The 112,441-nt window shown below is 72.8% G+C and carries 101 protein-coding genes and 1 pseudogene (1 of these 102 cut by a window edge); 29 read left to right on the top strand and 73 right to left on the bottom strand.

Features of this window, described 5'->3' with window-relative positions; all coding sequences use genetic code 11:
- From cobT to ACIGO8_RS19855, 6 genes are all read right to left on the bottom strand, one after another.
- Positions 1-2,955 carry the 5' portion of a nicotinate-nucleotide--dimethylbenzimidazole phosphoribosyltransferase gene (cobT, locus tag ACIGO8_RS19880; RefSeq protein WP_399731992.1) on the bottom strand. The gene continues 465 nt to the left of window position 1, outside the view, so only the first 2,955 of its 3,420 coding nucleotides appear in the window; it begins with the start codon at positions 2,953-2,955; the stop codon falls past the left edge of the window.
- Positions 2,956-3,237: 282 nt separating this feature from the next.
- Positions 3,238-4,455, bottom strand: coding sequence for a precorrin-6y C5,15-methyltransferase (decarboxylating) subunit CbiE (gene cbiE, locus ACIGO8_RS19875; protein ID WP_399731989.1), 1,218 nt, complete (start codon positions 4,453-4,455; stop codon positions 3,238-3,240).
- Positions 4,456-4,512: 57 nt separating this feature from the next.
- Positions 4,513-5,148 (bottom strand): GNAT family N-acetyltransferase, encoded by a 636-nt coding sequence (locus ACIGO8_RS19870; protein WP_399731986.1) that lies wholly within the window; start codon positions 5,146-5,148, stop codon positions 4,513-4,515.
- Between the two features lie 151 nt (positions 5,149-5,299).
- Complete coding sequence (locus ACIGO8_RS19865) at positions 5,300-6,157, bottom strand: MetQ/NlpA family ABC transporter substrate-binding protein (protein ID WP_399731983.1); 858 nt, start codon at positions 6,155-6,157, stop codon at positions 5,300-5,302.
- 87 nt (positions 6,158-6,244) lie between these two features.
- Positions 6,245-6,913 carry a methionine ABC transporter permease gene (locus ACIGO8_RS19860; RefSeq protein ID WP_399731980.1) on the bottom strand — a complete coding sequence of 223 codons (669 nt, stop codon included), beginning with the start codon at positions 6,911-6,913 and terminating at the stop codon, positions 6,245-6,247.
- Complete coding sequence (locus tag ACIGO8_RS19855) at positions 6,910-7,968, bottom strand: methionine ABC transporter ATP-binding protein (protein WP_399731976.1); 1,059 nt, start codon at positions 7,966-7,968, stop codon at positions 6,910-6,912. The genes ACIGO8_RS19860 and ACIGO8_RS19855 overlap by 4 nt, the downstream gene beginning before the upstream one ends.
- A 693-nt stretch (positions 7,969-8,661) precedes the next feature.
- Between ACIGO8_RS19855 and ACIGO8_RS19850 the strand changes: the two genes are divergently transcribed.
- Together ACIGO8_RS19850 and ACIGO8_RS19845 are read left to right on the top strand one after the other, a co-directional pair.
- Entirely contained in the window at positions 8,662-9,024 is a 363-nt protein-coding gene (locus tag ACIGO8_RS19850; protein WP_399731974.1) for a hypothetical protein, read from the top strand.
- Between the two features lie 113 nt (positions 9,025-9,137).
- Positions 9,138-9,500 carry a hypothetical protein gene (locus ACIGO8_RS19845; RefSeq protein WP_399732439.1) on the top strand — a complete coding sequence of 121 codons (363 nt, stop codon included), beginning with the start codon at positions 9,138-9,140 and terminating at the stop codon, positions 9,498-9,500.
- 12 nt (positions 9,501-9,512) lie between these two features.
- Here ACIGO8_RS19845 and ACIGO8_RS19840 read toward each other — a convergent pair whose 3' ends face one another.
- Positions 9,513-9,911 carry a hypothetical protein gene (locus ACIGO8_RS19840; RefSeq protein WP_399731971.1) on the bottom strand — a complete coding sequence of 133 codons (399 nt, stop codon included), beginning with the start codon at positions 9,909-9,911 and terminating at the stop codon, positions 9,513-9,515.
- Between the two features lie 193 nt (positions 9,912-10,104).
- Here ACIGO8_RS19840 and ACIGO8_RS19835 point away from each other — a divergent pair, with 193 nt between their 5' ends.
- Entirely contained in the window at positions 10,105-11,085 is a 981-nt protein-coding gene (locus ACIGO8_RS19835) for a GlxA family transcriptional regulator (RefSeq protein ID WP_399731969.1), read from the top strand.
- An 81-nt stretch (positions 11,086-11,166) separates the two neighbouring features.
- Here ACIGO8_RS19835 and ACIGO8_RS19830 read toward each other — a convergent pair whose 3' ends face one another.
- The 3 genes from ACIGO8_RS19830 to ACIGO8_RS19820 all read right to left on the bottom strand — a co-directional run bounded on the left by ACIGO8_RS19830 (position 11,167) and on the right by ACIGO8_RS19820 (position 13,488).
- Positions 11,167-11,652, bottom strand: a complete 486-nt coding sequence (locus ACIGO8_RS19830) for a GNAT family N-acetyltransferase (RefSeq protein WP_399731966.1) — start codon at positions 11,650-11,652, stop codon at positions 11,167-11,169.
- Between the two features lie 37 nt (positions 11,653-11,689).
- Positions 11,690-12,211, bottom strand: a complete 522-nt coding sequence (locus ACIGO8_RS19825; protein WP_399731963.1) for a sigma-70 family RNA polymerase sigma factor — start codon at positions 12,209-12,211, stop codon at positions 11,690-11,692.
- 89 nt (positions 12,212-12,300) lie between these two features.
- On the bottom strand, positions 12,301-13,488 hold the full coding sequence (locus ACIGO8_RS19820; RefSeq protein WP_399731960.1) for a glycerophosphodiester phosphodiesterase: 1,188 nt from the start codon (positions 13,486-13,488) through the stop codon (positions 12,301-12,303).
- Positions 13,489-13,720: 232 nt separating this feature from the next.
- On the opposite strand from ACIGO8_RS19820, the gene ACIGO8_RS19815 reads away from it, so the two are divergent.
- Complete coding sequence (locus ACIGO8_RS19815; protein WP_399731957.1) at positions 13,721-14,395, top strand: lysophospholipid acyltransferase family protein; 675 nt, start codon at positions 13,721-13,723, stop codon at positions 14,393-14,395.
- 94 nt (positions 14,396-14,489) lie between these two features.
- Here ACIGO8_RS19815 and ACIGO8_RS19810 read toward each other — a convergent pair whose 3' ends face one another.
- Both ACIGO8_RS19810 and ACIGO8_RS19805 read right to left on the bottom strand, forming a co-directional pair.
- Positions 14,490-16,034 (bottom strand): MFS transporter, encoded by a 1,545-nt coding sequence (locus ACIGO8_RS19810; protein ID WP_399731954.1) that lies wholly within the window; start codon positions 16,032-16,034, stop codon positions 14,490-14,492.
- A complete protein-coding gene (locus tag ACIGO8_RS19805) occupies positions 16,031-16,582 on the bottom strand; it encodes a TetR/AcrR family transcriptional regulator (protein ID WP_399731951.1) in 552 nt (183 codons plus the stop codon). Before ACIGO8_RS19805 ends, ACIGO8_RS19810 begins: the two co-directional genes overlap by 4 nt.
- 85 nt (positions 16,583-16,667) lie before the next feature.
- Here ACIGO8_RS19805 and ACIGO8_RS19800 point away from each other — a divergent pair, with 85 nt between their 5' ends.
- Positions 16,668-17,195: an HAD domain-containing protein gene (locus tag ACIGO8_RS19800; protein WP_399731948.1), complete on the top strand. Its 528-nt coding sequence runs from the start codon at positions 16,668-16,670 to the stop codon at positions 17,193-17,195.
- On the opposite strand, the gene argH is transcribed toward ACIGO8_RS19800, so the two are convergent.
- Positions 17,192-18,619, bottom strand: a complete 1,428-nt coding sequence (gene argH, locus ACIGO8_RS19795; RefSeq protein WP_399731945.1) for an argininosuccinate lyase — start codon at positions 18,617-18,619, stop codon at positions 17,192-17,194. The genes ACIGO8_RS19800 and argH overlap by 4 nt on opposite strands.
- A 116-nt stretch (positions 18,620-18,735) precedes the next feature.
- Positions 18,736-19,929 (bottom strand): argininosuccinate synthase, encoded by a 1,194-nt coding sequence (locus ACIGO8_RS19790; RefSeq protein ID WP_399731942.1) that lies wholly within the window; start codon positions 19,927-19,929, stop codon positions 18,736-18,738.
- 128 nt (positions 19,930-20,057) lie between these two features.
- On the opposite strand from ACIGO8_RS19790, the gene ACIGO8_RS19785 reads away from it, so the two are divergent.
- A complete protein-coding gene (locus tag ACIGO8_RS19785) occupies positions 20,058-21,416 on the top strand; it encodes a hypothetical protein (RefSeq protein ID WP_399731939.1) in 1,359 nt (452 codons plus the stop codon).
- A 205-nt stretch (positions 21,417-21,621) separates the two neighbouring features.
- The gene (locus ACIGO8_RS19780; RefSeq protein WP_399731936.1) at positions 21,622-22,308 is read left to right on the top strand and encodes a L,D-transpeptidase; all 687 of its coding nucleotides are present in this window, start codon (positions 21,622-21,624) and stop codon (positions 22,306-22,308) included.
- A gap of 22 nt (positions 22,309-22,330) precedes the next feature.
- Here the strand turns inward: ACIGO8_RS19780 and ACIGO8_RS19775 are convergent, their stop codons facing one another.
- From ACIGO8_RS19775 to ACIGO8_RS19750, 6 genes are all read right to left on the bottom strand, one after another.
- Positions 22,331-22,873: an arginine repressor gene (locus tag ACIGO8_RS19775; RefSeq protein ID WP_399731935.1), complete on the bottom strand. Its 543-nt coding sequence runs from the start codon at positions 22,871-22,873 to the stop codon at positions 22,331-22,333.
- 7 nt (positions 22,874-22,880) lie between these two features.
- The gene (locus ACIGO8_RS19770) at positions 22,881-24,080 is read right to left on the bottom strand and encodes an acetylornithine transaminase (protein ID WP_399731932.1); all 1,200 of its coding nucleotides are present in this window, start codon (positions 24,078-24,080) and stop codon (positions 22,881-22,883) included.
- Positions 24,077-24,991, bottom strand: a complete 915-nt coding sequence (argB, locus tag ACIGO8_RS19765; protein WP_399731930.1) for an acetylglutamate kinase — start codon at positions 24,989-24,991, stop codon at positions 24,077-24,079. Before argB ends, ACIGO8_RS19770 begins: the two co-directional genes overlap by 4 nt.
- Entirely contained in the window at positions 24,988-26,139 is a 1,152-nt protein-coding gene (argJ, locus tag ACIGO8_RS19760) for a bifunctional glutamate N-acetyltransferase/amino-acid acetyltransferase ArgJ (protein ID WP_399731927.1), read from the bottom strand. The genes argB and argJ overlap by 4 nt, the downstream gene beginning before the upstream one ends.
- Positions 26,136-27,164, bottom strand: coding sequence for an N-acetyl-gamma-glutamyl-phosphate reductase (argC, locus tag ACIGO8_RS19755; RefSeq protein WP_399731924.1), 1,029 nt, complete (start codon positions 27,162-27,164; stop codon positions 26,136-26,138). The genes argJ and argC overlap by 4 nt, the downstream gene beginning before the upstream one ends.
- 87 nt (positions 27,165-27,251) lie before the next feature.
- Positions 27,252-29,492 (bottom strand): MMPL family transporter, encoded by a 2,241-nt coding sequence (locus ACIGO8_RS19750; protein ID WP_399731921.1) that lies wholly within the window; start codon positions 29,490-29,492, stop codon positions 27,252-27,254.
- A gap of 241 nt (positions 29,493-29,733) precedes the next feature.
- On the opposite strand from ACIGO8_RS19750, the gene ACIGO8_RS19745 reads away from it, so the two are divergent.
- Positions 29,734-30,624, top strand: coding sequence for an RNA polymerase subunit sigma-70 (locus tag ACIGO8_RS19745; RefSeq protein ID WP_399731918.1), 891 nt, complete (start codon positions 29,734-29,736; stop codon positions 30,622-30,624).
- Positions 30,625-30,766: 142 nt separating this feature from the next.
- A complete protein-coding gene (locus ACIGO8_RS19740; protein ID WP_399731915.1) occupies positions 30,767-32,368 on the top strand; it encodes an ABC-F family ATP-binding cassette domain-containing protein in 1,602 nt (533 codons plus the stop codon).
- A 199-nt stretch (positions 32,369-32,567) separates the two neighbouring features.
- On the opposite strand, the pseudogene ACIGO8_RS19735 reads toward ACIGO8_RS19740, so the two are convergent.
- The 4 genes and pseudogenes from ACIGO8_RS19735 to ACIGO8_RS19720 all read right to left on the bottom strand — a co-directional run.
- A pseudogene (locus ACIGO8_RS19735) lies at positions 32,568-33,719 on the bottom strand (methyltransferase); the annotation flags it as partial.
- Between the two features lie 69 nt (positions 33,720-33,788).
- Positions 33,789-34,364 (bottom strand): histidine phosphatase family protein, encoded by a 576-nt coding sequence (locus tag ACIGO8_RS19730; RefSeq protein WP_399731913.1) that lies wholly within the window; start codon positions 34,362-34,364, stop codon positions 33,789-33,791.
- Between the two features lie 69 nt (positions 34,365-34,433).
- On the bottom strand, positions 34,434-34,886 hold the full coding sequence (locus ACIGO8_RS19725) for a GNAT family N-acetyltransferase (RefSeq protein ID WP_399731910.1): 453 nt from the start codon (positions 34,884-34,886) through the stop codon (positions 34,434-34,436).
- Positions 34,887-34,978: 92 nt separating this feature from the next.
- Positions 34,979-36,415 carry a PLP-dependent aminotransferase family protein gene (locus ACIGO8_RS19720; RefSeq protein WP_399731907.1) on the bottom strand — a complete coding sequence of 479 codons (1,437 nt, stop codon included), beginning with the start codon at positions 36,413-36,415 and terminating at the stop codon, positions 34,979-34,981.
- Between ACIGO8_RS19720 and ACIGO8_RS19715 the strand changes: the two genes are divergently transcribed.
- Together ACIGO8_RS19715 and ACIGO8_RS19710 are read left to right on the top strand one after the other, a co-directional pair.
- Positions 36,414-37,460, top strand: a complete 1,047-nt coding sequence (locus ACIGO8_RS19715; protein ID WP_399731905.1) for a DMT family transporter — start codon at positions 36,414-36,416, stop codon at positions 37,458-37,460. The two genes, ACIGO8_RS19720 and ACIGO8_RS19715, sit on opposite strands and share 2 nt — an antisense overlap.
- A gap of 76 nt (positions 37,461-37,536) precedes the next feature.
- Entirely contained in the window at positions 37,537-37,740 is a 204-nt protein-coding gene (locus ACIGO8_RS19710) for a DUF1918 domain-containing protein (protein WP_399731902.1), read from the top strand.
- A gap of 34 nt (positions 37,741-37,774) precedes the next feature.
- Here ACIGO8_RS19710 and ACIGO8_RS19705 read toward each other — a convergent pair whose 3' ends face one another.
- Positions 37,775-38,878: a glycoside hydrolase family 10 protein gene (locus ACIGO8_RS19705; protein ID WP_399732436.1), complete on the bottom strand. Its 1,104-nt coding sequence runs from the start codon at positions 38,876-38,878 to the stop codon at positions 37,775-37,777.
- A gap of 389 nt (positions 38,879-39,267) precedes the next feature.
- On the opposite strand from ACIGO8_RS19705, the gene ACIGO8_RS19700 reads away from it, so the two are divergent.
- A complete protein-coding gene (locus tag ACIGO8_RS19700; protein WP_399731899.1) occupies positions 39,268-40,128 on the top strand; it encodes a 3-hydroxybutyryl-CoA dehydrogenase in 861 nt (286 codons plus the stop codon).
- Positions 40,129-40,271: 143 nt separating this feature from the next.
- Here the strand turns inward: ACIGO8_RS19700 and ACIGO8_RS19695 are convergent, their stop codons facing one another.
- From ACIGO8_RS19695 to infC, 11 genes are all read right to left on the bottom strand, one after another.
- The gene (locus tag ACIGO8_RS19695) at positions 40,272-40,802 is read right to left on the bottom strand and encodes an NUDIX domain-containing protein (protein WP_399731896.1); all 531 of its coding nucleotides are present in this window, start codon (positions 40,800-40,802) and stop codon (positions 40,272-40,274) included.
- A gap of 242 nt (positions 40,803-41,044) precedes the next feature.
- Positions 41,045-42,409: a transcriptional regulator gene (locus ACIGO8_RS19690; RefSeq protein WP_399731893.1), complete on the bottom strand. Its 1,365-nt coding sequence runs from the start codon at positions 42,407-42,409 to the stop codon at positions 41,045-41,047.
- A gap of 296 nt (positions 42,410-42,705) precedes the next feature.
- The gene (locus ACIGO8_RS19685; RefSeq protein WP_399731890.1) at positions 42,706-43,770 is read right to left on the bottom strand and encodes a PP2C family protein-serine/threonine phosphatase; all 1,065 of its coding nucleotides are present in this window, start codon (positions 43,768-43,770) and stop codon (positions 42,706-42,708) included.
- Between the two features lie 238 nt (positions 43,771-44,008).
- On the bottom strand, positions 44,009-45,031 hold the full coding sequence (locus ACIGO8_RS19680; protein ID WP_399731887.1) for a hypothetical protein: 1,023 nt from the start codon (positions 45,029-45,031) through the stop codon (positions 44,009-44,011).
- Positions 45,032-45,167: 136 nt separating this feature from the next.
- Positions 45,168-47,684, bottom strand: a complete 2,517-nt coding sequence (gene pheT, locus ACIGO8_RS19675; protein ID WP_399731884.1) for a phenylalanine--tRNA ligase subunit beta — start codon at positions 47,682-47,684, stop codon at positions 45,168-45,170.
- Positions 47,684-48,820, bottom strand: coding sequence for a phenylalanine--tRNA ligase subunit alpha (pheS, locus tag ACIGO8_RS19670; protein WP_399731881.1), 1,137 nt, complete (start codon positions 48,818-48,820; stop codon positions 47,684-47,686). Before pheS ends, pheT begins: the two co-directional genes overlap by 1 nt.
- A gap of 199 nt (positions 48,821-49,019) precedes the next feature.
- On the bottom strand, positions 49,020-50,234 hold the full coding sequence (locus ACIGO8_RS19665) for an ATP-binding protein (protein ID WP_399731878.1): 1,215 nt from the start codon (positions 50,232-50,234) through the stop codon (positions 49,020-49,022).
- A gap of 60 nt (positions 50,235-50,294) precedes the next feature.
- Entirely contained in the window at positions 50,295-51,143 is an 849-nt protein-coding gene (locus tag ACIGO8_RS19660; protein WP_399731875.1) for a TrmH family RNA methyltransferase, read from the bottom strand.
- Positions 51,144-51,278: 135 nt separating this feature from the next.
- Entirely contained in the window at positions 51,279-51,665 is a 387-nt protein-coding gene (rplT, locus tag ACIGO8_RS19655) for a 50S ribosomal protein L20 (RefSeq protein WP_345282361.1), read from the bottom strand.
- A gap of 106 nt (positions 51,666-51,771) precedes the next feature.
- Entirely contained in the window at positions 51,772-51,966 is a 195-nt protein-coding gene (gene rpmI / locus ACIGO8_RS19650; protein WP_041128339.1) for a 50S ribosomal protein L35, read from the bottom strand.
- Between the two features lie 126 nt (positions 51,967-52,092).
- Complete coding sequence (infC, locus tag ACIGO8_RS19645) at positions 52,093-52,809, bottom strand: translation initiation factor IF-3 (RefSeq protein WP_399732433.1); 717 nt, start codon at positions 52,807-52,809, stop codon at positions 52,093-52,095.
- Between the two features lie 311 nt (positions 52,810-53,120).
- Here infC and ACIGO8_RS19640 point away from each other — a divergent pair, with 311 nt between their 5' ends.
- Positions 53,121-53,507 (top strand): DUF1844 domain-containing protein, encoded by a 387-nt coding sequence (locus ACIGO8_RS19640; protein ID WP_399731872.1) that lies wholly within the window; start codon positions 53,121-53,123, stop codon positions 53,505-53,507.
- 73 nt (positions 53,508-53,580) lie between these two features.
- Here ACIGO8_RS19640 and ACIGO8_RS19635 read toward each other — a convergent pair whose 3' ends face one another.
- From ACIGO8_RS19635 to ACIGO8_RS19625, 3 genes are read right to left on the bottom strand one after another with little or no spacing between them, the layout of a single operon-like run.
- Complete coding sequence (locus ACIGO8_RS19635; RefSeq protein WP_399731869.1) at positions 53,581-54,315, bottom strand: SseB family protein; 735 nt, start codon at positions 54,313-54,315, stop codon at positions 53,581-53,583.
- Between the two features lie 24 nt (positions 54,316-54,339).
- Positions 54,340-55,533 (bottom strand): type VII secretion-associated serine protease mycosin, encoded by a 1,194-nt coding sequence (gene mycP / locus ACIGO8_RS19630; protein WP_399731866.1) that lies wholly within the window; start codon positions 55,531-55,533, stop codon positions 54,340-54,342.
- Positions 55,530-56,543, bottom strand: a complete 1,014-nt coding sequence (locus ACIGO8_RS19625; RefSeq protein ID WP_399731864.1) for a hypothetical protein — start codon at positions 56,541-56,543, stop codon at positions 55,530-55,532. The genes mycP and ACIGO8_RS19625 overlap by 4 nt, the downstream gene beginning before the upstream one ends.
- Positions 56,544-57,020: 477 nt before the next feature.
- Here ACIGO8_RS19625 and ACIGO8_RS19620 point away from each other — a divergent pair, with 477 nt between their 5' ends.
- A complete protein-coding gene (locus ACIGO8_RS19620) occupies positions 57,021-58,223 on the top strand; it encodes an amino acid deaminase/aldolase (RefSeq protein ID WP_399731861.1) in 1,203 nt (400 codons plus the stop codon).
- A gap of 55 nt (positions 58,224-58,278) precedes the next feature.
- Here ACIGO8_RS19620 and ACIGO8_RS19615 read toward each other — a convergent pair whose 3' ends face one another.
- The 4 genes from ACIGO8_RS19615 to ACIGO8_RS19600 form a co-directional block, all read right to left on the bottom strand.
- Positions 58,279-59,541, bottom strand: coding sequence for an HAD family hydrolase (locus ACIGO8_RS19615; RefSeq protein WP_399731858.1), 1,263 nt, complete (start codon positions 59,539-59,541; stop codon positions 58,279-58,281).
- 81 nt (positions 59,542-59,622) lie between these two features.
- A complete protein-coding gene (locus ACIGO8_RS19610) occupies positions 59,623-60,405 on the bottom strand; it encodes a 3-oxoacyl-ACP reductase (protein ID WP_399731855.1) in 783 nt (260 codons plus the stop codon).
- Complete coding sequence (locus ACIGO8_RS19605) at positions 60,402-61,775, bottom strand: aldehyde dehydrogenase family protein (RefSeq protein ID WP_399731853.1); 1,374 nt, start codon at positions 61,773-61,775, stop codon at positions 60,402-60,404. The genes ACIGO8_RS19610 and ACIGO8_RS19605 overlap by 4 nt, the downstream gene beginning before the upstream one ends.
- Before the next feature lie 8 nt (positions 61,776-61,783).
- Positions 61,784-63,148: a glutamine synthetase family protein gene (locus ACIGO8_RS19600; protein WP_399731850.1), complete on the bottom strand. Its 1,365-nt coding sequence runs from the start codon at positions 63,146-63,148 to the stop codon at positions 61,784-61,786.
- 78 nt (positions 63,149-63,226) lie between these two features.
- Here ACIGO8_RS19600 and ACIGO8_RS19595 point away from each other — a divergent pair, with 78 nt between their 5' ends.
- The 3 genes from ACIGO8_RS19595 (at position 63,227) to ACIGO8_RS19585 (ending at position 66,245) form a co-directional block, all read left to right on the top strand.
- A complete protein-coding gene (locus ACIGO8_RS19595) occupies positions 63,227-63,955 on the top strand; it encodes a FadR/GntR family transcriptional regulator (protein ID WP_399731847.1) in 729 nt (242 codons plus the stop codon).
- A gap of 126 nt (positions 63,956-64,081) precedes the next feature.
- Positions 64,082-65,530, top strand: a complete 1,449-nt coding sequence (eat, locus tag ACIGO8_RS19590) for an ethanolamine permease (RefSeq protein ID WP_399731845.1) — start codon at positions 64,082-64,084, stop codon at positions 65,528-65,530.
- 28 nt (positions 65,531-65,558) lie between these two features.
- Entirely contained in the window at positions 65,559-66,245 is a 687-nt protein-coding gene (locus ACIGO8_RS19585) for a gamma-glutamyl-gamma-aminobutyrate hydrolase family protein (RefSeq protein ID WP_399731842.1), read from the top strand.
- Here ACIGO8_RS19585 and ACIGO8_RS19580 read toward each other — a convergent pair.
- Positions 66,235-67,635, bottom strand: coding sequence for a purine-cytosine permease family protein (locus ACIGO8_RS19580; RefSeq protein ID WP_399731839.1), 1,401 nt, complete (start codon positions 67,633-67,635; stop codon positions 66,235-66,237). The genes ACIGO8_RS19585 and ACIGO8_RS19580 overlap by 11 nt on opposite strands.
- 67 nt (positions 67,636-67,702) lie before the next feature.
- On the opposite strand from ACIGO8_RS19580, the gene ACIGO8_RS19575 reads away from it, so the two are divergent.
- Entirely contained in the window at positions 67,703-68,365 is a 663-nt protein-coding gene (locus ACIGO8_RS19575; RefSeq protein ID WP_399731837.1) for a TetR/AcrR family transcriptional regulator, read from the top strand.
- Between the two features lie 86 nt (positions 68,366-68,451).
- A complete protein-coding gene (locus ACIGO8_RS19570) occupies positions 68,452-70,068 on the top strand; it encodes an amidohydrolase (protein WP_399731834.1) in 1,617 nt (538 codons plus the stop codon).
- Between the two features lie 30 nt (positions 70,069-70,098).
- Here ACIGO8_RS19570 and ACIGO8_RS19565 read toward each other — a convergent pair whose 3' ends face one another.
- Complete coding sequence (locus tag ACIGO8_RS19565) at positions 70,099-71,037, bottom strand: LysR family transcriptional regulator (protein WP_399731832.1); 939 nt, start codon at positions 71,035-71,037, stop codon at positions 70,099-70,101.
- A gap of 70 nt (positions 71,038-71,107) precedes the next feature.
- Here ACIGO8_RS19565 and ACIGO8_RS19560 point away from each other — a divergent pair, with 70 nt between their 5' ends.
- Positions 71,108-72,274, top strand: a complete 1,167-nt coding sequence (locus ACIGO8_RS19560; RefSeq protein ID WP_399731829.1) for a TDT family transporter — start codon at positions 71,108-71,110, stop codon at positions 72,272-72,274.
- Here ACIGO8_RS19560 and ACIGO8_RS19555 read toward each other — a convergent pair.
- The 4 genes from ACIGO8_RS19555 to ACIGO8_RS19540 all read right to left on the bottom strand — a co-directional run bounded on the left by ACIGO8_RS19555 (position 72,201) and on the right by ACIGO8_RS19540 (position 76,758).
- Entirely contained in the window at positions 72,201-72,923 is a 723-nt protein-coding gene (locus ACIGO8_RS19555) for a helical backbone metal receptor (protein WP_399731826.1), read from the bottom strand. The genes ACIGO8_RS19560 and ACIGO8_RS19555 overlap by 74 nt on opposite strands.
- A complete protein-coding gene (locus ACIGO8_RS19550) occupies positions 72,920-73,471 on the bottom strand; it encodes a helix-turn-helix domain-containing protein (protein WP_399731823.1) in 552 nt (183 codons plus the stop codon). Before ACIGO8_RS19550 ends, ACIGO8_RS19555 begins: the two co-directional genes overlap by 4 nt.
- Before the next feature lie 247 nt (positions 73,472-73,718).
- Positions 73,719-75,530 (bottom strand): ABC transporter permease/substrate binding protein, encoded by a 1,812-nt coding sequence (locus tag ACIGO8_RS19545; RefSeq protein WP_399731820.1) that lies wholly within the window; start codon positions 75,528-75,530, stop codon positions 73,719-73,721.
- On the bottom strand, positions 75,523-76,758 hold the full coding sequence (locus ACIGO8_RS19540) for a glycine betaine/L-proline ABC transporter ATP-binding protein (protein ID WP_399731813.1): 1,236 nt from the start codon (positions 76,756-76,758) through the stop codon (positions 75,523-75,525). Before ACIGO8_RS19540 ends, ACIGO8_RS19545 begins: the two co-directional genes overlap by 8 nt.
- A 346-nt stretch (positions 76,759-77,104) precedes the next feature.
- On the opposite strand from ACIGO8_RS19540, the gene ACIGO8_RS19535 reads away from it, so the two are divergent.
- Positions 77,105-78,010 (top strand): 5'-3' exonuclease H3TH domain-containing protein, encoded by a 906-nt coding sequence (locus tag ACIGO8_RS19535; protein ID WP_399732430.1) that lies wholly within the window; start codon positions 77,105-77,107, stop codon positions 78,008-78,010.
- A gap of 98 nt (positions 78,011-78,108) precedes the next feature.
- Positions 78,109-78,945, top strand: coding sequence for a siderophore-interacting protein (locus tag ACIGO8_RS19530; RefSeq protein ID WP_399731810.1), 837 nt, complete (start codon positions 78,109-78,111; stop codon positions 78,943-78,945).
- Positions 78,946-79,051: 106 nt separating this feature from the next.
- Here the strand turns inward: ACIGO8_RS19530 and ACIGO8_RS19525 are convergent, their stop codons facing one another.
- Positions 79,052-79,654, bottom strand: coding sequence for a MerR family transcriptional regulator (locus ACIGO8_RS19525; RefSeq protein WP_399731808.1), 603 nt, complete (start codon positions 79,652-79,654; stop codon positions 79,052-79,054).
- Between the two features lie 289 nt (positions 79,655-79,943).
- Here ACIGO8_RS19525 and ACIGO8_RS19520 point away from each other — a divergent pair, with 289 nt between their 5' ends.
- Genes ACIGO8_RS19520 through ACIGO8_RS19510 form a run of 3 tightly spaced genes read left to right on the top strand, consistent with a single transcriptional unit; the run spans position 79,944 to position 82,237 of the window.
- Positions 79,944-80,825: a hypothetical protein gene (locus ACIGO8_RS19520; RefSeq protein ID WP_399732427.1), complete on the top strand. Its 882-nt coding sequence runs from the start codon at positions 79,944-79,946 to the stop codon at positions 80,823-80,825.
- On the top strand, positions 80,822-81,268 hold the full coding sequence (locus tag ACIGO8_RS19515; protein ID WP_399731806.1) for an ABA4-like family protein: 447 nt from the start codon (positions 80,822-80,824) through the stop codon (positions 81,266-81,268). Before ACIGO8_RS19520 ends, ACIGO8_RS19515 begins: the two co-directional genes overlap by 4 nt.
- Positions 81,269-81,277: 9 nt before the next feature.
- Positions 81,278-82,237 (top strand): ADP-ribosylglycohydrolase family protein, encoded by a 960-nt coding sequence (locus ACIGO8_RS19510; RefSeq protein ID WP_399731804.1) that lies wholly within the window; start codon positions 81,278-81,280, stop codon positions 82,235-82,237.
- A gap of 27 nt (positions 82,238-82,264) precedes the next feature.
- On the opposite strand, the gene ACIGO8_RS19505 is transcribed toward ACIGO8_RS19510, so the two are convergent.
- The 12 genes from ACIGO8_RS19505 to ACIGO8_RS19450 form a co-directional block, all read right to left on the bottom strand.
- Positions 82,265-83,656, bottom strand: coding sequence for a cytochrome P450 (locus tag ACIGO8_RS19505; protein ID WP_399731801.1), 1,392 nt, complete (start codon positions 83,654-83,656; stop codon positions 82,265-82,267).
- Positions 83,657-83,925: 269 nt separating this feature from the next.
- Positions 83,926-86,754, bottom strand: coding sequence for a DEAD/DEAH box helicase (locus ACIGO8_RS19500; RefSeq protein ID WP_399731799.1), 2,829 nt, complete (start codon positions 86,752-86,754; stop codon positions 83,926-83,928).
- 194 nt (positions 86,755-86,948) lie between these two features.
- The gene (gene tatC / locus ACIGO8_RS19495) at positions 86,949-87,851 is read right to left on the bottom strand and encodes a twin-arginine translocase subunit TatC (RefSeq protein ID WP_399732424.1); all 903 of its coding nucleotides are present in this window, start codon (positions 87,849-87,851) and stop codon (positions 86,949-86,951) included.
- Positions 87,852-87,955: 104 nt separating this feature from the next.
- Complete coding sequence (gene tatA / locus ACIGO8_RS19490) at positions 87,956-88,240, bottom strand: Sec-independent protein translocase subunit TatA (RefSeq protein WP_399731796.1); 285 nt, start codon at positions 88,238-88,240, stop codon at positions 87,956-87,958.
- 186 nt (positions 88,241-88,426) lie between these two features.
- Positions 88,427-88,624 carry a hypothetical protein gene (locus tag ACIGO8_RS19485; protein ID WP_399731793.1) on the bottom strand — a complete coding sequence of 66 codons (198 nt, stop codon included), beginning with the start codon at positions 88,622-88,624 and terminating at the stop codon, positions 88,427-88,429.
- Between the two features lie 34 nt (positions 88,625-88,658).
- Complete coding sequence (locus ACIGO8_RS19480) at positions 88,659-88,904, bottom strand: hypothetical protein (protein ID WP_399731791.1); 246 nt, start codon at positions 88,902-88,904, stop codon at positions 88,659-88,661.
- A gap of 227 nt (positions 88,905-89,131) precedes the next feature.
- Entirely contained in the window at positions 89,132-90,082 is a 951-nt protein-coding gene (locus tag ACIGO8_RS19475) for a helix-turn-helix transcriptional regulator (protein WP_399731788.1), read from the bottom strand.
- A gap of 17 nt (positions 90,083-90,099) precedes the next feature.
- On the bottom strand, positions 90,100-91,056 hold the full coding sequence (locus tag ACIGO8_RS19470) for a helix-turn-helix transcriptional regulator (RefSeq protein ID WP_399731786.1): 957 nt from the start codon (positions 91,054-91,056) through the stop codon (positions 90,100-90,102).
- Between the two features lie 270 nt (positions 91,057-91,326).
- Positions 91,327-91,710: an FKBP-type peptidyl-prolyl cis-trans isomerase gene (locus ACIGO8_RS19465; protein WP_399731783.1), complete on the bottom strand. Its 384-nt coding sequence runs from the start codon at positions 91,708-91,710 to the stop codon at positions 91,327-91,329.
- A gap of 61 nt (positions 91,711-91,771) precedes the next feature.
- Positions 91,772-92,710 (bottom strand): FKBP-type peptidyl-prolyl cis-trans isomerase, encoded by a 939-nt coding sequence (locus ACIGO8_RS19460; protein ID WP_399731780.1) that lies wholly within the window; start codon positions 92,708-92,710, stop codon positions 91,772-91,774.
- Between the two features lie 128 nt (positions 92,711-92,838).
- Positions 92,839-94,200 carry a Pup--protein ligase gene (pafA, locus tag ACIGO8_RS19455; protein ID WP_399731777.1) on the bottom strand — a complete coding sequence of 454 codons (1,362 nt, stop codon included), beginning with the start codon at positions 94,198-94,200 and terminating at the stop codon, positions 92,839-92,841.
- 9 nt (positions 94,201-94,209) lie between these two features.
- Positions 94,210-95,553 carry an MFS transporter gene (locus tag ACIGO8_RS19450; RefSeq protein WP_399731775.1) on the bottom strand — a complete coding sequence of 448 codons (1,344 nt, stop codon included), beginning with the start codon at positions 95,551-95,553 and terminating at the stop codon, positions 94,210-94,212.
- 123 nt (positions 95,554-95,676) lie between these two features.
- Here ACIGO8_RS19450 and ACIGO8_RS19445 point away from each other — a divergent pair, with 123 nt between their 5' ends.
- The gene (locus ACIGO8_RS19445; RefSeq protein WP_399732422.1) at positions 95,677-96,696 is read left to right on the top strand and encodes a LacI family DNA-binding transcriptional regulator; all 1,020 of its coding nucleotides are present in this window, start codon (positions 95,677-95,679) and stop codon (positions 96,694-96,696) included.
- Positions 96,697-96,780: 84 nt separating this feature from the next.
- On the opposite strand, the gene prcA is transcribed toward ACIGO8_RS19445, so the two are convergent.
- The 5 genes from prcA to arc all read right to left on the bottom strand — a co-directional run bounded on the left by prcA (position 96,781) and on the right by arc (position 102,441).
- A complete protein-coding gene (gene prcA / locus ACIGO8_RS19440; protein ID WP_399731772.1) occupies positions 96,781-97,539 on the bottom strand; it encodes a proteasome subunit alpha in 759 nt (252 codons plus the stop codon).
- A gap of 62 nt (positions 97,540-97,601) precedes the next feature.
- Positions 97,602-98,441 carry a proteasome subunit beta gene (gene prcB, locus ACIGO8_RS19435; protein ID WP_399731769.1) on the bottom strand — a complete coding sequence of 280 codons (840 nt, stop codon included), beginning with the start codon at positions 98,439-98,441 and terminating at the stop codon, positions 97,602-97,604.
- Positions 98,442-98,600: 159 nt separating this feature from the next.
- Positions 98,601-98,813, bottom strand: a complete 213-nt coding sequence (locus ACIGO8_RS19430) for a ubiquitin-like protein Pup (protein ID WP_015032443.1) — start codon at positions 98,811-98,813, stop codon at positions 98,601-98,603.
- Positions 98,814-98,997: 184 nt separating this feature from the next.
- Positions 98,998-100,509: a depupylase/deamidase Dop gene (gene dop, locus ACIGO8_RS19425; protein WP_399731767.1), complete on the bottom strand. Its 1,512-nt coding sequence runs from the start codon at positions 100,507-100,509 to the stop codon at positions 98,998-99,000.
- Positions 100,510-100,674: 165 nt separating this feature from the next.
- The gene (gene arc, locus ACIGO8_RS19420) at positions 100,675-102,441 is read right to left on the bottom strand and encodes a proteasome ATPase (protein ID WP_399731764.1); all 1,767 of its coding nucleotides are present in this window, start codon (positions 102,439-102,441) and stop codon (positions 100,675-100,677) included.
- Between the two features lie 242 nt (positions 102,442-102,683).
- Here arc and ACIGO8_RS19415 point away from each other — a divergent pair, with 242 nt between their 5' ends.
- Entirely contained in the window at positions 102,684-102,995 is a 312-nt protein-coding gene (locus ACIGO8_RS19415) for a ferredoxin (RefSeq protein WP_399731762.1), read from the top strand.
- A 32-nt stretch (positions 102,996-103,027) separates the two neighbouring features.
- On the opposite strand, the gene ACIGO8_RS19410 is transcribed toward ACIGO8_RS19415, so the two are convergent.
- From ACIGO8_RS19410 to ACIGO8_RS19400, 3 genes are all read right to left on the bottom strand, one after another.
- Positions 103,028-103,591, bottom strand: coding sequence for a hypothetical protein (locus ACIGO8_RS19410; RefSeq protein ID WP_399731759.1), 564 nt, complete (start codon positions 103,589-103,591; stop codon positions 103,028-103,030).
- A 374-nt stretch (positions 103,592-103,965) separates the two neighbouring features.
- On the bottom strand, positions 103,966-104,853 hold the full coding sequence (locus tag ACIGO8_RS19405; RefSeq protein ID WP_019884997.1) for a tRNA (adenine-N1)-methyltransferase: 888 nt from the start codon (positions 104,851-104,853) through the stop codon (positions 103,966-103,968).
- 18 nt (positions 104,854-104,871) lie between these two features.
- Entirely contained in the window at positions 104,872-106,005 is a 1,134-nt protein-coding gene (locus ACIGO8_RS19400) for a site-2 protease family protein (RefSeq protein ID WP_399732419.1), read from the bottom strand.
- A gap of 136 nt (positions 106,006-106,141) precedes the next feature.
- Between ACIGO8_RS19400 and ACIGO8_RS19395 the strand changes: the two genes are divergently transcribed.
- Both ACIGO8_RS19395 and ACIGO8_RS19390 read left to right on the top strand, forming a co-directional pair.
- Complete coding sequence (locus ACIGO8_RS19395; RefSeq protein ID WP_399731756.1) at positions 106,142-107,122, top strand: RecB family exonuclease; 981 nt, start codon at positions 106,142-106,144, stop codon at positions 107,120-107,122.
- Positions 107,123-107,133: 11 nt separating this feature from the next.
- A complete protein-coding gene (locus tag ACIGO8_RS19390; RefSeq protein WP_399731753.1) occupies positions 107,134-107,805 on the top strand; it encodes a response regulator in 672 nt (223 codons plus the stop codon).
- 90 nt (positions 107,806-107,895) lie between these two features.
- Here ACIGO8_RS19390 and ACIGO8_RS19385 read toward each other — a convergent pair whose 3' ends face one another.
- The 3 genes from ACIGO8_RS19385 to ACIGO8_RS19375 all read right to left on the bottom strand — a co-directional run bounded on the left by ACIGO8_RS19385 (position 107,896) and on the right by ACIGO8_RS19375 (position 112,300).
- Entirely contained in the window at positions 107,896-109,479 is a 1,584-nt protein-coding gene (locus ACIGO8_RS19385; RefSeq protein WP_399731750.1) for an ABC transporter substrate-binding protein, read from the bottom strand.
- Positions 109,480-109,547: 68 nt separating this feature from the next.
- Positions 109,548-111,137 carry an ABC transporter substrate-binding protein gene (locus ACIGO8_RS19380; protein WP_399731747.1) on the bottom strand — a complete coding sequence of 530 codons (1,590 nt, stop codon included), beginning with the start codon at positions 111,135-111,137 and terminating at the stop codon, positions 109,548-109,550.
- Positions 111,138-111,592: 455 nt separating this feature from the next.
- Positions 111,593-112,300 carry an HAD family hydrolase gene (locus ACIGO8_RS19375; protein WP_399731744.1) on the bottom strand — a complete coding sequence of 236 codons (708 nt, stop codon included), beginning with the start codon at positions 112,298-112,300 and terminating at the stop codon, positions 111,593-111,595.
- Between the last annotated feature and the right edge of the window lie 141 nt (positions 112,301-112,441).

Below are 112,441 nucleotides of genomic sequence, written 5' to 3'. Positions count from 1 at the left end.
CGGGTCGACGCCGGTGTAGACCGAGATGAGGGCGGCCGACGAGGTGGTGTTCGCGATGCCCATCTCGCCGGTGAGCAGGGCCTTGTTGCCGGCCGCGACGAGGTCGCGGGCGGTCTCGATGCCCACCTCGATGCCCGCGATCGCCTCCTCGCGGGTCATGGCCTGGCCGATGGTGAAGTCGGCGGTGCCGGGGCGGACCTTGCGCGGGAGCAGGCCCGGGGTGGCGGGGAGGTCGGAGGCGACGCCGACGTCGATGACGCACACCTCGGCGCCGACCTGGTTGGCGAAGGCGTTGCAGACCGCTCCCCCGCCCAGGAAGTTCGCGACCATCTGGCCGGTCACCTCCTGGGGCCAGGCGGTGACGCCCTGGGCGTGGACGCCGTGGTCGCCGGCGAAGATCGCGACGGCGGCCGGCTCCGGGATCGGCGGCGGGCAGACCCGGGAGAGCCCGGCGAGCTGCGCGGAGATGATCTCCAGCATGCCCAGGGCCCCGGCGGGCTTGGTCATGCGCTTCTGGCGCTCCCAGGCCTCGCCGAGCGCCTTGGCGTCCAGCGGGCGGATGTTGGCGACGGTCTCCTGGAGCAGGTCGTGCGGCTCCTCGCCGGGCAGCGCGCGGCGGCCGTACGTCTCCTCGTGGACGACCCAGCTGAGCGGACGGCGCTTGGACCAGCCGGCCTGCATCAGCTCGGGCTCCTCCGGGAACTCGTCGACGTAGCCGACGCAGAGGTACGCGACCACTTCGAGGTGCTCGGGCAGGCCGAGGGCGCGGACCATCTCGCGCTCGTCGAAGAAGCTGACCCAGCCGACGCCGAGGCCTTCGGCGCGGGCGGCGAGCCAGAGGTTCTCGACGGCGAGCGCGGAGGAGTACGGGGCCATCTGCGGCTGCGTGTAGCGGCCGAGGGTGTGCCGGCCGCCGCGGGTCGGGTCGGCGGTCACGACGATGTTGACCGGGGTGTCGAGGATGGCCTCGATCTTCAGTTCCTTGAACTGCTTGGCCCGGCCCTTGGGCAGCGACTTCGCGTACGCCTCGCGCTGGCGCGTCGCGAGCTCGTGCATCGTGCGACGGGTCTCGGCGCTGCGGATGACGACGAAGTCCCAGGGCTGCGAGTGGCCGACGCTGGGCGCGGTGTGGGCCGCCTCGAGGACGCGCAGGAGCACCTCGTGCGGGATCGGGTCGGAACGGAAGCCGTTGCGGATGTCGCGGCGCTCGCGCATGACGCGCAGGACCGCTTCGCGCTCGGCCTCGTCGTAGCCCGGGGCACGGTCCTGGACCTCGTCCGCGGCGGCGGCCGGGGCCTCGTCGGCGGTGGGTTCGGTGGCCGGGGCCTCGTCGGTGGCGGGCTCGGTGGGCGGCTGCTCGGCGGTCTCCGCGGTTTCGGCGGCGGGCTCGGTGGCGGCCGGCTCGGGGGCCTCGGCGGGCTCCGCGGGCTCGGCGGCGACCTGCTCCGCGGCGACCGGCTGCTCGGCGGTCTCGGCGGCCGGCTCGGCGGGCTGGGGCTGCTCGGCCGGCTGGGCATCGGCGGCCGGGGCCTCCTGGGCGACGACGACGGCCGGGACGTCCTCCACGACAGCCTCGGCGGCCGGCTCGGGCTGGGCGTCGGCGGCAGGCCCCTCGGCCACGGGCTCCGCGACGGGCGCCTCCGCGACGGCGGGCTGCTCCGCCACCGGAGCCTCGGCGGGCACCTCGGCGACGGGCACCTCGGCGACGGGCGCGGGGGGTTCGGCGTTCGGCTCGGCGGGCGCCGGCTGCGGCTCCTCGGCCGGGGCCTCGGCACGGGCCTCCGGCTCGGGCTCGCGCGGAGCGGGAATCGGAGCCGGCTCCTCCTGGGCGACGACGGCCTGGGCGGCGGGCTCAGCGACGACCTCGGCGACGACCTCGGCGGTCGCGACGGCCTCGGCGGCCTCCTGGGCCGCGGTCTCGGGAGCCGGGACCGGGGCCGCGGCCTCCTCGACCGGGGCCTCCTCGGCCACCGGCTCCGGGGCGACCGTCGCCTCCTGGGCGACCGGCTCGGCAGCTTCCGCCACGGGCTCGGGAGCCTCCGCCACGGCCGGCTCCTCGGCCGCCGGCTGCTCCTGCACCGACTGCACCGGCTGCTCCGGCTGCTCCTGGACCGACTGCTCCGGGGCCGGGGTCGGGGCCAGGTGCGGGGCGGTCGGGACGGAGCCCTCGACGGGCACGAACTGGGCGACCGGCGGGACGACCGTTTCTGCGGCCGCGGCGGCCTGGGCCTGCGGCTCCTGCGGCTGCGCGGGCCACGGCACGGCGCCCTGCGGCGCGGTCTGCTGGTCCTGCGGGATGTCCAGGTACTCGGGTCCGGTGGTCGGCGGACCGGGGGTCCGGACCGGCATCGGGGCGGGCGTCGCGGCGGCGGCCGGAGCCTGGACGGGCGCGGGCTGGGGGGCCGGGGCGGCGGCCGGGCCACGGTCGGCGAGCGAACGCACCACACCGCCGGAGGCGTCCGGGAGCGGCGGACCCATGTGCAGCGGGCGGCGGGCGGGCGGCGGGGTCTGGGCGTTCTGCGGCGCGGGCGTACGGACCGCGCCCAGGTCGACGGAGCCGGAGTCACGGCCGGCCGCCTCGTGGGCACCGGTGTCGAGGACACCGGGCTCGTATCCGTGGTCGGCGGTCAGGGGCACGCCGTGGGCCGGGGTGCCCTGCGGCACCGGCACGCCCTGCGGCGGGGTGGCACCGGTGACCTGCTCCAGGGGCGCGGTGAGCGGGTCGACGACGGGGGCCGGGGCGGGCACGGTGACCGGCGGGGCGGGCATCATGCCCGGCTGGTGCTCGCTCCAGGCGCCCTGGGCGCCCGGCATCAGGAGCAGGTCGTCGTCCTCGGCTGCGTTCTCGGAGGGGTCCAGGAAGGCGTACGCGTCCGGTGCGGGGATGCCCGGCTGCTCGACCATGCCTGAGTTCTCCGGCAGCCCCTCGCCCGGGATCTGGCCGGTGTCCGTCATGCTGCGTACCCCTCGCCCATCGGTTGTGCTCCTTCAGACCTTTCGCCCGTCGACAAGAACGAGCGTGCGCGCCGCGCGGCACGAGACGCGCGGACACCCCTGCATTGTCGCGGCCTTCGGCCATCGTGGCAGGCGGATCCGCCACGGTGCGCTGTGGACTGCGCCACGTCGCGCCGTCCCCCCGTTGCTCCGTACCACATCAGCGGCCCAATGAGGCCGCCACTTCCGGACATTGGCGAACAAACCACCGAACGTCCGGGTGCGGTACAACAATCGGCCAGCCTACCCCGCCGCCGGGGCGACACGATCACGGGTGGGGTCGGTCCGGCGGCCCGCCAGCAGGAAGACGACGGAGCGGGCGCGCTCGGTCCAGTCGGCCGGGTCGAGGCCGACGGTCTGCAGCAGGGCGCACTCGACCTCGTAGCCGCCGTCGGCGAGCGCGGCGCCGATCGCCTCGGCCTCGTCGCGGGTCGCGGCGTGGGCGACGATCCGTTCGGGCCTGCGGTCGGTGCAGGCGGTGACGACGGCGACGCCGCCGCCTCCGATGCGGACGACGTCGGGCTCGGGCAGGCGTTCCAGGACGTGCGGGGCGCGGCCGTGAACGGCCTGGAGCTGGACTCCGGCGCGGCGGGCGGCGGCCTCGGTGCGGGCGCAGGCCTCGGGGTCGGTGTCGACGGCGATGACGGCGGCGCCGAAGCGGGCGGCCTCGACGGAGAAGGCGCCCTCGGCGCAGCCGATGTCCCAGACGAGGTCGCCGACGCGGGGGCCGAGACGGGCGAGTTGGGCGGCGCGCAGGGTGGGGTCCTGACCGGTGCGGCGGCCGTCGGTCTCCTCGTCCGGCAGGGCCCAGCCGCGTACGGCCGGGGTGTCGTGGCCCATGAGCCAGCCGCCGGCCGAGCTGCCGCCGATGACGAGGACGACGTTGGGGTCGCGCCAGGCGTGGTCGGCGGCCTTGTCGGAGGTGAGGACGGTGACCTGTTCGCGGTCGGTGCCGAGTTCCTCGCAGATGACGAAGGTGCGGTGGACGCCTTCGAGGAGGAGGGCGAGTTCGGCGGGTCCGGCGCCGGGCGAGGTGAGGACGGCGACCTTGGGGTGGGCGCGGCAGACGTTGACGGCGCGGCGCAGGGTGCGCTGCTGGGCGACGACGACGCGGGCGTCGTCCCAGGGCATGCCGGCCCGGGCGAAGGCGGCGGCGACGGAGGACACGGCGGGCACGACCTCGACCTCGAGGCCGTGTTCGGGAGCGCGCAGGGTGCGGACGACGCCGAAGAAGCCGGGGTCTCCGTCGGCGAGGACGACGGCGGTGCCGCGGTGGCCGGCGATCCGGCGGGCGGCGAGGTCGACGCTGCCGAGGCGGATGCGTTCGGCGCGGGCCGGCACTTCGGGCAGGGCCAAGTGGTGGGCGGCGCCGGCCACGAGCGTGGCGGCGCCGAGGGCGGACCTGGCGGCGGCGGTGAGGGGCGAGCCGTCCCAGCCGATCACCGTGACCCGGTCGGCCATCTGCGTCTGTCTCCTGAGTGTGTGCAGGTCGGGGGCGGATCGAGCCTACCTGGGCGGTCAGCTCCAGTCGGCGTAGGTGGAGAAGCCGGCGTCGGCCAGCTGATCGGCGACGCCGTCCAGGTCCTCGGGGAGGAGGCTCCAGACGATGAGGTCGGTGCGGATGTCGGTCCATTCGCCGGTCTCGGTCTGGCTGCGCGCTATCCAGGCGTTGCGCAGGACGCCTTCGCTGATGCAGCCGACCTTCTGGGCGACCTGCTGGGAGGCGGTGTTGTCGGCGGCGGTGCGCAGTTCGAGCCGTTCGAAGCGGCGGTCGCCGAACAGCCACTGGGCGGCGGCGAGGACGGACTCGGTGGCGTAGCCCTCGCCCCGGGCCCAGGGTGCGGTGACGTAGGCGACCTCGGTGGCGCGGGTGCGCCAGTTGGTGCTGTGGAGGTGGAGGGTGCCGACGAGGCGCTGGGTGAGGAACTCGGTGACGGCGAAGACGATGCCGCGGCCCTCGGTCCGTTCCGCAGGAGCGATCCTGCGCACCCATTCCTCGGCGTCGGCACGGGTGTAGGGGTGCGGGACGGAGGTCCAGGCGACGACGAGTTCGTCGTTCATCATCTCCACGAAGGCGGGGATATCGGCCTCTTCGTACGGGCGCAGCACCAACCGGTCCGTGCTGATGGAGACGTCCGGAAAGGTGGTAGTCATGCGCAGCTCCATACGTGAATGACCGTGAACGCACAGCATGCAGCATCGGGCCGCCGCCGCGCATGCGCGGGTGAGCCGAAGGCCCCGGGCGCCGGACGGGGCGCGCGGGGCCTTCTGGCCGGACCGTACCGCGTGGGCGGTACGGCGGGTCCTACGAGGCGGGGGTGCCGAAGGCCGGGACGACCGAGCCCTTGTAGGTGTCCTCGATGTACTTCTTCACCTCGGGCGAGTTGAGGAGCTTCACGAGCTTCTGGACGCGGGCGTCCTTCTCGTTGCCCTGCTTGACGGCGAGGAAGTTGGCGTAGGGGTTGCCCTCCGCCTTCTCCAGGACGAGGGCGTCCTTGGCGGGCTCGAGCTTGGCCTCGATGGCGTAGTTGCCGTTGATGACGGCGGCGTCGACGTCGTTCAGGGCGCGGGGCACGGTGGCGGCCTCCAGCTCCTTGAACTCCAGGCCCTTCTTGTCCGTGATGTCGGAGAGCTTGGCGTCGGTGCCGACGCCCGCCTTGAGGGTGATGAGGCCGTTGTCGGCGAGCAGGTGGAGGGCGCGGCCCTCGTTGGTGGTGTCGTTGGGCACGGCCACGGTCTGGCCGGCCTTGATGTCCTTGACCGTCCCGAGCTTCTTGGAGTAGAGGCCGAGCGGCTCGAGGTGGACGTTGACCACCGGGACGATGTGGGTGTTGTTCTTCTTGTTGAAGTCGTCGAGGTACGGCTTGTGCTGGAAGAAGTTGGCGTCGACCTGGCCGGTCTCGGTGGCGGTGTTCGGCAGGACGTAGTCCGTGAACTCCTTCACCTCCAGCTTCAGGCCCTCCTTCGCGGCGAGCTTGTCCTTGACGAAGTTCAGGATGTCGGCGTGCGGCGTCGGGGACGCGGCGACGACGAGCGGCTTGTCGGCGGAGCCGGCCGCGTCCTTGGCGGAGGACGGGTCGGAGGAGGTGCCGCAGGCGGTGAGGCCGAGGGCGAGTGCGGCGGTGGCGGCGATGCCCGCGGTGAGCTTGATGTTCTTGCGCACGAAGAGTGCCTCTTTCCGGTGGAGCGGTGGACGCCTGGACAACAAGTCCGGGCTCTTCTTCGGGTTACGAAGTCGGGGGCTGCCGGGTCACACGGTGCGGCCGCGGCGGGCGAGGAGGCGGACGACGCCGTCGCCGATGAGCTGGACGACCGTGACGATCACGACCAGGACGACGACGGTGACCAGCATGAAGGTGGTGTCGAAGCGCTGGTATCCGTAGGTGACGGCCTTGGATCCGAGGCCTTCGCCGCCGACCGCGCCGGCCATGGCGGAGTAGCCGATGAGCACGATCACGGTGGTGGTGACGGCGGAGACGAGCGAGGGCAGGGCCTGCGGGAGCAGCACCTTGCGGACGATGGTCGGGATGCCGCCGCCCATGGACTGGACGGCTTCGACCAGGCCGTGGTCGACCTCGCGGATCGCGGTCTCGACGAGGCGCGCGAAGAACGGGATGGCGCCGATGGCGAGCGGCACGATCATCGCGGTCGGGCCGATGAAGGTGCCGACGACGAAGGTGGTGAAGGGGATCAGGGCGATCAGCAGGATGATGAAGGGCAGCGAGCGGCCCACGTTCACGATCGCGCCGACGACCTTGTTCACCGGCCGGTTCTGCAGCAGTCCGCCCTTGTCGGTGAGGACGAGGAGGATGCCGAGGGGCAGGCCGCCGACGATGGTGACGACGGTGGCCCACAGGACCATGTAGAGGGTGTCGACGGTGCCCTGCTCGAGCAGCGGCTGCATCTCGGACCAGGTCACTTGGCACCTTCCTTCACCAGCACGGGCGCCTCGGCGGCCGTCTGCTCGTCGCCGGGCTCGACGATCTCGACCTGGAGGCCCTGCTCGCGCAGGAAGCCGACCGGGACGACGTTGTCCTCGTAGCGTCCGGGGAGTTCGATCCGCATGCGGCCGATCTGGCGGCCGGAGACGGTGTCCATGGCGGCGCCGAGGATCGAGATGTCGATGTTGTACGTACGGGAGAGCTGGGAGATCACCGGCTGGGTGGCGGTCTCGCCGTGGAAGGTGACGTCGACCACCGTGCGGTCGGGTCCGGTGGCGGCGCCGCTGACCGGGAAGAGCTCGGCGGCCAGCTGGGAGCCGGGCGTGGCGAGCAGTTCGGAGACGGTGCCGGACTCGACGACGCGGCCCTTCTGCATGAGGGCGGCGGAGTCGCAGATGGTCTTGACGACGTCCATCTCGTGGGTGATGAGCAGGACGGTGAGGCCGAGCTGCTGGTTGAGGTCGCGCAGCAGCTGGAGGATGGAGCGGGTGGTCTCCGGGTCGAGGGCGCTGGTGGCCTCGTCGGAGAGCAGGACCTTGGGCTTGCCGGCGAGGGCGCGGGCGATGCCGACGCGCTGCTTCTGGCCGCCGGAGAGCTGGCCCGGGTAGGCCTTGGCCTTGTCGGAGAGGCCGACGAGGTCGAGGAGTTCGAGGGCGCGGCGGGTGCGCTCGGCGCCGGAGAGGCCGAAAATCTCCAGCGGGAGCTCGATGTTGTCCTTGACGGTGCGCGAGGACAGCAGGTTGAAGTGCTGGAAGACCATGCCGATGCTGCTGCGGGCGCGGCGCAGGTCCTTGCCGGCGCGGCGGCCCTTTCCGGCGAGGGCGGTGAGGTCGACGCCGTCGACGGTCACGGTGCCGGAGGTGGGGCGCTCCAGGAGGTTGACGCAGCGGATGAGCGAGGACTTGCCGGCGCCGCTCTGGCCGATCACGCCGAAGACCTCGCCTTCGCGAACGTGGAGGTCGACGTCGTCCAGAGCGGTGACCTGGCGGCCTCGCGACTCGTAGACCTTGGTCAGGCCCGAAGTGGTGATCACAGGGTTTCCGTCACTGTCGAGTGCGCGGCGCGGGGTCCGCCGGGCACGGGGCATTCGTCGTTCGGACAGTCAGGCGCAGGCGGTCGCTGTCGCGGCTGGTGGCCGGGAGGCAGCGGGTGCGCGGGGCGGGGCTCGGTCCGGCGCCTGGGCGGCGGGTGGACCGGCGGTCCGTCGGGCTCGCTTCGGGGCGCGAGTCGCTGGCGGGGGCCCTCAGACGGCGCACATTCGACACGTACGACAAGCACCGGGCGTCGTGTTCGCCTCGGTCGCAAGGATGCGGCTGCTCGTCGTGGTCATGGCTGCAAGTAAAGCATGCAAACGTGCGAACGAAAGGGAGCTGTCCGCATAGCGGACATGCGTGAGACGCCATGCGGACAGTCCAGGGCGGCGCGGGCGGCTGGCGCGGGGTCCGCTCCCTCAGGTGTGGCCTGGGCGGACGCGTGGTGGGTCACGTCCGCGGGCGGGCCGTCGCCGGGAGCTCGCGGCGCCGGGTTGTGGTCAAGACCACGGTCGCCGACGCGGCGAGCGGCCGGGTCGGTCGCCGGGAGCCGGCGGACGGGCGTCGAGGGCCGGGCGGTCGGTCGTCGCGGGCCGGGCGGGCGGGCCGGGCGGGACTTTCCGGGCCCGGCCGGGCGGGCCGGGGTGCGGGGGCCGCGCGCATCGGGCCATTCGACCCGTAATACCCTCGGGCGCATGCTTGACGCCCTGACGGTCGCGGTCTCGGTGGCCGCGCTCGCGCTCGCCGCCTGGTGCGGCTTCGCCTTCACCCGGAACCAGTCCACCAAGGACTGGCACTTCATCGGCATGGCCGTGGTGACCTTCCTCGCCCTGGTGCAGCTGGTGGTCGGCATCGTGCAGCTGACGCGCGGCGAGAAGGCCGAGGAGGGCACGACGATCTTCCTCGCCTATCTGCTGGGCGCGCTGTGCGCGGTCCCGGCGGCCGGGCTCATGTCGCTGACCGAGCGCAGCAAGTGGGGCTCGGCGACGGTGGCGGCCGGCGCGGTCGTCCTCGCCGTGCTCGAGGTGCGTCTCTACGACATCTGGACGGTGGGCTGACCATGACCACGACCGAGACCGAGGGCCGCGACCGGGGTGAGGGTCAGGAGCAGGGCCAGGGCCAGGACCACGGCCGGGGCCGGGAGGCCGGACGCCTGGTGAAGGGCCCGGGCATGCTGCTGGTCTGGCTGTACGGCGTGATGTCGGTCGGCGCGGTCTCCCGCTCGATCTACCAGATCGCCACCGAGTTCGACCGTGCCCCGCTCGCCTACGGCCTGTCGGCGGTGGCGGCCGTGGTCTACGCCTTCATCACCTACACGCTGGTACGGGGCGGGGAGACGGCCCGGAAGGCGGCGCTGGTGTGCTGCGCCGCCGAACTCGCGGGCGTGCTGACCGTCGGGACCTGGACGCTGGTCGAGCCCTCGGCGTTCCCCGACGCGACCGTCTGGTCCGACTACGGCTACGGCTACGTCTTCATCCCGGTGCTGCTGCCGCTGACCGGCATCTGGTGGCTGCGCCGGTCCCGTACCGCCTGAGGCCACGTCCGGCTACAGCGCGGCCAGCACCAGGGCCAGCGCGCCGCAGGCGTCGAAGACGCCGCACCACTCCGACCACGCCCGGGGCACGACGCGGGCCCTGAGGTGATGCACGGCGTCCCACCCGGCGTGGCCGAGCCAGCCGGCCGCCAGGACCAGGAGCCCGAGGGCGCCCGCCACGGTCACGGCCAGCAGGGCGACGGCGGCGAAGCCGGCGAGCGCGGCGAGCTGGACGGCGAGGACCCGGCCCGGGCGCAGCTCGCCGCGGAGCGCGCCGAAGAGCAGGTAGAACAGCGGCATCGTGACGAGGACGCCCGCGAGGAACGCGGGCGCGGGCATGCCGTCCACGAACGTGAGGCCCGCCAGGGCCAGCGCGACCAGCGTCGGCCAGCGGTGGGTGAGCGAGTGCATCGAAGTGCCTTCCGGGAGCGGCGTGGACGAAAGCGGCGTCGGCGAACGGGTGCGGGCGCAGGGGCGGCCCGGCGTGCGCCGTCCGCGCCGGGGCGAGGCCACTGTCCCGCCCGCGCCGTGACCCGCGGAAGCGGCAACGGGCCGCCGTGTCCGTCTCCTTGGGGTGGCGGTCCTTCCGGCATAGGGTCGGGGCATGGCGGAGCGGCTGATGGTGGTGGTGGGTTACGAGGCGGCCGAGCTCCTGGACATCGCGTGCGTGACCACGACCCTGGCCATGGCCAACGGGATCGGCGCGCCCTCGGTGCCGTACCGGGTGCTCCTCGCGGGTCCGGGCGGCGGGCCCGTCGTCTGCGGCTCGGGCCTCGTCCTCGGCAGCGAGCGCTCCCTGGAGCGGCTCGTCGGGCCGCTCGACACGCTGATCGTCTCGGGCGGTACGGGCTTCGAGCGGGCCGCGCGGGACACCGGGCTCGTCGGGCACGTGCGGCGGCTGGCGCGGGAGAGCCGGCGGGTGGCGTCGGTGTGCACGGGTGCCGGGGTGCTGGCGGCCGCGGGGCTCCTGGACGGGCGCCGGGCGACGACGCACTGGTCCTACGCCCGGCGGCTGGCCGAGCGGCACCCGGCGGTCACCGTGGACGCCGATCCCATCTACGTCCGCGACGGGCAGGTGTACACGGCGGCCGGGGTCACGAGCGCCCTGGACCTCACGCTCGCGTTCGTCGAGGAGGACCACGGCCCGGAGCTGGCCCGCGAGGTCGCCCGGCACCTCGTGGTGTATCTGCAACGGCCGGGGAACCAGGCGCAGATGAGCCTGTTCACCGCGGCCCCGCCGCCCCGTGACGAGGTGGTCCGGGAGCTGGTGGAGCACATCGCGGCGCACCCGGACGGCGACCTGAGCGGGGCGGCGCTCGCGGCCCGGGCCGGGGTGACGCCCCGCCACCTCGCCCGGCTGTTCACGGAGCAGCTGGGCCTGGCGCCCGGCCGTTACGTGCGGCGGGTGCGTACCGAGACCGCCGCCCAGCTGCTCACCACGACGACGCTGCCGCTGTCCCGGGTCGCGTCGCGCTGCGGCTTCGGCAGCGCCGAGGCGCTGCGGCAGGCGTTCACCGAGCGGTTCGGCATCGCCCCGTCCCGCTACCGCGCCCGGATGGGCTCCAAGCCGCCTTCCCGAGCGTGACGGGGGCGGCTCCAAGCCGCCTTCCCGAGCGTGACGAGGGCGGGCTCCAAGCCGCCGTCGCCGGCGTGCCGAGGGCGGGCTCTAAGCCGCCTTCTCCAGGGTGACGAGGGTGAGCTTCGGGCTCACCTCGCGGGTGGCGACCTGCGCGTAACCCTTGCTGCGGTAGAGCCGCAGATTGCCCTCGCTGCGGTGCCCGGTGAAGAGCTGGAAGCGCTTGGCGGCGGGTGCCGGGTCGGCGGCGAAGTGGCTCTCGATGGCGTCGAGGAGACGGCCGCCGAGGCCGTGGCGCTGCAGGCGGGGATGGACGATGAGCTTGGCGATGCGCACGGTGCCGTCCTCGTCGAGCCGGCCGCGCACGGAGGCGACGACCTCGTCACCGAGGCGGGCGACGAGAGCCACGCCTTCGGAGAGTTCGGCCCGCAGGGCTTCGAGCGACTGGGTGAGCGGTTCGATCGACCAGTCGTGGTAGATCTCGGCCTCGCGCTGATAGCAGAGGTACTGCAGCTTCAGGATGTGCTCCGCGTCGCGCGTCGCGTCCGCCGCCACGATGGTCACGCTCATGCCCATGTGCGTATGCCTCCCGCTCACCTGATCCGCCGTCGGTTTACGGCACCCTTCCCCGCGCGTCGGGGCCGGGAACCTCCGCAGCCAGCATTCTGCGCAGGCATCCCAGGCAACGGGAACGCATCGGCCCCAGACTTCCCTGTGAGATACCCAACGCTCCTGCGATTTCGCGGTAGGTGGGGTCGTCGGGGTGGAGCATCGCGGTCAGCAGCCGGGGGCAGTGGCCGGGGGTGCGGCGGACGGCCGCGCGCAGCGCGCGGCGGCGTTCGGAGACGAGGGCGGAGGACTCGGGCGTGCGGGCGGCGTCGTGGGGCGGGTCGCCGCGGTAGGGCCGTTCGCGCAGGTGGGCCCGGCGGGCACGGCGGGCCTCGGCGCGGACGGCGCGGCGCAGCCAGTCGGCGGGGCGCTCGGGGGCGTCGTCGTCCCGGAGCCGTTCCAGGAGGCGTAGCCACACGGCCTGTTCGAGGTCGTCGGCCTCGACGCCGGCGGCCGGGGCCTCGGCCCGGGACTCGGCGGCGAGCAGCGGTGTGAGGGTGGCGAGCAGGCTTTCGCGGGAGGTCATGACGGGCACGATGCGGGGCGGGCCGGGCCCGGTTGCGGGCCCGGCCGTAAACCACCCGGTCGGGCGTAAGGGTGGGTGTCCGTCCCGGCTCAGCGGTTCCTGAAGTCCGCGGCGGCCAGCAGGGCGGTGTCGGCGTTGTCGGAGAAGATGCCGTCGATGCCGGTCCGGAAGTAGCGCCGCAGCAGCCCGAAGGCGTCGCCGTACGCCGCCGGGTCGGTGCCCCGGCGGTACTCGGCCGGCAGGAAGGTGTTCTCGTTGCGCTGGGTGTACGGGTGGAGGATCAGGCCCTCGGCGTGCGCGTCGCGCACCAGCGTGGTCTCGGTGCCGAGCCGGCCGCTCGCGTCGCGCGGCAGGATCAGGTCGATGGTGGGCCCGATGCCCTGCGCGTACGAGGCGATCCAGCGCAGGCCCTCGGGCGTGACCAGGTCGGCGACGGTGCGCGGGTCGCCGGAGGTGACGAAGTCCCACGGACGGCTGTTCGCGGCGGACAGCAGCACGACCCGCGGGGAGTCCACGAGGCGGGCCAGGCGCTGGATGCTGCCGGGTTCGAAGGACTGCAGGAAGACCGGGGAGTCGGCGCGGTGGCGGCCGTAGCGGCGCAGCAGCTTCGCGAGGCGCTCCTCCAGGCCGAGGCCGAGGGAGCGGAAGTAGGTGGGGTGCTTGGTCTCGACGTGCAGCCAGACGGGGCGGCCACGCCTGCGGCCCTCCTGTTCGGCCCAGCGCAGCACCTCCTCGAAGGTGGGCACGGCCCACCGGCCGTCGTAGAGGGTGTTCTTCTGGCGGGTGGCCGGAATGCGTTCCTTGGCCCGCAGCGTCTTGAGCTCGGCGAGCGTGAAGTCCTCGGTGAACCAGCCGGTGAGGGCGACGCCGTCGACGGTCTTGGTGGTGCGGCGGGAGGCGAACTCGGGGTGGTCGGCGACGTCGGTGGTGCCGGTGATGTCGTTCTCGTGCCGGCAGACCAGATGGCCGTCCTGGGTGGGGACGAGGTCCTGTTCGACGACGTCGGCGCCGAGGTCGAGGGCGAGCTGGTAGGAGCCGAGGGTGTGCTCGGGGCGGTAGCCGCTGGCGCCGCGGTGGCCGATGACCGTGGGGACGGGCAGCGAGCGGAAGCCGCCGTGGCCATGGCCGTGGGCGCCGGGGGCCGGCTCCGCGGCCACGGCGGACCGGACGGCCTCGGCGGTGCCGGTGGCGAGGACGGTCGACCCGCCGAGGACGGCGGCTCCGGCGGCGCCGAGGACCGCTCGTCGGGCCGGGGTCGGGCGCTCGGGCTGTGTCATGACGACTCCTTCGGTGTGATGTCCCGCACCTGTCAACGGTGGCGACGACGCTAGGCACTGATGCCCTACGGGCGGCAGACCTGCGCGGAACATGGCGGAAACACACGTCAACACCGTGTATCCGTTGCGTGAACCCGATGTGCGGTGCGCGGTGACCCGCGAGTATCGTCCCAACCTGCACCGTCGGCTCCGCCCGAGCCGCCCGACCGCCCGCCCGACACCGGAGGAACCGTTGTCCCGTCTCGCGATCATGAAGGCCGCCCTCGGTCCTGTCCTGCGCCTCATGTTCCGCCCACGCGTCGAGGGCGCCGAGAACGTCCCGGGCACCGGGCCCGTCATCCTCGCGGGCAACCATCTGACCTTCATCGACTCGATGATCATGCCGATCTGCCTGGAGCGTCAGGTCTTCTTCATCGGCAAGGACGAGTACGTCAAGGGCAAGGGTCTCAAGGGCCGCCTGATGGCCTGGTTCTTCACCAGCGTCGGCATGATCCCGGTGGACCGGGACGGCGGACGCGGCGGCGTGGCCGCGCTGATGACGGGTCGCCGGGTCCTGGAGGAGGGCAAGATCTTCTCGATCTACCCCGAGGGCACACGCTCCCCCGACGGCCGTCTCTACCGCGGCCGTACGGGCATCGCGCGGCTCACCCTGATGACCGGCGCGCCGGTGGTGCCGTTCGCGATGATCGGCACCGACAAGATCCAGCCGGGCGGCGCGGGAATCCCGCGGCCGGGCCGGGTGACGGTCCGCTTCGGCGAGCCGATGGAGTTCTCGCGCTACGACGGGATGGACCGCGACCGGTACGTGCTGCGGGCGGTGACGGACTCGGTGATGGCGGAGGTCATGCGGCTGTCGGGCCAGGAGTACGTCGACATGTACGCCACCAAGGCGAAGGAAGCGGCCTGACCGCGATCGCATACGGCACCAAGGCGCCCTCGGACGGAGGTTTCCGTCCGAGGGCGCCTTTCTCGTGTGGTCCGCGGTCGCGTCCGCGTCCGCGTCAGTGCTCGATGCCGTCCTGGAGCTTCTGGCCCTTCAGGAGGAACCAGGCCGCGGCGGCCGTCGCGAGGAGGACGGCCGCGCCGACTCCGGCCGCGATGTTGAGGCCGTCGACGAAGGCCTCCTGGGCGGTGGAGACCAGGCCGTTCGCCGTGGCGGGGTCGAGGCCCGCGGAGGCCTCGATCGCGCCGCCGAGCGACTCGTGGGCGGCGGCCGCGGCGTCGGCCGGGACACCCGCCGGGGCCTGGAAGCCCTGGTAGACGCCGGTGACGATCGAGCCGAGGAGCGCGATGCCGAGGGCTGCGCCCAGTTCGTAGGCGGTCTCGGAGACGGCGGAGGCCGAGCCGGCCTGTTCCTTGGGCACGCTGGAGAGGATCACGTCGGCCGTCACCGTGAAGGAGAAGCCGGCGCCGAGGCCGACCACCAGCAGGGCGCCGCCGAGCAGCGGGTACCCGGTCTCCTTGTGCACGGCGGTGATCACGGCGAGCGCCAGTCCGATGGCGGTGAGACCGCCGGCCACGATGCCCCGGACCGAGAAGCGTCGGGCGTACCGGCCGGCGACCAGGCCGGTGACCACCGCGCCGATGGCGGCGGGCAGTTCGGCGAGTCCGGCCTCCAGCGGGTCGCGGCCCTGGACGAGCTGCAGGAACTGGGAGAGGAAGAAGACCAGTCCGGACAGTCCGAAGACGGTGAGCAGGTCGGCGAGGACGGCGCCCGAGAAGCCGCGGTGCCGGAACAGACGCATGTCGAGCAGCGGCGCGGGAAGCCGGTTCTGCCGCCGGACGAAGGCGTACAGGGCGACGGCGCCGAGGACGGCGGCCGCCGCGACCTCCCACGTCAGGCCGTGCGAGGCGGCTTCCTTGACGGCGTACACGACACCGATGACGCCCACGAGCGACAGTCCGACGCTGACGAGGTCCCAGGGGCCCGCGACCGGGTTCTTCGACTCGGGCAGCAGCTTGACGCCGACGAGGACCAGCACGGCCATCACGGGCAGGTTGATGAGGAAGACCGAGCCCCACCAGAAGTGCTGGAGCAGCGCTCCGCCGACGACCGGGCCGACGGCGGCGCCGGCCGAGGCGGTGGCGCCCCAGATGCCGATGGCGAGGCTGCGCTCCTTGGGGTCGTGGAAGATGTTGCGGATCAGGGCGAGGGTCGACGGCATCAGCGTCGCGCCGGCGACGCCCAGGAGCGCGCGGGCGACGATCATCATCTCGGGGCTGGCGGCGTAGGCGTTGAGCACCGAGACGGCGCCGAAGGCGGTGGCTCCGAGCAGGAGCAGCTTCTTGCGGCCGATGCGGTCACCGAGGCTGCCCATCGAGACGAGCAGGCCGGCGATGACGAAGGAGTAGATGTCGCCGATCCACAGCAACTGCGTGCCGGACGGCTTGAGGTCCTCGCTGAGCGAGGGGGTCGCGAGACCGAGTACGGTGGCGTCCACGGCGACCAGCAGGACGGCCAGGACGAGTACCGAGAGCGCGAGCCAGCGGCCGGGGCTCTTCGCCTCCGTCCCCGCCGTCGGGCTCAACTGCTGGGTCCTGCTCATTGCTCCACGCTCCTGCGTGCTCCGCCGAGCAGCAGCTCGGCGATCATGTACTGGAAGTCCTTGGCGGCGACCCGCCCGTCCGCGACGGCCCAGGCACCCGAGCCGATGAGGCCGTAGAAGGCCTCGCAGAGCCAGGCGGGCGTCAGATCGATCCGGAACTCACCGCTCTCCTGGCCGCGCCGGAAGAGCGCGGCGAGGCGGGCGTCGAGCCGGGACCAGCCCTCGTTCTGTTGGTCGCCCTCGAAGAGCTGGTTCTCGGTGTAGAGGAAGGCGAGCAGCGGGGCGACGGGCTCGGACGCGCCGATCAGTCTGCGGACGGCCGCGTCGGCCGGTCCGTCGTCGAGCCGGGCCGCGTCGAGCGCGGCCTCGGTCTCCTCGATGCACAGCTGCTCCAGCGCCCGCACCAGCGCGTCCCGCCCGGCGAAGTGGCGGTGCAGCGTCGCCCGCCCGATGCCGGCGGCCCGGGCGACCTCGTCCATGGTGGCGGTCGCCTTGCGGGAGAGCAGGGCGGCGGCGGCGCGGAGCACCTGGGTGCGATCGACTGACATGAGACAAGCGTACACCGAATGAGACATCAATGTCTCATTCGATATTTCGACGCCTCACCGAAGACGGAAAAGGAATGCTGTGGACATGACGAAGCCGCTGCTGTTGATCGACGTGGACGGGCCGCTGAACCCGTACGCGGCCCAGGCCGAACGGCGCCCCGACGGATACACGACGCACCGGATGAGACCGACGGGCTGGACGGGCCCGAAGCCGCTGCGCGTCTGGCTCGACCCGCGCCACGGCGCGGAGCTGCTCGCGCTGTCCGAGGCGTACGAGCTGGTGTGGGCGACGACGTGGAAGGACGAGGCCAATGAGTGGATCGGGCCGCGGCTCGGGCTGCCCGAGCTGCCGTTCGTCGACTGGCCGGAGATGCACGGAGCCGCCCCGCGCGGGACGTTCTGGAAGACCCGGTACATCCTGGAGTACGCGCAGGGGCGGCCGTTCGCCTGGGTGGACGACGACATCACGTCGTACGACCACGAGTACGTGGAGCAGAACCACCTCGCCGCCGCCCTGCTGCTGCGCGTCGATCCCCGGCTCGGACTGCTCCGGCCGGACTTCGACGCGCTCGCGGACTGGGCGGCGGCGCTGCAGGAGCGGGAGACTCCCTAGTTCTTGGCGGTGGCCCAGGCGTGCTGGATGACCAGGTCCGCCTTGACCTCGACCAGCTGGGCGGCGACGGCGGACGGCGCGGTGCCGCCGCGGCCGTCGCGGGAGGCGAGGGCGCCGGGGACGTTCAGGACGGTGCGGACCTCGGGAGTGAGGTGCTCGGAGATCTTGGCGAACTGCTCGTCCGTCAGCTCGTCCAGCTCCTTGCCCTCCGCCTCGGCGACCTTGACGCACTCGCCGGCCACCTCGTGCGCGACCCGGAACGGCACGCCCTGCTTGACCAGCCACTCGGCGATGTCGGTGGCGAGCGAGAAGCCGGCCGGGGCCAGCTCCTCCATGCGCTCCCGGTTGACGGTGAGCGTCGCCATCATGCCGGTGAAGGCCGGCAGCAGGACCTCCAGCTGGTCGCAGGAGTCGAAGACCGGCTCCTTGTCCTCCTGGAGGTCCCGGTTGTAGGCGAGCGGGAGGGCCTTGAGGGTGGCCATCAGGCCGGACAGGTTGCCGATGAGGCGGCCGGACTTGCCCCGGGCCAGCTCGGCGATGTCCGGGTTCTTCTTCTGCGGCATGATCGACGAGCCGGTGGAGAAGGCGTCGTGGAGGGTCACGAAGGAGAACTCCTTCGTGTTCCAGATGATGATCTCCTCGGCGATCCGGGAGAGGTTCACGCCGATCATCGCCGTGATGAAGGCGAACTCGGCGACGAAGTCGCGCGAGGCCGTGCCGTCGATGGAGTTGCCGGCCGAGCCGCGCTCGAAGCCGAGGTCCTTCGCGACCGCCTCCGGGTCGAGCCCGAGCGAGGAGCCGGCCAGCGCGCCGGAGCCGTACGGAGAGACGGCCGTCCGGGTGTCCCACTGGCGCAGCCGCTCGGCGTCCCGCGACAGCGACTGGACGTGCGCGAGGACGTGGTGGGCGAAGAGCACCGGCTGGGCGTGCTGGAGGTGGGTCCGGCCGGGCATGGCCACGTCCGGGTGGGCCTCGGCGAGGCCGACCAGCGCGTCCTGGAGGTCGGCGATCAGGCCGCCGATGATCCGGGCGTGGTCCCGCAGATACATCCGGAAGAGCGTCGCCACCTGGTCGTTGCGGGACCGGCCGGCCCGCAGCTTGCCGCCGAGCTCGGCGCCGAGGCGCTCCAGCAGGCCCCGCTCCAGGGCGGTGTGCACGTCCTCGTCGGCGATGGTGCCCACGAAGGAGCCGTCGGCGACGTCCGCCTCCAGCTGGTCGAGCCCGGCCAGCATGCGGGTCAGCTCGTCCTCCGTCAGCAGCCCCGCCTTGTGCAGCACGCGCGCGTGGGCACGGGAACCGGCGATGTCGTACGGCGCGAGACGCCAGTCGAAGTGGACCGACGCGGACAGCTTCGCCAGGGCCTCGGCGGGACCGTCGGCGAACCGGCCGCCCCAGAGCCGGACGTCACCGTTGTTGCTGCTCACAGCTGATGCTCCTCAAGACCGCATGCTCCTGTTCCGCATGCTCCGGATGTGCCGCCGCCTCCCTGCCGCGGCGTTCGCGTACGGAATCAGGGAGGCGGCTGTCGAACGACGGGGTGTCAGGCGAGGTCACGCCTCGCGGCGATCTTCGCCGAGAGGGCGAAGATGTCGATGAAGCCCTGGGCCTTCGACTGGTCGAACGTGTCGCCCGTGTCGTAGGTCGCGAGGTTGAAGTCGTAGAGCGACTCCGCGGACTTCCGGCCGGTGACGACGGCGCGGCCGCCGTGCAGCGTCATCCGGATGTCGCCGGTGACGTGCTGGTTGGCTTCGTTGATGAAGCCGTCCAGGGCGCGCTTGAGCGGCGAGAACCACAGGCCGTCGTAGACGAGCTCGCCCCAGCGCTGCTCGACCTGCCGCTTGTAGCGGGCCAGCTCGCGCTCGACGGTGACGTTCTCCAGCTCCTGGTGGGCGGTGATCAGGGCGATCGCGCCGGGAGCCTCGTACACCTCGCGGGACTTGATGCCGACGAGACGGTCCTCGACCATGTCGATCCGGCCGATGCCCTGGGCGCCGGCCCGGTGGTTGAGCTGCTGGATGGCCTCGAGGACGGTGACGGGCTTGCCGTCGATGGCGACCGGGACGCCCTCCTTGAAGGAGATGACGACCTCGTCGGCCTCGCGGGCGACCGCCGGGTTCTCGGTGTACTCGTAGATGTCCTCGATCGGGGCGTTCCAGATGTCCTCGAGGAAGCCGGTCTCGATGGCCCGGCCGAAGACGTTCTGGTCGATCGAGTACGGGGACTTCTTGGTGGTCGCGATCGGCAGGTTCGCCTTCTCGGCGAAGGCGATGGCCTTGTCGCGGGTCATCGCGTAGTCACGGACCGGGGCGATGCACTTGAGGTCCGGGCCGAGGGCCTGGATGCCGGCCTCGAAACGCACCTGGTCGTTGCCCTTGCCGGTGCAGCCGTGGGCGACGATCGAGGCGTTGTGCTTGTTGGCGGCGGCGACCAGGTGCTTGACGATGGCCGGCCGGGAGAGGGCGGAGACCAGCGGGTACCGGTCCATGTAGAGGGCGTTCGCCTTGATCGCCGGGAGGCAGTACTCGTCGGCGAACTCGTCCTTGGCGTCCGCGACCTCGGCCTCGACCGCGCCACAGGCGAGCGCGCGCTTGCGGATGACGTCCAGGTCCTCGCCGCCCTGGCCGACGTCCACGGCGACGGCGATGACCTCGGCACCCGTCTCCTCGGCGATCCAGCCGATGGCGACGGAGGTGTCCAGGCCGCCCGAGTAGGCGAGTACGACGCGCTCGGTCACGGGGTTCTCCTTACCTTGCAACCACTGATGGGTATAACTATGCAGTCCTCTGTATGTTTTGTCAACGCCTGTCGGTGAAGGAGGAAAACCGCAGGCGGGAGGGGGTATGCGCGCTCTACCCTCCGTGCATGAAGAGCGAGGAGCAGCCGCTGGACGCGGCGATACGGGGGCTCGCCAAGGGCCGGAAGCCGGGCCGCGTCATGGACGTGACCCGACCGGACCTGTGGATCGGTCTTGACGAGCGCATCCGCACGGCGCACGCCTGGCGCGGCCTCGGACAGCCGGACCACCGGTGGCTCGGCCGGGAGGGCGGCGGCCCTGCCGCCGCGGCCGGGGCCTCGACACCCACCGAGGCGGAACTCGCGCTCGCCCTGTGCGACGGCGACGGCCGGATCCGCGAGGCGGCGCTCTCCCACGCCGCCCGGCGCCCCGGCGTCCTCCCGCTCGTCGCGGTCCGCACCACCGACTGGGCCGGGCCGGTGCGCGAGCGCGCCCACGCCGTGCTCGCCGCCGCGCTGCCCGAGGCGGACGCCGGGACGCTGGGCGTCACCGCGCCGGTGATCCTCGCGCTCAGCGGCCGGCTGCGCGGCGGTGCCGCCTCCGCCCTCCTCGCCGAGGTGCTGCGCGCCGCCCCCGCCGCCACCGTCTCCGCCCTGCTCCTGAACCGGGACCGGGTCACCCGCCGCTTCGCGCTCGGCACCGCGGTCGAGCGGCGCCTGCTCCCGCCCGCCGAGCTGGCCCGGCTCGCCGCGTACGACCAGGACGTGGTCGTGCAGGCCCGCGCGGCCGACGCCGCGCTCGCGGCGGGCGTCCCCGACGAGACGCTGCCGCTGTTGCTCGGCGCCCGGACGGGCAGCGTGCGGGCCGCCGGCGTCACGGCCCTGCGGAGGGCCGGGCGCGCGGCGGAGGCCGAACCGTTCCTGTACGACCGGTCGGGCATGGTGCGGGCCTGTGCCCGCTATGTGCTGCGCCAGGACGGCCGTGACCCGCTGGCGCTCTACCGGGCGGCCTGCGCCGACCCGGCCACCGTGCCCGGCCGGGCCCCGCTCGGGCTGGCCGAGTGCGGCGACGCGCACACCGACGTGGCTCGGCTGTGGGAGCTGACCGGGCACGAGCAGGCGCTGGTGCGCGCCTCCGCCGTCGCGGGCCTGCGGCTGTTCGAGGTCGCGGATCACGCCCGGCTGCTGCCGCTCCTCGACGATCCCGCGCCCGGTGTCGTACGGGAGGCGGCGCGGGCCCTGCTGCCGTGGGCGGACCGGCTGCCCGAGGCGGAGATCGTGCGACGCATCGGCCCGGACCGACCCCGGCACGTCCGCCTGCGCGTGCTGCGGCTGCTGGAGAGGCAGGGTTCGCCCGCCTACCGGGAGGCGGTCCGGCGGCTCGCCGAGGAGCCCGACCCGCTGCCGCGCGCCGGCTCCGGCACCGACACGGCGGCCACCCGGCCGCCGTCGTGGCCCTGGACCTGGCTGCGGGCCCGCCGGAACTGACCGGCCGTCTCCCCTCCCCGGTGGACGGGTCCCCGCACGCCCACCGGGCCCGGCTCAGTAGCCGCGCGGTCCCTGGGCCCGGCCGACACGGGCCTCCCGTGCCCGAAGGGCCACGGGATAGGGCATCCCGGCCGACCGGCCCCGCCACTCCCCCGCCCGGCCCAGTAGCCGCGCGGTGTACGCGCCCGGCGCCTAGCGTCGCGCCATGCGCATCCTTCTCGCACTGGGCGCCCTGGCCGCGTCTCTGGTCGCCGCGTCGGGGCCCGTGCCGCTCCCGGAGCGGATGGCGGACACCGGCGGCGGCTCGCAGCTGATCATCGCCGAGGCCGCGGACGCGGCCGCCACCACGGGCACCGTGACCTGGTGGGACCGGCGCGGACGGCGGTGGGTCCGGGCGGGGTCGGCGCCCGCGCGGTTCGGGGCGAAGGGCCTGGCCGAGGGGGCGAGGCGGCGGCAGGGCACGAACACCACGCCGACCGGCCTGTACGAGCTGCCCTACGCCTTCGGGACCCGGCCCGCGCCCGCCGGGACGGCGTACCGCTACGCGCGCGTGACCGACCGGTCCTGGTGGTGCCAGGACAACGCCTCACGCGCGTACAACCGCTGGGTGGAGGGCCTACCCCGGGACTGCCGGGCCGCCGAGGCCGAGCATCTCGCCTCGTACGGCACGCAGTACGCGCACGCGCTGGTCATCGGCTTCAACTACGACCGTCCGGTGCGCGGCCGGGGCGCCGGGATCTTCCTGCACGTCAACGGCCGCGGGGCGACGGCCGGATGCGTGTCCGTGCCGGCCGGGGCGATGCGCCGCATCCTCGCCTGGGCGGACCCGGCGCGCCGTCCGCACATCGCCGTCGGCACCCGGACCGGGCCGACGGCGGTCACGCACTACTGAGGGAAAGGCCCGCGAGACGGGCCTAACGCTCCTTCTGCGCGAGGCGCAGCAGGTGGTCGGCGAGGGCCTGGCCGCCGACCGGGTCGCGGGAGATGAGCAGCAGGGTGTCGTCGCCCGCGATCGTGCCGAGGATCGCGTGGAGTTCGGCCTGGTCGATGGCCGACGCGAGGAACTGGGCGGCGCCCGGCGGGGTGCGGAGCACCACGAGGTTGGCCGAGGCCTCGGCGGAGATCAGCAGTTCGCCGGAGAGGCGGCGCATGCGCTCCTCCTTGGCGGACTCGCCGAGCGGCGCCTGCGGGGTGCGGAAGCCGCCCTCGCTGGGCACGGCGTAGATGAGCTCGCCGCCCGTGTTGCGGATCTTCACCGCGCCGAGCTCGTCCAGGTCGCGCGAGAGCGTGGCCTGGGTGACGCTCAGCCCGTCGTCCGAGAGCAGCTTCGCGAGCTGGCTCTGCGAGCGCACCGGCTGCCGGTTGAGGATGTCGACGATCCTGCGGTGGCGTGCGGTGCGGGTCTGCGGAACGGACGCGGACGGCCCGGCGTGTTCGTGTTCCTGCGCGTCGGTCATCGTCGTCTCATTCTCCGGTTCGTCCTTGCCCGTTCGCCTCGTCGAGGACGCCGGGAAGGGCCCGGAGGAAGGCGTCCACCTCGGCGTCGCCGATGATCAGGGCCGGCATGAGCCGGACGACATCGGGGGCGGGCGCGTTCACCAGGAAACCGGCGTCCTGAGCCGCCTGCTGCACCTGCGGCGCGAGGGACTCGGTGAGCACGATACCCAGCAGGAGACCCGAGCCACGGACATGGGAGACCAGCGGATGGCCCAGACCCTCGATTCCGTCGCGCAGTTTCTCGCCGAGCCGCTTGACGGAGTCGAGGGCGCCGTCGGCGGCGAGGGTGTCGAGGACGGCGAGTCCGGCGGCGCAGGCGACCGGGTTGCCGCCGAAGGTGGTGCCGTGGTGGCCGGGCGTGAACAGGTCCGCGGCCGGGCCGAAGGCGACGGTGGCGCCGATCGGCAGGCCGCCGCCGAGGCCCTTGGCGAGGGTCACGACGTCGGGGTCGACGCCCTCGTGGGCCTGGTGCTCGAACCAGTGTCCGGTGCGGCCGATGCCGGTCTGGACCTCGTCGAGGACGAGGAGGGTGCCGGTGGCGCGGGTGATCTCGCGGGCGGCCTTGAGATAGCCGGCGGGCGGGACGACGACACCGTTCTCGCCCTGGACGGGCTCGATGACGACGAACGCCGTCTCCTCGGTGACGGCGGCGCGCAGGGCGTCGACGTCGCCGTACGGCACGTGCGTGACGTCGCCGGGCAGCGGCAGGAAGGGCTCCTGCTTGCCGGGCTGGCCGGTGAGGGCGAGGGAGCCCATGGTGCGGCCGTGGAAGCCGCCGGTGGTGGCGACCATGTGGCGGCGGCCGGTGAGCCGGCCGAGTTTGAAGGCGCCTTCGTTGGCCTCGGCGCCGGAGTTGCAGAAGAAGACCTTGCCGGGGCGGCCGAAGAGCTGCAGGAGCCGTTCGGCGAGGGCGACGGGCGGTTCGGCGACGAAGAGGTTGGAGACGTGGCCGAGGGAGGCGATCTGCCGTGACACGGCGTCGACGATGGCCGGGTGGGCGTGGCCGAGGGCGTTGACGGCGATGCCGCCGACGAAGTCGAGGTACTCCTTGCCGTCGGCGTCCCACACCCGGGCGCCCTCGCCGCGGACCAACGGCAGCCGGGGCGTGCCGTAGTTGTCCATCAGCGAGCCCTGCCACCGCCGGGTGAGTTCCTGGTTCGCGCTCACTTCTCCCCCTTGTCGTCGGGCACGACCATCGTGCCGATGCCCTCGTCCGTGAAGATCTCCAGCAGGATCGAGTGCTGGACCCGGCCGTCGATGACGCGGGCCGTGGTGACGCCGTTGCGCACAGCGTGCAGACAGCCCTCCATCTTCGGGACCATGCCGCTGGAGAGCTCGGGCAGCAGCTTCTCCAGCTGGCTGGCGGTGAGCCGGCTGATGACCTCGTCGCTGTGGGGCCAGTCCTCGTAGAGGCCCTCGACGTCGGTCAGGACCATCAGGGTCTCGGCGCCCAGCGCCGCAGCGAGTGCCGCAGCCGCCGTATCAGCATTGACGTTGTAGACATGGTCGTCGTCCTGGGAGCGGGCGATGGAGGAGATGACGGGGATCCGGCCGTCGTCGAGGAGTGCCTGGACGGCGCCGGTGTCGATGGCGGTGATCTCGCCGACCCGGCCGATGTCCACCTGCTCGCCGGCGATGAGCGGCTGGTGCTTGACGGCGGTGAGGGTGTGGGCGTCCTCGCCGGTGAGGCCGACGGCGAGCGGGCCGTGCCGGTTGAGCAGCCCGACGAGCTCGCGCTGGACCTGGCCGGCGAGGACCATCCGTACGACGTCCATGGCCTCGGGCGTGGTGACCCGCAGTCCGGCCTTGAACTCGCTGACCAGGCCGGCCTGGTCGAGGGCGGCGCTGATCTGCGGTCCGCCGCCGTGCACGACGACCGGCTTGAGGCCGGCGTGCCGCAGGAAGACGACGTCCTGGGCGAAGGCGGCCTTGAGGTCGTCGTCGATCATGGCGTTGCCGCCGAACTTGATGACGACGGTCTTGCCGTGGTGGCGGGTGAGCCAGGGCAGCGCCTCGACGAGGATCTGGGCCTTGGGCAGCGCGGTGTGCTTCCGGGTCGGGCTCTTGGAGTCGCTCATGAGGAGTACGCGCTGTTCTCGTGGACGTAGTCGGCGGTGAGGTCGTTGGCCCAGATGACGGCGGACTCGGACCCGGCGGCGAGGTCGGCGGTGACGACGACCTCCCGGTAGCGCATGTCGACCAGGTCGCGGTCCTCGCCGACGGAGCCGTTCTTGCACACCCAGACGCCGTTGATGGCGACGTTCAGCTCGTCGGGCTCGAAGGCGGCGGAGGTGGTGCCGATGGCGGAGAGCACCCGGCCCCAGTTGGGGTCCTCGCCGTGGATGGCGCACTTGAGGAGGTTGTTGCGGGCGATGGACCGGCCGACCTCGACGGCGTCGTCCTCGGTGGCCGCGTTGATCACCTCGATGCGGATGTCCTTGCTGGCGCCCTCGGCGTCGCCGATGAGCTGACGGGCGAGGTCGGCGCACACCTCCTGGACGGCCTGGGCGAACGCGTCCTGGTCGGGCGTGATCCCGGCGGCGCCGGAGGCGAGCAGGAGCACGGTGTCGTTGGTGGACATGCAGCCGTCGGAGTCGACCCGGTCGAAGGTGAGCCGGGTGGCGTGCCGCAGCGCGGCGTCGAGGCCCTCGGCGTCGACGTCGGCGTCGGTGGTGAGGACGACGAGCATGGTGGCGAGGCCCGGCGCGAGCATGCCGGCGCCCTTGGCCATGCCGCCGACGGTCCAGCCGTCCTTCGTCACCACGGCCGTCTTGTGGACGGTGTCGGTGGTCTTGATGGCGATGGCGGCCTTCTCGCCGCCGTGCACGGAGAGTTCGGCCGCGGCCTTCTCGACGCCGGCCAGCAGCTTGTCCATGGGCAGCAGGACGCCGATGAGGCCGGTGGAGGCGACGGCGACCTCGCCGGCGCCGATGTCGAGGACCTCGGCGACCTTCTCGGCGGTGGCGTGGGTGTCCTGGAAGCCCTGGGGGCCGGTGCAGGCGTTGGCGCCGCCGGAGTTGAGGACGACGGCGGTCAGTTCGCCGTCGGCGAGGACCTGCTGGGACCACAGGACCGGTGCGGCCTTGACGCGGTTGGAGGTGAAGACTCCCGCGGCGGCGCGGCGCGGCCCGGTGTTGACCACGAGGGCCAGGTCCGGGTTGCCGTTCTGCTTGATTCCGGCCGCGATGCCCGCGGCCGTGAATCCCTTCGCTGCGGTGACGCTCATGGAGCGACTCCAATCGTGGAGAGTCCCGTGTCCTCGGGGAGTCCGAGGGCGATGTTCATGCTCTGCACCGCGCCGCCGGCGGTGCCCTTGGTGAGGTTGTCGATGGCGCTGATCGCGATGATCCGGTGCGCGGCCGGGTCGTGGGCGACCTGGATCTGAACGGCGTTGGAGCCGTGAACCGAGGCCGTGGCGGGCCACTGCCCCTCGGGCAGCAGGTGGACGAACGGCTCGTCCGCGTAGGCCTTCTCGTACGCGGCGCGCACGGTCTCGGCGGTCACGCCGGGCTTGGCGGTGGCCGAGCAGGTGGCGAGGATGCCGCGGGGCATCGGCGCGAGGGTGGGCGTGAAGGAGACGGTGATCCGCTCGCCGGCGGCCGCGCTGAGGTTCTGGATCATCTCGGGCGTGTGGCGGTGGCCGCCGCCGACGCCGTACGGGGACATGTTGCCCATGACCTCGGAGCCGAGCAGGTGCGGCTTGGCGGCCTTGCCGGCGCCCGAGGTGCCGGAGGCGGCGACGATCACGGCCTCGGGCTCGGCGAGCCCGGCCGCGTACGCCGGGAAGAGCGCGAGCGAGACGGCGGTCGGGTAGCAGCCGGGCACCGCGATGCGCTTGGACCCCTCCAGCGCGGCGCGGGCACCGGGCAGTTCGGGAAGGCCGTACGGCCAGGTGCCGGCGTGCGGGGAGCCGTAGAAGGCCTCCCAGTCGGCCGGGTCCTTCAGCCGGAAGTCGGCGCCCATGTCGACGACGAGGGTGTCCGGGCCGAGCTGCTCGGCGACGGCGGCGGACTGCCCGTGCGGGAGGGCGAGGAAGACGACGTCGTGGCCGGCGAGGGCCTCGGCGGTGGTCTCGGTCAGGACGCGGTCGGCGAGCGGCAGCAGGTGCGGCTGGAGTCCGCCGAGGCGCTGGCCGGCGTTGGAGTGGCCGGTCAGGGCGCCGATCTCGACGTGGGGGTGGGCGAGGAGGAGGCGCAGGAGCTCTCCTCCCGCGTATCCGCTCGCGCCCGCGACTGCTGCTCGTACCGTCATCAGAACCCTCCTTCTGGATGGCATGACTATACGCACAGCCGCAGTTTTATGCAATGAGCGGATACGGCTCCGGTCCCGGGCCGGTCGTCAGCGGGTGACGCCGGTCTTCCGCGCGTCCTCCAGCTCGCCCTCGCCCTCCGCGTCCACGTGCGGGAGGATCCGGTCGAGCCAGCGCGGCGTCCACCAGGCGTGCCGGCCGAGCAGCGTCATCACGGCCGGGACCAGCAGGAGACGCACCACGGTGGCGTCGATCAGGACACTGGCGGCCAGGCCGAGGCCCAGCATCTTGACCACGATGTTGTCCGAGACGATGAAGGCCGCGAAGACGCTGACCATGATCAGCGCGGCGCAGGTGATCACCCGGGCGGTGATCTCCAGGGCGTGGGCGACGCTCGCCTTCGGATCACCCGTGCGCAGCCATGCCTCGCGGACCCGGGACAGCAGGAAGATCTCGTAGTCCATGCTCAGGCCGAAGACGATGGCGAACATCATCATCGGCACGTAGCTCTCCACCGGGACCTTGCCGGACACGCCGAGCGCCGGGCCGCCCCAGCCCCACTGGAAGACGGCCACCACCACGCCGTACGAGGCGGCGATCGACAGCACGTTGAGCACCGCGGCCTTCACGGCCACGAGCAGGCCGCGGAAGACGATCAGGATCACCAGGAAGGCCAGCGCCACGACGACGGCGATGATCAGCGGCAGCCGGCTGGAGACGATGTCCAGGAAGTCCACCTGGGCCGCCGTGGTGCCGGTGACGTACGTCTTCGCCTCCGTGCCCGACACCGCCTGCGGCAGCACGTCGTCGACCAGGCGGTTGGTGAGCTCGGTGGTGCGCTCGTCCTGCGGGGAGGCGACGGAGTAGGCCGTGCCGATGAGGACCTGTCCGTCGGGAGTGGCCCGCAGCGGGGTGATCGAGGCCGCGTCGGGAACGGAGGCCAGCGCCTGCTGGAGCTTGCTCGCCAGCGCCGACCGGTCGCCGGAGGGCACCGCCGACTGGTCCACGACCAGCGTCAGCGGCCCGTTCGCGCCGGGCCCGAAGGAGGTGGCGATCAGGTCGTAGGCACGCCGGTCGGTGAACGACTTGGGATCGGCGCCGTCGCCGATGTGGCCCAGCTGGATGAAGAACAGCGGGATGGCGAGGACGACCAGGACGACGACACCGGAGGCCAGGAACCACCAGGGGCGCTTCTCGACCCGCAGGGCGTAGCGGTGCCAGGTGCCGTGGGCCTCGGCGCCCGGTTCGGCGTCGGTCTCGGCGACGGGCCTGCGCACGTGCAGGCGGTCGATGTGGCGGCCGACGAGTCCGAGCATCGCGGGGACGAGGGTGAGCGCGGCGAGGACCGCGGTGACGACCGTGAAGGCGGCCGCCAGGCCGAGTTTGCCGATGAAGGTGACGCCGGAGACCCACAGGCCGGACAGCGCGATGACCACGGTGCAGCCGGAGACCAGGACGGCCCGCCCGCTCGTCGTGGTGGCCCGGCCCGCGGAGTCGGCGGGATCGTGGCCGTCCATGAGCTGCTGGCGGTGCCGGGTGATGAGGAAGAGCGCGTAGTCGATGCCGACGCCGAGGCCGATCATCGTGGCCAGCGTCGGCGAGACCGTGCCGAAGGTGAACGCGGCCGCCATCAGGCCGAGCAGCGCGAGGCCGCAGACGGCCCCGATGAGCGCGGTGACCAGCGGCATGACGGCCGCGACGACACTGCCGAAACCGATCAGCAGGACCAGGATGGCCACGGCGAAGCCGATCGCCTCGCTGCTGCGGTCGTCGGCCTGCGGCCGGGCGAGCTCGCCGAGCGGGCCGCCGTACTCGACGGTGACTCCGGCGTCCCGCAGCGGCTGGACGGCCTGGTCGACGCCCTCGAGGTAACCGGTGCCGAGGGTGGACGGCGGGACGCTGAAGCGGACGGTGATGTAGGCGGTCTTGCCGTCCGTGGACAGCGGCCCGGTGTCGGGCGTCGACGGGGACGTGGTCGGCGGAGGCGTGCCGGGCGGCGGCAGCGGGTTCTGGGCGCTGAGCACGTCGGGCAGCTTCTGGAGCGCGGCGACGGTCGAGTTGACCGCGGAGGACTCGTCGGTGAGCGGCCCGGAAGGGCGGTTGAGGACGATCTGGGCGCCGTATCCGCCGGCGGCGGGATCGTGCGCCTGCAGGACGTCGAGTCCCTCGGCCGACTGCACGCCGGGAAGGGCGAAGTCGTCGGAGAACTGGCCGCCCACGGCCCGGTCGGCGATCTGCAGACCCGCGACGGCGGCCAGCCAGACGACGATGACGACGACGAAGCGCCGCGCACACCAGTGCCCGAGCCGGTAGAGGACGCCTTTGCGCATGACCTGGCCCCAGGTTCCGGTAGGGAGTCCCCGAGCGGACGCACTGCCTCCTCGACATTGTCGGCACGCCGCTGCCGGGGCGTCATCTCGACGTGTCCGACCGGATGACCGGCGACCGGGGAAGGGGCCCGCCGGGCGGGGCCGGTCCGTCACACCGCGGCGCTCGGGAGCGTCAACGCACCGGCGGCCCCGCCAGGGGCCCGGAGCAGGCCGCACCCGGCCCCGACCAGGAGTGACGCCCATGCACGAGGACATGCAGCCCGACGCGCGGCAGGACACGCGGCAGGACACGCCCGAAAACGTACGGGAGGACGCGCGGGAGGAGGACCTGCGGGAGGACGCCTTCGCGGGTGCGCGCTTCGACGCCCACGAGGAGCGGCTGCGCGCGGTGGCCGGGCGGATGCTCGGCGACGCCCGGGACGTGGACGCGGTGCTCGCCGAGGCGCGGGCGGCCGCCACGGCGGAGTCCGGGCTGCGCGAGTGGCTGGTGTCCGTGGTGGGGCGGGTCTGCGTACGGCGGCTGCAGGGCCGGACCGCGGGCGACGCGCCCGCGCCACCCGTCCCGTACGCGACCGAGGTCGACCCGGTAGGGCTCGCGCTGCTCGTCGTCCTGGAGAGCATGGCACCGGGTGAGCGGCTCGCGTACGTGCTGCACGACCTGTTCGGGCTGTCGCTCGGCGACACGGGCCGGATCACCGGCGTCGGACCCGAGGAGGCGGACCGGCTCGCCCGGTCCGCCCGGCGGCGGATACGCGGCGGCCGCGCGGTGCGGCCGGGCGCGGGTCCGGTGCGGCAGCGAGCCGTGGTGGAGGCGTTCCTGGCCGCGGCCCGGGCCCGTGACCCGCGTGCCCTCGCCGCTCTCCTCCATCCCGAGGTGGTGGCCCGCTCGGCGCACGGCCGGGCGCACGGCCCCGCCGCGGTCGCCGAGGGCGTCGCGGCCGCTGTCGCGCGGATGACGGGCCCGACACGGCCGGCGCTGGTGAACGGCGCGGTCGGCATCGTCGCCTTCGCCGGCGGCCGGCCCGTCACCGCGGCGACGTTCGGCGTGCGCGAGGGCCGGATCGCGGCGCTCGACGTCGTCACCGGCGAGGACCGCGTACGCGCCCTTGACCTGGTGTTTCCCGAGTACTGAAGGTCCCACGGGACGAAAACCGGATGCGCCCGCCCGGGCTCCTGCCCTAGCGTGGGGAGCATGTCTACGCCCCGCATCTCCTAGCCGAGGACCCGCTTCCACGCCACCCGTGTGTCCTCAGCTTGTTTCGGAGCGTCAGAACATGATCACCCTTCGTGGTGTCGACGTACGCGTCGGCGCCCGCCTCCTCCTGTCCGGTCTGTCCCTGCACATCGCGCCCGGCGACCGCGTCGGGCTCGTCGGCCGCAACGGCGCCGGCAAGACCACCCTCCTGCACACCCTGGCCGGGCTGCGCGCCCCGGCCGAGGGCAGTGTCGTGCGCACCGGTCCCGTGGCGCACCTGGCGCAGGACTCGCGCGCCGCCGATCCCTCCGTCTCCGTCACCGACCGGATCCTCTCGGCGCGCGGCATGGACGTCGCCGTGCGCCGCCTGCGCGAGGCGGCCGACCGGCTCGCCGAGCGGGCCGACTCCCGGGCCCTGGACGCCTACGCGCGGGCCGAGGCGGCCTTCGAGGCGTGCGGCGGATACGCGGCCGAGGCCGAGGCGGCGCGGGTCGCCGCCGGTCTCGGGCTGCCCGCCGACGCGATGGCCCGGCCCGTCGGCACCCTCTCCGGCGGGCAGAAGCGGCGGGTCGAGCTCGCCAGGATCCTGTTCGCGGGGCACGGCCGCGAGGGCACGCTGCTGCTCGACGAGCCGACCAACCACCTCGACGCGGACTCGGTCGGCTGGCTGCGCGGCTTCCTCGCCGCGCACCAGGGCGGCCTGGTCCTCGTCAGCCACGACCTCGACCTCGTCGAGGCGACCGTCAACCGGGTCTTCCACCTCGATCCGCTGCGGGCGACGGTCGACGTCCACAACACCGGCTGGGCGGCCTACCTCGCCCAGCGGGACGCCGACGAGCGGCGCCGGGCGCGCGAGCGCGCCAACGCCGAGCGGAAGGCGGCCCAGCTGCACGCCCAGGCGGACCGGATGAAGGCCCGCTCGGCGACGGCGACCACGGCCCGCAGCATGGCCCGGCGCGCCGACCGGCTCCTCGACGGTCTGGAGGCGGCCCGGCGTACGGAGCGGGTGGCGCGGATCCGGCTGCCCGAGCCCGCGCCCTGCGGCCGTACGCCGCTGGGCACGGTCCGCCTCACCAAGGGATACGACGGCGGCCGCCCGGTCCTCGACGGGATCGACCTCGCCGTCGACCGGGGCTCCCGCACGGTCGTCCTCGGGCTCAACGGCGCGGGCAAGACGACGCTGCTGCGGCTGCTCGCCGGGCAGGAGGCGCCGGACGCGGGCCGGGTGGTGCACGGGCACGGGCTGCGGCTCGGCTACTTCGCGCAGGAGCACGAGACGCTCGACCCGGCCCGCACGGTGCGGGAGAACCTGGCCGCGGCCGCGCCGCACCTGACGGACGGTGAGGTCCGGCACGTCCTCGGCGCGTTCCTGTTCCGGGGCGACGACGCCGACAAGCCGGCCGGGGTGCTCTCGGGCGGCGAGAAGACCCGGCTGGCGCTGGCGGGTCTGGTCCACTCGGGCGCGAACGTGCTGCTGCTCGACGAGCCGACGAACAACCTGGACCCGGCCTCGCGCGACGAGGTCCTGGCCGCCGTGGGCACGTACCCGGGCGCGATCGTCATGGTCACGCACGACGAGGGTGCGATCGACGCGCTGCGGCCGGAGCGGGTGCTGCTGCTTCCGGACGCGGAGGAGGACCTGTGGAACGAGGGCTACCGGGAGCTGGTCAGCCTCTCCTGACGGCCCTGCCGGACGGGGCGACGGCCCTGCCGGACGGGGCGGCGGCCCGGCCGCCGGCCCTGGCCGGGGCGCCGCGGCCGGTCCTGCCGGCCTGGCGGGGCCGGCCCGCCTTGTCGGCCTTGCCGGTCCGGTCGGCCCGGTCGGTCCTGGCAGCCGTGCCGGTCCCGTCGGCCGTGTCGGCGGGGCCGGTCCGGTCGGCCTTCACGGCCCTCAGAACCACGAACTTCGGGTCGCTCGCGACCAGGTCGGCCCGGCCGAAGATCCGGCGCAGCGTGACGTGGTAGCCGAGGTGCCGGTTGCCGACCACCCACAGCTCCCCGCCGGGCCGCAGGGCCCGGCGGGCCTCGGTGAACATCCGGCGGGCGGTGCGGTCGGTGGTGGCCTGGTGGCTGTGGAACGGCGGGTTGTTGAGCACGAGGTCCACCGAACCCGCCGGCACGTCCGCGAGGCCGTCGCCGACGGCGAACCGGGCCTCGCGGTCCTCGCCCAGGTGTGTACGGAAGTTCTCCTCGGCGGAGGCGACGGCCTGGTAGGACTCGTCGGTGAAGAGCAGTTCGGCCTCGGGCTCCGCCAGGGCGACGGCGAGACCGACGACGCCGTTGCCGCAGCCGAGGTCGACCACCCGGGCGGGGCCGATGCCGGTCGGCAGGTGCTGGAGGAAGAAGCGGGTCCCGATGTCGAGCCGGTCGGCGCAGAACACGCCCGCCTGGTTGACGACGGTGCGGCCGGCCAGACCGGCGGGCGCGTCGGCGGGCAGCTCGTACCGGTGGGGCCAGGGGTTGGCCGGGGCCACGGTCCGCGGCTCGGGGACGGTGTGGACGAGCCGGGCCTTCTTCACGGCGAGCGAGGTGCGGGTGGGCCCGAGGATCCGCTCGAACAGGGTCAGGGTCGAGGTGTGGATCTCCTTGACCATGCCGGTCCCGACCACGACCGTGCCCGCGTGGACGGCGGGCGCGAGCCGGTGCAGCTGGTCCTCCAGGAGCGCGAGGCTCTTGGGGACGCGCACGAGCAGCACGTCGATCCGCTCGGGCGGCGGGTCCTGGGTGGTGAGCAGCCGTACGGCGTCGGAGCCGGCCCCGGAGCGGGCCAGGTTCTCGGCGGTGGCGCGGCGGCCGAGGTAGGAGTCGGAGATCTGGACCAGTTCGGCCGGGCCCGCGGCGGCGAGCGCGGTGACGAGGGCGCCCCAGCGGTCGCCGACGACGGCGACGGTCCCGGACAGGTCGGTGCCGGTCTCGGCGAGGTGGTGCAGCAGGTACTCGTCGGCCGCGTCCCAGGCACGCAGCTGGTCGCGCGGGTCGACCGGGAAACGGGTGAGCGGGAAGGTGCCCCATGACGTGGTCAGACGGTTCATCGTGCCCCCAGGCTAGCCGCTCCCGGCCCACCCGGGAGGACGCCCCGTGCCGCCCTCCGCCGTGGCGCCTTACGCCACCGCCGCCGCCAGCTGGAGGTGCCACAGGCCCGGGCGGCCGGTGAGCGTGACGGTGGACAGCGGCCGCACGTCGACGTTCCAGTAGGTGGCGGGCGGCGCCTTCAGCGCGTAGACGAGGGCGGCGCGGACGACGGCCGGCTCCGCGACGGCGACGATCGCGCCGTCGTCGGCGGGCCGGGTGTCGAGCCAGCCGCCGACCCGGGTGATGAAGGACAGCAGCGTCTCGCCGCCGTGCGGGGCGGTGCGCGGGTCGGTGAGCCAGGCGTCGACGGCGCCCGGTTCGAGGGCGGCGACCTCGGCGAGGGTGAGCCCGCGCCAGCGGCCCATGTCGCAGTCGCGCAGGGCCGGCTGGGCGAGCGGCGCGTAGCCGAGCGCGGTGCCGGTGGCACGGCTGCGGGGCGTCGGGGAGCAGTAGCGGAGCTCGGCCGCACCGAGCGGAATCAGCCGCGGCGCGGCGAGCTGCACCTCGTACCAGCCGGCCTCGTCGAGCGGCCGGTCGTCGTCGAAACGTTCGGCGAGCAGGGAGGAGCTGCGTGCCGCCGCGACGAGCGTGACCCGAAGACCCATGGCCGCGATCGTGAGGCCGGTGGCCCCGCAGGTCAAGGGGTCATTTCGCGGGTGGTACGAGGCGCTCGCTCACTGCTGTCCGAGTGCCATCCACTTGTCCGGATTCTGAAGTGGCGCGAAACCGACCTTCTCGTACAGGCCGTGCGCGTCGGCGGTGGCGAGCAGGACGCGGCGCAGCCCGTACCGCTCCAGGTGGTCGCGGACGGCGGTGACGAGGGCCGTGCCGAGGCCGGTGCCGCGCGCGGGCCGGTCGACGTAGACGTCGCAGAGCCAGGCGAAGGTGGCGTAGTCGGTGACGACCCGGGCGTAGGCGGCCATCTCGCCGGTCTCCCGGTCGTAGGCACCGAAGTTGAGCGAGCCGGCGACGGCCCGCTCCTGCTTCTCACGAGGTCGCCCCGTCGCCCAGTAGGAGTCGGTGGAGAGCCAGTGGTGGACGCGGGCGGCGTCGATGCGGTCCGGGTCGGCTGAGATCTCGTACGCCCCGTGCATGACAGGAGTCGTGTCGGTGGTGGGAAGGTTCATGGCGGCAGGCTGCCAGGGCCGGCGTCCCGTGTCAGGTGAATGTGCCCGGGGCGTGGGCCGGCCCGCCGGCCGGCCCACGCCCGCGGGAGGCCTCACCCGGCGATCTCGTCGACGGCCGTCCGTAGCCTGCGCACGCCCTCGACGATCTCCGCGGGCCCCGCGACACCCGCGAAACTCAGCCGGATGTGGCCGGCGGGCGGCTCGGCGCAGAAGTAGGGTCGGCCCGGCGCGGCGGCGACGCCGGCCCGCAGGGCGGCGGGCAGCAGCGCGGCCTCGGGCAGGGTGTCGGGCAGCCGGACCCACAGGTGGTAGCCGCCGGACGGGACGTGGGGCACGGCGAACTCGGGCAGATGGAGCGCGAGGGCGGCGGTCGCGGTGTCGCGGCGGTTCTTCAGCTCCTGGCTGACGGCCCGCAGGTGGCGGCTCCAGGCCGGGGAGCCGACGAGTTCGAGCGCGGTCTCCTGCAGCGGCCGTGGCACGAAGAAGCTGTCGACGACCTGGATGGCGCGCAGCCGCTCGAGGACCGGTCCGCGGGCGGCGAGCGCGCCCACCCGCAGGCTCGCCGAGGTGATCTTGGTGAGCGAGCAGACGTGCACGACGACGCCGTCGGGGTCGTCGGCGGCGAGCGTCGGCGGCAGCGGCGCGGAGTCCTCGTGGACCAGGCGCCGGGCGAAGTCGTCCTCGACGACGAAGGCGCCGGCGGCGCGGGCGATGGCGACGACGGCGGCCCGCCGCTCGGGGCACAGGGCGGCGCCCGTCGGGTTCTGGAAGAGCGGCTGGCAGACGACGACGCGGGCGCCGGTGGCGCGGAAGGCGGCTTCGAGGAGGTCGGGCCGGATGCCGTCGGCGTCGGTGGGGACGGGCACCGGCCGCAGTCCGGCCGCGCGGGCGACGGCGAGCATGCCGGGATAGGTGGGCGACTCGACGAGGACGGGAGTGCCGGGCGGGGCGAGGGCGCGCAGAGCGGTGGTGATGGCGGACTGGCCGCCGGCGGTGATGAGGATCTCGGCGGCGGTGACGCTGCCGCCGATCTCGCGGGCGAACCACTCGCGCAGCTCGGGCAGCCCGTCGGCGGGCGGCCGGCCCCAGGCGCCGGGACGGCGGCCGGCCCGGGCGAGCGCGGCGGCGAGGGCGCGCTCGGGCTGGAGGGAGGGATGGAGGTAGCCGCCGTTGAACTCGACGACGCCGGGCGGCGGCGCGGAGAGGGTGACGAGCACACCGGAGGCGTCGACGGCGCGGGGCACGAGTTCGGTGGCGGAGTCGGCGCTGAGGGCGAGCTCCTGCCAGGAGGTGTCGCCGGTGACGGGCGCGGTGGAGCGGGGCCGGGCCCGGTAGGCGCCGGCGCCGGGCCGGGTGACGACCAGGCCCTCGGCGGCGAGCTGGGCGAGGGCGCGGGTGACGGTCACCGGGGAGACGTGATGGCGTTCGACGAGCGCCCGGCTCGACGGCAGCTTCTCTCCTGGTGAGTAGCGGTTCAGCTCGGCCCTCAGACTGTTCGCCAGCTCAGCGACACTGCTACGCTCATGCATGACAGCACAGAATAGCGCTACTACACCGAACACGATAGCGGTCGCCCCCTCCACCGGTACGTCCACCGGTACCTCCGGCGCCTCCTCCGCGTCGGGCACCGCGAGCGCCGCGAGCGTCTCCACCACTCCGGATTCCGCCGCCGTCTCGGGTTCCGCCGCCGTCTCGGATTCCGCCGCCGCCCGTCCGGCCGCGAGCAGCGGCACGCTGCTGGCCGCGCTCGGCGTCGTCTCCTTCTCGCTGACCTTCCCCTCCACGGTGTGGGGCCTGGAGAGCTTCGGCCCCTGGTCGCTGGTCGCCGTCCGCTCGGTCCTCGCCGCGCTGATCGCGGGCGCCTTCCTGCTCGCCGGCCGGGTCCCGCTGCCGGAGCGGCGCCACTGGGCCGGTCTCGCGGTCGTCGGCGGCGGCGTGGTGGTCGGCTTCCCGCTGCTGACCACGCTGGCGCTGCAGACCTCCACCACCTCGCACGCCGCCGTCGTGGTCGGCCTGCTGCCGCTCACCACGGCGACGCTGGCCGCCATCCGCACCGGCCGGCGCCCGTCCCGTACGTTCTGGATCGCGGCCGTGTCCGGAGCCGTCGTCGTGCTCGCCTTCACCCTCCAGCAGAGCGGCGGCGCGCTGTCGACCGGCGACCTCTACCTCTTCGGCGCGCTGCTCGTGTGCGCCGCCGGGTACACCGAGGGCGGCCGGCTCGCCCGGCTCATGCCGGGCTGGCAGGTGATCGGCTGGGCGCTGGTCTTCTGCCTGCCGCTGATGGCGGCGGGCGCGGCCGTGGCCCTCGCGTACGAGCCGGTGCGCTTCACCGCGCACGGTGTCGTCGGCCTGGTCTGGGTCGCGGCGGGATCGACCTTCTTCGGCCTCTACGTCTGGTACCGCGGCATGGCCGTCATCGGCATCCCGCGCGCCAGCCAGCTCCAGCTCGCCCAGCCGCTGCTCACCCTGTTCTGGTCGGTGACCGTGCTCGGCGAGGACCTCGCGCCCGCCGCGCCGCTCGCGGCCGTGGGAGTGCTGGTCTGCATCGCGGTGACCCAGCGGGCGAAGAGCTGACGCCCACGTCACAATGGCAGACAGAGGCAGACGAAGACCCCGAGTAGGACAAGCCCGGCCGCGAGGAGGTCACCCGATGCAGGCGAGCGTGGGCGACAAACTGCTGGTGCACGGCCGGACCGTCGGTCAGCACGACCGTACGGCCGAGGTCCTTCAGGTACTGGGCGAGAACGGCACTCCCCCGTACCGCGTGAAGTTCGACGACGACGGTCACGAGGCCCTGATGTCGCCGGGCCCCGACACCGTCGTACGCCATCACCTGGAGACCGGGGGCGCGTGAGCCCCCGAGTCCCCCTGGCGGCGGGGCGGGCGCGCTAGCGGGCCCGGCCGGCGGCGACGTCGTCCTCGAGGACGGCGGTGAGCGCGCCCAGCGGGTCCTTGGCGACCTCCCGGGCGGCGAAGTAGCAGTGCCCGCCGACGTTCGCGTATCCGCGGGCCAGCTCCACGTGCCGGGCGAGTTCCCGCGTCTCCTGCCAGGCGGCGGGCTGGGCGGGATCGCCCACCTTGTAGAGGGCCTCGCCGAGGTAGAGCCGTACGCCGGTGCCCTGCACGACGCCGTTCCACCAGGGGACGAGCTTCGCGTAGTCGGTGCCCCGGAAGCCGATGCTCCAGTACAGCTGTGGCATCACGTAGTCGATCCAGCGCTCCTTGATCCAGCGTCGGGTGTCGGCGTACAGGTCGTCGTAGGTCTGCACGCCCGAGGAGGTGTCGGAGCCGGCCGGATCGGTGCCGGCGTTCCGCCAGACGCCGAAGGGACTGATGCCGAAGGCGACCGAGGGCCGGACCTCCTTGATCCCGGCCGCCATCTCGCGCACGAGCAGGTCGATGTTGTTCCGCCGCCACGCCGCCCGGCTCGCGAACCCGTCCCCGTACCGCCGGAAGGCGTCGTCGTCGTCGAGGACCTGCCCCGCGACCGGATACGGGTAGAAGTAGTCGTCCCAGTGCACGGCGTCGACGGGATAGCGGCGTACGGCGTCGAGCATGGCGTCCTGGACGTGGCGCCGCACCTCGGGCAGCCCCGGGTTGTAGAGCAGCCGCCCGTTGTAAGTGAGGGCCCACTCCGGATGCCGCCGCACGGGATGGCCCGGTGCGAGCCGGGAGGGGTCCGCGTGGCCGGCGACCCGGTACGGATTGCACCAGGCGTGCAGCTCCAGACCGCGCTCGTGCGCCTCGGCGACGGCCGTGCCGAGCGGGTCCCAGCCGGGATCGCGGCCCTGGACGCCGGTGAGGCACTGGGCCCAGGGCTCGTACGGGGAGGGCCACAGGGCGTCGGCGGAGGGCCGGATCTGGAGGACGACGGCGGTCATCCGGCGCCGGACGGCGAGGTCGAGCAGGGCGATCAGCTCGCCGCGCTGCTGGGCGGCGGTGAGGCCGGGACGGGACGGGAAGTCCCGGTTGGTGATCGTGGCGACCCACATGCCGCGGAAGGCGTCGGCCGGTGCCCTCTCGGCGGGCTCCGGCACGCCCGTACTCGTCTGCGGGCTCGTATGCGCGCTCGTGGTCGTGCTCGTGCCGGCGTGTGTGCTCGCGCTCGGCGCCGCACTGGTGTGCGTGCTCACGTTCGCGTCGTTCGTACGGAGGGCCAGCGGGGCCGTCGCCAGCCCCGCCACGAACCCTCTTCTCCCGATCGGTGGCATTTGTCTCCCCTCGCTATCGGATACGTCACAGCTCCTCGGGGAGCATGCCCGCTCCAGAACGATCGATCATCTGCTCCGTCAGGAGTAACGTCGTGGAGTCGAGGCGGACGCACCGGAATCACACGGGCCCGCCGCCAGCAGAGAGCGAAAGGCACGAGGTGACGGACTCCATGGCCGACATTGAGCGCGTCGGAGTGGTCGGCTGCGGCCAGATGGGCGCGGGCATCGCGGAGGTGTGCGCCCGCAGCGGCCTTGACGTGAAGGTCGCCGAGACCACCGGAGAGGCGCTGGAGATCGGCCGTACGCGGCTCTACAACTCGCTCGCCAAGGCCGCCGAACGCGGCAAGATCAGCGAGGAGGAGCGCGACGAGACGCTCGCGCGGCTGAGCTTCACCACCGACCTGGGCGAGTTCGCCGACCGCGACCTCGTGATCGAGGCGGTCGTGGAGAACGAGCAGGTCAAGACCGAGATCTTCCAGGTGCTCGACCAGGTGGTGACCCGGCCGGACGCCATCTTGGCCTCCAACACCTCCTCGATCCCGCTGGTGAAGCTGGCCGTGGCGACCTCGCGCCCGGACCAGGTCGTCGGCATCCACTTCTTCAACCCGGCTCCGGTGCAGAAGCTCGTCGAGCTGATCCCCGCCCTCACCACCTCCGAGGGCACGATCAGCCGGGCGCAGATCTTCGCCGAGAAGACCCTCGGCAAGCACGCGATCCGGGCGCAGGACCGTTCGGGCTTCGTGGTGAACGCGCTCCTCGTGCCGTATCTGCTCTCCGCGATCCGGATGTTCGAGTCGGGCATCGCGAGCCGCGAGGACATCGACAACGGCATGGAATTCGGCTGCGCCCACCCGATGGGCCCGCTGAAGCTCTCCGACCTGATCGGTCTCGACACGATCGCCTCGATCGCCGACTCGATGTACGCCGAGTACAAGGAGCCGCTGTACGCCGCTCCGCCGCTGCTCCAGCGCATGGTGGACGCGGGCCGACTCGGCCGGAAGACCGGCTCGGGCTTCTACCCGTACGCCTGAAAGACTTTTCTCCCCTGCCGCCGGACGGCCCGTACACCGCACAGGTACGGGCCGTCCGGCCTTTCCGCGCGCCGTTCGCGGCGTACGGCCGGGCGTCAGCCCAGCCGTCGGCCCAGCCGTCGGCCGAGCCGTCAGCCGAGCCGTCAGCCGAGCCGCAGGTGGTGCAGCATCAGCAGCCCGGCGGCCATGTTGGCGGCGGGCACCTCGCCCCGGGCGACCATGTCGGGGACGAGCTTGAGCGGGACCCACTCCAGGCGCGAGGACTCGAAGGCGTCCTGGGGCGGGCCGGTCCAGGTCGCCTCCTCGGCCCAGTAGAGGTGGTGGCGGGCGTCGGTGAGGCCGTTGGACGGCTCGACGGTGAGGAGCGGGCGCAGCGGCCCCGGGCGCCAGCCGGTCTCCTCCTCCATCTCGCGCGCGGCGGCGGCCTCGATCTCCTCGCCGTCCTCGACGACTCCGGCGGCCAGCTCCCAGCCCCAGCTGTCGGTGATGAAGCGGTGGCGCCAGAGCAGCAGCACCTCGTCGGCGTCGTTGACGGCGGTCGCGGCGGCGACCGGGCGGAGCCGGATCAGATAGTGGTCGAGACGGCGGCCGTCGGGGAGTTCGACGTCCGCGAGCTGGACCCGGAACCACGGGTTCTCATAGACGGCCTGTTCGCTTAATTTCGTCCACTGCACGTTTCTGCCACCTTCCGACTGGTCGGTGATTACTTGGTGGCAATATCGCAGCTACTACCAGGTCGCAAGGAATCGCTCACGGGGGCGCGTGACCGGCGCGCGGCCGCGGCGCGCGACACGGGCCCGCGCGCCGCCGCCGAGGGCGCCGCGGACCTCACCCGCCGCCGGTCGTCCCGCCGGTGGTCGTCCCGCCGGTGGTCCCGCAGCCGGTCGACCCGCCGCGTGTCGTCCCGCCGCCTTTCTCAGAGCGGTACGCGCAGGGCGGCGTCGATGAGGTCCACCGCCTCCCGTGCCTCCGCTCCTCCGCTCGCCAGCAGCTGCTCGCGCACCAGCCGCAGCCGGTCCCGCAGCCGCCGCGACTCCATCCCGCGCGCCCGCTCGGTCATCTCCACCGCCGTGCGCGCCGCCCGGTCCGGCTCTCCCTGCCGCAGCTCGATCTGGCAGAGCATGGCCAGCCGGTGCACCCGCCCGCGGTCGTGCGCCGGCGTCTCCACGGCCGCCGCCGCGTGCGCGCGGGCCGCCGTGAGTTCACCCAGGCTGAGCAAGGCCTCGGCGACCTGTACGTTGACGAGGCCGGGCTGGACGTATCCGGTCTCGGCCGGCTCGCTGCCCGGGCTGATCCGCTCCGCCTCGCTCTCCGCCCGGCGGATGCAGGCCAGCGCCGCCGCCCCGTCGCCGAGGTGCGCGTAGGCCTTCGCCTGCATCGCCGTCAGATCGGCGGCGAGCGCGGCCGTGATCTCCCGGCCCGCCGAGCGCAGCGCCGCCTCCGCGAACGCCACCGCCTGCCGGTACTCCCCCGTGAACAGCGACTGGTTGACGAGCAGCGCCACCACGTACGCGCCGAACCCGCGGTCGCCGCTCGCCTTGGCCAGCCGCAGCGCCTGGTGGAAGTAGCGCTGGGCGAGACCCTGGGCGTCGGAGTCGTACGCGCAGATCCCGGCCACCGCCACCAGGCCGCCGGTCGCCCGGTGCAGCCGCCGCCCGAGCGCGTCGCCGTAGGCGCCGCGGAGCAGCGGAGCGGTCTCGGTGTTGAGGAAGCCGACGATCCGGGCACGCGTCGCCAGGCCGCCGGCCTTGCGGTACATCTGCTCGTAGTGCGCGCGGGCGGCCGTCAGCATCGACACGTCGGCGGCCGACACCCGGGTCCGGCCGTCACGGGAGACGTCCACGTCCTCCGGCGGGTTCTCCCACTCCCACACCGGCATCACGGCCGGGGTACCGGTCACCGCCGGCGCGCCGTGGAGGTGCGGGCGCTGCTGCTCGTCGGAGCGCCACAGGGCGGTGGCCCGCTCGACGAAGCCGGAGAGCGGTGTGCCGGGCGCCGGAGGGCCGGCGCCGGGCACGCCGAGGCCGATGTCGTCGAGCGTGACGGCGCGGTGCAGCCGGCCGGCGAGCACCTCGCAGATCAGGTCAGGGACCTGTCCTCGCGGCCGCTGGCCCTTCAGCCACCGGGCGACGGCGGTGTGTTCGTAGCGCAGGGCGAGGCCGCGGGCGCGGCCGGCCTGGTTCACCCGGGAGGCGAGGCCGGCGTTGGAGATGCCCGCTTCGTCGAGGAGGGCGTCGAGGAGTGCGTTGGGCAGGGTGCGGGGAGGCGTGTGGGGCTGCATGGGACCGCTCCGGTGATTCGGTGCGCTCAGATTAGGGCCCGACAGGCCCTGGTAGCGGACGGTTTCGCACGGGGTGTGAATGAAGTGCTCGTTCTTCCCTTCCGCGCTCGCTGTCGAAGTCACCCCGTGACGGGTTGACTTGGGTCCCTCGCCGAAGGGCGAGGACCGGGCCGCCGGCTCCCCCTCGAACAGTGCGGCCGTCCGGTCCCGCGCCGCCCGTGCTGTTGATCTGCCCGACACTCCGTGGCAGCGCGGGCGGCGCCGGCCACCCGTCCTCCTTGTCCCACCGGTGCTCGTCACCGGTGCGGGGAGGGCGCGGGCCGGGTACGGCGCAGCCCGGGTTCGGCGGGCTGCGCCGGTACCCGCACCCGGTCGTTGCGTACGACGAGGAGGGCGACGTCGTCGGTGAGCCGGCCGCCCGTGTGGCGCAGCAGCGCGGTCTGGACGCGCCGCACGACCGCGGCCGGGGCCTCGCGGGCCGCCCCGGCGAGGACGGCGTCCAGCGGGAAGAACCGGCCGCGCCCGTCGCGGGCCTCCTCCGCGCCGTCGGTGTAGAGCACCAGCGTCTCGCCGGGCAGCAGCCGTGCGCGGTGCGGCACCAGGTCGGCGGGCAGCGGGAAGACGCCGAGCGGCGGCAGCGGTTCGCCGACGGGCACGGCCTCGACGCACCGGCCGAGACGGTACGGGCCGGGATGGCCGCAGTCGAGGACGTCCACGGTCCCGTCGGGGCGGATCTCCAGGAGCAGCAGGGTCACGAACTCCTCGGCCGCGGGATGCTCCGGCGCCCGCGCGGCCCGGGCCGGGTGCTCCTCGCGGGCCCGCTCGCACAGATGCCGGGCCAGCGCCCGCTCCAGTCTGCGCAGCACACCGGCGAGTTCGGCCTCGTCGTGGGCGGCCTCGCGGAAGCTGCCGAGCAGGGCCACCACCGCGCCGAGCGCGGCGAGCCCGTGCCCGCGCACGTCCCCGATCACGATCCGCACCCCGTACGGCGTGGCGGTCGCCTCGTACAGATCGCCGCCGACCACCGCCCCGCGCGACGCGGACAGCTGCCCCGCGGCGACCGCGAGCCCGTCGATCCGCGCCGGCGGCGGCCTCAGCAACACCTGCTGCGTGGCATCGGCCACGGCCCGTACCCGCGCCAACTCCCGTACGAGTCCCCGCCGCACCCCGAGCACCAGCCCGGCCCCGACCCCGAGGAACACGACGCTGGTGGCGACCCGCGCGGCGAGCCCCGGCTCGGCGGCCAGCGGACACCACACCTTCCAGGCGACGGCCGCCGCTCCCCACACACTCGGAGCGACCAGCGGAGCCGTCCGCCGCAGCCGGGAGCCTTCGGCAACCAATGACCTGTCACGGAACATCCACGGCCCTTCCCGAGGCCCGCCAGCGCCCGAAGACCCTGCGGCACACAGGCCCGCCCCTGTGGCCGCGTCGATTCTCGCGGCGCCACGGAACACCGGGGATCCTCCCCCGAAGATCTCACCCGAAGGAGTGAGCCGCCTCGCAGAGGTGAGTGAGCGCCGGGGCCCGGGCCTCGAGCCGCCGTCGCGGCGCGCCTCGGAACCGCCTCGAGGACATCGCCTCAGTTCAAGCCCAGGATCACGCCTCGCCCCAGGCCTTGCGCATGTGCTCCCTGGCCTCGGCCGGTGCCTCGGCGCGTTCGAACGTGTGCGGAGCAGACCGGTAGAGGCAGTCGATTCCGTAGCGGTGCAGCAGCCTGACGTCCGCGTCCTGCGGCTTGTCCGGGAAGAGGGCGCTGAGACGGTCCGCGGGAAGCGGGCTGTGCGGCGCGTAGTCGAGGAGTTGGGCGAGCGCTGCCCGGACGTAGCCGTGTTCACCACTGCTCTTGGCCTCGATGATCTCCGTACCCTCCGGGCCCGTGACATGGAGGTCGGTGATCCCGGACGGCGTACGCAGGCGCCGGACGTCGACCCCGCTCAGCGTCGCCCTGTACTCCTTGACAAGAAGTGCCTCGGTTCGGAGCACCTCTATCTCGCGTTCCTCGCGCCGGTAGGCGGCGCTGGAGGTATGGACGTTCTCGACGGGGACGATCCGGGTCCCGCCGGCGATGGCCGTCGCCACCGCCACGTCCCGGGCGTGCTTGCGCCTGGCCTCGGTGACTGTGGTGATGCCGAGTCCTTCGAGGACCTCGTCGGCCTTGGGTCCCTCGAGCACCCGCAGCCCCATGAAGTTGTCACCCACGTTGAAGCTCGGCAGGTCCCAGATCTCCTCGTAGGGAATGTCGGTGCGACGGAACGAAAGGAGGCTGTAGACGTTGTGCCAGCTCCCCTTGTCGGGGTCCGGCCGCCACATCGTGTCGGCGAAGAGAGCGTTCCTGAAGGTGACGCCGACCTCGCCTATGCCCCGTACGAGCTTCTTCCCCGTGAACAGCACGACGTCGCCGGTACGAAGTCGTGCCATGTTGCCGTCCTGGACGGCGGTCGCACCCCAGAATCGCGCCCTGCCCTCCGGATGGATCCGCTCCAGAGCTTCCCGCTCTCGCGCGGAGAGGGCGTCGGCGTACTTCCCGGTGGCGAAAGGCACTTCCTTGTCCAGGGTTTCCTTCCAGTGAAGGCGCGCGACGGAATTTCCGTAGGACGGCTGGATCGCTACGAGTGGCACGTGTTCTCCCCCTGCTCGAACACCGCATGGGAGGCCTCCGGTTCTCGAGGCCCCTCTGGGCTTCCCAGACTAAAGGGGCCCCGGCCCGGGCTGGTTGCCCGGGGCGGGGCCCCTGTCGTGTGGTGCGGCGGTGGCGTCAGGCGCCGCGCAGGACCGCGCCGGTGTGTTCCGCGGCCAGGGCGACCGCGGCGTCGCGGGCCGCGGTGGCCTCCTCGACCGTCAGGGTGCGGTCGGGGGCGCGGAAGCGGAGGGCGTAGGCCAGGGACTTCTTGCCCTCGCCGACCTGGTCGCCGGTGTAGACGTCGAACAGGCGGATCGACTCGAGGAGTTCACCCGCGCCACCGGCCAGGTAGTGCTCGACCGTGGCGGACGGGACCTCCTGGTCGACGACCAGGGCGACGTCCTGGGTAGCGACCGGGAAGGCGGAGATGCGCGGGGCCTTCAGGGGGCCCTCGCTCGCCCGCTCCAGGACGTCCAGGTCGAGCTCCATCGCGCAGGTGCGGGCCGGCAGGCCGAGCGCCTTGACCACGCGCGGGTGGAGTTCGCCGCCGTGGCCGGCCAGGGTCTTCACCCCGTCGATCACGACGTGGAACGCGGCGCAGCGGCCCGGGTGCCACGGCGCGTGCTGGTCGGCGTCGATCAGCAGCTCCACGCCGGCCTCGGCGGCCACCACGCGCGCCGCCTGGATCGCGTCCGCCCAGTCGGACGGGCGGCCCTTGCCCCACCAGCCGGCCTGCTCGCGCGCACCGGCGAGGACGACGGCCACGCGGCGCGGCTGCGCGGGCAGCACGGCGTTGACGCGGGCGATCTCCTCGTCGGACGGGCGGTGGTCGACGGGCAGCCGGGCGGCGACGCCCGGCCCGCCCTCGGTGGGCCGGAAGACCAGGCCGGTCTCGAAGAGCGCCAGGTCGTGGCTGCCGCGGCCGTCGTTGCGGCGCAGCGCGCCGAGCAGGCCCGGCAGCAGCGTCGTACGGAGGGCGGGCTCCTCGTCGGAGAGCGGGTTGACCAGCTTGACGACCCGGCGGCGGTCGTCGTCCGCGTCCAGGCCGAGCTGGTCGAAGACGTGCTCGCCGATGAAGGGGTAGTTCAGCGCCTCGACGTAGCCGGCGCCGGCCAGGGCGCGGCCCACCCGGCGGTGGACGCGCTGGCGCTCGGTCAGGCCGCGGCCGGCCGGGGGCTTGGGCAGCGTGGAGGGCAGGTTCTCGTAGCCCTCCAGCCGGATGACCTCTTCGGCCAGGTCGTTCGGCACGTAGAGGTCGGGCCGCCAGGACGGGACGGTGACGACGAGCTCGTCCTGCCCGTAGACGTCACAGCCGATCTCCTGGAGGCGGCGGACGACGGTCTCGCGGCCGTAGTCGACGCCCGCGACCTTGTCCGGGTGGTTCGCCGGCATGGTGATCGTGTGCGGCGCGGACGGCGCGACGACCTCGGTGACGCCGGCCTCCGCCGTGCCGCCCGCGAGCAGCACGAGCAGGTCGACGGTGCGCTGCGCGGCCGCGGCGGCGGCCTGCGGGTCGACACCGCGCTCGAAGCGCCTGGACGCCTCGGAGGGCAGCTTGTGGCGGCGGGCCGTGCGCGCGATGGAGATCGCGTCGAAGTGCGCGGCCTCGATGACGACCTCGGTGGTGGCGCCCTCGGTGTCCGTGTGGTCGGCGATCTCCGTGTGGGCGCCGCCCATGACGCCCGCGATGCCGATCGGCCCGCGGTTGTCGGTGATGACCAGGTCGCCGGAGTCGAGGACCCGCGCGGTGCCGTCGAGCGTGGTGATCTTCTCGCCGGCGGCGGCCCGGCGGACCCCGATGGGCCCGTCGAGACGGCTGCGGTCGTAGGCGTGCAGCGGCTGGCCGAGCTCGAGCATCACGTAGTTGGTGATGTCGACGGCGAGCGAGATCGGGCGCATGCCGGCCTTCTGGAGGCGGCGCTTCAGCCAGATCGGCGACCGGGCCTCGGGGTCGAGACCGACGACCGTGCGGGCGGTGAAGCGGTCGCAGCCGATCGGGTCGGCGATCTGGACCGGGTAGCCGTACGCGTTGGGCGCGGGCACGTCGAGCAGCGCCGGGTCGCGCAGCGGCAGGCCGTAGGCGATGGCGGTCTCGCGGGCGACGCCGCGCATCGACAGGCAGTAGCCGCGGTCCGGGGTGACGGCGATGTCGAGGACCTCGTCGTACAGCTCCAGGAGGGCGGTGGCGTCGGTGCCGACCTCGTGCTCCGGCGGCAGCACGATGATGCCGTGCGTGCCGTCGTCGCCCATGCCGAGCTCGTCGCCCGAGCAGATCATGCCGCGCGAGACCCGGCCGTACGTCTTGCGCTCGGCGATCCGGAAGTCACCGGGCAGCACGGCGCCGGGCAGGGCCACGACGACCTTGTCGCCCTCGGCGAAGTTGCGGGCGCCGCAGATGATCTCCTGGGGCTCGCCGGTGCCGTTGGCCTGGCCGACGTCGACGGTGCAGAAGCGGATGGGCTTCTTGAACTCCGTCAGCTCCTCGATGGTGAGGACCTTGCCGACCACCAGCGGGCCGGTGAGGCCCGCGCCGAGCTGCTCGACGGTCTCGACCTCGAGTCCTGCCGAAATGAGCTTGGCCTGCACGTCGCGGCCGGTCTCCGTCACCGGCAGGTCGACGTACTCCCGCAGCCAAGAAAGCGGGACCCGCATCAGATCTCCATCCCGAACGGCCGGGTGAACCGGACGTCACCCTCGACCATGTCTCGCATGTCTTCGACGTTGTGGCGGAACATCAGCATCCGCTCGATGCCGAACCCGAAGGCGAATCCGCTGTACTTCTCGGGGTCCACACCGCAGGCGACGAGCACCTTCGGGTTGACCATGCCGCAGCCGCCGAGCTCGATCCAGCCCTCGCTGCCACAGGTGCGGCACGGGCGGTCGGGGTTGCCGACGGACTCGCCGCGGCAGACGTAGCAGAGCATGTCCATCTCGGCGGACGGCTCGGTGAAGGGGAAGAAGTTCGGGCGGAGCCGGGTCTTCATGTCCGCCCCGAAGAGCGCCTGGACCATGTGGTCGAGGGTGCCCTTCAGGTCGGCCATCGTCAGGCCCTCGTCGACGGCCAGCAGCTCGATCTGGTGGAAGACCGGCGTGTGGGTGGCGTCGAGCTCGTCGGTGCGGTAGACGCGGCCGGGGCACACCACGTAGACCGGGGGCTCCCGGTCGATGAGGGTGCGGGCCTGGACCGGCGAGGTGTGCGTGCGGAGCACGACACCGGACTCGTCGCCGCTCGTCGCGGTGCCCTCGACGGTGCCCTGGACGAAGAAGGTGTCCTGCATCTGGCGCGCCGGGTGGTCCGGCACGAAGTTGAGGGCGTCGAAGTTGAACCACTCGGCCTCGACCTCGGGGCCCTCGGCGACCTCGTAGCCCATGGAGACGAAGACGTCGGCGACGCGCTCCATCAGCGTGGTCAGCGGGTGGCGGGCGCCGGCCGGGACCCGGTCGTACGGCAGGGTGACGTCGACGGCCTCCTCGACGAGGACGCGCGCGTCGCGGTCGGCCTCCAGCTCGGCCTGGCGGGCGGCCAGCGCCTTGGAGACGGCGCCGCGGGCCTGGCCCACGAGCTTGCCGGCGGCGGCCTTGGCCTGCGGCGGCAGGGCGCCGATCTCGCGGTTGGCGAGCGCCAGCGGCGAGGTGCCGCCGGTGTGCGCGGTCTTCGCGTGGGCGAGCGCGTCGAGGTCGCCTGCGGCGGCGAAGGCGGCGAGCGCCTCGTCCCGCATGCGCTCGATCTCTTCCGGTTTCAAGGCCTCGACCTCGACCGGGTCGTACGACTTATTGGGTGCCGACATCTCTTCCCGTGCTTCCGTTGGCTGGCTGGGCGGCCCCGCTCGACGTCAAGGGCGCAAACGTGCCAAAGGACGAGTCTAACGGGGTGGTGGGACGCGAATGAGCCCGTGGGCGGCCGGGGCGGCTCCGGATCTCGTACGGTCTCGTCTGGTGAGACGGCCGCGGAGAGGAGCGGGAGGCCCGGCGGAGCCTCGGCGGACCTCAGAGGAGGTGGGCCGGGGTGCCGACGGGCAGGATAAATCGGAACTCGGCCCCGCCACGGGGACCGCGTCCGACGGTGATCGTGCCGCCGTGGGCCTCGACGACGCCCTTGACGATGTAGAGGCCGAGACCGGTGCCGCCGCGCTTGCTGCCCCGCCAGAAGCGGGTGAAGACGCGGCCCATGGACTCCTCGGGGATGCCGGGGCCCTCGTCGCTCACGGTGACCTCCGTCCCCTTCTCTCCGTCGGTGGTGCACGTGGTGGGTGCCACCTCGATGGTGACGGTTCCCTCGCCGTGGCGCACCGCATTTTCCAGCAGGTTGCCGAGGATCTGGTCGATCTTGTCGGGGTCGGCCCACAGCTCGGGCAGGTCGGGCCGTACGCGGACGAAGAACCGGTCCGGGGACTGACCGCCGGTGGTGTGGGCGTGGACGTGGCGGCCGACGGCGGCGGCGATGTCGACGGGCTGGCGGCGCACCTCCAGCCGGCCGGAGTCGATCCGCGAGATGTCGAGGAGCTCGGCGATGAGCCGTTTGATGCGGCCGGCGTCGGCGTCGACGGTCTCCAGCATGAGCCGCTTCTGGTCGTCGGTGAACCGCTCCCACTTGTCGAGGAGGGTGGCGGTGAAGCCCTTGACGGAGGTGAGCGGCGAGCGGAGCTCGTGGGCGACGGTGGCGATGAGCTCGGCGTGGCTGCGTTCGGTGCGCCGCCGGGCCTCGGTGCCGCGCAGCGACACGACGACCCGCCGGACGGGACCGGTGGGACGCGTGCGGACGTAGCGGGCGGACACGAGGACCTCGCGGCCGCCGGGCAGCAGCAGATTGCGCTCGGGCTGGCCGCGGCGGGTGGCGAGGCCGCCGTACGGGTCGGTGAGCGGCCACCAGCGGCGGCCCTTGAGGTCCTCGAGCGGCAGCGCCTGGTCGAGCGGCCGGCCGAGGGCGGCGTCGCCGGGGACGGCGGTGATGCGGCTGGCGGCGGCGTTGAAGCAGACGACCCGCCCGGTCTCGTCGGCGACGACCAGACCGTCGGGCAGGTCGTCGGGATCGATGCCGAGGCCGAGGCCGAGCTCGTACGGGGCGGCCGGCGCCGCTGCGGGCGGCTCGGGCGCGGCAGGCTCCGGTGCGGCGGGCGGCGGTGGTTCGGGCGCGCGCGGCACGGGGCTCCGTGCCTCCGCGACCTGCGCGGCTTCCGCGGGACTGCCCGTGCCGACCGTCATCCCCGTAATCCCACCCCTCCGTCAACCGCAGTGGGCCCCGAGTGCGTCACCCTACAGCGCTCAGGCGGTGTCGCGCGGGCGCTGGGGCCGTTGGGCGCGCGCGGACGCGTACAGGCACACGGCCGCGGCGGTCGCGAGGTTGAGGCTCTCGGCCTTGCCGTGGATCGGGACGCGCACGACGGCGTCGGCGAGGGCCCGGGTCTCCTCGGGCAGGCCCCAGGCCTCGTTGCCGAAGACCCAGGCGGTGGGCCCGCCCATGGTGCCCGCGTCCAGCTCGTCGTCGAGGTCGTCCTCGCCCGCGCCGTCGGCGGCCAGGATGCGCACACCGGCGCCCTTGAGGCCCGCGACGGCCTGCTCGACCGGGACGCCGACGGCGACCGGGAGGTGGAAGAGGGAGCCGACGGAGGCGCGCACGGACTTCGGGTTGTAGAGGTCCACGGACGCGTCGGTGAGGATCACGGCGTCGGCGCCGGCCGCGTCGGCGCAGCGCAGCACGGTGCCGGCGTTTCCGGGGTCGCGGACGTGGGCGAGGACGGCGACCAGCTTGGGCCGGGCGGCGATGATCTCCTCGAAGGGCGAGTCGAGGAAGCGGCAGACGCCGACCAGGCCCTGCGGCGTGACGGTCTGCGAGACCTCGGCGAGGACGGCGTCGGAGGCGAGGTGGACGCGGGCCCCGGCGGCGCGCGCGGCCTCGACGATCACGGCGTAGCGCTCGGCGGCCTCGACGGTGGTGAAGAGCTCGACGAGGGTGGGCTCTCCGCCGCTGCCGCGGTGCTCGACGGCCTCACGGACGGCCTGCGGGCCCTCGGCGATGAAGAGGCGGTCCTTGCCCCGGAAGTTGCGCTTGGCGAGCCGCCGGGCGGCGACGACGCGCGGGGAACGCGGGGAGATCAGCTCGGGGGTGGACATGTGCCTGCGGCTCTCTGACTCGACTCGGCTCGGCTCGGGAACGTACGACGGCGTGCGGCGAAAGGGGCGGTCAACGCGCCGGACCCGCAGGCGCGGGGCCTGCGGGTCCGGGCAGAAGTACTGCGGCCTGGAAGATCAGGCGGCGGCCTTCGGGGCGTTGACGTCGGCCGGGAGGGCCTTCTGCGCGACCTCGACCAGCGCGGCGAACGCGCCCGCGTCGTTGACGGCCAGCTCGGCCAGGATCTTGCGGTCCACCTCGATGTTGGCGGCCTTCAGACCCTGGATGAGGCGGTTGTACGTCATGCCGTTCAGGCGGGCAGCGGCGTTGATGCGCTGGATCCACAGCTGACGGAAGTCGCCCTTGCGCTTCTTGCGGTCGTTGTAGTTGTAGACCAGCGAGTGGGTGACCTGCTCCTTGGCCTTGCGGTACAGGCGCGAGCGCTGACCGCGGTAGCCGGAGGCCTGCTCGAGGATCGCCCGGCGCTTCTTGTGGGCGTTGACTGCCCGCTTGACGCGTGCCACTTCTTAACTCCTTGTAGCGGGGTCGCGGTGGTCCTCACACGACCCGGAAAACGGATGGGTCCCGGTCTGTGCCGGATGCCCTCGTCGCCGAGGGCGGGAGATCAGATCAGATGCCCAGCATCTTCTTGATCTTGGCGGAGTCACCCGGGGCCATCTCGGCGTTGCCCGTGAGGCGACGCGTCAGCTTGGACGACTTGTGCTCGAGCAGGTGGCGCTTGCCGGCGCGCTCGCGCAGGATCTTGCCGGAGCCGGTGACCTTGAAGCGCTTCTTGGCACCGGAGTGCGTCTTGTTCTTCGGCATAGCGCCGTTATCTCCTCGTCAGTGGCGCTCCCCCGGTGCGGGGACCGGACAACCGGGAGCGTCAATTCTTCGATTGGTGGTTCCGGGGCGGAACCCTGGGGCTGCCGGGCCGGCAGCCCCGCGGGATCACGCCTCGGGGTTCTCGGCCGACGTGTCGGCCGAAGCCTGCTCGACCGGGGCCTCCTCGGCGGCGGGCTCCGGGGCCTGGGCCGCGTCGGACGAACCGCCCTGGCGCTCGGCCTTGCGCGCGGCCTGGGCCTCGCGAGCCTCGGCCATGGCCTCGGTCTTCTTCTTGTGCGGACCGAGAACCATGATCATGTTCCGGCCGTCCTGCTTCGGGTTCGACTCGATGAAGCCAAGCTCCTGAACGTCCTCCGCGAGGCGCTGCAGCAGCCGGTAGCCGAGCTCGGGCCGGGACTGCTCACGACCACGGAACATGATCGTGATCTTGACCTTGTCGCCCTGCTTGAGGAACCGGACGACGTGACCCTTCTTGGTGTCGTAGTCGTGCGGGTCGATCTTCGGCCGGAGCTTCATCTCCTTGATGACCGTGTGCGCCTGGTTCTTGCGCGCCTCACGGGCCTTCATGGCCGACTCGTACTTGAACTTCCCGTAGTCCATGAGCTTGCACACGGGCGGACGGGCGTTCGCCGCGACCTCAACCAGATCGAGGTCGTACTCCTGCGCGAGCTCCAGGGCCTTGGCAAGGGGGACGATGCCCACCTGCTCGCCGCTGGGGCCGACAAGACGCACCTCGGGAACGCGAATCCGCTCGTTGATGCGGGGCTCGGCGCTGATGGATCCTCCTCGGTAGCACCACGCGACCGCCTGGCGGACGGACACGTTCACGGTAAGACTGTTGAGACCAACCGAGCCGGCACACGAAAAATGCCCCGGACGGGACACAGGCGGGGCTCCATGGAAAACCGGAGCACCGCCGCGGCCAGCCGCGGGGCGCACATCGGACGGCTCCATCGTCCGTACGGAACGATGGTCGCCGTCTGACCGGTGACCCGCCGCCCGTGAGGGCGGTCAGGTGGGAAGTCGGAGCCTCCACTTGTGGGCCGGGCACGCAGGTGTCCGGCCGGTCGTTACACAAGGTTAGCAGGACCCGCCGGTCGGCGCGAACCGTACGTCCGCTTATCGTGTGAGACATGAGCGAGACGCCCCGGCACGAGTCCTCCGACTCCGCCGCCACCCAGGAAACCCCCGACTTCGAGGCCATGACCCGCGACATCGCCGAGGTCCCGGCCGTCGAGGTGATCGTGACGGTCGCCGTCAACCTGATGAGCGCCGCCGCGGTGAAGCTCGGGCTCACCGAGGAGGGCGACGAGCACAAGGACCTCGACGAGGCCCGCAAGCTGATCCACGCGCTGGCCGGCCTGCTCGACGCCGGCGTGACGGAGATCTCCTCCTTCCACGCGGCGCCGCTGCGGGACGGACTGAAGTCCCTGCAGCTGGCCTTCCGCGAGGCCTCCTTCGTCCCGGACGAGCCGGGCCAGGGCCCGGGCGAGAAGTACACGGGAGCGGTGTACGGCTAGGAGCCGGGCACCTGGACGGCCAGGAGCCGCCCTCGGCCCGTGAGGGCCGCGGGGGTACGGCTCGGGCCGTGCGTCAGTTCTTTACGTAGAAGGGCTCGCCGGGAGGCGTCGCCGAGGCCGGCAGGAGTGCCAGGTCGAGGCCGCGCACCAGGCGGGCCCTCAGTGTTTCGTCGGCGGCGAGGCGGCGGGCCACGCGCTGGGCGGCCTCCGCCGGGGCGGCGTCCTCGGCGAGGACCAGGGCCAGCGTGCCGTCGGCGGCGCCACGGCCCAGGTGGGCGCGCAGGACCTCCGGCTCGGCGGCGACCGCGGCCCGGACCGCGTCCCGTACCGCCGGGTCGTCGAGCGGATCCGTACTGCTGCGGCCTTCGGCGAGGGCGAGCAGCGCCGGGCCGGTGACCTGGTACGGCACCGGGCCCGCCAGGTCGAGCACCAGCGTGTCGGCCTTCTCGTGGGCGAGGGCCGCGAGCGCCTGGTGCAGCGGCACGGCGACCGGCCGGGCGGCCGGGTCCCACAGCGCGAGCGAGGCGGTCGAGGTGAAGGCCGGCAGCGCACGCCGGTCGCCGGCGGTCAGCGTGGGCACCGCCATGTCACTGGTCTTCTCCTGGCGCAGTCCCGTCTCCGGATCCACCTCGACCTCGCCGAGCACGGCCACGACGGGCACGAGCAGCCGGGCGTCCCGCAGGGCCGCGAGGACGGGGCCGTGGGCGGTTCTGTCCTGCGACCACGCAGCGAGGGCCGCGGCCAGCCGCGGGTCGGCGGTGCCGTCGTCGTCGGAGAAACCGGGATCGGGAATGTTCTTGAGCGCCACCCTCCGAGCCTAACGGCCGGTCGTTCAGCGGCTGCGGCTGCCCCGCCACAGCGCCACGGCCGCCGCGAGGAAGAGGATGCCGACGCCGCCGGCGAGCGGCGCGAGGAGGCCGATGGGGTGCGGCTCCTCCGGGGCGGGCTGCGGGCCGGGACCGAAGTAGCGGCCGCGGTAGCCGGCGACGGCGGCCTTGGGGTCGGCGCCCTTGAGCGCGCCGCCCGCCTTGATCGCGGCGGCCGGGTCGACCGTGCCGTAGCCCTTCTGGTCGCTGCGGCCGCCGTCGGGGCGGTTGCGGGCGGTGTCGACGAGGAGCCGCTTGACCTGCGCGGGCGTGAGGTCGGGATGGGCGGCGCGGACGAGGGCGACGGCGCCGGAGACGAACGCGGCGGCGGCGCTGGTGCCCCAGCCCTCGTAGTAGCGGCGGTCGGGGTCGGCGATGACGATGTCGTCGCCGGGAGCCGAGACGGTGGCGTACCAGCGGCTGGTGGAGAAGGAGGCGTGGGTGCCGTAGCGGTCGACGGCGGCGACGGCGATGACGCCGGGATAGGCGGCCGGGAAGGAGATGTGGTCGCCCTTCTCGCCGCCGTTGCCGGCGGAGGCGACGACGGAGACGCCCTTGCCGAGGGCGTACTGGACGGCGGCGTCCTCGCCGGCGTCGGGATGGGCCGACTCGGAGTCGTCGCCGAGGGAGAGGTTGATGACGTCGGCGCCGTGGTCGGCGGCCCAGCGGATGCCCTCGGCGAGGGCGGTGCCGCGGGTCTTGCGGGCCTTGTCGCGCGCCTTGTCGGTGCCTTCGAGGATGACCCGGACCGGCAGGATCCGGACCTTCGGGGCGACGCCGAGGACGCCGTCCTGGGCGCCGGGCCCGTGGCCGTGCCCGGCGATGATGCCGGCCATGGCGGTGCCGTGGCGGGCCCAGGCCCGGTCGCCGCGGGCGGCGCCGAAGCCGACGAGGTCGGTGCCGGGCAGGACGGAGCCGGCGAGGTCGGGGTGGGTGGCGTCGACGCCGGTGTCGAGGACGGCGACGGTGACGCCCTCGCCGCGGGTGGTCTGCCAGGCCTGGGCGGTGTGCAGGGCGTCGAGACCCCACTGACGGGCGCGGATGGTGTCGGCGTACGCGGGTGTGGTGGCCGCGGGGAGGACGGCGAAGGCGGCGGCGAGGAGGGCGGCGACGGTACGGCGCGGGGCCCGGGGCCCGGCCGGGGTCGGGGTGCGGGTCACCGCTGGTCCTCCTGGAGGCCGGCGGCGACGGTACGGCGCAGGGCGCGTTCGACGGCGTCGCCGACGCCCTTGGCCTCGTGGCCGAGGCCGGCCTGGGCGACGGCGGTCTCCCGCTTGGGCGTCGTGGCCCGGTCGGCGGGCTCGGGTTCGGCCACGTCGCGGCCGTCGGCGAAGCCGGAGACGGCGGTGACGACCACGGGCAGGTCGGGCAGCACGTGCCGCCACCAGCTGCCTCGTTGCCGGTCGCCGAAGCGGGCGGCGACGGTGGCGGGCGCGGACAGGGCGGGCGGCGGCTCGTCGGCGGCCCGGGAGCCGAGGGTCTTCATGGTGGCGGGGTCGGCCTGGGTGAAGACGAGGGCGACGGTGGTGACGTTCGAGGAGGTGGCGTCGGTGTAGGTGGCGCGCAGGACGCGGTCGCAGCCGACGGTACGGAGGGTGGTGTTCAGGGCCTTGGGGAGGCTGGCGGCGGTGCAGGGCGCGTCGGGTGCGACGACGATCCGGGTCCAGGTGCGGGCGGATCCGCCGGGACCGGCGGAGGGACCGGCGAGGGTGGGCGGGAAGAGGGTGTCGACGGGCGCGTTGTGCCAGAGGGCGCGGGCCGGCGTGAACCCGGCCGGTTCGGCGGGCTCGCCGGCCCCGCTCCCGGCGAGCAGCGCGCCGGTGAGCGCGCCGCCGACCAGCCCGAGGGCGAGCACGGCGCAGGCCGCGGCGGCGACGACACGTCCGGCGTGCCGGTCCCGGACGGGCCGCAGCCGGGTGGTGGTCTCGACGGCCGCCTCGCCGCCGAGGGCCCAGGGGTCGTACGCGTACGGCGTCCGCGGGGCGCGGCCGTTGCTTCCGGCCCGCACCGGTCCGGTGTCGCGGATCGGCCGGAGCCGCGTGGTCGTCTCGACGGCGGGCTCACCGCCCACGACGGGCCGCTCGGGCGGCAACGGCTGCCCGGCCGACCGCACCCGCCCGGCCTCCGCCGAGCCGCCGGCCAGGGACGCGCCGGACGCCACGGATGCCACGGACGCCTGACCGACGGCCGGAGGCGCGGCGGGCCGCGAAGGTCCGCCCGTCGCGGGCGCAACGGCACCGACCCCGGGCGCGGTGGGCGCGGCGGACGCCCGGCGAGCGGTCGGCGCCGAAGGCCCGGCAGGGCCCGCGGCCGCCCGGCCCGCGGTCCGGCCCGCGGTCGACGCGGGCGTGGCCCCGGCGGCCCCCGTGGCCCCTGTCGGCGCCGGACCCGCGGCCAGCGGTGCCTTGGTGTCGGGGCGGCCCTGGTGGTCCGGGCGGTCCCGGTGGTCCGGGCGGCCTTGGTGGTCCGGGCGGTCCGAGGGCAGGAGGGCGTCGGTGATGCGGGACGTGGGGCGCTGCGGCTCGGTGCTCATCCCCGTCCCTCTGGTCGATCTGCGAAAGCAATGGCCGCCACTCTACGGGCTGTTCCCCCTGGTGCGGGAACCCAGGGGCTACCCACCCCTATACCCGTCTGGCAAGCTCGGGCCATGACTCCCCGTGCCGCCGACCGCGCCCGGTACGACCGGGCCACCGCCCACCTCGACGCGCCGCTCGCCCTCGTGGATCTGGAGGCTTTCGACGCGAACGCGGACGATCTGGTCCGCCGGGCCGGGGGCAAGCCGGTGCGGGTCGCGAGCAAGTCGGTGCGCTGCAGGGCGCTTCTGGAGCGGGTGCTCGCGCGGGAGGGATTCGCGGGAGTGATGTCGTTCACGCTCGCGGAGTCGCTGTGGCTGGCACGGGCCGGGTTCGAGGACGTGCTGCTGGCCTATCCGTCCGCCGACCGCGCCGGTTTCGCGGAGCTCGCGGGCGACGCCAAGCTGGCCGGCGCCGTGACGGTGACGGTGGACGACGTGGCGCAGCTCGATCTGATCGAGGCGTCGCGGGCGGGCGGCACGCAGGAGATCCGGGTCTGTCTGGAGCTGGACACCTCGCTGCGCCTGCTGGGCGGCCGGCTGCGCTTCGGGGCGCTGCGTTCGCCGCAGCGGGAGCCGGCCCAGCTGGCCGAGCTGGCCCGTTCGGTGGCGCGCCGGCCGGGTTTCCGGCTGGTGGGTCTGATGGCGTACGAGGGTCATGTGGCGGGCGTCGGGGACACGGTCACGGGCCGCCCGCTGCGCTCGCGCGCGGTCCGGCTGATGCAGGCCGCGGCGCGCCGGGAGCTCGCGGGCCGGCGGGCGGCGGTGGTGCGGGCGGTGCGGTCGGTGGCGCCGGATCTGGAGTTCGTCAACGGCGGCGGCACGGGCAGTGTGCAGCACACGGCGGCCGAGGAGGCGGTGACGGAGATCGCCGCGGGTTCGGGGCTCTACGTGCCGCGGCTCTTCGACGACTACTCGTCCTTCACGGGCCGCCCGGCCGCCCTCTTCGCCCAGCCGGTGGTGCGCCGCCCGGGTGTGGGCGTGGTGACCGTCCTCGGCGGCGGCTATCCGGCCTCGGGCGCCGCCGGCCGGGACCGGCTGCCGGTCCCCTACCTCCCGGAGGGGCTGCGCTACGACCGGCGGGAGGGCCCGGGCGAGGTGCAGACGCCGCTGCTCGGCTCGCCGGCCGACGACCTCCGGATCGGCGACAAGGTGTGGTTCCGGCACGCGAAGGCCGGCGAGCTGTGCGAGCGCTTCGACACCCTGCACCTGGTGGCGGGCGACCGGGTGACGGCCGCCGTGCCCACCTACCGGGGCGAGGGCCGGACGTTCCTCTAGGACGCGTCGTACGCGTCGTACGCGTCGTACGCCGCCGCCCGGCCGGGACCCGCGGTCAGTACACCGAGTCCTGCTGGTCGGGGACGACGCTGCCGTCCGTCCGCCGTACCGGCTGCGGGGTGCCGTCGGCCGCCGTGTATCCGGTGGTGGCGCACGGGTACGGGCTCGTCCTGCGCTTCTTCGGTTCGATGAACATGGGGTTCACCAGCCAGCGGCCGTCGGCGTCGTCGTAGGCCCGGCACATCAGCTCGTTCTTGTTGCGGTTGAGGACGAGGCGCAGTCCGGTGGCGTCGCGCAGGAAGGAGACGTCGGTGTCGGAGTCGCCGGCGGCGAAGACCGGGCGGCGGGCGGGGTCCTGGACGCGTTCGGCGGCGGGGCCGCGGACGCCGAAGATCTCCTGGTTGATCCAGCAGCGCTTGCCGTCGATGTAGGTGATCGTCGCGTCCTCGCCGTCGCGGACGGATCCGCAGCCCTGGAGGTGGGAGGTGAGGCGGCCGTGGTCGGTGGTGTTGCGGATGCCGACGGTGTGGGAGGCGTCGACGCCGACGCCCTCGGCCCAGACCTCGACGACCGGTTCGGGTGAGGCGGAGACGATCCAGACGTCGAAGCCGGCGGCCTTGAGGGCGCGGACGAGGTCGCGCTGCTGCTCGTAGTAGCGGACCCAGCCGGTGACCTGCCGGCTGCCGACCTGCTGGGTGGCGCCTTGCGGGGCGGCGAGGTTCTCGGCGCGGGCGGCGGCGGCGAAGGAGCGGACCTGGCGGGTGGTCCAGCCGTGCAGGAGCTGGGCGAGCCAGGCGTACTGCGGTTCCATGCGGCGGTGGTCGTAGCCGGCGAAGGCGGCCTCGCCGCCGCTGGTGGTGCCGGAGCCGTAGACGGACAGGAGTTCGTCGGCGCAGCGGGTGTCGGTGGCGGTGGGCAGGGCGCGGACGGCGGTGGGGCAGGCCTCGCCGAGGGCGGCGGCGGCCGCGGGGGTCAGGTAGCGGCTGGTGGTGGACCAGTCGCCGTGCTTCGGCGGCCGGACGCGGTCGTTGCGCAGCAGCCAGTGGAAGGTGGCGTCGCCGACGTCGTTCTTGACGACGGTGTTGTCCCAGTCGAAGACCGCGACGGGCTTCTTGCGGCCCGCGCGGCGGTCCTGGCAGTGGTCGGCGATCAGGGCGTCGATGCGGGCCTCGTTGTCTCCGTACCAGCCTTCGGAGATCGTGAGGGCGGGGCAGTCGGCGGGCTTCGCCTGGGCGGTGGTGGCGGGGAGGAGACCGGTGGCGGCGAGGGCGAGGGCGAGGGCGGCCGCGGCGGCGGAGGCGCGGAGCTTGGCGTTCATGATCACTCTCCTGGGTGTACGCAGGACAGCCGGGCGCCTTGCGACGCCCGGCTGTCGGGTGGGGGGATGCGGGGTGAACGGTTAGAGCGGGGTCACGTACGCGCCGGAGATGCCGCCGTCGACGAGGAAGTCGGTGGCGTTGACGAAGGAGGAGTCGTCGCTGGCGAGGAAGGCGACCGCGGCGGCGATCTCCTCGGCCTCGGCGAACCGGCCGACCGGGATGTGGACCAGGCGGCGCGCGGCGCGCTCGGGGTCCTTGGCGAACAACTCCTGCAGGAGCGGGGTGTTGACGGGGCCGGGGCAGAGCGCGTTGACGCGGATGCCCTCGCGGGCGAACTGGACGCCGAGCTCGCGGGACATGGCGAGCACGCCGCCCTTGGAGGCGGTGTAGGAGATCTGGCTGGTGGCCGCGCCCATGATCGCGACGAAGGAGGCGGTGTTGATGATGGAGCCCTTGCCCTGCCGGCGCATGTAGGGCAGGGCGGCCTTGCAGCACAGGTAGACGGAGGTGAGGTTGACGTCCTGGACGCGCTTCCAGGCCTCCAGGCCGGTCTCCAGGATGGAGTCGTCGTCGGGCGGCGAGATGCCGGCGTTGTTGAAGGCGATGTCGACGGAGCCGTAGGTCTCGAAGGCGGTGCGGAAGAGGGCCTCGACCTCCTCCGGGTCGGTGACGTCGACCTTGACGAAGGTGCCGCCGACCTCCTCGGCGGCGGCCTTGCCGGCCCGCTCGTCGATGTCTCCGCAGACCACGTTCGCGCCCTCGGAGGCGAGGCGGCGGGCGGTGGCGAGGCCGATGCCGCTGCCGGCGCCGGTGATGACGGCGGTGCGGCCGACGAGCCGGCGGCAGATGTTCTCGTTGCTCACAGTGCGGGGCCCTCCGTGCTGATGAAGACGTTCTTGGTTTCGGTGAAGGCGGTCAGGGCGTCGGGGCCCAGCTCCCGGCCGAGGCCGGACTGGCCGAAGCCGCCGAACGGGGTCCAGTAGCGGACGCTGGAGTGGGAGTTGACGGAGAGGTTGCCGGCCCGGACGGCGCGGGTGGCGCGCAGGGCGCGGCCGACGTCTCGGGTCCAGATCGAGCCGGACAGGCCGTACGGGGTGGCGTTGGCGAGCCGGATCGCGTCGGCCTCGTCCTCGAACGGCAGGACGACGGCGACGGGCCCGAAGACCTCCTCGACGGCGCAGGGCGCGTCCTCGGGGACGCCGGTGAGGAGGGTCGGCGGGTACCAGAAGCCGGGGCCTTCGGGGGCCTTGCCGCGGACGGCGGTGAGGTCGTCGGTGACGTAGGCGCGGACGCGGTCGAGCTGGGCGCGGGAGATGAGCGGGCCCATCTGGGTGCGCTCGTCGAGCGGGTCGCCGACGACGATCTCCTCGATCGCGGGCGTGAGCAGCTCCAGGAAGCGGTCGTGGACGCTGCGCTGGACGAGGATGCGGGTGCGGGCGCAGCAGTCCTGGCCGCTGTTGTCGAGGAAGGCCATCGGGGCGGCGGCCGCGGCGGCTTCCAAGTCGGCGTCGGCGAAGACGATGTTGGGGCTCTTGCCGCCGAGTTCGAGGGTGACCCGCTTCACCTGGCCGGCGGCCTTGGCCATGATCTGCTTGCCGACCCGGGTGGAGCCGGTGAAGACGACCTTGGCGACGCCGGGGTGTTCGACGAGGGCGTCGCCGGCGACCGGGCCCTCGCCGGGCAGCACCTGGAAGAGGTCCTCGGGCAGTCCGGCCTCCAGGGCGAGTTCGGCGAGCCGGAGGGCGGTGAGCGGGGTGGTCTCGGCGGGCTTGAGGAGGACGGCGTTGCCGGCGGCGAGGGCGGGTGCGGTGGCCCAGGCGGCGATCGGCATGGGGAAGTTCCAGGGCGCGATGACGCCGACGACGCCGAGGGGTTCGAGGATCGTGAGGTCGATGCCGCCGGGGACGGGGATCTGGCGTCCGTTGAGGCGTTCGGCTCCGCCGGCCGCGTAGTCGAGCAGGTCGCGGACGTTGCCGGCCTCCCAGCGGGCGTTGCCGATGGTGTGGCCGGCCTCGCGGACCTCGAGCAGGGCCAGTTCCTCGACGTGGGCGTCGACGACGGCGGCGAAGCGGCGCAGCAGCCGGGCGCGATCGGCTGGCGCGGCGGCGGCCCAGTGCCGCTGGGCGTCGGCGGCGCGGGCGACGGCGGTGTCGACGTCGGCGCGGGTGGCGGCGGGGACGGTGGCGACGAGCTCCTCGGTCGCCGGGTTCAGGACGTGCAGTTGGTGCGGCAAGTCGTTCCTCACATGCGTTCGAAGGAGCGGCGCAGTTCCCAGTCGGTGACGGCGGCGTCGTAGGCGTCGAGTTCGACGCGGGCCATGTTGCGGTAGTGGGCGACGACCTCGGGGCCGAAGGCGGCCTTGGCGATCTCGCTGTTCTCCCAGAGCTCGGCGGCCTCGCGCAGGGTGGTGGGGACGTGCTCGTACTCGCCGGCGTAGGCGTTGCCAGTGCAGGCGGGCGGGAGTTCGAGGCCCTGCTCGATGCCGTGCAGGCCGGCGGCGACGAGTCCGGCGACGGCAAGGTACGGGTTGACGTCGCCGCCCGGGAGGCGGTTCTCGAAGCGGGTGGAGCGGCCGTGGCCGACGACCCGCAGCGCGCAGGTGCGGTTGTCGTGGCCCCAGGCGACGGCGGTGGGAGCGAAGGAGCCGGGCTGGAAGCGCTTGTAGGAGTTGATGTGGGGGGCGTAGAGGAGCGAGAAGTCGCGGAGGGCGGCGAGCTGTCCGGCGAGGAAGTGCCGCATGACGTCGGACATGCCGTCCGGCCCGTCGCCGGCCATGACGTTGCGCCCGTCGGCGTCCTGGAGGGAGAGGTGGATGTGGCAGGAGTTGCCCTCGCGTTCGTTGTACTTGGCCATGAAGGTGAGCGAGCAGCCCTCCTGGGCGGCGATCTCCTTGGCGCCGGTCTTGTAGACGGCGTGCTGGTCGCAGGTGACCAGGGCCTCGTCGTAGCGGAAGGCGATCTCGTGCTGGCCGGGGTTGCACTCGCCCTTGGCGGACTCGACGGTGAGGCCGGCGCCGGCCATCTCGTTGCGGATGCGGCGCAGCAGGGGCTCGATCCGGCCGGTTCCCAGCACCGAGTAGTCGATGTTGTACTGGTTGGCCGGCGTCAGGCCGCGGTAGTTGGCGTCCCAGGCCTGCTCGTAGGTGTCCTTGAAGACGATGAACTCCAGCTCGGTGCCGACGTGGGCGGTGAAGCCGTGGGCGGCGAGGCGTTCGAGCTGGCGGCGCAGGATCTGGCGGGGCGCCGCGACGACGGGGCTGCCGTCGCTCCAGGCGAGGTCGGCCGTCACCATGGCGGTGGCCTCGTTCCAGAGGAGGCGGCGCAGGGTGGAGAGGTCGGGGAGCATGGCGAAGTCGCCGTAGCCGCGGTCCCAGGAGGACATCTCGTAGCCGTCGACGGTGTTCATCTCGGTGTCGACGGCCAGAAGATAGTTGCAGCCCTCGGTGCCGTGGTCGAGCACCTCGTCGAGGAAGAACGGCGCGGCGAACCGCTTGCCCTGGAGCCTGCCCTGCATGTCGGGGAAGGCCAGGACGACGGTGTCGATCTCGCCGCTCGCGACGAGCGCGCGGAGCTCGTCGAGGGGAAGCGGTGATGTGCGGTCTGCCACGGGATTACTCCTCCTTCGGCCTGCCGGGAGCCATAAGGTATTGCTCAGGACCATTGCTTGGGAAGGGGAAACGGAAACGTGGCCAGTACGAGTGAATCGGCGGACCGGCTGACACCGGTGCTGCGGCCGGTGCGCGCGGGCAACGGCTTCGAGGAGGCCCTGGAGCAGATCCTGCAGGTGGTGCGGCTCGGCCTGGTGCCGGGCGGGGAGCGGCTGCCGGCCGAGCGGGAGCTCGCGGAGCGGATGGGAATCAGCCGGGTCACGCTGCGCGAGGTCCTCAAGGTGCTGCAGGAGCAGGGCCTGGTGGAGAGCCGGCGCGGCCGGTACGGCGGCACGTTCGTGCTGCGCCGCCCGCAGACCGCCGACGAGGCGGAGCTGCGGCGCCGGATCGCGGCCGTGGACATCGAGGACACGCTGCGCTTCCGCGAGGTCCTGGAGGTGGGCGCGGCCGGCCTGTGCGCGGCGCACGGCCTGGACGAGGAGGGTGCCGGCCGGCTGCGGGCGGCGCTCGCGGCGACGCACGACGCGCCGCTCGGCGACTACCGGCGGCAGGACACGCTGCTCCATCTGACGCTGGCCGAGCTGTCCGGCTCGCCGACGCTGACGGCGCAGTACGCGGCGGTCCGGGCGACCGTCAACGACCTGCTGGACTGCATCCCGCTGCTCGTACGCAATCTGGAGCACTCGCAGCACCAGCACACGGCGCTGGTGGAGGCGGTGCTCGACGGGGACGCGGACGCGGCGCGCGAGGTGATGCGGGAGCACTGCGCGGGCACGGCGGCGCTGCTGCGCGGCTTCCTCACCTGAGGACGGGAGGCGTGCGGGCTCGAAGCGTCACCCGAAAGTAACGCAGAGGGCTTGCGCCGGCCGCCCCCGCGACGCAAAGGTATGGCACCAATCCATTGGGCCCGTTGCGGGGAGCTGAGTGCGGCCATGACGCTGGAAGACACCTCAGGCACCACAGGAAACACCACCGCGCCCGACGACTACCTGGAACGGCGCACACTGCGCCGGGGCAGCGCCGGCTGGCTGCTGCTCACCGGGCTCGGCGTGGCGTACGTCGTCTCCGGCGACTTCTCGGGCTGGAACATCGGCCTGTCCAAGGGCGGCTTCGGCGGACTCGCCGTCGCGATGGTCCTCATGGGCGCGATGTACGCCTGTCTGGTCTTCTCGCTCGCCGAGCTGTCCGCCATCCTGCCCACGGCGGGCGGCGGCTACGGCTTCGCGCGGCGGGCGCTCGGCACCTGGGGCGGCTTCCTGACCGGCACGGCGATCCTGATCGAGTACGTGCTGGCGCCCGCCGCCATCTCGATCTTCATCGGCGACTACGTGGAGTCCCTCGGGCTCTTCGGCCTGGAGTCGGGCTGGCCCGTCTACCTCGCCTGCTTCGCGCTCTTCATCGGCATCCACCTGTGGGGCGTGGGCGAGGCGCTGCGCTTCAGCCTGATCGTCACCGCCGTCGCGGTGGCCGCGCTGCTCGTCTTCGCGCTCGGCGCGCTCAGCGACTTCCATGTGAACGGCCTGAACGACATCCCGGTGGACGACGGCGCCTTCGGCGCGAACTCCTGGCTGCCCTTCGGCGTCCTCGGCATCTGGGCCGCGTTCCCCTTCGGCATGTGGTTCTTCCTGGGCGTCGAGGGCGTGCCGCTGGCCGCCGAGGAGGCCAAGGACCCGGTGCGCTCGATGCCGCGGGCGCTCGCGCTGTCCATGGGCATCCTGGTGCTGCTCGCGGTGGTGACCTTCTTCGCCGCGACCGGGGCGCGCGGCTCGGCCGCCGTCCAGGAGGCCGGCAACCCGCTGGTGGTCGCGCTCGAGGGCGACGGCGGGCCGACGGCCCTCAGCCGCTTCGTCAACTACGCCGGGCTCGCGGGCCTGGTCGCCTCCTTCTTCTCGCTGATCTACGCGGGCTCCCGCCAGCTCTTCGCGCTGTCCCGGGCCGGCTACCTGCCCCGCTTCCTCTCGCTCACCAGCCGCCGCAAGTCGCCGTACCTGGGGCTGCTGATCCCGGGCGCGCTCGGCTTCGCCCTGGCGGCGGGCACCGGGAACGGGGCGCGGATGCTGAACATCGCGGTGTTCGGCGCGACCATCTCGTACGCCCTGATGGCGCTCTCCCACATCGTGCTGCGCCGTCGCGAGCCGGGCCTCGCCCGCCCGTACCGGACGCCGGGCGGTGTGGTGACCTCGTCCGTCGCCTTCGTCCTCGCCCTGTCGGCCCTCGTCGCGACCTTCCTGGTCGACAAGGACGCGGCCCTCATGGCGCTCGGGGTGTACGTGGTCGCCCTCGCCTACTTCGCGTTCTACAGTCGCCGTCATCTGGTGGCGCGGGCGCCCGAGGAGGAGTTCGCGGCCCTGGCGGCGGCCGAGGCGGAACTCGAACGCTGATCGTCTCTTCAGGAATCCGGAGGATCTTGTGCCCAAGCCGCTCATCGGTGTGACGACCTATCTGGACCAGGCCCGCTGGGGCGTGTGGGACCTGCCGGCGGCGCTGCTGCCCGCCGCGTATCCCCGGCTGGTCCGGGAGAGCGGCGGGCTCGCCGTGATGCTGCCGCCGGACGAGCCGGACGCGGCGGCCGAGACCGTCGCCCGGCTGGACGGGCTGGTGATCGCGGGCGGCGCGGACGTCGAGCCCGTACGGTACGGGGCCGAGCCCGACCCGCGGACCGGTCCGCCGGCCCGGGCCCGGGACAGCTGGGAACTGGCCCTGATCGAGGCGGCCCTCGCCGCCGGGACGCCGCTGCTCGGGATCTGCCGCGGCATGCAGCTGCTCAACGTGGCCCTGGGCGGCACCCTCGTCCAGCATCTGGAGGGCCACACCGAGGCGGTCGGCGTCATGGGCCGCCATCCCGTGACGCCGGTGCCCGGCACCCGCTACGCCGCCCTGGTGCCGGAGCGGACCTCGGTGCCGACCTATCACCACCAGTGCGTCGACGTCCTCGGCAAGAACCTCGTCGTCTCCGCGCACGCCGCCGACGGCACCGTCGAGGCGGTCGAACTGCCCGCGCCGGTCTGGGCGCTGGGCGTCCAGTGGCACCCGGAGATGGGCGAGGACCTGCGGGTGATGCGGGCCCTGGTGGAGGCGGCGGCCGTCACCGGGTGACCCGTCCGCGCATCAGCAGGGCGTAGAGGACGCCGGAGACGACCATGCCGACGGGCAGGGACAGGTCGACGTCGCCGAGGGCGCGGGCCACCGGGCCCGTGTAGGCCGTGTCGACGCACAGGGCGGCGAGGCCGCCGCCGACGAGCACGGCGCCGGCGCCGGCGGGACTGACGCCGGCGGTGTACCAGAAGGGTCCCGACGGCGACTCGTCCATCAGCGCCGGGCCGTCGTAGCGGCCCCGGCGCAGCAGGATGTCGACCCCGTACACGGTCATGGCCGGGCCGAGCAGGACGACGGTCAGCTGCAGGACGTTGCTGACGGTGTCCAGGAAGTTGGAGACGAACAGCGCGTAGAGCGTCAGGGCGACCGCGACCGTGCCGTCCACGAGGACGCTGCGCGAGCGGCGGATGCGCAGGCCCACGGCCTGCAGGGCGAGGCCGGCGCTGTAGGCGGTCATCGCGTTGATCGCGATCGTGCCGAGGACGAGCGCCAGCAGGAACACCGGCGAGAACCAGTCCGGCAGCAGCGACTCCAGGGCCGCCTGCGGATCGGTCATGTCGACCACGGTCGCCGCCAGCGCGCCGAGCGCGCTCACCGCGACGCTGGGCAGGAAACCGCCGAGCGCGGTCCAGCCGGCGACCGCCCGCCGGGAGGTCGTCGCGGGCAGATAGCGCGAGAAGTCGGCGCTGGTGGTGTACGAGAGCGGACCCGCCGCGATGAGGGTGACGCCGGCGAGCAGGGCGGCCCACAGCGCGGCGCCGGTCAGCGGGGCGTCGGGCGCGTAGCGGAAGTCGGCGTGCCGGAGGACCGCGTAGGCGACGACGCCGAAGGCGGCCGTCAGCGCGATGGTGAGGGGCAGATAGAGCCGGACGATGAGGCCGTGCCCGTACACGCCGATGGTGAGGGTGACGGCCGCGATCACCAGGACCACGACGATCTTGACCCCGGTCGACGCGGTGACGCCCGCCTTCTCGACCAGTGCGAAGGCGGCGCCGGCCGCCGCGGCCAGGTTGAGCGCGAAGTAGCAGACGGAGATCGTCCAGCCGGTCACGGCGTTGTTGACGCGGTTGCCGCGCACTCCGTACATCGCCCGCGTGATGACCTCGCTCGGCGCGCCCGCCGCGGGCCCGGACACCGCGAGCAGGCCCGTGAGCAGCCAGAACAGGTTCCCGACGACGATCACCGCGAGCGCCTGCGCCAGCCCGAGTCCCATCAGCACCAGGGCGCCGCCGATGACGAGGCTGAGGTAGTTGACGTTGGCGGCGGCCCAGATCGAGAAGAGTTCGCTGGGGCGGCCGTGCCGCTCGGCGTCGGGGATGTGGTCGATGCCGTGCGACTCGATCCGGGTGGCGCTGTCGGTCGCGGACGGGTCGGGAGTGCTGGAAGCCATGCGGCCCTCCGGTGCTTTCGTGCCCACCTGGTTGCTTATTGGTCGCACACTCAATAGCATCGCCCGCATGTCGTCAAGCGTCCCGCGCAAACGAGTTCGCAAGTCCCCCGAGGCCCGGCGCGCCGAGATCGTCGACGCGGCCGCGGCCGTCGCCCTCACCGAGGGCCTGGAGTGCGTGACCCTGCGCCGGATCGCCGACGAGCTCGGCGTCCGGCCCGGACTCATCAGCCACTACTTCCCCTCCGCCGACACCCTCGTGGCGGAGGCCTTCGGCACCGCCGCCACCGGCGAGCTCGACGCCCTGCTGCCCGCCGACCGCCCCGACGGGACGCCCACGCAGTACCTCGCGCGCTACTTCGCGCTGTCCTCCGGCGAGGCGTACGACGACATCAGCCGGCTCTGGATCAACGCCCGCCACCTCAGCCGCTACCGCCCCGTGCTGCGCGAGCGCGTCCACGTGCAGGAGCTCGCCTCCGACGAACGCCTCGAAGGCCTCATCCGCGACGGCGTCGCCGCCGGCGAGTTCCGGACCGACGATCCCCACGTCACCGCGATCCAGATCCTCGTCGTCCTCGACGGACTCGGCGTCCACGCCAACGCCTCCCGCGAGAACCGTCCCGAGGCCGTCCTGCGGATGGCCGTCACCACCGCCGAACGCGAACTCGGCCTGCCGGCGGGCACCTTGACCCGCGAGGCGAACGCCCTGCCGCCGGCCCCGCCCACCACCTGAACCCGCCCGACCACACCCCGCAGGCCCCGCCCACCACCTGAACCCGCCCGACCGCACCCCGCCGTCCCGTTCTTCCAGGAGCCCCTGTGCGCGCCCGCCTCGTCCTCACCTCCGCCCGGCTGCTCGACCCCGGCGCCGGCTCCTTCCTGCCGCAGACCGCGCTCGCCGTGTCCGACGACGGACGGATCGCCGCGCTCGGCGACGACCGGGAGATCCGCGCGCTCGCGGACGCCCGGACCGAGGTCGTCGACCTCAAGGGCGCCGTGGTGACCAGCGGGCTCGTCGACGGCCACCTCCACCCGGTCACCGGCGCCGAACTCACCCACGGCCTCGACCTGTCGCACTGCGCCGGCCTCGCCGACGTCCGCGCGGCCCTCGCCGGAGCCGTACGCGAACTCGGGCGCGGCGACTGGCTGTTCGGCTGGGGCCTCGACCCGAACGTGTTCGGCGACGAGCCCGTCTCCGTCGCGCCCTTCGACACCGTCCTCGACGGCGTCCCCGCCTTCCTCCTCCTCTTCGACGCCCACTCCGCGCTCGCCAGCCGCCGCGCCCTCGAACTCGCCGGTGTCGACGGCCCGCGCACCTTCGACCAGGCCTCGGCGGAGATCGTGTGCGACGAGCAGGGCCGGCCCACCGGTCTGCTCCAGGAGGACGCCGCCTGCGAGCTGGTCGAGCGCGTCGCGCCGCGGCCCACCCACGCCGAACGGCGCGACCGCCTCGCCGCCGCGCTGCGCTCCATGGCCGCGGCCGGCCTGACCGGCGGCCACGTCATGGACGCCAACGGCGACAGCCTCGCCCTGCTCGCCGAACTCGACGAGGCCGGCCAACTCCCGCTCCGCCTCCGCGTCGCGCCCTGGTGCCAGCCGGGCACCGGCCCCGACGGCGTCCAGGCCCTCATCGCCCAGCAGAAGACCGGCGGCGCGCTGTGGAAGGTGGACGGCGTCAAGCTCTTCATGGACGGCACCATCGACAACGGCACGGCATGGCTGGAACGGCCCGACTGCCACGGCGAGTCCACGGCCGCCTTCTGGCCCGACCCGGCCGCCTACACCCGCGTCATCGGCGAACTGGCCCGCGCCGGCGTCCCCACCGCGACCCACGCCATCGGCGACGCGGCCGTGCGCCACGCGCTGGACGCGATCGAGCGGACCGGGACCTCCCTCCGGCACCGCGTCGAACACATCGAGACGGTCCCGGACGACACCCTGCACCGCTTCGCCGAACTGGGCGTCATCGCCTCCATGCAGCCCACCCACTGCTGCGACTTCACCCGCGCCGACCACACCGACAACTGGTCCCGCCGTCTCGGCGAGGAGCGCGCGGCCCGGGCCTGGCGCTGCCGCGACCTGTGGGACTCCGGCGCCACCGTGGTCCTCGGCTCCGACTGGCCGATCGCGCCCTTCCCGCCGCTCGGCGTCATGGCGGGCGCCCGCCACCGCCGCCCCACCCGCGACCTGACCCAGCCGCCGCACGCCCCGGAACAGGCCCTCACCGCGCTGGAGGCCCTGCGCGGCATGACCGTCAACGCGGCCTTCGCGGCGGCCGAGGAACACGAGGCCGGCCGCCTGACGGTCGGCCACCGCGCCGACCTCACCGTCCTCGCCTCCGACCCGCTGACCACCCCGGCCGAGGACCTCCCCCAGGTCCCGGTCGTCCTGACGACGGTGGACGGCCGCGTCACGCACCGCGGCACGGAGGTGTGAACGCCCGCGGGCACGCGCAGGCGAGCCGCGTCAGCCCGCCGGGCGGGCTCGCGTCAGGGACAGGAGGTCGCGGGCCGGGCCCGTGGGGCGGTGGCCCGTGGGCCATACCGCTCGCAGGTCCCGGCGGAGCAGGACGCCGGCCACCGGGACCGCGACCAGGCGGCGGGAGGCGAGTTCCTCGGCGACGGCGAGTTCGCTCAGGACGGCCGGGCCCGCGGCGCTGACGGCCGCCGCCTTCACCGCGGTCGTGGAGGCGAGCTCCAGGAGCGGCTGGGCGAGGCCGCCGTGCGCGGCGAGGGCCGCGTCGAGGACCTGCCGGGTGCCGGAGCCGCGCTCGCGCAGCACCAGCGGGGTGGCGGCCAGTTCGGCCGGGTCGAGGGCCTTGCGGCGGCGGGCCCACGGGTGCGAGGGAGCCGTCACGACGGCCAGCCGGTCGTGGGCGACCACCGCGCCCTCCAGGCCCTCCGGCACGGCGAGGCCCTCCACGAAGCCCAGGTCCGCCTCGCCGGCGAGCAGGCGCTCCGCGACCGCGGCCGAGTTCCCGGCCTGCAGGGACACGGCCGTGTCGGGCCGCTCGGCCCGCAGCGCGATGAGCCAGCCCGGCAGCAGGTACTCGGCGATCGTCATGGACGCCGCCACCCGCAGCCGCGAGTCCCGTCGTCCCCGCAGTGCCTGGACGCCCGCGTCGAAGGCCTCCGCCGCCTCGACGATCCGCCGCGCCCAGTCCGTGACCAGCGCTCCCGCGTCGGTGAGCCGCGACCCGCGCGGCGACCGGTCCACCAGGGCCACGCCCAGCTGCCGTTCCATCGAGCGGATGCGGCCGCTGGCGGCGGGCTGCGAGATGCCGACCTCGCGGGCGGCGCGGCCCAGGCTGCCGTGCCGGGCGACCGCGAGGAGCAGTTCGAGCGCGCCGAGGTCGGGTACCCGGTGGGACAAGTGGGGGGCGGTGTCACCCGGCTCGCTGGTCATAACGCCAGCTTATGACCTCATAGCCACGTTGTCCCTGGTGGGGGCCCTGATCACGCGAGACGGTGACCTCATGGCAACACTCGCACCTTCGCAGTCGGCCCGGTCCGTCCGCCTCGCCACCACCCCCGGCGCCCGGTGGACCTCCGTCCGTCACCTCGGCCCGAACTGGTACGCCTCCGTGATGGGCACCGCCATCCTCGCCAACGCCGGAGCCACCCTCCCGGTCGCCGTGCCCGGCCTGCGCACCGCCTGCGCCGCCGTCTGGGCGCTGTCCCTGGCGATGCTCCTGACGCTGCTCACCGCCCGCGCCCTGCACTGGACGCACCACCGCGACCGGGCCCGTGAGCACCTGCTCGACCCGGCGACGGCCCCGTTCTACGGCTGCCTGGCCATGGCGCTGCTCGCGGTCGGCGGCGGCGCGCTGATCGTCGGCCGGGACTGGATCGGGCTGCCGGCCGCCGTCGCCGTCGACACGGTCCTGTTCACCGCCGGCACCCTGACCGGCCTGCTGGCCGCCGTCGCCGTCCCGTACCTGATGGTGACCCGGCACCGGATCGACGAGGCCTCCCCGGTCTGGCTGCTTCCCGTCGTCGCTCCCATGGTCTCCGCCGCCCTCGGCCCTCTCCTGCTCCCCCACCTTCCGCAGGGCGAGCCCCGGCAGACCCTGCTGATCCTCTGTCACGCGATGTTCGGCGTGAGCCTCCTCGCCACGCTCGTCATGCTGCCGCTGGTGTTCGGACGTCTCGTCACCGGCGGCCCGCTGCCGCTCGCGCTCACCCCGGCCCTGTTCCTCGTCCTGGGCCCGCTGGGCCAGTCGACGACCGCCGCGAACAAGTTCGCCGACGCCGCGCAGGGCGTGCTTCCCGCCTCGTACGCCCACGGTTTCACCGCGTTCGCGGTGCTGTACGGCGTCCCGGTCATGGGTTTCGCCCTGCTGTGGCTGGCGCTCGCCGCGGCCCTGGTGCTGCGGGCCCGGCGCCGGGGCATGGGTTTCGCGATGACCTTCTGGGCCTTCACCTTCCCCGTCGGCACCTGTGTGACCGGGGCCGAGGGCCTGGCTCAGCACACCGGCCTCGCGCTGTTCCGCTGGCTGGCCGTCGGCCTGTACGTGCTGCTGGTCGCGGCCTGGCTGGTGGCGGCCGCCCACACCCTGCGCGGCCTGGTCAGCGGCGCGCTGCTCGCAGGGCCCGCGCCAGCGACCGCGGCGCCTCGGCCAGTGACGGCCCGTACCAGGTGAGGTGACGTCCGTCGACGAGCGCGGCGGGGGCCCCGGGGAACGCCTCGGGGCCGTCGTCGCGGGTGAAGCGGTAGGGCTCGTCGGGCAGCACGACGAGGTCGGGCCGGGCGGCGTTCAGCTCGTCGAGCGGGATCCGCGGATAGCGCTCGGCGTGGCCGGCGTACAGATTGCGCACGCCGAGCCGGGCGAGCAGGTCACCGGCGAAGGTGTCGCGGCCCAGGACCATCCAGGGCCGCCGCCACACCGGTACGACGGCGGTCACGGGCGGGCCGTCGGGCGTCACGTCCGCCCAGGCCGCCTCGGCCGCGTCCAGCCAGTCCGGCCGGCTGCGTACGCCGCACCCGGCGAGCACCCGGTCGAGTTCGGCGAAGGCCTGGTCGAGCGTACGGATCTCGGTGACGAGCACCTGGAGCCCGGCGGCCCGCAGGGCGTCGAGGTCGGGCTGCCGGTTCTCCTCCTCGTTGGCGATCACCAGATCGGGGCGGAGGGCCGCGATCGCGGCCGTGTCCGGGTTCTTGGTCCCGCCGATCCGTACGACGCCGGCGAGACCGGCCGGGTGCGTGCACCAGTCGGTGACGCCGGCCAGTGCGCCGGGCGCGGAGACGGCGATCGCCTCGGTCAGCGACGGGACCAGGGAGACGACCCTCATCCCTCGGCGGCCTCGATGTGGTCGGCGACGGACACGAAGACCAGCCGGGTGCCGGGCGCGGTGGCCCGCCACCGGTGCCGCACGCCGCCGGAGAGGTAGAGGGTGTCGCCGCGGTCGAGGCGGTAGGCGCGGCCTTCGGCCTCGACCTCGACGGCGCCGTCGGCGACGTACATCAACTCGTCGTTGCGGTGCAGGAATTCGCGTCCGGCGTCCTGCTCGCCGGTGAACTCGAGGGCCTGCAGCTGGTGCCGGCCGCGGACCAGCGGGCGTACGCCCGGAGGCATCTCCCACAGCTCCTCGTCGGCGCGCACGACGTCCACCGTGCGGGCGGCCTCGGCGGCGGCGAGCAGCTCGGCGGCGGTGGTCTCCAGGGCCCCGGCGACGAGCTGGAGCGAGCGGTCGCTCGGGCGGGCCCGCTCGTTCTCGACCTGGCTGAGGAAGGGCACGGACAGACCGCTGCGCTGGGCGACGACGGCCAGGGTGAGCTGGAGCGCCCGGCGGCGCCTCTTGACGGCCGCGCCCACGCGCAGCGACTCCTTGTCGTCCATGTCGGCCCCCTCCCTCGTGTCGCTCGGGTCTCGTACTGGTCGGTTAACTGAACCTTACGCAGCTTTGGGGCGGGGTTTCGCGTCGTGGCGAAAAGGGGTGGCCGCCGAACACGCTCGGCGACCACCCCTTTTCGGAGCGAATCGGATCTCTTGCAGAGCTGCTGCGAGATCTCCTGCGGATCCGCCGTGGATCCACCGCGGATTCGCTGCGGATCCGCTGCGGGGCGAGTCGCTCCGCGAGACCGGTCTACTGCGGGGCGAGCCGCTCCGCGACGCCCGGGTTGCGGTCGAGCCACGTCCGGACGGCCTGCTGCTCCTTGCCCTTGCCGGTCTCCTGGATGACGGCCTCCAGGCCGGTCAGCTCCTTCTCGCTGAGCTTGAAGTTCTTCAGCCAGGCGCCGACCTCGGGGTTGTCGGCGGCGAAGCCCTTGCGGGCGAGGGTGTGGACGCCGTCGCCCTTGCCCCAGCTGCCCTTCGGGTCCTTCAGCTTCTTCAGGTCGTAGGTGGAGTAGGCCCAGTGCGGCGACCAGAGGGTGACCGCGATCGGCTCCTTCTTGTCGTACGCGCGCTTGAGTTCGGCCAGCATGCCGGGCGTGGACCCGTCGACGACCTTGTACTCGCCCTCCAGGCCGTAGTCCTTGACGACCTTGTCCTTGAGGATGCCCATCATTCCGGCGCTCGGCTCGATGCCGACGATCCGGCCCTTGAACTGCCCGGCCTTGCCCTTGAGGTCGGCGAGGGTGTTCACGTCCTTCATGTACGAGGGGACGGTCAGCTCCAGGGAGGTGGGGCCGTACCAGGCGCCGAGGTCCTCCAGCTTGTTCTGGTACTTCTTCCAGTACTGGGCGTGGGTGACGGGCAGCCAGGAATCCGTCTGGAAGTCGATCTGGCCGCCGGCCAGACCGGTGTAGAGCGCGCCGGCCTCCAGCTGCTTGGTGTCGACCTCGTAGCCGTGGCGCTCCAGGAGCTCCTTCCAGAGGAAGGTGGAGGCGATGCCCTCGTCCCACGGGATGTAGCCGAGGCTGATCTTCTTGCCGTGGCCGGTGTTCGCGCCGCCGGCCGCGGTGGACGACGAGCCGCCGGCGCCGCCGAGGAAGCCCACGCCGCCCGCGACGAGCGCGAGGACGACGACGCCGACGAGGGCGGTGACGGGCTGCGGGCGGTGGGCCCACAGCTTGGCCCCGGCCCGGGCGGCGCTCGCGGCGCGCGCCTTCGCGGCGGCACGGCGGCCGAGCGGCGAGACCTGACGCCCCAGGGCGCCGGTCATCCGGTCGAGGTACATGGCCATGATGACGATGGAGATGCCGGCCTCGAAGCCGAGGCCGATGTCGACGTTGCCGATGGCGCGGTAGACCGCGCCGCCGAGCCCGCCGCCGCCGACCATGCCGGCGATGACGACCATGGACAGGCCCAGCATGATCACCTGGTTGACGCCCGCCATGATCGTGGGAAGGGCGAGCGGTAGCTGGACGCGCAGCAGGGTGTTGCGCGGCGTGGTGCCGAAGGCCTCGGCGGCCTCGACGAGCTCGCCGTCGACCTGGCGGATGCCGAGTTCGGTCATGCGCACGCCGGGCGGCAGGGCGAAGACGATGGTGGCGATGATGCCGGGCACCACGCCGACGCCGAAGAAGATGATGCCGGGGATGAGGTAGACCATCGCCGGCATGGTCTGCATGAAGTCCAGGACCGGGCGCAGCACGGCGCTGACGGTCTTGGAGCGGGCCGCCCAGATGCCGAGCGGTACGGCGATCACCAGGGTGACCAGGGTGGCGACGAGCACGAGCGACAGGGTCGCCATGGCGTCGTCCCACAGCTCGATCGAGTCGACGAGGGCGAAGCCCGCGAAGGCGAGGACACCGGCGCTGAGGCCGCGCAGCCACCAGGCGACGACGGCCAGGATGCCGGCGAAGAGGAGCGGCTGGGGCGCGGACAGGACGGCGTCGATGCCGTCGTAGAGGCCGGTGACGACGGTCGTGACGGCGTCGAAGAGCCAGGAGAGCTGGGCCTGGAGCCAGTCGACGGTGCTGTCGACCCACTGGCCGAGGGGAAGCCTAGGCACGGCTGGTCACCTCCTTCGCGTCGGTGTCGTGGTCGGTGTCGTGGTCGCCGACGGCGCGGGCGGCGGGAATCGCCGGGGCGGCCGGGGCGGTGGTCGGAGCGGTCGAGGCGGCGGCCGGGGCGGGGGCCGCGAGCGCGCCGGGGACGCCGGGGACGCCGGTGGCGTCGTTGGCGTCGGCGCCGAGGTCGATGTCCGCGTCGAGGCCGCCCATGACGCCGAGGAGGCGGTCCTGGGCGACGACGCCGAGGACCGTGCCGTCGGCGTTCTCGACGGCCACCGGGTGCAGCGAGCGCGCCGAGACGGCGCACAGCTCGGCCAGCGGGGTCTCGGGAGCGACCGGCTCGCAGCCGCAGCCCGGCGGGCAGTCGCCGGCGGCGACGGTGCCGTCGGTCATCACGGCGGCGGCCGTGAGCACCCGGGTGCGGTCGACGTCCTGGATGAAGGAGGCCACGTAGTCGTTGGCGGGGCGCACCAGGATGTCCTCGGCGGTGCCGAGCTGGACGATCCGGCCGTCGCGCATGACGGCGATGCGGTCACCGAGACGCATGGCCTCGTTCAGGTCGTGCGTGATGAAGACGATGGTCTTCTTCAGCTTCTGCTGGAGCACGAGCAGCTGGTCCTGCATGTCGCGCCGGATCAGCGGGTCGAGCGCGCTGAAGGACTCGTCCATGAGGAGCAGGTCGGCGTCGGTGGCGAGCGCGCGGGCGAGGCCGACGCGCTGCTGCATGCCGCCGGAGAGCTCGTCCGGCCAGGACTTCTCCCAGCCGGCGAGGCCGCACAGCTCCAGGGCCTCGGCGGCCCGCTTCTCGCGCTCGGCGCGCCCGACGCCCTGGACCTCGAGGCCGTAGGCGGCGTTCTCGAGGACGCTGCGGTGCGGGAAGAGCGCGAAGTGCTGGAACACCATGCTGATCTTCTTCGACCGGACGTCGCGCAGCTCGCGGGGAGAGAGCGCGGTCAGGTCCCGGCCGTCGAAGAGGACACGGCCCGCGGTGGGGGTGAGCAGACCGTTGAGCATGCGCAGGAGGGTCGACTTGCCCGAGCCCGACAGACCCATGACGACGAAGATCTGACCGGGGTCGACGGCGAAGGACGCGTCGATCACGGCCGCCGTCGTGCCCTCGGCGCGCAAGGCGTCGCGGTCGGCACGGTCGTCGGCGAGTTTGCGGACTGCTTCGTCGGGTCGTCTGCCGAACACCTTGTACAGGTGGTCGGCCTGGAGCCTGGACACATACACCTCACGGGTAGCAACGAAAACGGCCCGCCACCCCCGCAGCCGGGCCGTGGAGCGGGGCGGGATCTGCCCGCTGCGCCCGTCGCGTACGGATTCTTTATGTTGAATCGCGTACCGGGTCCGCTCCGGGCACGCGCCTGCCCGGGGGGTTTCAGTGCAAACGCAAAGGTGACGGGGGTCACGCGGGGTGGGTCTCGGGGCGGGCGTCGGCGTCGGGCTTCGGCGTCGGGCCGGGGGCACCGGCATTCGGTGTCGGCGTCGGCGTAGGCGTCGGGCTGGGGCCCCGGCATTCGGTGGCGGTGTCGGTGGGGTGCGGCATGATCGGGGTGTGACGCGACGCCTGATGCTCCTCGACACCGCCAGCCTGTACTTCCGCGCGTACTTCGGCGTGCCCGACTCGGTCCGGGCGCCGGACGGGACGCCGGTGAACGCGGTGCGCGGGCTCCTCGACTTCATCGGCCGGCTGGTCCAGGACCACCGCCCGGACGATCTGGTGGCCTGCTGGGACGACGACTGGCGCCCGCAGTGGCGGGTGGACCTGATCCCTTCGTACAAGGCGCACCGGGTCGCCGTGGAGACCGCGACGGGCCCGGACGTGGAGGAGGTCCCGGACACGCTGACGCCGCAGGTGCCGATGATCGTGGACGTCCTGGACGCGCTGGGCATCGCGCGGGTCGGCGCGGCGGGCTTCGAGGCGGACGACGTGATCGGCACGCTGACCGAGCGGGCGGCCGGGCCGGTGGACATCGTCACCGGCGACCGGGACCTCTTCCAGCTGGTGGACGACGGGCGCGGGGTGCGGGTGCTGTATCCGCGCAAGGGCGTGGGCGACTGCGACCTGGTGGACGAGAAGCTGATCCTCGCGAAGTACGGCGTGCGGGCGGACCAGTACGCGGACATGGCGGCACTGCGCGGGGACACCAGCGACGGGCTGCCGGGCGTGAAGGGCATCGGCGAGAAGACGGCGGCGCAGCTGATCACGGAGTACGGCGACCTGGCCGGCGTGCGGGCGGCGGCGGTCGACCGGACGTCGCGGCTGACGCCGGCGAAGCGCAAGGGCATCGTGGAGGCCGCGCCCTATCTGGACGTGGCGCCGACGGTGGTGCGGGTGGCGCGTGACGTGCCGCTGCCGGAGTTCTCGGCGGCGCTGCCGAAGGGGCCGCGCGACCCGGAGGCGCTCGCGCGCCTGGTGGAGCGGTGGGGCCTGGGCGGGGCGGTCGGGCGGCTGCTCCCGGTCCTGGAGCGTTGAGGGCGGCCACCGCGCGGCCGGGCCGGTGCGAGGTTACCCGTGCTAACTTAGGCATGCCTAAGTTTTTATGACCGGAAACGGGATCGGGGAGACCGCACGTGGCAGAACAGCCCGCACGCAAGGCGCCGAAGGCCCACGAGGCACAGGTGGTGCGCACCGAGCGGATCACCCCGCACATGGTGCGTCTGGTGCTCGGCGGACCCGGCCTTGACGCCTTCACCGTCGGCGAGTACACCGACCACTACGTGAAGCTGCTCTTCGCGCCGGAGGGCGTGAGCTATCCGGAGCCGTTCGACATGGAGCGGATCCGCGCCGAGTTCCCGCGCGAGCAGTGGCCGACGACCCGGACGTACACGGTACGGGCCTGGGACCCGGTGCAGCGCGAGCTGACCGTGGACTTCGTGGTCCACGGCGACGAGGGCCTGGCCGGCCCGTGGGCGGCGCGGGCGCAGGCGGGCGACACGGTGCGCTTCCTCGGTCCCGGCGGCGGTTACGCCCCGGACGAGGCCGCCGACTGGCACCTGCTGGTCGGCGACGAGAGTGCCCTGCCGGCGGTGGCGGCGGCCCTGGAGCGGCTGCCGGAGGGCGCGACGGTGCACGCCTTCCTGGAGGTGCCGGACGCGTCCGAGGAGCAGAAGTTCGCGACCGCGGCGGGTGTGGAGGTCACCTGGCTGCACCGCGGCGCGCGCCCGGTCGGCGAGGCCCTGGTCGCCGCCGTCCGCTCGCTCGACTTCCCGCCCGGCGACGTGCACGCCTTCGTCCACGGCGAGGCCGGCTTCGTCAAGGACCTGCGCCGCCATCTCCGCCTGGACCGCGAGATCCCGCGCGAGCGGCTCTCGATCTCGGGTTACTGGCGCCTCGGCAAGACGGACGAGGCCTGGCGCGCGATCAAGCGCGAGTGGAACGAGCAGGTGGAACGGGAACAGGAGAACTGACCCGCACCACCCGATAACCGCCCGAGGGGGCGGGAGCCACCGGCTCCCGCCCCCTCGCGGCGTGTGCGACGGCGTCGCGGAGGGGCGCTCGGCGGCGCCGGCCGGGTCAGTCGTCGGTGCCGTAGAGGCGGCGGGAGGCCTCGACGTGGGCCAGGCGTCGGAGGGCGGCGAAGAGGGCGTCGCCGAGGACGGTGCCGACGACCACGCTCTCGACGAGTTCCTCGCGGACGACGTTGCGGGAGACGTAGTCGAGGTCCGTCCGGGCCACCTGCTCGGCGGCGTCGGCGTAGTCGTCCAGGACCTCGGCGAAGGAGCCGTGGCCGACGCTGTCGAGGGCCGCGAGGGCGGCGGCGAGGGCCTCGGCGGCCGGGGAGGCGGGGTCCGCGGTCCAGCCGCGGCGCTCGACCAGTTCGGCGACCGTCTCGCGGGCGGCGGCGAGGCCGTCGCCCGCTTCGTCGCCGGCGCCCTCGTAACGCGGCACGACCCGGTCGGCCGCGGCGCCGAGCACCTTGTGCAGCGGTGCGTCGACGTCCTCGACGGCCTCGATGACGGCGCGGACGCCGGCGACGGACAGTCCGCCGACGTCGAGCAGGGCGCGGACGAGGCGGAGCCGCCGCACGTGCGCCTCGTCGTACGAGGCCTGGTTCGGGCTGGTCAACTGCCCGGCGGGGAGCAGCCCTTCCCGTACGTAGTACTTGATCGTCGGCACGGACACGCCGGTCCTGCGACTCAACTCTCCGATACGCACGTGCTGTTCACCTTTCCGGTCACGCTCCGGCCTTGCCGACCGACCCTCCCATCATAGATAGTGGCACTATCAGATAGCGGCAAGTGCCACTATCCATTCCTTCGGGGGGTTCGCCATGTCCTCGGCACCACAGCTCCGCACGATCCCGCTCCGCACGATCCAGCCCCGCACGCTCCAGCTCCGCACGATCCAGCCCCGCACGCTCCAGCTCCGCACGCTCCACCGGCCGCTGCTCTGGTTCACCGCCGCGATGGCGGCCCTCGCGCTGGTCTCCGCCGGCGGCCTGGTCCTCGACGACCGGGTCCTTCTCGGCGCGCCGATCTGGGCCAAGCCCTTCAAGTTCTCGCTGTCCTTCATCGCGTACGCGCTGACGCTCGCCTGGATGCTCGCGCTCCTGCCCGGGGCCCGCGCCCGCCGGGTCGGATGGTGGGCCGGCACCGTACTCACCGCCGCCAGCACCGTCGAGATGGTGCTGATCACCGGACAGGTGGTCCGCGGCACGCGGAGCCACTTCAACACCGCGACGCCCTTCGACGCGGCCGTCTTCCAGGCCATGGGCATCACCGTCGTGGTCCTCTGGCTGGCCGCGCTCGTCATCGCCGTCCTGCTGCTGCGCGCCCGGATCCTGGACCGCGCCACCGCCTGGGCCGTACGGCTCTCCTCGTTCATCGCCCTGGCCGGCGCGGCGATCGGCTTCGTCATGGTCCGCCCGACTCCGGAGCAGCTCGCGCAGGACAAGCCGACGGCCGTCGGCGCCCACGCCGTCGGTGTCGCCGACGGCGGTCCCGGCCTGCCGCTCATGGGCTGGTCCACCACCGGCGGCGACCTGCGCGTCGCCCACTTCTTCGGCATGCACGCGCTCCAGCTGATCCCGCTGGTGCTGCTCCTGCTGTCCGCCCTGGCCCCGCGCTTCGCCCGGCTGGCCGACGAGCGGATCCGGCTCCGCGTGGTGCTGGTCGCCTCCGCCGCGTACGCCGCGACGTTCGTCCTCGTCACCTGGCAGGCCCTGCGCGGCCAGCCGTTCCTCTCCCCCGACGGCCTCACGCTCGCCGCGGCCGGCACCGTCGCCGTCGCCACCCTCGCGGGCGCCGTCCTGTCCCTGCGCCCCGCCCGACAGGAGCTCCCCGCATGACCGGCGTCCTCTTCGAACTGTCCTTCCTCCTCGCGGCGCCGGTCTGGCTCCTGATGATCTTCGCGCCCGGCCGGCGCGTCACGGACCGGGTCGCCGCCTCACCCCTGACCGTCCTGCCGATCCTCGCCGTCTACCTGCTCCTCGCCGCACCGGTCCTGCCCGAACTCTGGACCGCGGTCAGCAGCCCGGACCTCGACAGCTTCCGCGCCCTCACCGCCCTTCCGGACGGCGCCGCCGCGATCTGGGCCCAGGTCATCGCCTGGGACCTCCTCCTGGGCCAGTGGATGTACCGCGAGGCCCGCCGCCTCTCCCTCTCCCCCTTCCTGATGGGCCCGCTCCTCCTCTTCACGATCCTGCTCTCCCCGCTCGCCCTCCTCCTCTTCCTCCCGATCCGCGCGTCCCGCTCCCCGAAGCACCGGCCCGCCACCCGCCGCACGTCCTAGGCTGCCCGGATGAGACGTCGGTTCACGATCGCGCGCACGATGACGGGACCGAGCCGGGACCGGGCGGTCGGCGCCGTGTGGGGCTCGGCCGTCGGCGACGCGCTCGGGGCGCCGTTCGAGTTCGGACCGCCGGGTGGTTTCCGGGAGCGGTTCCCGGACGGCGCCGGGGAGATGTGCGGAGGTGGCGGCTTGGATCCCGGCGAGGCCACCGACGACACGCAGATGGCCGTTCTCGTCGGGGAATCGCTGCTCGAACGCGGCGGGCTCGACCTGCCGGACGTGTTCGCCCGCTTCCGGCGCTGGGCCGCGGCCGAGCCCAAGGACATCGGGCTGCAGACCGAGGCCGTGCTGCTCGGCGGCGACCCCTGGGACACCGCCGCCGCCCTGCACTTCCAGGTCAACGGCCGTGCCGCGGGCAACGGCTCGCTGATGCGCGCCGCCACCGCCGCCGTGCACTTCGCCGCCGCGGGCCGCGCGGCCACCATGGCCGCGGGGCGGCGGATCGCCGCCCTCACCCACGGAGATCCCGCCGCCTGGGAGGGCACGGCGGTGCTCCACGAGCTGGTGCGCGTGGCGCTGCTGGGCGAGGATCCCGTCGCGGCCGTGCCCGGCGTCCTCGGCCATGTCGACGAACGCCACCGGGAACGGTGGGCGACCGTCCTGGACCCGGGCTGGCGGCCGGAGGACGCCACCGAGTTCAACGGCGCCGTCTGGCCCTGCCTCGGCTCCGCGCTCTGGGCACTGCGCACCACCTCCTCGTTCGAGAGTGCCCTCGCCGGCGCGATCGACCTGGGCGGCGACACCGACACCGTCGCCGCCGTGACCGGCATGCTCGCGGGCGCCGTCCACGGCCCGGACGCCATCCCGGTCCGCTGGACGGCCGCCCTCCACGTCCCTCTGCCCGGCTTCGGCAGCCGGGTCCTGCGCGCCCCCGAGCTCCGCGACCTCGCGCTGTCCTTGGCCCGCTGACGGCGCGGCCGCGCCGTGGCCGTTCCGCTAGCGTGCTCGGACCGTCGCCAGGACGTCCCGGTCCGGCTGGAGCGTGAGGCCGGGGACCGGGCGGATCTCGGACGGGTCGAGGTCGAGGCGGAAGCGGCGGGCCAGGACGGCCAGGATGAGGACGGCCTCGACCATCGCGAAGCGGGTGCCCAGGCACACCCGGGGGCCGCCGCCGAAGGGATACCAGGCGTACTCCGGTATCTCCTCGGCCTCGCCCGCCCCGCCTTCCGCCGTGATCCACCGCTCCGGGCGGAACTCCAGCGGGTCCCGGTACCAGCGGCCGTCCCGGTGGGTGGCCCACTGGCTGCTCCAGACCCGGGTGCCCGGCGGGACCGGGACGCCGCCGAGCACGGCGCCCTCCTTGGCTGTGCCCGTGAGCAGCCAGATGGTCGGATAGAGCCGCAGGGTCTCCTTCACCACCGCCTGGGCGTAGATGAGTGAGGCGTAGTCGTCGAAACCGGGCTCGCGCCCGTCGAGGACCCGGTCGAGCTCGGCGCCCAGCGCCTCGTACGCGCGCGGGTTGCGGGAGAGGAGATACCAGGCCCAGACGAGGGTGGAGCTGGTGGTCTCGTGCCCGCCGATGTAGAGGGTGACGGTCTCGTCGCGGATCTCGCGGTCGGACAGGTGCGCGCCGGTCTCGTCCTGGGCGGCGAGGAGCCGGCTGAGCAGATCGGGCCGCTCGCCGTCGCCGTCGCGGTGGCGGGCGACGACTCGGGCGACCTCGGCGTCGATGACGGCGGTGGCGCGCTTGATCCGGGCCCGGCCCGGAGTCGGGACCCAGTCGGGCAGTATCGCGCCGATGCCGCTGAACTCGGCGCCTATCTCCTGCTGGGCGACGTCCATGGCCCGGCCGATGGCCTCGGCGTCGGCGGCGGTGTCGACGCCGAAGATGGTGCGGACGGCGATGAGTTGGGTGAGGGCCGCCATCTCCCGCTTGATGTCGACGCGTTGGCCGTCGGTCCAGCGCTCGGCGAGGTCGACGGCGCACGCGGCCATGGTGGCGGCGTAGGACTTGACCTGCCGCGGCCGGACGGAGGGCTGCACGAGGGAGCGCTTGCGTCGCCAGTCCGCTCCCTTGGCGACCACCACGCCGTCGCCGAGTAGGGTGCGGAAGGCGATGCCGAGGTCGGGCTGGTCGAAGGTCCGCTCGACCTCGGTGAGGAGTTCACCCACGGTCTCGGGGTGGGCGATGAACAGGGCGGGCGTGCGGCCGAAGCGCCAGCGGACGAAGTCCCCGCGCTCACGCAGCCGTTCGAAGAAGGCGAGCGGGTCCTTGCCGAACTCCGGCAGGTTGCCCAGCACGGGGACGCCGCGCGGTCCCGGTACGGTCTTCCGCCCGTCCGCCGTCGGCTTCGCGCCGACGGCGGACGGACCGGCTTGCGTGGTCAAGTGTGCTTCCCTCCAGCGGAGTTGCCCCAGGCTCTCGTGCTTGTGTACGAGTCCATGGAAGCGGAAGGAAGCGACGCTCCGCCACCCCTGTGGAAAACGCCCTGTGGAAAACGGTCAGCCCCTTCGCGGGCCGTCCGTCCGCCCACCGCGAGCCGCCCGCCGTCCGCCGACCGCGGCTCGGCCGTCGGCCCACCGAGCCGCAGCCGCCCGCAGTCCGCCGTCAGGCGCCAGCCGTCAGGCGCCAGCCGTCAGCCGTCAGCCGTCAGCCGTCAGCCGACCGAGCTGTAGGCGACCACGCCCCTCAGCAGGCCGTCCACGGCCTTGCGCGCGTTCTTCGCGACCGTGCTGTTCTCCCTGGGCGCGGCGGCCGCGATCTGGCCGAGGACGTCGATGACCTGCTTGCACCAGCGGACGAAGTCGCCGGCGGGCATCTCGGCCTCGCGCAGCACCTCGTCGAGCCCCTTGTCGGAGGCCCACTGATAGGCGGCCCAGGCGAAGCCGAGATCCGGCTCGCGCTGTCCGACGCCCTCCGTCTGGTGGAGCTTGAACTCCTCCTCCAGCGCGTCGAGCCGGCCCCAGATCCGCACCATCTCGCCGAGCGCGGCCTTCGCCTTGCCGGTCGGCAGCTTCGGTGCGACGGCGTCGTCGGCCTGCCGGGCCTCGAAGACCAGGGCCGAGACGCAGGCGGCCAGCTCGGCCGGGTTCAGGCCCTCCCAGACGCCCTCGCGCAGGCACTCGCTCGCCAGCAGGTCGAGTTCGCCGTAGAGCCGGGCGAGCCGCTTGCCGTCGTCGGTCACCTCGTCGTCGCGCAGATAGTCGAGCTCGGTCAGGAGCGCGACGATCCGGTCGAAGGTGCGGGCGATGGTGTTGGTGCGGCCCTCGATGCGCCGTTCCAGCTGCTTGGTGTCGCGCTGCAGCCGGTGGTAGCGCTCGGCCCAGCGGGCGTGGTCCTCGCGCTCGTCGCAGCCGTGGCAGGGATGGGCGCGGATCTCGGTGCGCAGCCGGGCGATCTCGCGGTCGTCGGCGGCGGCGGAACGCTGCCGGCGGTGCCGCTCCGGGTTGATGTGCCCGGCCTTGCTGCGCAGCGCCGAGGCGAGGTCGCGGCGGGACTGCGGCGACCGCGGGTTGAAGGACCGCGGGATCCGCATCCGCTCCAGCGCTTCGACCGGGACCGGGAAGTCGATCGAGGCGAGGCGCTTGACCTGCCGCTCGGCGGTGAGCACGAGGGGCCGCGGCCCGTCGTGGTGCTCGAAGCCGCGGTGGCCGTTGGTGCGGCCGGCCGGCACGCCCGGGTCGAGCACGAGGGCGAGTCCGGCGAACTTGCCGGTCGGCACGTGGATGACGTCGCCGGGCTTGAGCCGCTCCAGGGAGGCGGCGGCCTGGGCCCGGCGCTGGGCGGCGCCCTGCCGGGCCAGCTCGGTCTCGCGGTCCTTGAGGTCGCGGCGCAGCCGCGCGTACTCCTCGAAGTCGCCGAGGTGGCAGGTCATGCCCTCCCGGTAGCCCTGGAGACCCTCCTCGTTCTTCTGGACCTGGCGGGAGATCCCGACGACCGAGCGGTCGGCCTGGAACTGGGCGAACGAGGTCTCCAGGAGCTCGCGCGAGCGGTGCCGGCCGAACTGGTCGACGAGGTTGACCGCCATGTTGTACGAGGGCTTGAAGCTGGAGCGCAGCGGATACGTACGGGTGCCGGCGAGACCGGCGAGGTGACCGGGGTCCATGCCGCGCTGCCACAGGACGACGGCGTGGCCCTCGACGTCGATGCCGCGGCGGCCGGCCCGGCCGGTGAGCTGGGTGTACTCGCCGGGGGTGATGTCGGCGTGCTGCTCGCCGTTCCACTTGACGAGCTTCTCCAGGACCACGGAGCGGGCCGGCATGTTGATGCCGAGCGCCAGGGTCTCGGTGGCGAAGACGGCCTTGACGAGGCCGCGGACGAAGAGCTCCTCGACGACCTCCTTGAAGGTGGGGAGCATGCCCGCGTGGTGGGCGGCGATGCCCCGCTCCAGTGCTTCGAGCCACTCGTAGTAGCCGAGGACGTGGAGGTCCTCGGACGGGATGCTGGCGGTGCGCTCCTCGACGATCTCGCGGACGCGCCGGCGTCCCTCCTCGTCGTTGAGCCGCAGGCCCGCGTAGAGGCACTGCTGGACGGCGGACTCGCAGCCGGCCCGGCTGAAGATGAAGGTGATGGCGGGCAGCAGGCCCTCGGCGTCGAGCCGCTCGATGACCTCGGGCCGGCCCGGCGTCCAGATGCGGGAGCGGGCGCGGCGCTCGCGCTCGCGGTCGGCCTCGCGGACCATCTTGCCGCGCCGCCGGTCGCGCGGGTTGTACGTGCGCGAGTTCTCGGTGCGGGCGAGGCGCAGCAGGTCGGGGTTGACCTCGCGGCGGGAGGCGCCGCGGCCGCCGTGGTCGGTCTCCTCCTCGAAGAGGTCGTACATCCGGCGGCCGGCCAGGACGTGCTGCCACAGCGGCACGGGCCGGCTCTCGGAGACGATGACCTCGGTGTCGCCGCGGACGGTGTCGAGCCAGTCGCCGAACTCCTCGGCGTTCGACACGGTCGCGGAGAGCGACACCAGCGTCACGGATTCGGGGAGGTGGATGATCACTTCCTCCCAGACGGCGCCGCGGAAGCGGTCGGAGAGGTAGTGCACCTCGTCCATGACCACGTAGCCGAGGCCGGAGAGCGCCTGGGACCCCGCGTACAGCATGTTGCGGAGGACCTCGGTGGTCATGACGACGACGGGCGCGTCGCCGTTGACGCTGTTGTCTCCGGTGAGCAGGCCGACCTTGTCGTGGCCGTAGCGCCGGACGAGGTCGGCGTACTTCTGGTTGGAGAGTGCCTTGATCGGCGTGGTGTAGAAGCACTTGCGGCCCTGGAGCAGGGCGAGATGCACGGCGAACTCGCCGACGATGGTCTTGCCGGAGCCTGTGGGCGCGGCGACGAGCACGCCCTTGCCCGCTTCGAGGGCCTGGCAGGCCTCGATCTGGAAGGGGTCCAGACCGAACTCGTACATCTCGCGGAACGGGGCCAGCGCGGTGGCCTGCTCCGCGTTGCGGGCGCGGGCAGCGGCGTACGCTTCGGCTGGTGTGAGGTCCTCTGTCATCTTGTTGTCGAGCCTACCCGCCCCCTCTGACAGTGACGCGATCTTTATCGGGGCACTGTGGGAACGGCGGCGCGGCGGGCGCGGGCGGGCGCCCTGGCAGGCGCGGGAGGCCCGGGAGGCTCAGGAGGCCCGGGAGGCGCGAAGACGGCGCGTCCCGCCCCGGGACTGGAGCCCGGGGGCGGGAGGCGACGGGCTCAGGTGATGTCGTCGTAGCCGTTCAGGCGGTGCGACCTCGCACCGTCCGGCTCTCCGGCGGCCTGCTCGGGCAGGGCGCGGGCGGCGCCGACGGTCTCGGCCTCCTCGACGGCCTCGGGCGTGAGGTCGAGCTGCGACGCCTCGTCGTCGGCGAGCTCGGCGTCGGGGTTGTTGCGCCGGCGCCGCTTGTCGTTGAGCAGCGAGAAGCCGACGGCCGCCAGGTAGAGGACGGTGATCGGCCCGGCCAGGGCGAGCATGCCGACGGGGTCGGTGGTCGGGGTGATGACGGCGCCGAAGACGAAGACGCCCATGATCACGCCACGCCACCAGCGGGCCATCCGCCGGCCGCTGAGGACGCCGGTGAGGTTCAGCATCACCAGGACGAGCGGCAGCTCGAAGGCGAGGCCGAAGACGAGCACCATGCGCAGGGTGAAGTCGAGGACGTCGGCCAGCGAGAGGATGTTGGCCGAGCCCTCCGGCGTGAGGCTGATGAGCACCTTCACGCTGACGGGGAGGATCAGGTACGCGAGGTAGGCGCCGGCCGCGAAGAGCGGGACCGCGGCGCCGACGAAGGCGTACGTGTACTTCTTCTCGTGCTTGTGCAGACCGGGCGCGACGAAGGCCCAGAGCTGGTACAGCCAGACGGGGCTCGCGACGACGAGACCGGCCGTCAGGGAGAGCTGGATGGTCGTGCTGAACGGCGCCATCAGCGTGTTGAAGGCCACGATCGCGCAGTTGCCGCCGTTGCTGGCGACGTGCTCGGAGCACGTGGGCACCGACTTCGTGAGGAACTGCATGAGCTCCTCGCTGTACACGAGGGCCACGACGGTGACCGCCGCGATGGCCAGCAGGCCCTTCGCGAGGCGGTTGCGAAGTTCACGCAGGTGCTCCACGAGGGGCATCCGGCCCTCGGGATCCTTGTCCTGCTTGCGGGCAGACTTGAGCAACCCACGTCCTCATCTCGTGCGGCGACCGCCGCCCTGTGCGGCGGCCGCGGCGGACCGGGTCAGCGCTTGGTGGTGTCGGTGGGCTCGGTCACCGGACGCGAGCTGGTCACGTCGCCGGGAGCGGCCTGGATGGTGCGCGGCGCGGCCTGGTCCTGGGCGCCGGGAGCGGGCGGGTCGGCCGGGGCGCTCTGCTGGTCGTCGGACTTCATCGCCTTGGCCTCGCTCTTGAGGATGCGGGCGGACTTGCCCAGGGAACGCGCCATGTCCGGGAGCTTCTTGGCGCCGAACAGCAGGATGATCACGACGAGGATCAGAATGATCTCGGTGGGGCCGAGCCTACCCATAGCTGTTTACCTTCTTCACCGAGGCGACATTGGAGTGCGTGCCCGGCGGGTCGGACACCCGTCCGGCCACCGCGCTGCAAGCGATCGTAACCCGCAGGAGTAAACGGGCGGCAATGGCCGTGCATACGCGCGATTGCGTCGGGCACGCGCGCGCGGCGGGCGCCGCACGCCGCGCGCGCCGTGAATTCAGCGCAGCGTCTCGCCGGTTCGCGCGAGATCGGTGGCGGCCCGCTCCAGCTCCTCGGCGGCCTCCTGGATCCGGCGTGTGGTGTGGGCCACTTGACGGCCCAGGCGCCGGGTCTCCAGGGAGACCTTGATACCGAGGACGCCGAGGACGGCGATGCCGAGGAAGCCGAGGGCGACGGCGAGCATGGGCCAGAACATGTGCCGAGCCTAGACGCTGACGGGAGGGCCGGCGTCAGGCGGTGGTGTGCAGGCGCAGGGTGCGCACGCCGCCGCCGGTGAGGAGCTCGACGATCCGCTCTCCGGCCGGCTTGCGGACGGCGCTGCCGCACTCGGGGCAGGTGAAGGAGTAGAAGGTGGTGCGGCGGCTCGCGCCGATGGCGAGCCGCAGGGCGCCCGCGGTGAGTTCGAAGCGGGCGCGGCAGTCGGGGCAGGCGGCCTTGAAGTGGACCGGGGCGACGGGCGCCGCAAGATCGGGCATCACGGACATTTCCCTCAACTCTCCCCACTGCGCTACGGGTACGACGCGTACACCTCTCACGGGAAACAGCGTCCGGTCTCCCCGGAACGTCACGTTCCCCTCTGTTGCCCGGACCGCCGCCCGGACCGCTGCCGCCCGGCTCTCGCCGAAGCCGGCACTCTCGCTCGGCACCGTCGCTCGGCGCCGTCGATCGGCACCTCCGCTCGGTCGCCGCTCGGCGCCGTCGCTCAGCCGTCGTACGCGGCGAGCGCCGCCGTCGCGGCCTGCCGCGCGCTGTCCGCGAGGTCCTGCGGGGCCACGATCCGCCCGTCGCTGCCGAGCCGGAGCGCGAGCCTCCGGAGCGAGGCGGGCGCCGGCGTCCTCAGGGTGATCCGCAGGCCGCCGTCCGGCAGCTCCTCGGCCCGGTCGTGCGGGTAGTACTCGGCGACCCAGCGGCCGCCGGGCCCGACCTCCACCACGACCTCCGGGTCCTCGGCGGACGGCTGGACCAGGCCCTCCGAGAGATCCCGCAGCTCGACCTCCGGCGGCGCCGCCGGATCCTCGAGGATCCGGATCTCGGCGACCCGGTCGAGCCGGAAGGTGCGGCGCGCCTCGGACAGCCGGCACCACGCCTCCATGTAGGTGTGGCCGACGGCGAAGAGCCGGATCGGGTCCACCTCGCGCTCGGTGAGCTCGTCGCGCGCGGGCGAGTAGTAGCGCAGCCACAGCCGCCGGCGCTCCGAGATCGCCCGGTCGACCTCGGCGAAGACGCCACCCTCGGACTCGAAGGTCACCGACAGGCGGGAGCTGGCGCCGGCCGCCTCGCCGGCCGCCGCCTCCAGCTTGGCGGTCGCGCGCAGCAGCGCCTCGCGGTCGCTCTCGCGCAGGCCGGGCAGGGTCGCGACGGCCCGCGCCGCGACGAGCAGCGCGGTCGCCTCGTCGGCGGCGAGCCGCAGCGGCGCCGCGACGTCGTCCGGGTTGTGCCACCAGATCCGGTCGCCGTCGGTGTCGATGTCGAGCAGATCGCCGCCACGGAAGCTGGTACCGCACATCGGCAGCACGTCGAGGTCCGAGATCAGCTCGTCCTCGGTGATCCCGAAGGCGCGGGCGACGTCGGCGACGTGCGCGCCGGGACGCTCGCGGAGATAGGTGACGAGGGACAGCATGCGCCTCGTCTGGTCGATGGCGTTCGCGGCCATGGTCGTTCCTCTCCCCCTCAGCCCTTGGCCACGGCGCGCAGCCGGTCCACCACGTCGGCCCGCAGGTCCGCGGGCTCCAGGACGACCACGTCGGGCCCGAACTCCACGAGCCAGGCATCGAGGCCGTGCCCGTACGGAATCTCCAGCTCGTCCCAGCCGTCCGCGCCCTCGGCCACGGACTGCGCGCGGGCGCGCAGCGGATAGCCGCAGCCGGCCCGCAGCCGGATCCGGGCGGAGCGGGTGGCGGTCTCGCCGGCCCAGCTCTCGACCGTCTCGCGGACGGTGACGACGTCGGGCACGGGCGCGGTGAAGGCGCCGGCCCGGGAGCGGACCTTGCCGGTGATACGGGACAGGCGGAAGACCCGCTCGGCGCCCCGGTCCCGGTCCCAGCCCGCCAGGTACCAGTGGCCGCGCCAGCACTCCAGGGTCCACGGCTCGACGTGCCGGGTCTCGGGGCGGGCGGCGGTGGCCTTGCGGTAGTCGAAGACGACCGGCCGGCGGTCGCGGCAGGCCAGCATGAGCGGCTCGAAGGCGGCCTCGTGGACCGGGATGCGCGGCTCCAGGGCGCTGGCCTGGGAGTCGTACGTGTCCTCCGCCTCCGGCATGCCGGCGGCGCGCAGCTTCTGCAGGGCGCCGCTGGCGGCACCGGCGAGCCGGGCCTGCTGCCAGACCTTGGCGGCCAGGCCGAGCGCGGCGGCCTCCTCGGCGTCGAGGGTGATGGCCGGCAGACGGTTGGAGTCGCGGCGGGCCAGGTAGCCGGTCTCGCCGTCCAGGTTCTCGACGGTCTCGATGACCAGGCCGAGCTCGCGCAGATCGTCCTTGTCGCGCTCGAACATCCGGTTGAAGGCGTCCTCGCCGGTCGCCTCGAGGTAGGCCTCGATCGAGCCGCGGAGCTCCCGCTTGCTCAGCGGACGGCGGGTTCCGAGCAGGCACAGCGCAAGATTCATCAGCCGCTCGGCCTTGGCAATCGCCATCGACGCCCCGCACCCTCTTCTGCCGGATCGAAATTCTTGAGACGTCCGACCGTACCGCCCCGGGGTGTCCGGACAAAAGCCGGACCGGAACGGGGCCGGGAGCGGACGGTGACCGGTCGCCGTCCCGGCCGGGAGCGCGGTCGCCGTGCCGGTCGGGAACGCGGTCGCGGTCCCGACCGCGAGCGCGGTCGCGGGCCAGGCGGTCCCCGTCGAAGGCCGAGGGCCCCCGCCGTCGTGGCGGGGGCCCTCGGAAGCGACCTGGAGGTCAGGTCAGCGCTTGGCGACGTCCACGAGGTCGCAGACGAAGATCAGCGTCTCGCCGGGGCCGATCTTGGCGCCGGCGCCCCGCTCGCCGTAGGCGAGGGCCGCCGGGATGACCAGCTGGCGGCGACCGCCGACCTTCATGCCCTGGACACCCCTGTCCCAGCCCTGGATGACCATGCCGACACCGAGCTGGAACTCCAGCGGCTCGCCACGGTTCCAGGAGGCGTCGAACTCCTCGCCGGAGCTGAAGGACACACCCACGTAGTGGACCCTGACGACGTCGCCGGCCTCGGCCGTCGGGCCGTCGCCCTCCCAGATGTCCTTGATCTCCAGGTCGGCCGGCGGCTCGCCGCCCGGGAAGTCGACCTCGGGCTTCTCGATGCTGCTCACTGCAGTGTGCTCCTCATACCGATGAACCGCGCGGTCGAAGATCCGCGCGACCCGGACAGTCTTACACCTTCGCCAGGATGTCGACGGCGAAGACCAGCGTGGAGTTCTTCGGGATGCCCTGCTGCTCCTGGTCGCCGAAGGCCTCCGACGGCGGGGCGACGATCAGGATCCGGCTGCCGACCTTCTTGCCGGCGATGCCGTTCTTGAGGCCCTTCAGGGTCAGCTGGCTCAGCGGGAAGTTGGTCGGCTTGCCCGCGGTGTAGGTCGAGTCGAAGACCTTGCCGTCCTTCCACAGGGCGGCGACGAAGTGCACGACGACCGTGTCGGTGTCCTTGACGACCTCGCCCTTGGACTCCAGGACGTAGTTGGAGACCAGCTTGGTGGGCGGGTTCACCTTCGGGACGGTCAGCGAGGGGGCCTTGCCGTCGGTGTTGGTCCCGACCTTCGGCAGGTCCTTGTTGTCCTGGGCGACCTCGGTGCCGCTCGCGGACTTCGGGATGGTGACGGCCTTCAGGATGTCGACGACGAACACGAGGGTCGCGTTCGCCTTGATGTCGCCCTGGGCCTGTGCCCCGTAACCGAGCGCCGGCGGGATGCCGATCTCGATGCGGCTGCCGACCTTCTGGCCCTCGAGACCCTTCTCCCAGCCCTGGATGACCTTGCCCTCGCCGAGGGTCACGGAGAAGGGCTGCTTGCGGTCGAAGCTGTTGTCGAAGGGAGTCGTCTCGTCCCACTCCTGACCGAGGTAGTTGACCGAGAGCACGTCGCCCTTCTTGGTCACCTCACCCTTGCCCTCGCTGATCACATTGACCTTGAGCGAGGTGACCGGGTCGCCCACGCCCTTGGAGAGGGTCGGCTTCTCCCCGAACTTCTCGCCGGCGGTGATGGCGGGGAGCCCGTTCTTCATGGAACCGGAATCGGAGCCCTTGTCGTCGCTGCCGCAGGCCGCTGTGGTGAGCAGCAGCAGCGGAACGACGAGCAGGCCGGCAAGTCGGCGCACTAGTTCCTCAGATCTCAGACGGCACGGTAGTTGTCCGGACACTCTAGGGGACCGGTCTGTGATGCCGTCGGCCCCGCACGTGAAACGTGCGGGGCCGAGGCTGAGCAGGTGAGGATCCTGTGCCGCTCCTACATTCCGGCGATCAGTTTTTCGACGCGGTCGTCGACCGAGCGGAACGGGTCCTTGCACAACACGGTGCGCTGCGCCTGGTCGTTGAGCTTGAGGTGGACCCAGTCGACGGTGAAGTCCCGGCGCTGCTCCTGGGCGCGGCGGATGAAGTCGCCGCGGAGGCGGGCCCGGGTGGTCTGCGGAGGCACCGACTTGCCCTCGAAGATCTTCACGTCGTTGCACACCCGCGCCGCCTGACCGTTCTTCTGGAGCAGGTAGTACAGGCCGCGGCGGCGGTGGATGTCGTGGTACGCGAGGTCTATCTGGGCGACTCGCGGGTGCGACATGGTCATGTTGTGCTTGGCCCGGTAACGCTCGATGAGCTTGTACTTCATGACCCAGTCGATCTCGGTCTCGATCTTGTCGAGCTCCTCGTGCTCGACGGCGTCGAGCGTACGGCCCCAGAGGTCGAGGACCTGGGCGACGACACCGCTGCGGATGCCGCGGCGGTCGACGAAGTCGGCGGCCTTCTCGTAGTACTCGCGCTGGACCTCGAGGGCGGAGGCCTCGCGGCCGCTGGCCAGGCGGACCTTGCGCTGGCCGGTGATGTCGTGGCTGACCTCGCGGATGGCCCGGATCGGGTTCTCCAGGGTGAGGTCGCGCATCACGGTGCCCGCCTCGATCATGCGCAGCACGAGGTCGGTGGCGCCGACCTTGAGCAGCATGGTCGTCTCGGACATGTTGGAGTCGCCGACGATGACGTGGAGCCGGCGGTAGCGCTCGGCGTCCGCGTGCGGCTCGTCGCGGGTGTTGATGATGGGGCGCGAACGGGTGGTGGCGGAGCTGACGCCCTCCCAGATGTGCTCGGCGCGCTGGGAGACGCAGTAGACGGCGCCGCGCGGGGTCTGCAGGACCTTTCCGGCACCGCAGATGAGCTGGCGGGTGACGAGGAAGGGAATGAGGATGTCCGCGAGCCGGGAGAACTCTCCGTGGCGGGCCACCAGATAGTTCTCGTGGCAGCCGTAGGAGTTTCCGGCGGAGTCGGTGTTGTTCTTGAAGAGATAGACGTCGCCCGCGATTCCCTCCTCGTGCAGGCGGCGTTCCGCGTCGACGAGCAGTCCTTCGAGAATGCGCTCGCCCGCCTTGTCGTGGGTGACCAGTTCGACCACGTTGTCGCATTCGGGAGTTGCGTATTCCGGATGCGAACCCACGTCAAGGTACAGGCGGGCTCCGTTCCGCAGGAAGACATTGCTGCTGCGGCCCCATGACACGACACGGCGGAAGAGGTAGCGCGCCACTTCGTCAGGAGACAGTCGGCGCTGTCCCCTGAACGTGCACGTGACGCCGTACTCGTTCTCCAGCCCGAAAATGCGGCGGTCCATGTCTGAACATTACGCCTGAAGCCCTGTGCTGAAACCGGGTTCGACGTCCCCGTTTCGATCATTTTCCGATGAGTGCGGGTTCTTTTCGGTCGGTCCGGCCGGGGCGCCCGCGGCCTCCGGGCCCCCGCTGACGGCGTGTCGCACCTCCCGGGCGGGCGGCACGACGTCCCCGAGGACCCGGCCGGTGGCGAGGAGCACGAGGAAGGCGACGAAGCCGCCCACGCCGGCCACGGCGAAACCGGCCGGGGTCCCGGCCAGTTCGACGGCGGGTCCGGACACGGCGGAGCCGAGGGCGGCGCCGACGCCGAAGGTGGTGACGAGCCAGGAGAAGGCCTCGGTGACCGTGCCGCTGGGAGCGTGGCGGTCGACCACGATGAAGGCGCAGGCGATGGCGGGCGCCAGGAACACGCCGGCGAGGGCGCTGAGGGCGGTCATGGCGGCCGGCCCGGGTACGAGGAGCAGCGGCAGGTAGCCGAGGGCGAGCAGCAGCACCAGGACCCGCAGCCGCCTTTCCGGCGCTCCGGCCCACTGGCGGGCGCCGTAGCCGACGCCGCCGATCAGGGCGCCGAGACCGAGGGCGGCCATCAGCCAGCCGTACACGGCGTCGTTGCCGCGGTCGTCGGCGTAGGCGACGCCGGCGACGGTGATGGAGCCGAGGGCGAGGCCGACGAAGAAGAACGAGGCCAGCAGGGCGAGCAGGCCGGGCGAGCGCAGCGCGCCGAGCCAGTGCGCCTCGCGGGGCGCCGAGCGCCAGCGGCGGGACGGCTTGGAGAGGACCACGGAGAGCGCGCCGAGGACGCCGAGCAGATTGATGACGAGGAGCGCGGCGGCGGGCGACCAGAGGGCCACCAGGAGCGTCACGAGCAGGGGCCCGACGGTGAACATGACCTCCTGGGCGACGGCGTCCAGGGCGTAAGCGCGGTGGACCCGGTCCTCGCGGCCGAGCACGCTCGGCCAGAGTGCGCGCAGGCCGCCTTCGAGCGGCGGCGTGAAGAGTCCGGCGACGAGGACGGCGGCGTACGCGAGGAGCAGGTTACCGATGCCGGTGACGGCCAGGGCGGCCATGCCGAGCGCGGATATGAGCGCGGCGGGGAGCTGGACGCGGGGCTGGCCCTTGAGGTCGACGGCGCGGCCGAGGAGGGGCTGTCCGACGGCGGTGGCCAGGCCGTAGGCGGCGATGAGGCCGCCGGCCAGGCTGTAGCTGCCGCCCTCGGCTCGGGTGAAGACGGTGATGGCGATCGGGCCGGTGCCGTTGGGGAGCCGGCCGACCAGGGTGCCGGTCAGCAGGCGGGCCGCGTGCGGGGCGCGCAGGATGTCCAGATAGCCGCCGCGTGCCGTGCCCTCGGTGGCCATGGCGTCTCCCTCCCTGGGGCGTCAGCCCGAGGTTTTACGTATAACGTTACGTGTCATACGTACCATGTCGACAGCGCGGAGGTCCACCCACGCGTGGGAATCGCCCTCGACCCGGAGGCTCCAGTGCACACCCCGGAACAGCCCGCCGCCATTCGGCCGACCAGCCGGGACGTCGCCCGGGCCGCCGGCGTCTCCCAGGCCACGGTCTCCCTGGTCCTCGGGCAGAAGTGGCGCGGCCGGGTCTCCGAGCGCACCGCGGACGCCGTACGGGCCGCCGCCCGCGACCTCGGCTACCGGCCCAACATCGCCGCGCGCAACCTGCGCCTCGGCCGCACCAGGACCGCGCTGCTGGTCGTCCCGGCGCTCACCAACGAGTTCTTCGCGCACGTCTACACCGGCGCGGCCGTCGAGGCCGCCCGGCACGGCTTCGGCGTGGTGCTCTACCCCTCCCCCGACGGCGTGGGACCCGCCAAGGACCCCTTCGCGTCCGCCCAGGCCGCCCTGGACGGCGTGCTCGCCTCCTCGATGGCCACGGACGCCCTGCGGGCCTTCCAGGGCACCGAGCTGCCGCTCGTCATGCTGGACAGCGACCCGGCCGGCGCCGGCGCCGCCGCGCACGTCAACCTCGACGTCGCCGACGGCATGCGGCGGGTGACGGGCCACCTCCTGGAACTCGGCCACCGCCGCTTCCTGCACCTGGCGTCCGCCGTCCCGTCCTGGACCTTCGACGTGCGGGCCGCCGTGCTCGCCGACGCGCTGCGCGGTACGGAGCTGCGCACGGCACGCGCCCGGCTGAACGTCGCCGACGCCTGGGAGGCCGCGCATCTGGCGCTCACCGCCCCGGGCCCCAGGCCCACCGCGGTGATCTGCGACGACGACATCCTCGCGGCCGGCGTCTACAAGGCGGCCCGGCGGCTCGGGCTGCGCATCCCCGAGGACCTGTCGGTCACCGGCTTCGACGACATGGCGCTGGCGACCGCACTCGAACCGGAACTCACCACCGTCCGGCTGCCCGCCGAGGAGTTCGGCGGGCGGGGCATGGCCGCCCTCCTCGCCGTCCTGTCGGGCGGCCGGCCCGAACCGGCCGACCTGCCCGTCGAGCTGGTCGTCCGCGCCTCCTCGGGCCCGGCGCCGGCCGTCTGAGACACGACGAGGGCCCCGGAACCGCTCGCGGTTCCGGGGCCCTCCCGTCGTAGCGGCGGCCGGGCTGTGCGGCCGCCCAGGGCACTACTCCTCGGTGTCGGCCGTCTCGTCCGACGGGTCGTCCGTCTTCGTCAGGGCCGCGTCGTCCGCCTCCAGCAGACGCTTCAGCTGCCGGCCGACGATCCGCTTGAACTTGCGCTGCTGCGGGCGCGTGCGGTCCAGGACCGCGACCTCGAGCCGCTCCGCGGGGATCTCCCGCTCGGTGCCGTTGGTGTCGCGGGACAGCGCCTGCACCGCCAGCTTCAGCGCCTCGGCGAGCGACATGCCGTCGCGGTGCCGCTGGTCAAGGAAGGAGCTGATCTGCTCCGCGTTGCCACCGACCGCGACCGAGCCGTGCTCGTCGACGATCGATCCGTCGTGCGGCAGCCGGTAGATCTGGTCGCCCTCGGGGTCGGCGCCGACCTCGGCGACGACCAGCTCCACCTCGTACGGCTTCTCGCCCGCGCTGGAGAAGATGGTGCCCAGCGTCTGGGCGTAGACGTTGGCCAGACCGCGGGCCGTGACGTCGTCACGGTCGTAGGTGTAGCCGCGCAGATCGGCGTAGCGCACGCCGCCGATCCGCAGGTTCTCGTACTCGTTGTACTTGCCGGCGGCGGCGAAGCCGATCCGGTCGTAGATCTCGCTGAACTTGTGCAGGGCGCGGGACGGGTTCTCTCCGACGAAGACGATGCCGTCGGCGTACTGGAGGACGACCAGGCTGCGGCCGCGGGCGATGCCCTTGCGGGCGTACTCCGCCCGGTCGGCCATGGCCTGCTGGGGTGAGACATAGAACGGCGTGGACACCGGCTACCGTCCCTTTCTTCCGGTCGATAGGGCTCTGGAGGGCTTCTTCGGTCGACGAGTGGTCACAGCAGGGCGGCGCGCGGGCCGTCGGGCTGCTCCAGACGCCGCTCGGTGACCGACCGGGCGAGCTCGGAGGACTCCGTCTCCGTGAGCCTGCGGAAGCCCTCTTCGGTGATGACGGTGACGATCGGGAAGATCCTGCGGGCCAGGTCCGGGCCGCCGGTCGCCGAGTCGTCGTCCGCCGCGTCGTACAGCGCCTGGACGACGAGCGTGGTGGCCTGCTCCTCGGTCAGGTCGTCCCGGTAGAGCTTCTTCATCGACCCGCGCGCGAAGATCGAGCCCGAGCCGGTGGCGGCATACCCGTGCTCCTCGGAGCGGCCGCCGGTGACGTCGTAGGAGAAGATCCGGCCCTTCTCCTTGCCCTCGTCCCAGCCGGCGAACAGCGGGACGACGGCGAGGCCCTGCATGGCCATGCCGAGATTGCTGCGGATCATGGTGGACAGGCGGTTGGCCTTGCCCTCCAGGGAGAGGGTCGCGCCCTCCACCTTCTCGAAGTGCTCCAGCTCCAGCTGGAACAGCTTCACCATCTCCACGGCGAGACCGGCCGTGCCGGCGATGCCGACCGCGGAGTACTCGTCGGCCGGGAACACCTTCTCGATGTCCCGCTGCGCGATCATGTTCCCCATGGTCGCGCGCCGGTCACCGGCGAGCACGACCCCGCCGGGGAACGTCGCGGCGACGATGGTCGTCCCGTGCGGTGCCTCGACGACCCCTTCCGGCAGCTTCCGGTGGCCCGGGAGCATCTCCGGCGAGTGGTCGGCGAGGAAGTCCATGAAGGAGGACGAGCCCGGCGTCAGGAAGGCCGCCGGCAGACGCCCGATACTACGAGGGTTGGCTTCCACGCGATTCCTTCCGGTGGGAACGACGGCCCGCCGTGGGGACGCACGGGCCGATCTTGCGTACTGTGCACGGACCTTACCCGTGCCGCCGCCTGTCATCCGTCCCCGGGCCCACGGCTTTCCGGGGCTCCGGGGACGGAGGCGACAGGAGCGCCTGAGCGGCTACTCGCCGCCCTTCTGCACGAAGGACCGCACGAAGTCCTCCGCGTTCTCCTCCAAGACGTCGTCGATCTCGTCCAGGACGGAGTCCACGTCGTCCGAAAGCTTCTCCTGGCGTTCCTTGAGGTCGGAGCTCGCCTCCGTGGTGGTCTCCTCGACCTCCTCGGTGGAACGCGTCGCCTTCTGCTGTCCGCCGCCGGTGTCCTTGGTCGCCATAAACCTCACCCCGCTCGAATCGGCCCGCTCGGTTGGGTCTGTACAAGATCAGACCCTACAAGCCGGGACTGACATCGGCCCCGCAGTTTCTTCAATCCGGGCACTGCTTCCATGATTCCCAGGAGACGGGCATTTCAGCCGCGCCCCCGGAATCCCGGGGATTTTCCGGGATTCCGGGCGGTTCTCAGCCGCCGGAGAGGACCCGCACGAGTTCCTCGGCCGTGCGGCAGCGGTCCAGGAGTTCCTTCACGTGGTTCCGGGTACCCCGCAGGGGTTCCAGGGTCGGGACGCGCTGGAGCGAGTCGCGTCCGGGCAGGTCGAAGATCACCGAGTCCCAGGAGGCGGCGGCCACGTCGTCCGCGTACTGCTCCAGGCAGCGGCCGCGGAAATAGGCCCTGGTGTCCTCAGGAGGGCTCGTCTCGGCCCGCCGCACCGTTTCCTCGTCCAGCAGGCGCTTCATGCGCCCACGGGCCACCAGACGGTTGTACAGGCCCTTCTCGGGCCGCACGTCGGCGTACTGCAGGTCGACGAGGTGCAGGCGGGCGGCGTCCCAGTCCAGGCCGTCCCGGCGGCGGTAGCCCTCCATGAGCTCCCGCTTGGCGATCCAGTCCAGTTCGCCGGCCAGGCTCATCGGGTCGTTCTCGAGCCGGTTGAGGGTGTCCTCCCAGCGGCTCAGGACGTCCTTGGTCTGCTCGTCGGCGTCCGCCCCGTAGCGCTCGTCCACGTACTTCCTGGCCAGCTCGAAGTACTCCATCTGGAGCTGCACCGCGGTGAGTGTCCGGCCGCTGCGGAGCGTGACCAGATACTCCAGGCCCGGGTCGTGCGAGACCTGGTGGAGGGTGCGTACGGGCTGGTCGACGGCGAGGTCGACGGTGATGAAGGCGTCCTCGATCATCGACAGGACGAGCGACGTCGTGCCGAGCTTGAGATAGGTGGAGATCTCGGAGAGGTTGGCGTCGCCGATGATCACATGCAGCCGCCGGTACTTCTCGGCGTCCGCGTGCGGCTCGTCGCGGGTGTTGATGATCGGGCGCTTGAGGGTCGTCTCGAGGCCCACCTCGACCTCGAAGTAGTCGGCGCGCTGGCTGATCTGGAAGCCGTGCTCCCGGCCGTCCTGGCCGATTCCGACCCGGCCGGCGCCGGTGACGACCTGCCGGGAGACGAAGAACGGCGTCAGATGGCGCACGATGTCCGAGAACGGCGTCTCGCGCTTCATCAGGTAGTTCTCGTGCGTGCCGTAGGACGCGCCCTTGTTGTCGGTGTTGTTCTTGTAGAGGTGGATCGGCTGGGCGCCGGGCAGCTGGGCGGCCCGCTCGGCGGCCTCGGCCATGATCCGCTCGCCGGCCTTGTCCCACAGGACGGCGTCGCGCGGGTTGGTGACCTCGGGCGCGCTGTACTCCGGGTGGGCGTGGTCCACGTAGAGCCGCGCGCCGTTGGTCAGGATGACGTTGGCCAGGCCGATGTCCTCGTCGGTGAGCTGGCTGGAGTCGGCGGCCTCGCGGGCGAGGTCGAAGCCGCGGGCGTCCCGCAGCGGATTCTCCTCCTCGAAGTCCCAGCGGGCGCGGCGCGCCCGGTGCATCGCCGCCGCGTAGGCGTTGACGATCTGGGACGAGGTGAGCATGGCATTGGCGTTGGGGTGCCCCGGGACGGAGATCCCGTACTCCGTCTCGATGCCCATTACTCGCCGTACGGTCATGCGGCCCTCCTTGCCCGGCGCCGCTCCCCGCACAGTGCGTGATTCGGCGGTACCCACGAGCCTAGAGCGGCCGCGCGCGTACGGGGAGATCAGAAGCGATTCGGTGAGTGGAAAGCGACGGCTGCGGATGCCCGGTTTCCGGACATCCGCAGCCGGTGCGCGTCACTACAGGTACTGACCGGTGTTGGCCACCGTGTCGATGGAGCGACCGGTGTCCGCGCCCTGCTTTCCGGTGACGAGGGTGCGGATGAAGACGATCCGCTCGCCCTTCTTTCCGGAGATTCGGGCCCAGTCGTCCGGGTTGGTGGTGTTGGGAAGGTCCTCGTTCTCCTTGAACTCGTCCACGCAGGCCTGGAGGAGGTGGGAGACGCGAATGCCCTTCTGGTCGTGGTCGAGGAAGGCCTTGATGGCCATCTTCTTGGCCCGGTCGACGATGTTCTGGATCATCGCGCCGGAGTTGAAGTCCTTGAAGTACAGGACTTCCTTGTCGCCGTTGGCGTACGTGACCTCGAGGAAGCGGTTCTCCTCGGATTCCGCGTACATCTGCTCGACCACGGACTGGATCATTCCGTGGGCCGCGGCCTCCTTCGATCCGCTGTGCTCGGCGAGGTCGTCGGCGTGCAGCGGGAGGGAGGCGGTGAGGTACTTGGCGAAGATGTCCTTGGCCGCCTCGGCGTCCGGGCGCTCGATCTTGATCTTGACGTCGAGCCGGCCGGGCCTCAGGATCGCGGGGTCGATCATGTCCTCGCGGTTGGAGGCGCCGATGACGATCACGTTCTCCAGGCCCTCCACGCCGTCGATCTCGGCGAGCAGCTGCGGGACGATGGTGTTCTCCACGTCCGAGCTGACACCGGATCCACGGGTGCGGAAGAGCGATTCCATCTCGTCGAAGAAGACGATGACGGGGGTGCCCTCGCTCGCCTTCTCCCGGGCACGCTGGAAGACGAGGCGGATGTGCCGCTCGGTCTCGCCGACGTACTTGTTGAGGAGCTCGGGACCCTTGATGTTCAGGAAGTAGGACTTCCCGGCGGGCTGCCCGGTCACCTCGGCGACCTTCTTGGCAAGGGAGTTGGCGACGGCCTTCGCGATCAGCGTCTTGCCGCAGCCGGGCGGACCGTAGAGCAGGATGCCCTTCGGCGGCCGCAGTTCGTGCTCCTTGAAGAGGTCCGGGTAGAGGTACGGAAGCTCGACGGCGTCGCGGATCAGCTCGATCTGGTTGCCCAGACCGCCGATCTTGTCGTAGTCGACGTCCGGGACCTCTTCGAGGACGAGTTCCTCGACCTCGCTCTTGGGGACCACTTCGTAGACGTAGCCGGAGCGGGGCTCGAGGAGCAGGGCGTCGCCGGGGCGGATGGTGATGTCCAGCAGGGGCTCGGCGAGCCGCACCACCCGTTCCTCGTCGGTGTGCCCGATCACCAGGGCGCGCTCGCCGTCCTCGAGGATCTCCTTGAGGGTGACGATGTCCCCGGCGCGCTCGAACTCCATGGCCTCGACCACGTTGAGCGCCTCGTTGAGCATGACTTCCTGGCCCCGCCTGAGCTCGTCGAGCTCCACGGCGGGACTCACGTTCACCCGGAGCTTGCGGCCCCCGGTGAAGATGTCGCACGTGCCGTCCTCGTTCGCCTGCAGGAAGACACCGAAGCCGGCCGGCGGCTGCGCGAGCCGGTCGACCTCCTCCTTGAGGGCCACGATCTGGTCCCGGGCCTCACGGAGCGTATTGGCGAGCCGCTCGTTCTGCGCGGACACGCCGGCCAGGTTCGTCTGCAGCTCGACGATCCGCTCCTCGAGAATCCTCGTGTGACGCGGAGAGTCGGCGAGCTTGCGGCGCAGGACGGCGATTTCCTGCTCGAGATAGGCAACCTGGCCGGCGGGGTCCTCAGACCCCCGCCCCGGCCGGATGCCGCGGTTGATGTCGTCGTCGTGGGCTGCCACGGTCCTCACCTCCTCCAAGGGGAGCTGGACGCTTCCTGACCCTACCTGGGCGGGTGACGATTGAAACCCCTAGATCAAAAAGACTCCGGGGTGTGTCCGATCTTCACCCTTGCGCTTCCCCTCACGCCAGGGAAATACCCACCGCCGGACGTTGCAAAAGCGGGCGGAGGTATCGTCGTGTGTGGTCAACACCCGTCAGGCTTGGCCCGACTTACCCGCGCGACGCAGAAACGGCAGGACTTATGACCGTGCAGCAGGAGTCTCCGGCCACGGGCGCCGAGGAGGCGCTGGAGGTCTGGATCGACCAGGACCTGTGCACCGGGGACGGAATCTGCGCGCAGTACGCCCCGGAGGTCTTCGAGCTCGACATCGACGGGCTCGCATATGTGAAGAGCGCGGACGACGAGCTGCTCCAGGAGCCGGGCGCGACGACGCCGGTGCCGCTGCCGCTGCTCACGGACGTGGTGGACTCCGCGAAGGAGTGCCCGGGCGACTGCATCCACGTCCGCCGGGTCCGCGACGGCGTGGAGGTGTACGGCCCCGACGCCGGGTGACGGCCGGGCCGTGAGGGAAGGCGCGCGCCGGGTCAGACGGCGCGCGCCTCGGCGCGTGCGGTCCGGACGAAGGTCCCGCCGTGCCAGCGCCAGCTGACCTGTTCGCGCTGGTCGGGGCAGCAGCTGGGGACGTCGGGCGAGGAGTAGCCGAGCAGGGTGGCCTGGACGGCGCCGTCGCGTACGGCGAAGTCGCTGACGTTCTTCAGCTGGGAGGGCTCCACGAGCGTCGCAACCACGCGGGCGGTCCGGGCGCCGGCGCCCTTGCCGTGGGTGAGGACGTAGATGCCGCTGGGCGGCGTTCCGGAGCCGGCTTCGCAGTGTACGACTGCGACGGTCTCCGGGTTCCCGTCGCCGTCGAGGTCGCCGGTGGCCCGCTGGGCGATCTTGCTGGGGCCTCCGCCGCACTCCAGCGGATAGTGGGCGGTGGCCGCGTCGGGAGCCGGCCGCGGGGCGGGCGGGGCGGCGGTGGCTCCGGCCGGGTCGGGCTGGAGCAGTCCGGCGAGGGCGAGGATTCCGGCCATCGCGGTGGCGGTGGCCAGCCAGTGCACCGGCCGGGTGTGGGTGTGCGCCAGGTCCGTGACGGCGGAGGTCTGCACGCGAGGAGTCTCCTGTGAGGGTGGTGCGGAAGGAGTTGCGGGCATCGTGCCACACGTCACAGGAGCGCGGAACAGGTGGGGTCGGCCCTTGTCGCGGGGCCTCGGCCGTTGTCGCAGGGCCTCGGCCGTTGTCACGGCGCCTCGGCGGCGTCGTAGGGCCTCGGCGTCGTGGCGGGGCGGCGGCGGCGTCGCGGCGCCCAGGCCCGCGTACGGCCGCTGCGGCGGCGTACGGATGCACCGGCGGGCGCGGCCGTCCGGCAGGCGGCGCCGGCGTGCGGCCCCGAACGTGAGGGTGCCGCCGCCGACTTCCGCGCGCTGGGCGGGAACTCGACGACGGCACACATGCGTTGTCGGGGCGTCAGCCCTCGGGGGCGTCAGCCCTTGTTCGGACCCTCGTAGTCCTCGCCGTAGGCGCCCTTGGCGGGCCGGCGGCGGCGCATCGGCGGCTCGACGCCGTCCGCGAGGCGACGGGCGGTGACGAGGAAGCCGGTGTGGCCGATCATCCGGTGGTCCGGGCGGACGGCCAGGCCCTCGACGTGCCAGTTGCGGATCATGGACTCCCACGGCTGCGGCTCGGCGTAGCAGCCGAACTCGCGGATGGACTCCACGGTGCGGGCGAGCTGCGTGGTGGTGGCCACGTAGCAGCACAGGATGCCGCCGGGGACGAGCGCCTTGGAGACGGCCTCCAGGCACTCCCAGGGCGCGAGCATGTCGAGGATGACGCGGTCGACGTCGGTGTCGGACAGGTTGTCCTGGAGGTCGCCGACGGTCAGCTGCCACGCGGGGTGCGGGCCGCCGAAGTAGCGCTCGACGTTGCCCTTGGCGATCTCGGCGAAGTCCTCGCGGCGCTCGTAGGAGTGCAGCATGCCGCTGTCGCCGATGGCGCGCAGCAGGAAGGAGCTCAGCGAGCCGGAGCCCACACCGGCCTCGACGACGCGGGCGCCGGGGAAGATGTCGGCGAAGGCGAGGATCTGCCCCGCGTCCTTGGGGTAGACCACGGCGGCGCCGCGGGGCATGGACAGGACGTAGTCGGGGAGCAGGGGGCGCAGCGCGAGGTAGGCGACGTTTCCCGTGGTACGGACAACACTGCCCTCGGGAGCACCGATCAGCTCGTCGTGCGGGAAGGAACCCTTGTGGGTGTGGAAGTTCTTCCCGGCCTCGAGCGTGAACGTGTAGTGGCGTCCCTTGGGGTCGGTGAGCTGGACCTGGTCCCCGACCTTGAAGGGCCCGCGACGGCGGGCGGCACCGGTCGGTTCGGACATGTGAACAGGGTACCGGTGTTACGAGGAGGGTCGTGCCATGGCCTTCACGAAGGCCTTCTCGACGTCGGTGGCCGACAGCACGCCGTAGATCTCGCCGCCCTCCTCGACGACGAGGTATTCGGTGGCCGGGCTGGCGCGCAGGTGGTCCAGGAGGGGCTGGCCGGTGAGGTCGGCGGGGACCTTCATGCCGTCGACGAGGTCCTGGGTGAGGGCGCTGACCGCGACCCAGGGCCGGCGGTGCTGGGGAATGCCGGCGATGGCGGACTCGCGGACGATGCCGGTGGGCGCGCCGTGGCCGTCGACGACGACGAGGGCGCGGGCGCCGGCCTCGTTGGCGCGGCGCAGGGCCTCGGAGAGCGGGGTGGCCGATTCGACGGGGATGGCGCGGCGGGTGAGGGTGCGGGCGCGCAGCTCGGGGAGGTGTTCGCGCAGCCGGGCCATGCGCAGGCTGTTGCCGGCGCCGGTCCAGATGATCGCGGCGAGGATGGCGGCGAGCAGGGCGTCGGTGACGGTGGTGAAGCCGTCGATGTCGGCGGTGGAGTTGCCGAGGAGGCCGGTGCGGGTGAGCAGCGGCAGTCCGATGAGGACGGTGACGGCGAGCGCGCGGCCGACCCAGGCGGCGGCGACGGTGCCGGTCATCGCGTTGCCGGTGATCTTCCAGACGACGGCGCGGAGCATCCGGCCGCCGTCGAGCGGCAGGCCGGGCAGCAGGTTGAAGACGGCGACGATCAGGTTGGAGATCATCAGGCCGCCGAGGAGGACACCGGGGACGGTGCCGGGCTCGACGGCGTAGAGGGTGGCGTAGAAGATGCCGGCGAGGACGAGGGAGAGCAGCGGGCCGACGAAGGCGAGGAGGAACTCGCGGCCGGGTGTCTCGGTCTCCTTCTCGATCTCGGAGACGCCGCCGAAGAACTGGAGCTGGATGCGGCGCACCGGGAGCTTGAAGCGGAGCGCGGCGATGGTGTGGGCCAGTTCGTGGACGAGGACGGAGGCGTAGAAGGCGATCGCGAAGAACAGCGAGACGAGGTAGCGTGCGGCGCCGAGCTCGGGCAGGACGCGTTCGATCTGGTCGCCGAAGACCCAGGTGATGAGGGCGGCGACGAGGAACCAGCTGGGCGCGACGTAGACGGGCACGCCGAAGGGCCGGCCCATGAGGATGCCGCCGCCCGGCCCCTCGGTCCGCTGCGGCTTGGACTCGTCCTGGTTCACGGGTTCCTTTCGTCGCCGAGCTGTCGGTCCGCGCGCTCGGTCACGGTTCGATCATGCAGCGCGACGGCCTCCTGCGTCGATGGTATTCCGCCCGCTGTCGGTGGCGGGCCGTAGGGTCTGTGTCATGAGTACGAGTGAGCAGCCGCCGGCGGAGGCCGGGAGCACGCCCCTGCCCGAGGCGACGGCGCCCCGGACGCCGATGTCGTTGTCGCCCTCCCGGGCGAGCGACTTCATGCAGTGCCCGCTGCTCTACCGGTTCCGGGTGATCGACCGGCTGCCGGAGAAGCCGAGCGCGGCGGCGACGCGCGGGACGCTGGTGCACGCGGTCCTCGAGCGGCTCTTCGACGCGCCGGCGGTGGAGCGGACGGCGCCGCGGGCGAAGGCGCTGATCCCGGGCCAGTGGGACCGGCTGCTCGAGTCGCGGCCCGAGCTGGGCGAGCTGTTCGCCGAGGACGCGGAGGGCGAGCGGCTCGCGCGGTGGCTGACGGAGGCGGAGGCGCTGGTCGAGCGGTGGTTCACGCTGGAGGACCCGACGCGTCTGGAGCCGGCCGAGCGCGAGCTGTTCGTGGAGACGGAGCTGGATTCGGGGCTGCGGCTGCGCGGTGTGATCGACCGGGTCGACGTGGCGCCGACGGGCGAGGTGCGGATCGTCGACTACAAGACGGGCAAGGCGCCCCGCCCCGAGTACAGCGAGGGCGCGCTGTTCCAGATGAAGTTCTACGCGCTGGTGGTCTGGCGGCTGAAGAACGTCGTGCCGCGCCGGCTGCAGCTGGTCTATCTCGGCAGCGGTGACGTGCTGACGTACGACCCGGTGGAGGCGGATCTGCTGCGGGTGGAGCGCAAGCTGCTGGCGTTGTGGGAGGCGATCCGGCTGGCGACCCGGACGGGTGACTGGCGGCCGCGGCCGACGAAGCTGTGCGGCTGGTGCGACCACCAGGCGGTGTGCCCGGAGTTCGGCGGCACTCCCCCGGTGTATCCGCTGCCGGTGGTGCCCGCGCGCCCGCCGGAGTCCGGCGACGGGGACCAGGGCAGAATGGACCGGGTCCAGCCCGCCCCGTGAAGGAGTTGTCCGTGGCAATCCGCGTCCTCCTGGTCGACGACCAGCCCCTGCTGCGCACCGGTTTCCGGATGATCCTGGAGGCCGAGCAGGACATCGCGGTGGTGGGTGAGGCCGGTGACGGCCTCCAGGCCCTCGACCAGGTGCGGGCGCTGCAGCCCGACGTGGTCCTGATGGACATCCGGATGCCGCGGATGGACGGGGTGGAGGCCACCCGGCAGATCACCGGTCCGGGCCGGGACGGCCCGGCGAAGGTGCTGGTGCTGACCACCTTCGACCTGGACGAGTACGTGGTGGAGGCGCTGCGGGCGGGAGCGAGCGGCTTCCTCCTGAAGGACGCCCCGGCGCACGAGCTGGTCCAGGCGATCCGGGTGGTGGCGGCGGGCGAGGCGATGCTGGCGCCGTCGATCACGCGCCGGCTGCTCGACAAGTACTCGGCGCACCTGCCCTCGGGCGACGAGCAGGTCCCGGACACCCTGAACACGCTGACCGAGCGTGAGGTCGAGGTGCTGAAGCTGGTGGCGCGGGGCCTGTCGAATGCGGAGATCGCGGCGGATCTGTTCGTCAGCGAGACGACGGTGAAGACCCATGTCGGCCATGTGCTGACGAAGCTGCGCCTGCGCGACCGGGTGCAGGCGGCGGTGTACGCGTACGAGAGCGGTCTGGTGCGTCCGGGCGCGCAGTGACCGGCCCCGGATGAGTGACCGGCCTCGGTTGTGCGGAAGGGCCCGGCACGCCTCGCGCGTGCCGGGCCCTTCGCCGTGCGGCGGGTGCCGTCAGCCCTTCTTGATCTCCCAGAAGCGGAAGACGGTGGAGGCGTCGAGCGTCCACTCCAGGCCGGTGACGGTGTCGCGGGCGACGGCGTACTGCTTGCCCTGCCACAGCGGCAGGAAGGGCAGCTGCTCGGCGACGATGTCCTGGATGCGGCCGAAGTCGGCGGCGGTCGCGCCGCGGTCGGCGGAGGCGGCGGTCTTCGGCAGGAGGCTGCCGGTGATGGCGGAGCTCTCGTAGTGGTTGCCGAGGACGTTGCCCTTGCCGAAGAAGGGCGCGGTGAAGTTGTCGGCGTCCGGGTAGTCGGGCACCCAGCCCTTGACGTAGACGCCGTACTCGCCGGCGGCGATGCCCTTCTCGTACTCCTCGAACTCGACGGACTTGACGTCGGCTTCGAACAGGCCGCTGGCGTTGAGCTGCTCGGCTATCGCCTTCATCTCCTGGTCGGTGGCGGGGCCGTAGCGGCTCGGCGTGGACCAGAGGGTGAGCTTGACCTTCTCGGTGATGCCGGCCGAGCGCAGCGCCTTCTTGGCCTGCTCCTTGTCGGGGCTGCCGTAGCTGTCGAAGAAGGCGGTGTTGTGGCCCGCGATGCCGGCCGGGACGATCGAGTAGAGCGGCGTGGCGGTCGACTTGTAGACGTCCTGGACGAGCGCCTCGCGGTCGACGAGGTGGGCGATGGCCTTGCGGACGCCCAGCTTGCCGACGACCGGGTCCTTGACGTTGAAGACGAGGTGCTGGACCTCGGCGCTGCTGCCCTGGACGATCTCGACGCCCTTGTCGTCGGTGCCCGCGGAGGCTTCGAGGGCGGCGATGTCGTCGGCGGACAGGCCTCGGTAGGCGACGTCGATCTCGTTGGCGGACAGAGCCTTGGCGAGGGCCTCGCGGTCGCCGCGGTAGAGCTTGAGGGTGACGCCGTCGTTCCTGCGCTTGGCGGAGCCGTGGTAGTCGGGGTTGGCGGAGAAGACGGCCTCGGTGTCGCTGATGGAGTCGAGCTTGTACGGGCCGGAGCCGACGGCCTTGCCGTCGGTGCGCAGCCCGTCCGCGGCGTACTCGCGGTGGTCGACGATGGAGCCGGCGCCGGAGGCGATCTTGCTCGGGAAGGTGGCGTCCGGGACCTTGAGCTTGAAGACGACGGTCCGCTCGTCGGGCGTCTCGATGGTGTCGATGGTCGACAGCAGCGGTGCCGGGCCGGAGGCGTCGTCGATCTTCAGGGCGCGCTCGAACGAGAACTTGACGTCCTCGGAGGTGAGCGGGTTGCCGTTGGAGAACTTCAGGCCCTCGCGGAGGGTGCAGGTGTAGACCCTGCTGCCGGGCGCGAAGCCGCACTTGTCGGCGGCCTCGGGCTCGGGTTCGGAGCCGCCCTTGGGGAAGGCGAGCAGGGACTGGAAGACGTTGTTGAACAGCAGCCACGAGCCGGGGTCGTAACCGGCGGCGGGGTCGGTCGCGAGGATCTCGTCCGACATGCCGACGCGGACGGTGTTCCCGGAGTCGCCGGAGCCGCCGCCCTGTTCGGTGCCGCAGCCGCTGAGCATCGCGGCCGCCAGGCCCGCGGCGAGCGGGGCGGTCAGCCACTTGTTGTGTGCCTTCACAGAACTTGCCTCTTGATCTCTTGCCAGGCCGGCCGCGCGGGGGTTTGCGCGGCCGGTAAACGAAGGGGTCAGGCGGTGCCGCGGCCCAGCTCCCACAGGAGCAGGTCGGAGGAGGTGTTCAGCGCCCATTCGACGCCGGTGACGTCGTCGCGCGCGGCGACGTACTGCTTGCCCTGCCACAGCGGCAGCACGGGAACGTCCTTGGCGACGATCTTCTGGATCTGCTCGAAGACGGGGGTCGCGGCGGTGCGGTCGGCCTGGCGGCGCGACTGCGGGATCAGCCGGTCACGGACGGACTGGTTGACGTAGGGGGTGTTGAGGAAGTTGTCGCTGTCGAGGAACGGAGCGACGTAGTTGTCCGGGTCCGGGTAGTCGGGGAACCAGCCGAGGCCGTAGACGGCGTAGTCGCCGCGCTTCTGGGCCGGGCGGAACTTGGACCATTCGGTGCCCTGGGTCTGGGCGTCGAAGAGCTTGGTGGCGTTGAGCTGGCCGCGCAGGGCCTCGAACTCCTCGGCCGTCTTGGCGCCGTAGTGGTCGGTCGTGTAGTGCAGGGTGATCTTGACCGGGGTCTTGACGCCGGCCTCGCGCAGGATCTTGGCGGCCTTGGCGGTGCTCGGCTCGCCGTAGGTGTCGATGAACGAGGTGGAGTGGCCGGTGATGCTGGAGGGGATCAGCGAGTAGAGCGGCTCGGCGGTGGGGCCGTAGACCTGGTCGACGAGCCGGCCGCGGTCGACGACGGCGGCCATGGCCTGCCGGACGGCCTTGTCCTCGACGCCGGGTGCCTTGGTGTTGAAGGCGAGGTAGCGGATCTCCAGGCCGGGGACCTCGGTGAGCTCGATGCCGTCCTGCGGCTTCTCGGTGAGCTCCTTGATCTGCGGCTGGGACATGGCGCGGGCCGCCATGTCGATGGAGTCGTCGCGCAGCGCCTTGTCCATGGCGCCGGCGTCGGCGAAGGAGCGCAGCTCGACCTTGTCGTTGCGCAGGGTGATGTCGCCCTTGTACTTCGCGTTCTTGGTGAAGACGAACTTGGTGACCTTGTCGCCGTCGGTCTCGGTCTTCATCGTGTACGGGCCGGAGCCGTCGACGTCGAAGCCGGCGCGCAGCGCCTTGCCGTCGTACCTGGACTTGCTGAGGATGCCGGCGACGGGGGTGGAGAGCTTGTACGGGAAGGTCGCGTCGGGCGTCTTGAGGTGGAAGACCACCTCCAGGTCGCCCTTGGTCTCGACGGTGTCGATGTTGGCGAGGAGCGCGGCGGTTCCGTTGTCGGACTTGATGGCGAGCACGCGCTCGACGGAGAACTTGACGTCCTCGGCGGTGATCGGGGTGCCGTCGGCGAAGGTGAGGCCCGCGCGGAGGGTGCAGCGGTAGCTCTCGCTCTGCTTGTCGGAGAATCCGCAGCTCTCGGCGGCCTCGGGGACCGGCTGGCCGCTGCCGCGCGGGACGTGCATCAGCGTCTGCACGGTCTGCCGCAGGATGTTCCAGGCGCCGGTGTCGTAGGCGAAGGCCGGGTCGAGGGGGGCGGGAGCGTCCTCGGTGGCGACGAACTGGTCCGTGGTGCCGACGACGATGGCTCTGCTCTCGTCTCCTCCACCGCAGCCGGCGAGCAGAGGTGTGAGCAGTGCGGCCACGGCCGGCAGCACCAGGGTCTTGCGGTTCATCGGGGAACGTTCTCCTCATCCGGCACGGGGTGACGGCCGGCACATCAACAGCGGCTTCGGTCACTCCGCCGGCCGCCCGGTCGGGGCGGGGCGATCGGGCCGGGAGGGGTGCGATCGGTCCTGTGTACGCGGCGACTTGGGTGGGCGCCGGGGCACGCGGAAGGTGCGGCGGAGTACTCGCGAAATGCTAGTGGGCGGTGTCGGCGTCACCGGACGGCGAAGGTCGCGCACGCGAGGCCGCACCGATCATGAATACGGTGCGTTCGATAGCCATGCGCCGGAATCATTCGTACGGTCCGGAGCGAATCGGGACACATGGGCGGGGCTTAAACGTCATGTTCCGGACAGCGCACGCAGACAGGCCACCCGCCGGTCGGCACTCTGGGTGAGCAACGTCACTCAGGGTTCTTTCCGGCGGATGGCCTGTTCGTTTCCGCGAGCGAAGCGGGGCGGGGTCAGATCCCGGCGGGCGAGGCGATCAGCGTGCGCAGGAAGGGCACGTCGACCTCCTCCAGCGAGCGCACCACGACCCGGCCCGCGGAGGGCGCGATGGGCGCGACGGAGGGCACCGCGACGACCCGGCAGCCGGCCGCCTCGGCCGCCGCGACGCCGGTGGCCGTGTCCTCGACGACCGCGCACAGGGACGGCTCGGCGCCGACGCCGCGGGCGGCGGTCAGATAGGGCTCGGGGTGCGGCTTCGTACGCGCGACCTCGTCGCCGGCGACGGTCAGCGCGAAGCGGTCGCCGCCCAGGGAGGCGAGCACCCGGTCGATGATCCGGCGGTGCGAGGCGGAGACCAGCGCGGTGGGGATGTTGTGCCGGGCCAGTTCGGTCAGCAGCCGGTCGGCGCCGGGCATCAGCGGGACGCCGCGGTCGATGCGCTGCTCGAACTTCTGGTTGAGCAGCACGGTGAGCTCTTCGAGGGTGATGTCGGCGCCGGTGGCCTCGATCAGATAGCCGGCGCTGCGGGTCATCGGCCCGCCGACGACGACGTCCCGCCAGGACTCGTCCAGCCGGTGTCCGAGGTCGGCGAAGACCTCGACCTCCGCGTCCCACCAAAAGCCCTCGGTGTCGACGAGGGTGCCGTCCATGTCGAGGAAGACCGCCTGCAGGGCGGAATTCCCGTGGGCACGGAACAAGGACGCGGGGACCGTACTGGTCATCCGGCACACCTCCATCGAGGGACGAGAAGGGCGGGGGGCCCCCCCCCCCCCCGGGGGGGGGGGGGGGGGGGGGCCGGCCCCCCCCCCCGCCCCGCGGGGCCCCCCCCCCCCCCCCGCCCCGCCCGCCCGCGGGTGGAGGGG

The organism is Streptomyces sp. NPDC053493 (assembly GCF_044544825.1).
GTDB lineage: Bacteria > Actinomycetota > Actinomycetes > Streptomycetales > Streptomycetaceae > Streptomyces.
This window is presented reverse-complemented; position numbering and strand designations above follow the sequence as displayed.

What these genes read in the sequence shown, in the direction of transcription:
- cbiE (WP_399731989.1), bottom strand. Translation starts at nt 4,455, where the DNA reads ATGGCCGACCGGGTCACGGTGATCGGCTGGGACGGCTCGCCCCTCACC.
- ACIGO8_RS19870 (WP_399731986.1), bottom strand. Translation starts at nt 5,148, where the DNA reads ATGACTACCACCTTTCCGGACGTCTCCATCAGCACGGACCGGTTGGTG.
- ACIGO8_RS19850 (WP_399731974.1), top strand. Translation starts at nt 8,662, where the DNA reads ATGCTTGACGCCCTGACGGTCGCGGTCTCGGTGGCCGCGCTCGCGCTC.
- ACIGO8_RS19845 (WP_399732439.1), top strand. Translation starts at nt 9,138, where the DNA reads ATGCTGCTGGTCTGGCTGTACGGCGTGATGTCGGTCGGCGCGGTCTCC.
- ACIGO8_RS19840 (WP_399731971.1), bottom strand. Translation starts at nt 9,911, where the DNA reads ATGCACTCGCTCACCCACCGCTGGCCGACGCTGGTCGCGCTGGCCCTG.
- ACIGO8_RS19835 (WP_399731969.1), top strand. Translation starts at nt 10,105, where the DNA reads ATGGCGGAGCGGCTGATGGTGGTGGTGGGTTACGAGGCGGCCGAGCTC.
- ACIGO8_RS19830 (WP_399731966.1), bottom strand. Translation starts at nt 11,652, where the DNA reads ATGGGCATGAGCGTGACCATCGTGGCGGCGGACGCGACGCGCGACGCG.
- ACIGO8_RS19825 (WP_399731963.1), bottom strand. Translation starts at nt 12,211, where the DNA reads ATGACCTCCCGCGAAAGCCTGCTCGCCACCCTCACACCGCTGCTCGCC.
- ACIGO8_RS19820 (WP_399731960.1), bottom strand. Translation starts at nt 13,488, where the DNA reads ATGACACAGCCCGAGCGCCCGACCCCGGCCCGACGAGCGGTCCTCGGC.
- ACIGO8_RS19810 (WP_399731954.1), bottom strand. Translation starts at nt 16,034, where the DNA reads ATGAGCAGGACCCAGCAGTTGAGCCCGACGGCGGGGACGGAGGCGAAG.
- ACIGO8_RS19805 (WP_399731951.1), bottom strand. Translation starts at nt 16,582, where the DNA reads ATGTCAGTCGATCGCACCCAGGTGCTCCGCGCCGCCGCCGCCCTGCTC.
- ACIGO8_RS19800 (WP_399731948.1), top strand. Translation starts at nt 16,668, where the DNA reads ATGACGAAGCCGCTGCTGTTGATCGACGTGGACGGGCCGCTGAACCCG.
- ACIGO8_RS19785 (WP_399731939.1), top strand. Translation starts at nt 20,058, where the DNA reads ATGAAGAGCGAGGAGCAGCCGCTGGACGCGGCGATACGGGGGCTCGCC.
- ACIGO8_RS19780 (WP_399731936.1), top strand. Translation starts at nt 21,622, where the DNA reads ATGCGCATCCTTCTCGCACTGGGCGCCCTGGCCGCGTCTCTGGTCGCC.
- ACIGO8_RS19775 (WP_399731935.1), bottom strand. Translation starts at nt 22,873, where the DNA reads ATGACCGACGCGCAGGAACACGAACACGCCGGGCCGTCCGCGTCCGTT.
- argB (WP_399731930.1), bottom strand. Translation starts at nt 24,991, where the DNA reads ATGAGCGACTCCAAGAGCCCGACCCGGAAGCACACCGCGCTGCCCAAG.
- argJ (WP_399731927.1), bottom strand. Translation starts at nt 26,139, where the DNA reads ATGAGCGTCACCGCAGCGAAGGGATTCACGGCCGCGGGCATCGCGGCC.
- argC (WP_399731924.1), bottom strand. Translation starts at nt 27,164, where the DNA reads ATGACGGTACGAGCAGCAGTCGCGGGCGCGAGCGGATACGCGGGAGGA.
- ACIGO8_RS19750 (WP_399731921.1), bottom strand. Translation starts at nt 29,492, where the DNA reads ATGCGCAAAGGCGTCCTCTACCGGCTCGGGCACTGGTGTGCGCGGCGC.
- ACIGO8_RS19745 (WP_399731918.1), top strand. Translation starts at nt 29,734, where the DNA reads ATGCACGAGGACATGCAGCCCGACGCGCGGCAGGACACGCGGCAGGAC.
- ACIGO8_RS19740 (WP_399731915.1), top strand. Translation starts at nt 30,767, where the DNA reads ATGATCACCCTTCGTGGTGTCGACGTACGCGTCGGCGCCCGCCTCCTC.
- ACIGO8_RS19730 (WP_399731913.1), bottom strand. Translation starts at nt 34,364, where the DNA reads ATGGGTCTTCGGGTCACGCTCGTCGCGGCGGCACGCAGCTCCTCCCTG.
- ACIGO8_RS19725 (WP_399731910.1), bottom strand. Translation starts at nt 34,886, where the DNA reads ATGAACCTTCCCACCACCGACACGACTCCTGTCATGCACGGGGCGTAC.
- ACIGO8_RS19715 (WP_399731905.1), top strand. Translation starts at nt 36,414, where the DNA reads ATGACAGCACAGAATAGCGCTACTACACCGAACACGATAGCGGTCGCC.
- ACIGO8_RS19720 (WP_399731907.1), bottom strand. Translation starts at nt 36,415, where the DNA reads ATGCATGAGCGTAGCAGTGTCGCTGAGCTGGCGAACAGTCTGAGGGCC.
- ACIGO8_RS19710 (WP_399731902.1), top strand. Translation starts at nt 37,537, where the DNA reads ATGCAGGCGAGCGTGGGCGACAAACTGCTGGTGCACGGCCGGACCGTC.
- ACIGO8_RS19705 (WP_399732436.1), bottom strand. Translation starts at nt 38,878, where the DNA reads ATGTGGGTCGCCACGATCACCAACCGGGACTTCCCGTCCCGTCCCGGC.
- ACIGO8_RS19700 (WP_399731899.1), top strand. Translation starts at nt 39,268, where the DNA reads ATGGCCGACATTGAGCGCGTCGGAGTGGTCGGCTGCGGCCAGATGGGC.
- ACIGO8_RS19690 (WP_399731893.1), bottom strand. Translation starts at nt 42,409, where the DNA reads ATGCAGCCCCACACGCCTCCCCGCACCCTGCCCAACGCACTCCTCGAC.
- ACIGO8_RS19685 (WP_399731890.1), bottom strand. Translation starts at nt 43,770, where the DNA reads ATGTTCCGTGACAGGTCATTGGTTGCCGAAGGCTCCCGGCTGCGGCGG.
- pheT (WP_399731884.1), bottom strand. Translation starts at nt 47,684, where the DNA reads ATGCGGGTCCCGCTTTCTTGGCTGCGGGAGTACGTCGACCTGCCGGTG.
- pheS (WP_399731881.1), bottom strand. Translation starts at nt 48,820, where the DNA reads ATGTCGGCACCCAATAAGTCGTACGACCCGGTCGAGGTCGAGGCCTTG.
- ACIGO8_RS19665 (WP_399731878.1), bottom strand. Translation starts at nt 50,234, where the DNA reads ATGACGGTCGGCACGGGCAGTCCCGCGGAAGCCGCGCAGGTCGCGGAG.
- ACIGO8_RS19660 (WP_399731875.1), bottom strand. Translation starts at nt 51,143, where the DNA reads ATGTCCACCCCCGAGCTGATCTCCCCGCGTTCCCCGCGCGTCGTCGCC.
- rpmI (WP_041128339.1), bottom strand. Translation starts at nt 51,966, where the DNA reads ATGCCGAAGAACAAGACGCACTCCGGTGCCAAGAAGCGCTTCAAGGTC.
- ACIGO8_RS19640 (WP_399731872.1), top strand. Translation starts at nt 53,121, where the DNA reads ATGAGCGAGACGCCCCGGCACGAGTCCTCCGACTCCGCCGCCACCCAG.
- ACIGO8_RS19620 (WP_399731861.1), top strand. Translation starts at nt 57,021, where the DNA reads ATGACTCCCCGTGCCGCCGACCGCGCCCGGTACGACCGGGCCACCGCC.
- ACIGO8_RS19615 (WP_399731858.1), bottom strand. Translation starts at nt 59,541, where the DNA reads ATGAACGCCAAGCTCCGCGCCTCCGCCGCCGCGGCCGCCCTCGCCCTC.
- eat (WP_399731845.1), top strand. Translation starts at nt 64,082, where the DNA reads ATGACGCTGGAAGACACCTCAGGCACCACAGGAAACACCACCGCGCCC.
- ACIGO8_RS19580 (WP_399731839.1), bottom strand. Translation starts at nt 67,635, where the DNA reads ATGGCTTCCAGCACTCCCGACCCGTCCGCGACCGACAGCGCCACCCGG.
- ACIGO8_RS19575 (WP_399731837.1), top strand. Translation starts at nt 67,703, where the DNA reads ATGTCGTCAAGCGTCCCGCGCAAACGAGTTCGCAAGTCCCCCGAGGCC.
- ACIGO8_RS19565 (WP_399731832.1), bottom strand. Translation starts at nt 71,037, where the DNA reads ATGACCAGCGAGCCGGGTGACACCGCCCCCCACTTGTCCCACCGGGTA.
- ACIGO8_RS19560 (WP_399731829.1), top strand. Translation starts at nt 71,108, where the DNA reads ATGGCAACACTCGCACCTTCGCAGTCGGCCCGGTCCGTCCGCCTCGCC.
- ACIGO8_RS19555 (WP_399731826.1), bottom strand. Translation starts at nt 72,923, where the DNA reads ATGAGGGTCGTCTCCCTGGTCCCGTCGCTGACCGAGGCGATCGCCGTC.
- ACIGO8_RS19550 (WP_399731823.1), bottom strand. Translation starts at nt 73,471, where the DNA reads ATGGACGACAAGGAGTCGCTGCGCGTGGGCGCGGCCGTCAAGAGGCGC.
- ACIGO8_RS19535 (WP_399732430.1), top strand. Translation starts at nt 77,105, where the DNA reads ATGCTCCTCGACACCGCCAGCCTGTACTTCCGCGCGTACTTCGGCGTG.
- ACIGO8_RS19520 (WP_399732427.1), top strand. Translation starts at nt 79,944, where the DNA reads ATGGCGGCCCTCGCGCTGGTCTCCGCCGGCGGCCTGGTCCTCGACGAC.
- ACIGO8_RS19515 (WP_399731806.1), top strand. Translation starts at nt 80,822, where the DNA reads ATGACCGGCGTCCTCTTCGAACTGTCCTTCCTCCTCGCGGCGCCGGTC.
- ACIGO8_RS19510 (WP_399731804.1), top strand. Translation starts at nt 81,278, where the DNA reads ATGAGACGTCGGTTCACGATCGCGCGCACGATGACGGGACCGAGCCGG.
- ACIGO8_RS19500 (WP_399731799.1), bottom strand. Translation starts at nt 86,754, where the DNA reads ATGACAGAGGACCTCACACCAGCCGAAGCGTACGCCGCTGCCCGCGCC.
- tatC (WP_399732424.1), bottom strand. Translation starts at nt 87,851, where the DNA reads ATGCCCCTCGTGGAGCACCTGCGTGAACTTCGCAACCGCCTCGCGAAG.
- tatA (WP_399731796.1), bottom strand. Translation starts at nt 88,240, where the DNA reads ATGGGTAGGCTCGGCCCCACCGAGATCATTCTGATCCTCGTCGTGATC.
- ACIGO8_RS19485 (WP_399731793.1), bottom strand. Translation starts at nt 88,624, where the DNA reads ATGTTCTGGCCCATGCTCGCCGTCGCCCTCGGCTTCCTCGGCATCGCC.
- ACIGO8_RS19480 (WP_399731791.1), bottom strand. Translation starts at nt 88,904, where the DNA reads ATGCCCGATCTTGCGGCGCCCGTCGCCCCGGTCCACTTCAAGGCCGCC.
- ACIGO8_RS19475 (WP_399731788.1), bottom strand. Translation starts at nt 90,082, where the DNA reads ATGGCCGCGAACGCCATCGACCAGACGAGGCGCATGCTGTCCCTCGTC.
- ACIGO8_RS19470 (WP_399731786.1), bottom strand. Translation starts at nt 91,056, where the DNA reads ATGGCGATTGCCAAGGCCGAGCGGCTGATGAATCTTGCGCTGTGCCTG.
- pafA (WP_399731777.1), bottom strand. Translation starts at nt 94,200, where the DNA reads ATGGACCGCCGCATTTTCGGGCTGGAGAACGAGTACGGCGTCACGTGC.
- ACIGO8_RS19450 (WP_399731775.1), bottom strand. Translation starts at nt 95,553, where the DNA reads ATGGCCACCGAGGGCACGGCACGCGGCGGCTATCTGGACATCCTGCGC.
- ACIGO8_RS19430 (WP_015032443.1), bottom strand. Translation starts at nt 98,813, where the DNA reads ATGGCGACCAAGGACACCGGCGGCGGACAGCAGAAGGCGACGCGTTCC.
- dop (WP_399731767.1), bottom strand. Translation starts at nt 100,509, where the DNA reads ATGACCGTACGGCGAGTAATGGGCATCGAGACGGAGTACGGGATCTCC.
- ACIGO8_RS19415 (WP_399731762.1), top strand. Translation starts at nt 102,684, where the DNA reads ATGACCGTGCAGCAGGAGTCTCCGGCCACGGGCGCCGAGGAGGCGCTG.
- ACIGO8_RS19405 (WP_019884997.1), bottom strand. Translation starts at nt 104,853, where the DNA reads ATGTCCGAACCGACCGGTGCCGCCCGCCGTCGCGGGCCCTTCAAGGTC.
- ACIGO8_RS19400 (WP_399732419.1), bottom strand. Translation starts at nt 106,005, where the DNA reads ATGGGCCGGCCCTTCGGCGTGCCCGTCTACGTCGCGCCCAGCTGGTTC.
- ACIGO8_RS19395 (WP_399731756.1), top strand. Translation starts at nt 106,142, where the DNA reads ATGGTATTCCGCCCGCTGTCGGTGGCGGGCCGTAGGGTCTGTGTCATG.
- ACIGO8_RS19380 (WP_399731747.1), bottom strand. Translation starts at nt 111,137, where the DNA reads ATGAACCGCAAGACCCTGGTGCTGCCGGCCGTGGCCGCACTGCTCACA.
- ACIGO8_RS19375 (WP_399731744.1), bottom strand. Translation starts at nt 112,300, where the DNA reads ATGACCAGTACGGTCCCCGCGTCCTTGTTCCGTGCCCACGGGAATTCC.